104 protein-coding genes, 1 pseudogene and 1 riboswitch (2 of these 106 running past the window's edge) are annotated in these 113,633 nt (G+C 71.5%); of the genes and pseudogenes, 29 read left to right on the top strand and 76 right to left on the bottom strand.

Features of this window, described 5'->3' with window-relative positions; genetic code table 11:
* The 4 genes in view from ACN28F_RS04160 to ACN28F_RS04175 are tightly spaced (each overlapping or abutting the next) and all read left to right on the top strand, a layout consistent with a single transcriptional unit that may run on beyond the window.
* A protein-coding gene (locus ACN28F_RS04160) for an ABC transporter permease (protein ID WP_289206799.1) crosses the window boundary here: on the top strand, nucleotides 1–644 show its 3' portion. 301 nt of this gene lie to the left of the window's left edge; the window shows 644 of its 945 coding nt (coding positions 302–945); the start codon falls outside the window, past its left edge; its stop codon occupies nucleotides 642–644.
* Entirely contained in the window at nucleotides 641–1,501 is an 861-nt protein-coding gene (locus ACN28F_RS04165; RefSeq protein ID WP_281554308.1) for an ABC transporter permease, read from the top strand. The genes ACN28F_RS04160 and ACN28F_RS04165 overlap by 4 nt, the downstream gene beginning before the upstream one ends.
* Nucleotides 1,498–2,520 (top strand): ABC transporter ATP-binding protein, encoded by a 1,023-nt coding sequence (locus ACN28F_RS04170; RefSeq protein ID WP_289206800.1) that lies wholly within the window; start codon nucleotides 1,498–1,500, stop codon nucleotides 2,518–2,520. The genes ACN28F_RS04165 and ACN28F_RS04170 overlap by 4 nt, the downstream gene beginning before the upstream one ends.
* A complete protein-coding gene (locus ACN28F_RS04175) occupies nucleotides 2,513–3,502 on the top strand; it encodes an ABC transporter ATP-binding protein (RefSeq protein ID WP_421357035.1) in 990 nt (329 codons plus the stop codon). The genes ACN28F_RS04170 and ACN28F_RS04175 overlap by 8 nt, the downstream gene beginning before the upstream one ends.
* Nucleotide 3,503: 1 nt before the next feature.
* Here ACN28F_RS04175 and ACN28F_RS04180 read toward each other — a convergent pair whose 3' ends face one another.
* Nucleotides 3,504–3,704: a DUF397 domain-containing protein gene (locus ACN28F_RS04180; RefSeq protein ID WP_281554306.1), complete on the bottom strand. Its 201-nt coding sequence runs from the start codon at nucleotides 3,702–3,704 to the stop codon at nucleotides 3,504–3,506.
* The gene (locus ACN28F_RS04185) at nucleotides 3,691–4,548 is read right to left on the bottom strand and encodes a helix-turn-helix domain-containing protein (protein ID WP_281554305.1); all 858 of its coding nucleotides are present in this window, start codon (nucleotides 4,546–4,548) and stop codon (nucleotides 3,691–3,693) included. Before ACN28F_RS04185 ends, ACN28F_RS04180 begins: the two co-directional genes overlap by 14 nt.
* 166 nt (nucleotides 4,549–4,714) lie before the next feature.
* Between ACN28F_RS04185 and ACN28F_RS04190 the strand changes: the two are divergent.
* Nucleotides 4,715–4,945 (top strand): annotated as a pseudogene (locus tag ACN28F_RS04190) (helix-turn-helix domain-containing protein); the annotation flags it as partial.
* Nucleotides 4,946–5,374 carry a helix-turn-helix domain-containing protein gene (locus tag ACN28F_RS04195; RefSeq protein WP_281554304.1) on the top strand — a complete coding sequence of 143 codons (429 nt, stop codon included), beginning with the start codon at nucleotides 4,946–4,948 and terminating at the stop codon, nucleotides 5,372–5,374.
* Between the two features lie 31 nt (nucleotides 5,375–5,405).
* Here the strand turns inward: ACN28F_RS04195 and ACN28F_RS04200 are convergent, their stop codons facing one another.
* The 25 genes from ACN28F_RS04200 to ACN28F_RS04320 all read right to left on the bottom strand — a co-directional run bounded on the left by ACN28F_RS04200 (nucleotide 5,406) and on the right by ACN28F_RS04320 (nucleotide 27,991).
* Nucleotides 5,406–6,578 (bottom strand): acyl-CoA dehydrogenase family protein, encoded by a 1,173-nt coding sequence (locus ACN28F_RS04200; RefSeq protein ID WP_281554303.1) that lies wholly within the window; start codon nucleotides 6,576–6,578, stop codon nucleotides 5,406–5,408.
* Nucleotides 6,568–7,365: a thioesterase family protein gene (locus ACN28F_RS04205; RefSeq protein WP_281554302.1), complete on the bottom strand. Its 798-nt coding sequence runs from the start codon at nucleotides 7,363–7,365 to the stop codon at nucleotides 6,568–6,570. Before ACN28F_RS04205 ends, ACN28F_RS04200 begins: the two co-directional genes overlap by 11 nt.
* A gap of 4 nt (nucleotides 7,366–7,369) precedes the next feature.
* The gene (locus ACN28F_RS04210) at nucleotides 7,370–7,960 is read right to left on the bottom strand and encodes a hypothetical protein (RefSeq protein WP_289206801.1); all 591 of its coding nucleotides are present in this window, start codon (nucleotides 7,958–7,960) and stop codon (nucleotides 7,370–7,372) included.
* Nucleotides 7,957–8,817: an HpcH/HpaI aldolase/citrate lyase family protein gene (locus tag ACN28F_RS04215; RefSeq protein WP_281554300.1), complete on the bottom strand. Its 861-nt coding sequence runs from the start codon at nucleotides 8,815–8,817 to the stop codon at nucleotides 7,957–7,959. Before ACN28F_RS04215 ends, ACN28F_RS04210 begins: the two co-directional genes overlap by 4 nt.
* The gene (locus tag ACN28F_RS04220) at nucleotides 8,817–9,974 is read right to left on the bottom strand and encodes an acyl-CoA dehydrogenase family protein (protein ID WP_281554299.1); all 1,158 of its coding nucleotides are present in this window, start codon (nucleotides 9,972–9,974) and stop codon (nucleotides 8,817–8,819) included. Before ACN28F_RS04220 ends, ACN28F_RS04215 begins: the two co-directional genes overlap by 1 nt.
* 26 nt (nucleotides 9,975–10,000) lie before the next feature.
* Nucleotides 10,001–10,465 carry a Zn-ribbon domain-containing OB-fold protein gene (locus ACN28F_RS04225; protein WP_281554298.1) on the bottom strand — a complete coding sequence of 155 codons (465 nt, stop codon included), beginning with the start codon at nucleotides 10,463–10,465 and terminating at the stop codon, nucleotides 10,001–10,003.
* Nucleotides 10,465–11,622: an acetyl-CoA acetyltransferase gene (locus ACN28F_RS04230; RefSeq protein ID WP_289206802.1), complete on the bottom strand. Its 1,158-nt coding sequence runs from the start codon at nucleotides 11,620–11,622 to the stop codon at nucleotides 10,465–10,467. The genes ACN28F_RS04225 and ACN28F_RS04230 overlap by 1 nt, the downstream gene beginning before the upstream one ends.
* The gene (locus tag ACN28F_RS04235; protein ID WP_281554296.1) at nucleotides 11,619–12,068 is read right to left on the bottom strand and encodes a MaoC/PaaZ C-terminal domain-containing protein; all 450 of its coding nucleotides are present in this window, start codon (nucleotides 12,066–12,068) and stop codon (nucleotides 11,619–11,621) included. The genes ACN28F_RS04230 and ACN28F_RS04235 overlap by 4 nt, the downstream gene beginning before the upstream one ends.
* Nucleotides 12,065–12,568, bottom strand: coding sequence for an FAS1-like dehydratase domain-containing protein (locus ACN28F_RS04240; protein ID WP_281554295.1), 504 nt, complete (start codon nucleotides 12,566–12,568; stop codon nucleotides 12,065–12,067). Before ACN28F_RS04240 ends, ACN28F_RS04235 begins: the two co-directional genes overlap by 4 nt.
* Entirely contained in the window at nucleotides 12,568–13,845 is a 1,278-nt protein-coding gene (locus ACN28F_RS04245) for a RidA family protein (RefSeq protein ID WP_289206803.1), read from the bottom strand. Before ACN28F_RS04245 ends, ACN28F_RS04240 begins: the two co-directional genes overlap by 1 nt.
* Nucleotides 13,846–13,859: 14 nt before the next feature.
* The gene (locus tag ACN28F_RS04250; RefSeq protein ID WP_281554293.1) at nucleotides 13,860–15,218 is read right to left on the bottom strand and encodes an MmgE/PrpD family protein; all 1,359 of its coding nucleotides are present in this window, start codon (nucleotides 15,216–15,218) and stop codon (nucleotides 13,860–13,862) included.
* Nucleotides 15,219–15,228: 10 nt separating this feature from the next.
* Nucleotides 15,229–16,476, bottom strand: coding sequence for a CaiB/BaiF CoA transferase family protein (locus ACN28F_RS04255; RefSeq protein ID WP_281554292.1), 1,248 nt, complete (start codon nucleotides 16,474–16,476; stop codon nucleotides 15,229–15,231).
* The gene (locus tag ACN28F_RS04260; RefSeq protein ID WP_281554291.1) at nucleotides 16,473–17,510 is read right to left on the bottom strand and encodes an LLM class flavin-dependent oxidoreductase; all 1,038 of its coding nucleotides are present in this window, start codon (nucleotides 17,508–17,510) and stop codon (nucleotides 16,473–16,475) included. Before ACN28F_RS04260 ends, ACN28F_RS04255 begins: the two co-directional genes overlap by 4 nt.
* The gene (locus tag ACN28F_RS04265; RefSeq protein ID WP_281554290.1) at nucleotides 17,507–18,040 is read right to left on the bottom strand and encodes a MaoC family dehydratase; all 534 of its coding nucleotides are present in this window, start codon (nucleotides 18,038–18,040) and stop codon (nucleotides 17,507–17,509) included. Before ACN28F_RS04265 ends, ACN28F_RS04260 begins: the two co-directional genes overlap by 4 nt.
* Nucleotides 18,041–18,200: 160 nt before the next feature.
* Nucleotides 18,201–18,977, bottom strand: coding sequence for a FadR/GntR family transcriptional regulator (locus ACN28F_RS04270; RefSeq protein ID WP_281555537.1), 777 nt, complete (start codon nucleotides 18,975–18,977; stop codon nucleotides 18,201–18,203).
* Nucleotides 18,978–19,071: 94 nt separating this feature from the next.
* Nucleotides 19,072–19,998, bottom strand: a complete 927-nt coding sequence (locus ACN28F_RS04275; RefSeq protein WP_281554289.1) for a TIGR03564 family F420-dependent LLM class oxidoreductase — start codon at nucleotides 19,996–19,998, stop codon at nucleotides 19,072–19,074.
* A gap of 8 nt (nucleotides 19,999–20,006) precedes the next feature.
* On the bottom strand, nucleotides 20,007–20,777 hold the full coding sequence (locus tag ACN28F_RS04280) for an enoyl-CoA hydratase/isomerase family protein (protein WP_289206804.1): 771 nt from the start codon (nucleotides 20,775–20,777) through the stop codon (nucleotides 20,007–20,009).
* Entirely contained in the window at nucleotides 20,774–21,313 is a 540-nt protein-coding gene (locus tag ACN28F_RS04285; RefSeq protein WP_281554287.1) for a MaoC/PaaZ C-terminal domain-containing protein, read from the bottom strand. The genes ACN28F_RS04280 and ACN28F_RS04285 overlap by 4 nt, the downstream gene beginning before the upstream one ends.
* On the bottom strand, nucleotides 21,310–22,131 hold the full coding sequence (locus tag ACN28F_RS04290) for an ABC transporter ATP-binding protein (protein ID WP_281554286.1): 822 nt from the start codon (nucleotides 22,129–22,131) through the stop codon (nucleotides 21,310–21,312). Before ACN28F_RS04290 ends, ACN28F_RS04285 begins: the two co-directional genes overlap by 4 nt.
* A complete protein-coding gene (locus tag ACN28F_RS04295) occupies nucleotides 22,128–22,991 on the bottom strand; it encodes an ABC transporter permease (RefSeq protein ID WP_289206805.1) in 864 nt (287 codons plus the stop codon). Before ACN28F_RS04295 ends, ACN28F_RS04290 begins: the two co-directional genes overlap by 4 nt.
* Nucleotides 22,992–23,026: 35 nt before the next feature.
* Nucleotides 23,027–24,061, bottom strand: coding sequence for an ABC transporter substrate-binding protein (locus ACN28F_RS04300; protein ID WP_281554284.1), 1,035 nt, complete (start codon nucleotides 24,059–24,061; stop codon nucleotides 23,027–23,029).
* A gap of 250 nt (nucleotides 24,062–24,311) precedes the next feature.
* A complete protein-coding gene (locus ACN28F_RS04305) occupies nucleotides 24,312–25,847 on the bottom strand; it encodes a class I adenylate-forming enzyme family protein (RefSeq protein WP_289206806.1) in 1,536 nt (511 codons plus the stop codon).
* On the bottom strand, nucleotides 25,844–26,260 hold the full coding sequence (locus tag ACN28F_RS04310; protein ID WP_289206807.1) for a MaoC family dehydratase: 417 nt from the start codon (nucleotides 26,258–26,260) through the stop codon (nucleotides 25,844–25,846). Before ACN28F_RS04310 ends, ACN28F_RS04305 begins: the two co-directional genes overlap by 4 nt.
* Nucleotides 26,241–27,047 (bottom strand): enoyl-CoA hydratase/isomerase family protein, encoded by an 807-nt coding sequence (locus ACN28F_RS04315; protein WP_289206808.1) that lies wholly within the window; start codon nucleotides 27,045–27,047, stop codon nucleotides 26,241–26,243. Before ACN28F_RS04315 ends, ACN28F_RS04310 begins: the two co-directional genes overlap by 20 nt.
* Complete coding sequence (locus ACN28F_RS04320; protein ID WP_289206809.1) at nucleotides 27,044–27,991, bottom strand: hypothetical protein; 948 nt, start codon at nucleotides 27,989–27,991, stop codon at nucleotides 27,044–27,046. The genes ACN28F_RS04315 and ACN28F_RS04320 overlap by 4 nt, the downstream gene beginning before the upstream one ends.
* A 248-nt stretch (nucleotides 27,992–28,239) precedes the next feature.
* On the opposite strand from ACN28F_RS04320, the gene ACN28F_RS04325 reads away from it, so the two are divergent.
* Nucleotides 28,240–29,514, top strand: coding sequence for an MFS transporter (locus tag ACN28F_RS04325; protein WP_289206810.1), 1,275 nt, complete (start codon nucleotides 28,240–28,242; stop codon nucleotides 29,512–29,514).
* 11 nt (nucleotides 29,515–29,525) lie between these two features.
* Here the strand turns inward: ACN28F_RS04325 and ACN28F_RS04330 are convergent, their stop codons facing one another.
* The 5 genes from ACN28F_RS04330 to ACN28F_RS04350 all read right to left on the bottom strand — a co-directional run bounded on the left by ACN28F_RS04330 (nucleotide 29,526) and on the right by ACN28F_RS04350 (nucleotide 33,995).
* Entirely contained in the window at nucleotides 29,526–30,668 is a 1,143-nt protein-coding gene (locus ACN28F_RS04330) for an NAD(P)H-dependent flavin oxidoreductase (protein ID WP_289206811.1), read from the bottom strand.
* Nucleotides 30,665–31,489, bottom strand: a complete 825-nt coding sequence (locus ACN28F_RS04335) for an aspartate/glutamate racemase family protein (RefSeq protein ID WP_289206812.1) — start codon at nucleotides 31,487–31,489, stop codon at nucleotides 30,665–30,667. Before ACN28F_RS04335 ends, ACN28F_RS04330 begins: the two co-directional genes overlap by 4 nt.
* A 121-nt stretch (nucleotides 31,490–31,610) precedes the next feature.
* Nucleotides 31,611–32,915 carry an RNA polymerase sigma factor gene (locus ACN28F_RS04340; protein ID WP_289206813.1) on the bottom strand — a complete coding sequence of 435 codons (1,305 nt, stop codon included), beginning with the start codon at nucleotides 32,913–32,915 and terminating at the stop codon, nucleotides 31,611–31,613.
* A gap of 6 nt (nucleotides 32,916–32,921) precedes the next feature.
* On the bottom strand, nucleotides 32,922–33,275 hold the full coding sequence (locus ACN28F_RS04345; RefSeq protein WP_421357036.1) for a YciI family protein: 354 nt from the start codon (nucleotides 33,273–33,275) through the stop codon (nucleotides 32,922–32,924).
* A gap of 75 nt (nucleotides 33,276–33,350) precedes the next feature.
* Nucleotides 33,351–33,995 carry a PadR family transcriptional regulator gene (locus ACN28F_RS04350; RefSeq protein ID WP_289206815.1) on the bottom strand — a complete coding sequence of 215 codons (645 nt, stop codon included), beginning with the start codon at nucleotides 33,993–33,995 and terminating at the stop codon, nucleotides 33,351–33,353.
* 135 nt (nucleotides 33,996–34,130) lie between these two features.
* Nucleotides 34,131–34,346, top strand: a riboswitch (cobalamin riboswitch).
* An 84-nt stretch (nucleotides 34,347–34,430) separates the two neighbouring features.
* Here ACN28F_RS04350 and ACN28F_RS04355 point away from each other — a divergent pair.
* Together ACN28F_RS04355 and ACN28F_RS04360 are read left to right on the top strand one after the other, a co-directional pair.
* Nucleotides 34,431–36,887 (top strand): ribonucleoside-diphosphate reductase subunit alpha, encoded by a 2,457-nt coding sequence (locus tag ACN28F_RS04355; RefSeq protein ID WP_421361250.1) that lies wholly within the window; start codon nucleotides 34,431–34,433, stop codon nucleotides 36,885–36,887.
* Nucleotides 36,888–36,901: 14 nt separating this feature from the next.
* On the top strand, nucleotides 36,902–37,933 hold the full coding sequence (locus ACN28F_RS04360) for a ribonucleotide-diphosphate reductase subunit beta (protein ID WP_289211012.1): 1,032 nt from the start codon (nucleotides 36,902–36,904) through the stop codon (nucleotides 37,931–37,933).
* Nucleotides 37,934–37,955: 22 nt separating this feature from the next.
* Here ACN28F_RS04360 and ACN28F_RS04365 read toward each other — a convergent pair whose 3' ends face one another.
* The 4 genes from ACN28F_RS04365 to ACN28F_RS04380 form a co-directional block, all read right to left on the bottom strand.
* Entirely contained in the window at nucleotides 37,956–39,224 is a 1,269-nt protein-coding gene (locus ACN28F_RS04365) for an MFS transporter (protein ID WP_421357037.1), read from the bottom strand.
* A 107-nt stretch (nucleotides 39,225–39,331) separates the two neighbouring features.
* On the bottom strand, nucleotides 39,332–40,579 hold the full coding sequence (locus ACN28F_RS04370; protein ID WP_289206818.1) for a Dyp-type peroxidase: 1,248 nt from the start codon (nucleotides 40,577–40,579) through the stop codon (nucleotides 39,332–39,334).
* A 6-nt stretch (nucleotides 40,580–40,585) separates the two neighbouring features.
* Nucleotides 40,586–41,173: a copper chaperone PCu(A)C gene (locus ACN28F_RS04375; protein ID WP_289206819.1), complete on the bottom strand. Its 588-nt coding sequence runs from the start codon at nucleotides 41,171–41,173 to the stop codon at nucleotides 40,586–40,588.
* A gap of 69 nt (nucleotides 41,174–41,242) precedes the next feature.
* A complete protein-coding gene (locus tag ACN28F_RS04380; protein ID WP_421357038.1) occupies nucleotides 41,243–41,800 on the bottom strand; it encodes a copper resistance CopC family protein in 558 nt (185 codons plus the stop codon).
* Nucleotides 41,801–41,996: 196 nt separating this feature from the next.
* Between ACN28F_RS04380 and ACN28F_RS04385 the strand changes: the two genes are divergently transcribed.
* Together ACN28F_RS04385 and ACN28F_RS04390 are read left to right on the top strand one after the other, a co-directional pair.
* Nucleotides 41,997–43,205, top strand: coding sequence for an MFS transporter (locus ACN28F_RS04385; protein WP_421357039.1), 1,209 nt, complete (start codon nucleotides 41,997–41,999; stop codon nucleotides 43,203–43,205).
* On the top strand, nucleotides 43,202–44,293 hold the full coding sequence (locus ACN28F_RS04390) for a hypothetical protein (RefSeq protein ID WP_421357040.1): 1,092 nt from the start codon (nucleotides 43,202–43,204) through the stop codon (nucleotides 44,291–44,293). The genes ACN28F_RS04385 and ACN28F_RS04390 overlap by 4 nt, the downstream gene beginning before the upstream one ends.
* Here the strand turns inward: ACN28F_RS04390 and ACN28F_RS04395 are convergent.
* Nucleotides 44,233–45,429: an acyl-CoA dehydrogenase family protein gene (locus ACN28F_RS04395; RefSeq protein ID WP_421357041.1), complete on the bottom strand. Its 1,197-nt coding sequence runs from the start codon at nucleotides 45,427–45,429 to the stop codon at nucleotides 44,233–44,235. The genes ACN28F_RS04390 and ACN28F_RS04395 overlap by 61 nt on opposite strands.
* A 161-nt stretch (nucleotides 45,430–45,590) precedes the next feature.
* Between ACN28F_RS04395 and ACN28F_RS04400 the strand changes: the two genes are divergently transcribed.
* The 6 genes from ACN28F_RS04400 (at nucleotide 45,591) to ACN28F_RS04425 (ending at nucleotide 52,345) form a co-directional block, all read left to right on the top strand.
* Nucleotides 45,591–47,396 (top strand): CoA transferase, encoded by a 1,806-nt coding sequence (locus ACN28F_RS04400; RefSeq protein ID WP_421357042.1) that lies wholly within the window; start codon nucleotides 45,591–45,593, stop codon nucleotides 47,394–47,396.
* Between the two features lie 2 nt (nucleotides 47,397–47,398).
* A complete protein-coding gene (locus tag ACN28F_RS04405; protein WP_421361252.1) occupies nucleotides 47,399–49,015 on the top strand; it encodes a class I adenylate-forming enzyme family protein in 1,617 nt (538 codons plus the stop codon).
* Nucleotides 49,012–49,698 (top strand): metal ABC transporter ATP-binding protein, encoded by a 687-nt coding sequence (locus ACN28F_RS04410; protein WP_421357043.1) that lies wholly within the window; start codon nucleotides 49,012–49,014, stop codon nucleotides 49,696–49,698. The genes ACN28F_RS04405 and ACN28F_RS04410 overlap by 4 nt, the downstream gene beginning before the upstream one ends.
* Before the next feature lie 4 nt (nucleotides 49,699–49,702).
* Complete coding sequence (locus tag ACN28F_RS04415; RefSeq protein WP_289206826.1) at nucleotides 49,703–50,590, top strand: metal ABC transporter permease; 888 nt, start codon at nucleotides 49,703–49,705, stop codon at nucleotides 50,588–50,590.
* Nucleotides 50,511–51,305: a metal ABC transporter solute-binding protein, Zn/Mn family gene (locus tag ACN28F_RS04420; protein WP_421357044.1), complete on the top strand. Its 795-nt coding sequence runs from the start codon at nucleotides 50,511–50,513 to the stop codon at nucleotides 51,303–51,305. The genes ACN28F_RS04415 and ACN28F_RS04420 overlap by 80 nt, the downstream gene beginning before the upstream one ends.
* A gap of 305 nt (nucleotides 51,306–51,610) precedes the next feature.
* Nucleotides 51,611–52,345, top strand: coding sequence for a siderophore-interacting protein (locus tag ACN28F_RS04425; protein WP_421357045.1), 735 nt, complete (start codon nucleotides 51,611–51,613; stop codon nucleotides 52,343–52,345).
* Between the two features lie 52 nt (nucleotides 52,346–52,397).
* Here ACN28F_RS04425 and ACN28F_RS04430 read toward each other — a convergent pair whose 3' ends face one another.
* The 3 genes from ACN28F_RS04430 to ACN28F_RS04440 all read right to left on the bottom strand — a co-directional run bounded on the left by ACN28F_RS04430 (nucleotide 52,398) and on the right by ACN28F_RS04440 (nucleotide 56,066).
* Nucleotides 52,398–53,702 (bottom strand): SPFH domain-containing protein, encoded by a 1,305-nt coding sequence (locus ACN28F_RS04430; protein WP_289206829.1) that lies wholly within the window; start codon nucleotides 53,700–53,702, stop codon nucleotides 52,398–52,400.
* Nucleotides 53,699–55,291, bottom strand: a complete 1,593-nt coding sequence (locus ACN28F_RS04435) for an SPFH domain-containing protein (protein WP_289206830.1) — start codon at nucleotides 55,289–55,291, stop codon at nucleotides 53,699–53,701. Before ACN28F_RS04435 ends, ACN28F_RS04430 begins: the two co-directional genes overlap by 4 nt.
* Before the next feature lie 160 nt (nucleotides 55,292–55,451).
* A complete protein-coding gene (locus tag ACN28F_RS04440) occupies nucleotides 55,452–56,066 on the bottom strand; it encodes a nitroreductase family protein (RefSeq protein WP_289206831.1) in 615 nt (204 codons plus the stop codon).
* 254 nt (nucleotides 56,067–56,320) lie between these two features.
* On the opposite strand from ACN28F_RS04440, the gene ACN28F_RS04445 reads away from it, so the two are divergent.
* Together ACN28F_RS04445 and ACN28F_RS04450 are read left to right on the top strand one after the other, a co-directional pair.
* On the top strand, nucleotides 56,321–57,811 hold the full coding sequence (locus ACN28F_RS04445) for an RICIN domain-containing protein (RefSeq protein WP_289206832.1): 1,491 nt from the start codon (nucleotides 56,321–56,323) through the stop codon (nucleotides 57,809–57,811).
* 84 nt (nucleotides 57,812–57,895) lie between these two features.
* A complete protein-coding gene (locus ACN28F_RS04450; RefSeq protein ID WP_421357046.1) occupies nucleotides 57,896–59,158 on the top strand; it encodes an ROK family protein in 1,263 nt (420 codons plus the stop codon).
* On the opposite strand, the gene ACN28F_RS04455 is transcribed toward ACN28F_RS04450, so the two are convergent.
* Complete coding sequence (locus ACN28F_RS04455; protein ID WP_421357047.1) at nucleotides 59,148–60,533, bottom strand: short-chain fatty acyl-CoA regulator family protein; 1,386 nt, start codon at nucleotides 60,531–60,533, stop codon at nucleotides 59,148–59,150. The genes ACN28F_RS04450 and ACN28F_RS04455 overlap by 11 nt on opposite strands.
* A gap of 205 nt (nucleotides 60,534–60,738) precedes the next feature.
* Here ACN28F_RS04455 and aceA point away from each other — a divergent pair, with 205 nt between their 5' ends.
* Together aceA and aceB are read left to right on the top strand one after the other, a co-directional pair.
* The gene (gene aceA, locus ACN28F_RS04460) at nucleotides 60,739–62,043 is read left to right on the top strand and encodes an isocitrate lyase (RefSeq protein ID WP_289206835.1); all 1,305 of its coding nucleotides are present in this window, start codon (nucleotides 60,739–60,741) and stop codon (nucleotides 62,041–62,043) included.
* The gene (aceB, locus tag ACN28F_RS04465; RefSeq protein WP_289206836.1) at nucleotides 62,040–63,644 is read left to right on the top strand and encodes a malate synthase A; all 1,605 of its coding nucleotides are present in this window, start codon (nucleotides 62,040–62,042) and stop codon (nucleotides 63,642–63,644) included. Before aceA ends, aceB begins: the two co-directional genes overlap by 4 nt.
* 64 nt (nucleotides 63,645–63,708) lie before the next feature.
* Here aceB and ACN28F_RS04470 read toward each other — a convergent pair whose 3' ends face one another.
* The gene (locus ACN28F_RS04470) at nucleotides 63,709–64,257 is read right to left on the bottom strand and encodes a type 1 glutamine amidotransferase domain-containing protein (RefSeq protein WP_421357048.1); all 549 of its coding nucleotides are present in this window, start codon (nucleotides 64,255–64,257) and stop codon (nucleotides 63,709–63,711) included.
* 433 nt (nucleotides 64,258–64,690) lie between these two features.
* On the opposite strand from ACN28F_RS04470, the gene ACN28F_RS04475 reads away from it, so the two are divergent.
* Nucleotides 64,691–65,986 carry a cellulose binding domain-containing protein gene (locus ACN28F_RS04475; protein ID WP_421357049.1) on the top strand — a complete coding sequence of 432 codons (1,296 nt, stop codon included), beginning with the start codon at nucleotides 64,691–64,693 and terminating at the stop codon, nucleotides 65,984–65,986.
* A 113-nt stretch (nucleotides 65,987–66,099) separates the two neighbouring features.
* Here ACN28F_RS04475 and ACN28F_RS04480 read toward each other — a convergent pair whose 3' ends face one another.
* Together ACN28F_RS04480 and ACN28F_RS04485 are read right to left on the bottom strand one after the other, a co-directional pair.
* Entirely contained in the window at nucleotides 66,100–66,366 is a 267-nt protein-coding gene (locus ACN28F_RS04480) for a type II toxin-antitoxin system VapC family toxin (RefSeq protein WP_289206839.1), read from the bottom strand.
* A 39-nt stretch (nucleotides 66,367–66,405) separates the two neighbouring features.
* Nucleotides 66,406–67,284 (bottom strand): alpha/beta fold hydrolase, encoded by an 879-nt coding sequence (locus ACN28F_RS04485; protein ID WP_289206840.1) that lies wholly within the window; start codon nucleotides 67,282–67,284, stop codon nucleotides 66,406–66,408.
* Nucleotides 67,285–67,420: 136 nt separating this feature from the next.
* On the opposite strand from ACN28F_RS04485, the gene ACN28F_RS04490 reads away from it, so the two are divergent.
* Together ACN28F_RS04490 and ACN28F_RS04495 are read left to right on the top strand one after the other, a co-directional pair.
* Nucleotides 67,421–68,269 (top strand): AfsR/SARP family transcriptional regulator, encoded by an 849-nt coding sequence (locus ACN28F_RS04490; RefSeq protein ID WP_421357050.1) that lies wholly within the window; start codon nucleotides 67,421–67,423, stop codon nucleotides 68,267–68,269.
* A gap of 53 nt (nucleotides 68,270–68,322) precedes the next feature.
* Entirely contained in the window at nucleotides 68,323–69,351 is a 1,029-nt protein-coding gene (locus ACN28F_RS04495; RefSeq protein WP_421357051.1) for a hypothetical protein, read from the top strand.
* Here the strand turns inward: ACN28F_RS04495 and ACN28F_RS04500 are convergent.
* From ACN28F_RS04500 to ACN28F_RS04560, 13 genes are all read right to left on the bottom strand, one after another.
* Nucleotides 69,290–70,120, bottom strand: a complete 831-nt coding sequence (locus ACN28F_RS04500; protein WP_289206842.1) for an MBL fold metallo-hydrolase — start codon at nucleotides 70,118–70,120, stop codon at nucleotides 69,290–69,292. The genes ACN28F_RS04495 and ACN28F_RS04500 overlap by 62 nt on opposite strands.
* A gap of 149 nt (nucleotides 70,121–70,269) precedes the next feature.
* A complete protein-coding gene (locus ACN28F_RS04505; RefSeq protein ID WP_421357052.1) occupies nucleotides 70,270–74,529 on the bottom strand; it encodes a carbohydrate-binding protein in 4,260 nt (1,419 codons plus the stop codon).
* A gap of 241 nt (nucleotides 74,530–74,770) precedes the next feature.
* Nucleotides 74,771–76,144 carry an NADP-dependent succinic semialdehyde dehydrogenase gene (locus ACN28F_RS04510; protein WP_289211014.1) on the bottom strand — a complete coding sequence of 458 codons (1,374 nt, stop codon included), beginning with the start codon at nucleotides 76,142–76,144 and terminating at the stop codon, nucleotides 74,771–74,773.
* Nucleotides 76,145–76,146: 2 nt separating this feature from the next.
* Nucleotides 76,147–76,923: an E3 binding domain-containing protein gene (locus ACN28F_RS04515; RefSeq protein WP_421357053.1), complete on the bottom strand. Its 777-nt coding sequence runs from the start codon at nucleotides 76,921–76,923 to the stop codon at nucleotides 76,147–76,149.
* On the bottom strand, nucleotides 76,920–77,897 hold the full coding sequence (locus tag ACN28F_RS04520; RefSeq protein ID WP_421357054.1) for an alpha-ketoacid dehydrogenase subunit beta: 978 nt from the start codon (nucleotides 77,895–77,897) through the stop codon (nucleotides 76,920–76,922). Before ACN28F_RS04520 ends, ACN28F_RS04515 begins: the two co-directional genes overlap by 4 nt.
* Nucleotides 77,885–78,949: a thiamine pyrophosphate-dependent dehydrogenase E1 component subunit alpha gene (locus ACN28F_RS04525; RefSeq protein ID WP_421357055.1), complete on the bottom strand. Its 1,065-nt coding sequence runs from the start codon at nucleotides 78,947–78,949 to the stop codon at nucleotides 77,885–77,887. Before ACN28F_RS04525 ends, ACN28F_RS04520 begins: the two co-directional genes overlap by 13 nt.
* On the bottom strand, nucleotides 78,946–80,319 hold the full coding sequence (locus tag ACN28F_RS04530; RefSeq protein WP_421357056.1) for a M24 family metallopeptidase: 1,374 nt from the start codon (nucleotides 80,317–80,319) through the stop codon (nucleotides 78,946–78,948). Before ACN28F_RS04530 ends, ACN28F_RS04525 begins: the two co-directional genes overlap by 4 nt.
* On the bottom strand, nucleotides 80,319–81,284 hold the full coding sequence (locus tag ACN28F_RS04535; RefSeq protein ID WP_421357057.1) for an NAD(P)-dependent oxidoreductase: 966 nt from the start codon (nucleotides 81,282–81,284) through the stop codon (nucleotides 80,319–80,321). The genes ACN28F_RS04530 and ACN28F_RS04535 overlap by 1 nt, the downstream gene beginning before the upstream one ends.
* Nucleotides 81,281–82,270 (bottom strand): cupin domain-containing protein, encoded by a 990-nt coding sequence (locus tag ACN28F_RS04540; RefSeq protein ID WP_421357058.1) that lies wholly within the window; start codon nucleotides 82,268–82,270, stop codon nucleotides 81,281–81,283. The genes ACN28F_RS04535 and ACN28F_RS04540 overlap by 4 nt, the downstream gene beginning before the upstream one ends.
* A gap of 56 nt (nucleotides 82,271–82,326) precedes the next feature.
* Nucleotides 82,327–84,894, bottom strand: coding sequence for an ATP-binding cassette domain-containing protein (locus ACN28F_RS04545; RefSeq protein WP_421357059.1), 2,568 nt, complete (start codon nucleotides 84,892–84,894; stop codon nucleotides 82,327–82,329).
* 5 nt (nucleotides 84,895–84,899) lie between these two features.
* Nucleotides 84,900–86,078, bottom strand: coding sequence for a substrate-binding domain-containing protein (locus ACN28F_RS04550; RefSeq protein ID WP_421357061.1), 1,179 nt, complete (start codon nucleotides 86,076–86,078; stop codon nucleotides 84,900–84,902).
* 147 nt (nucleotides 86,079–86,225) lie between these two features.
* Complete coding sequence (locus ACN28F_RS04555) at nucleotides 86,226–87,260, bottom strand: ABC transporter permease (RefSeq protein WP_421357062.1); 1,035 nt, start codon at nucleotides 87,258–87,260, stop codon at nucleotides 86,226–86,228.
* A complete protein-coding gene (locus ACN28F_RS04560) occupies nucleotides 87,257–88,645 on the bottom strand; it encodes an amidohydrolase family protein (protein WP_421357063.1) in 1,389 nt (462 codons plus the stop codon). The genes ACN28F_RS04555 and ACN28F_RS04560 overlap by 4 nt, the downstream gene beginning before the upstream one ends.
* A gap of 225 nt (nucleotides 88,646–88,870) precedes the next feature.
* On the opposite strand from ACN28F_RS04560, the gene ACN28F_RS04565 reads away from it, so the two are divergent.
* Entirely contained in the window at nucleotides 88,871–89,494 is a 624-nt protein-coding gene (locus ACN28F_RS04565; RefSeq protein WP_421357064.1) for a helix-turn-helix domain-containing protein, read from the top strand.
* Between the two features lie 21 nt (nucleotides 89,495–89,515).
* Here ACN28F_RS04565 and ACN28F_RS04570 read toward each other — a convergent pair whose 3' ends face one another.
* The 3 genes from ACN28F_RS04570 to ACN28F_RS04580 all read right to left on the bottom strand — a co-directional run bounded on the left by ACN28F_RS04570 (nucleotide 89,516) and on the right by ACN28F_RS04580 (nucleotide 92,294).
* Nucleotides 89,516–90,796, bottom strand: coding sequence for a glycosyltransferase (locus ACN28F_RS04570; protein WP_421357065.1), 1,281 nt, complete (start codon nucleotides 90,794–90,796; stop codon nucleotides 89,516–89,518).
* Entirely contained in the window at nucleotides 90,793–91,254 is a 462-nt protein-coding gene (locus tag ACN28F_RS04575) for a GbsR/MarR family transcriptional regulator (RefSeq protein WP_421357066.1), read from the bottom strand. Before ACN28F_RS04575 ends, ACN28F_RS04570 begins: the two co-directional genes overlap by 4 nt.
* Before the next feature lie 125 nt (nucleotides 91,255–91,379).
* A complete protein-coding gene (locus ACN28F_RS04580) occupies nucleotides 91,380–92,294 on the bottom strand; it encodes an SDR family NAD(P)-dependent oxidoreductase (protein ID WP_421357067.1) in 915 nt (304 codons plus the stop codon).
* An 86-nt stretch (nucleotides 92,295–92,380) separates the two neighbouring features.
* Between ACN28F_RS04580 and ACN28F_RS04585 the strand changes: the two genes are divergently transcribed.
* On the top strand, nucleotides 92,381–92,956 hold the full coding sequence (locus ACN28F_RS04585) for a TetR/AcrR family transcriptional regulator (RefSeq protein ID WP_421357068.1): 576 nt from the start codon (nucleotides 92,381–92,383) through the stop codon (nucleotides 92,954–92,956).
* A 10-nt stretch (nucleotides 92,957–92,966) separates the two neighbouring features.
* Here the strand turns inward: ACN28F_RS04585 and ACN28F_RS04590 are convergent, their stop codons facing one another.
* The gene (locus ACN28F_RS04590; RefSeq protein ID WP_421357069.1) at nucleotides 92,967–94,442 is read right to left on the bottom strand and encodes an AAA family ATPase; all 1,476 of its coding nucleotides are present in this window, start codon (nucleotides 94,440–94,442) and stop codon (nucleotides 92,967–92,969) included.
* A gap of 209 nt (nucleotides 94,443–94,651) precedes the next feature.
* Between ACN28F_RS04590 and ACN28F_RS04595 the strand changes: the two genes are divergently transcribed.
* Both ACN28F_RS04595 and ACN28F_RS04600 read left to right on the top strand, forming a co-directional pair.
* On the top strand, nucleotides 94,652–95,047 hold the full coding sequence (locus ACN28F_RS04595) for a type II toxin-antitoxin system RelE/ParE family toxin (RefSeq protein ID WP_421357070.1): 396 nt from the start codon (nucleotides 94,652–94,654) through the stop codon (nucleotides 95,045–95,047).
* Complete coding sequence (locus ACN28F_RS04600) at nucleotides 95,044–95,358, top strand: transcriptional regulator (protein ID WP_289206856.1); 315 nt, start codon at nucleotides 95,044–95,046, stop codon at nucleotides 95,356–95,358. The genes ACN28F_RS04595 and ACN28F_RS04600 overlap by 4 nt, the downstream gene beginning before the upstream one ends.
* Before the next feature lie 154 nt (nucleotides 95,359–95,512).
* Here ACN28F_RS04600 and ACN28F_RS04605 read toward each other — a convergent pair whose 3' ends face one another.
* From ACN28F_RS04605 to ACN28F_RS04660, 12 genes are all read right to left on the bottom strand, one after another.
* Nucleotides 95,513–96,688: a helix-turn-helix domain-containing protein gene (locus tag ACN28F_RS04605; RefSeq protein WP_421357071.1), complete on the bottom strand. Its 1,176-nt coding sequence runs from the start codon at nucleotides 96,686–96,688 to the stop codon at nucleotides 95,513–95,515.
* Nucleotides 96,685–96,969 carry a hypothetical protein gene (locus tag ACN28F_RS04610; protein ID WP_282226684.1) on the bottom strand — a complete coding sequence of 95 codons (285 nt, stop codon included), beginning with the start codon at nucleotides 96,967–96,969 and terminating at the stop codon, nucleotides 96,685–96,687. Before ACN28F_RS04610 ends, ACN28F_RS04605 begins: the two co-directional genes overlap by 4 nt.
* Nucleotides 96,966–97,139: a hypothetical protein gene (locus ACN28F_RS04615; protein WP_421357072.1), complete on the bottom strand. Its 174-nt coding sequence runs from the start codon at nucleotides 97,137–97,139 to the stop codon at nucleotides 96,966–96,968. Before ACN28F_RS04615 ends, ACN28F_RS04610 begins: the two co-directional genes overlap by 4 nt.
* Before the next feature lie 273 nt (nucleotides 97,140–97,412).
* Nucleotides 97,413–98,585: a helix-turn-helix domain-containing protein gene (locus ACN28F_RS04620; protein WP_421357073.1), complete on the bottom strand. Its 1,173-nt coding sequence runs from the start codon at nucleotides 98,583–98,585 to the stop codon at nucleotides 97,413–97,415.
* 67 nt (nucleotides 98,586–98,652) lie between these two features.
* On the bottom strand, nucleotides 98,653–101,913 hold the full coding sequence (locus tag ACN28F_RS04625) for an NACHT domain-containing protein (RefSeq protein WP_421357074.1): 3,261 nt from the start codon (nucleotides 101,911–101,913) through the stop codon (nucleotides 98,653–98,655).
* A gap of 263 nt (nucleotides 101,914–102,176) precedes the next feature.
* A complete protein-coding gene (locus ACN28F_RS04630) occupies nucleotides 102,177–102,599 on the bottom strand; it encodes a hypothetical protein (protein ID WP_421357075.1) in 423 nt (140 codons plus the stop codon).
* A 63-nt stretch (nucleotides 102,600–102,662) separates the two neighbouring features.
* A complete protein-coding gene (locus ACN28F_RS04635) occupies nucleotides 102,663–102,956 on the bottom strand; it encodes a hypothetical protein (protein WP_421357076.1) in 294 nt (97 codons plus the stop codon).
* A 187-nt stretch (nucleotides 102,957–103,143) separates the two neighbouring features.
* Nucleotides 103,144–103,854: a DUF624 domain-containing protein gene (locus ACN28F_RS04640; protein WP_421357077.1), complete on the bottom strand. Its 711-nt coding sequence runs from the start codon at nucleotides 103,852–103,854 to the stop codon at nucleotides 103,144–103,146.
* A complete protein-coding gene (locus tag ACN28F_RS04645) occupies nucleotides 103,851–104,672 on the bottom strand; it encodes a carbohydrate ABC transporter permease (protein WP_421357078.1) in 822 nt (273 codons plus the stop codon). The genes ACN28F_RS04640 and ACN28F_RS04645 overlap by 4 nt, the downstream gene beginning before the upstream one ends.
* Nucleotides 104,669–105,616 (bottom strand): carbohydrate ABC transporter permease, encoded by a 948-nt coding sequence (locus ACN28F_RS04650; RefSeq protein ID WP_289206867.1) that lies wholly within the window; start codon nucleotides 105,614–105,616, stop codon nucleotides 104,669–104,671. Before ACN28F_RS04650 ends, ACN28F_RS04645 begins: the two co-directional genes overlap by 4 nt.
* Before the next feature lie 8 nt (nucleotides 105,617–105,624).
* A complete protein-coding gene (locus ACN28F_RS04655; protein ID WP_421357079.1) occupies nucleotides 105,625–106,887 on the bottom strand; it encodes an ABC transporter substrate-binding protein in 1,263 nt (420 codons plus the stop codon).
* 77 nt (nucleotides 106,888–106,964) lie between these two features.
* Nucleotides 106,965–107,978, bottom strand: coding sequence for a hydroxyacid dehydrogenase (locus ACN28F_RS04660; protein WP_421361254.1), 1,014 nt, complete (start codon nucleotides 107,976–107,978; stop codon nucleotides 106,965–106,967).
* A gap of 167 nt (nucleotides 107,979–108,145) precedes the next feature.
* Here ACN28F_RS04660 and ACN28F_RS04665 point away from each other — a divergent pair, with 167 nt between their 5' ends.
* The gene (locus ACN28F_RS04665; RefSeq protein WP_289206869.1) at nucleotides 108,146–109,243 is read left to right on the top strand and encodes a LacI family DNA-binding transcriptional regulator; all 1,098 of its coding nucleotides are present in this window, start codon (nucleotides 108,146–108,148) and stop codon (nucleotides 109,241–109,243) included.
* 27 nt (nucleotides 109,244–109,270) lie between these two features.
* On the opposite strand, the gene ACN28F_RS04670 is transcribed toward ACN28F_RS04665, so the two are convergent.
* The 3 genes in view from ACN28F_RS04670 to ACN28F_RS04680 are tightly spaced (each overlapping or abutting the next) and all read right to left on the bottom strand, a layout consistent with a single transcriptional unit that may run on beyond the window.
* A complete protein-coding gene (locus ACN28F_RS04670) occupies nucleotides 109,271–111,232 on the bottom strand; it encodes a DUF2264 domain-containing protein (RefSeq protein ID WP_421357080.1) in 1,962 nt (653 codons plus the stop codon).
* Complete coding sequence (locus ACN28F_RS04675) at nucleotides 111,229–113,181, bottom strand: heparinase (protein ID WP_421357081.1); 1,953 nt, start codon at nucleotides 113,179–113,181, stop codon at nucleotides 111,229–111,231. Before ACN28F_RS04675 ends, ACN28F_RS04670 begins: the two co-directional genes overlap by 4 nt.
* Nucleotides 113,171–113,633, bottom strand: the 3' portion of a protein-coding gene (locus ACN28F_RS04680; protein ID WP_421357082.1) for a sugar phosphate isomerase/epimerase family protein. Its footprint extends 323 nt past the window's final position; only the last 463 of its 786 coding nucleotides appear in the window; its start codon lies off the right edge, out of view; the stop codon is at nucleotides 113,171–113,173. The genes ACN28F_RS04675 and ACN28F_RS04680 overlap by 11 nt, the downstream gene beginning before the upstream one ends.

The following is a 113,633-nucleotide window of genomic DNA, read 5'->3' on the forward strand; positions in this document are numbered from 1 at the left end:
TCGCCGGCGCCGCGCTCACCGTCGCGCTGGCCATCGCGCTGCCGCTGGGGATCATCTCGGCGGTGCGCTCCGGATCGCTGATCGACCGGGTCGCCACCGCGTTCAGCCAGCTCTGGGTCTCGGTGCCGGACTTCTGGAGCGGGATCATGTACATCCTGCTCTTCGCCCTGGTGCTGGGCTGGCTGCCGGCCTCCGGTTACGTGTCCCCGTTGGACGATCCGGTGCGGGCGCTGCGGCACCTGGTGCTGCCGGCGCTGACCGTCGGGCTGATCTCCGGCTCGGTGCTGACCCGGTTCGTCCGCTCGGCGGTGCTGGAGGCGCTGCACCAGGACTACGCGCGTACCGCCCGGGCCAAGGGGCTGTCCCGCTGGCAGACGGTCCGCCGGCACGTGCTGCCCAACGCCTGGATCCCGATCGTCACCGCAGTCGGCCTGCAGCTCGGCTTCCTGCTCGGCGGCGTCGTCATCGTCGAGGTGATCTTCGAGTGGCCGGGGCTGGGCCGGCTGGCGTACGACGCGGTGGTGCGCCGCGACTACAGCCTGTTGCAGGGCGCGGTGCTGGCCGTCGCGCTGATGTTCCTCGTCGTCAACTTCCTGGTGGACCTGCTCTACAGCTACCTCGACCCCCGGGTGCGCCACCGGTGACCCGCCGACTGTTCACCCTGCTGCTGGGCAACCGGCTGGCACTGGCCGGGCTGCTGGTGCTCACCGGGCTGGCCGTGGTCGCCGCGTTCGGTCCGTGGCTGGCCCCGTACGACCCGAACGCCATCGACGTGCCCGGCCGGTTGGCCGCACCGTCGCCCGCCCATCCGTTCGGCACCGACAACCTGGGCCGCGACGTGCTCAGCCGGGTGCTGGTCGGTGCCCGGGTGTCGCTGCAGGTGGGGATGGTCGCGGTCGGCATCTCGCTCGCCGCCGGGTTGGCGATCGGCCTGGTCGCCGGCTACTACGCGGGCGCGGCCGACGCGGTGCTGATGCGCACCATGGACGTCCTGTTCGCGTTCCCGGCGATCCTGCTCGCCATCGCCGTTCTGGCGATCCTCGGGCCCGGCATCACCAACGCGATGATCGCGATCGGCATCGTCTACACCCCGATCTTCGCCCGGATCGTGCGGGCCGCGACCATGGTCGCCACCACCCAGCTGTACGTTCTGGCGGCCCGCGCCGTCGGTGCCGGTGATCTGCGAATCCTCGTCCGGCACGTGCTGCCGAACATCGCCGCGCCGGTGATCGTGCAGACCTCGCTGAGCCTGGCCTTCGCCATCCTGGCCGAGGCGGCACTGTCGTTCCTCGGCCTCGGGGTGCAGCGCCCCGACCCGGCCTGGGGCCGGATGCTCGCCGAGGGCCGCGACTTCGTCAGCCTGGCCCCGTGGATGGGCATCTTCCCCGGCCTGGCGATCCTGCTGACCGTGTTGGCGTTCAACGTGGTCGGCGACGGGCTGCGCGACGCGCTCGACCCACGGCAGCGCTCCGTCATCGAGTCGAGAGGGCAGGGCGGATGAGCGGCGACCCGACGGGCGACGCCCCGGCCACCGGAGACCCGGTGCTGTCGGTACGCGACCTGACGGTGCGCATCGGCACCCGACGCGGCGTCGCCCGGGTGGTCAATGGGGTCAGCTACGACGTGCACGCCGGCGAGACCCTCGCCATCGTCGGCGAATCCGGTTCCGGCAAGACGGTCGCCGCGCTGGCGGTGATGGGGCTGCTCGACGAGCCGGCCCGGGTCGGTGGGCAGGCCCTGCTGGACGGCACCGACCTGCTGGCCCTCGACGAACGGCAGTTGCGCCGGGTCCGGGGCAACCAGATCGCGATGGTCTTCCAGGACCCGATGACGTCGCTGAATCCGGTAAAGACCATCGGGTCGCAGCTGGTCGAGCCGATCGTGCTGCACGGCCACGCCACCGGTGCCGCCGCCCGGGACCGGGCGGCCGACCTGCTCGACCAGGTCGGCCTGCCGGACGCCCGCCGCCGGCTCGACGACTACCCACACCAGTTCTCCGGCGGCATGCGCCAACGGGTCATGATCGCCATGGCGTTGGCCTGCGAGCCACGGGTGCTGCTCGCCGACGAGGCGACCACCGCGCTGGACGTCACCACCCAGGCACAGATCCTCGACGTCGTCGCCGGGCTGCAGCAACGGCTCGGGCTCGCCGTCGTGTGGATCACCCACGATCTCGGGGTGGTGGCCGGCATCGCCGACCGGGTCGCGGTGATGTACGCCGGCCGGATCCTGGAGGAGGCCGGCGTCGACAACCTGTACGCCGCACCCCGGCACCCGTACACCATCGGGTTGCTGTCGGCGGTGCCGCGCGTCGGCGTCGAGCGGCCACGTCGGCTGGCGACCATCGGCGGCCAGCCACCGGACCCGACGGCGTTGCCGCCCGGATGCGCGTTCTACCCGCGCTGCGGCTACCGGCACGACGAGCGGGCGGCCAGCGAGGTGCCGCCGCTGCGTACCGTTGCCGCCGGCGGGCACCGGGTGGCCTGCTTCTACGACGTACCGGCAGGCCAGGATGGCTGAGCATGGGCCGCTGCTGCGGGTGACCGACCTGCAGGTGCACTTTCCGCAGCGCGGCATGGGCCGGTCGGCCCAGCCGATTCGGGCCGTCGACGGGGTCAGTTTCGACATCGCCGCCGGCGAGACCCTCGGCCTGGTCGGCGAGTCCGGCTGCGGCAAGAGCACCACCGGGCTGGCGGTGCTGCGGCTGGTCGAGCCCACCTTCGGCACGGTCACCCTGGGCGACGTCGAGCTGACCGCGCTCGGTCTGCGCCGGATGCGGGCGATGCGCCGGCACCTGACGATGATCTTTCAGGATCCGTACGCCTCACTCGACCCACGGATGTCGGTCGGTGCGATCATCGCCGAGCCGTTGGACGTGCACGGCCTGCACAAGGGCGCGACGGCCCGCCGGCACCGGGTCGGTGAGCTGCTGGAACTGGTCGGCCTGGACCCCGACCACGCCAACCGGCATCCGCACGAGTTCTCCGGCGGGCAGCGCCAGCGCATCGGGATCGCCCGTGCGCTGGCCGGGGAGCCGGACCTGATCGTCGCCGACGAACCGATCGCCGCCCTGGACGTGTCGATCCAGGCGCAGATCATCAACCTGCTGGAGGACCTGCGCGACTCGCTCGGGCTGGCGTACCTGTTCGTCGCCCACGACCTGGCCGCCGTCGGGCACCTCAGCGACCGGATCGCGGTGATGTACCTGGGTCGGATCGTCGAGATCGCCGACCGGGCCACCCTGTTCACCCGGGCGGCCCACCCGTACACCCGGGCGCTGTTGTCGGCGGTGCCGGTGCCGGACCCGGTCGCCGAACGCTCCCGCCAGCGGATCATCCTGCAGGGCGCTGTCCCCTCCCCCGCCGATCCGCCGAGCGGCTGCCGGTTCCGGACCCGCTGCCCGGCCGCGTTCGACCGCTGCGCCGTCGACGATCCGGCCCTGACCGTACGCGGCGACGGTCACCTGGCCGCCTGCCATCTCGTCGACGAGCGTCGCGGTTGAGTCAGTCGGTCAAGTCGAACGCCCCGAGCTTCGCGCCACCGATGAACGCCTGCCACTCAACCTGTGTGAACGTCAGGATCGGCCCCTGCCCCCGGGCCTTGGTGTCCCTTACCCCGACAGCGTTCCCGCCCAGGTCAGCGACCTCCACACACGACCCGTTGTTGCCGGATCGACTGGACTTGAACCACTTAACCGAGTCCATCCTTTTTCTCCTGAATCAATCGGATCGACTCCCTGGGCGACAGCGCCAGGGAGAGCAGGTGATCGAACACGCCCGTGAGCCGCCGAATCTCCTCTGGCGACTCCAGGAACAATTCTCCCGCCAGGGTCTCAATGTAGCCAAGAGGCGGATCACCATCCACGAACGTCAGGACCTCGAACCCACCGTGCACGGCGAGGTGGGCACCGGCGGCGAGCGTCAGGACCTGCACGGTGACGTTGGGTAGCGCGGAGACCTTGATGAGGTGGTCCAGTTGCTCGCGACGAAGATTGACGTCGCCGACCTCCAACATCAACGACTGCTCCGTGATGGTCGCCTGCAGCCGAAGCGGCGGCTGGCGCAGCGTCAGCACCTCCTGACGCTTGAGACGCGCCTCGACACGCTGAACGATCTCCTCTTGGTCGGTCTCCCGACCGATGCGGATCACCGATTCGGCGTACGCGCGGGTCTGGATGAGCCCAGGGATGAGGGTCGGCTGGAACTGCCGAAGATCCGTAGCCTCAGCCTCGTAGGCGATGAACGTGGCGTAGCGGGCCGGCAGCGTGTTGAGCCGCTGCCACCAGCCCTGTTCCCGCACCTGCTCGGCCATGTTACGGAGCGCCAGCCCGTGCTCTTCGTCGTGTGGGACGCCGTAGGCGACGAGGATCTCCAGCACATCGCGCGGACGCGGCTTGATGTCGCCGGACTCGATACGGGCGATCCGCTGCTGCGAGCACTTGAGCAGCTTGGCCGCGTCTCCCTGCGTGAGACTGCGTGCCTCGCGTAGTCGCCGCAGCTCCCTGCCGAGACGGCGAGACCGAGGCGTCGGTGGAGTGAAACCGGCCATGCGTTGATCCTCCCTTATGCGCCACCAGCGAGTCCACGTAGGCATCGCGGCCTGACACTTGCCTACATCGTACGATGCTGCATCACTATCGGACAGTAGGCCGCGACGCAAAACGGCGACAGGTCGCACTCGTACGCATTTCTCGGCAGACGAGACAGGTGATCAAATGGACTCGGCCCTCGGGACGGTTACTTCTGAACAGATTCGCGAGGTGCAAAAATCGTTGGGTCGTCGACTAGCTCACTGGCGCAAGGCAGCCGGCATGACCCAGGCTGCCCTCGCCAAGCGGACCGCCTACTCCCGAAGTGCAGTAGCTAATGTAGAGATCGGCCGAGAATCAATACCCCGTAGCTTCTGGGAACGAGCCGATCGCGAACTTGGCGCCGGAGGAACGCTGGTGGATGCGTTCGACAAGCTCCACACCCTGGTCAACACGCTCCGGGCACATCGAACGTGGGCCGCCGAACAGGACAGACTGCGACGCCGTCAGGCAGCCGCGCCGACGTATCCGGCTGACGGATGGATGGCCAGTTCAGCCGGCTGTGAATGCGCGCTCACGATCGCTCGATGGGGCAGGCAGGAAGTTCTCGCGTTGAGAGAGGCATTGCGGCTCAGCGTCGAAGCGTTCGCCGAACGGATTCGCGTCGCCACTTCGACCGTCACCGCGTGGGAGGACCACAGGCAGCCCACGCAGCCCAGTCTGGCGATGCAGGCGGCTCTCGACGACCTACTCAAGATCGCCGATCAGGATGTCCGCACCCGCTTCACCAAGATCCTTCGGATGCCGCCAGCATCCAGCGACCTTCTTGACGCGCCTGAAGTCTGATCGCCAGGTAGTGAGGACTGTGCGTGCCTGGTCAGAGCAGGCGGGCCACCTCGTCGCGCATCACCTCGGTGGAGCCGCCGCCGATGGCCAGGAACCGCACGTCGCGGGCGATCCGCTCCACCGGTCCGTCCTGCACGAACCCGGCACCGCCGAGAAACTGCACCGCACTGTACGCGATCTCGTTGGCCAGCTCCGGCAGCTGTGACTTGAGCACGGCGGCGTACGCCCGCGTGTCGGCACCCCGGTCGGCCTGCGTGGCGGCGTGGTACAGCAGCGTCTTGCCGGCGGCGAGCCGGCCGACGAGGTCGGCGACCCGGTGCCGGATCGCCTGCTTGTCCCAGAGCACCCCGCCGTACGCGGGTCGGAGCCGCACCGAGGCCAGGACCGCGGCCAACGCCGCCTCGGCCAGCCCGACCGCCTGCGCGGCCAGGCAGAGCCGCTCGTGGTCGAGGCCGGCCATCATCAGCGCGAAGCCGTCTCCTTCGGCGCCGATCCGGGCGTACGCCGGCACCCGGCAGCCGGTGAGGACCAGTTCGCCGGTGTCGGAGCTGTGCCAGCCGGACTTGTCGAAGGTGCGCCCGTTGGCCAGGCCGGGGGTGTCTCGTTCGACGGCGAACAGCGACAGTCCGTGCCGACCGGGTCCGCCGGTGCGGGCCACGACGAGGAAGATCCCGGCGATGTTGGCGTTGGTGATGAACGTCTTGGTGCCGTCGAGCTGATAGCTGTCCCCGTTGCGGCGGGCCCGTACCGCCAGCCGGGTCAGGTCGGAGCTCGCGTCCGGTTCGGTCACCGCGAGCGCGGCGACGGTACGCCCGGCCAGGATCCCCGGCAGCCAACGGTCGATCTGCCCGGCCGTGCCGGCGCGCGCCAGGTGCAGCGCCGAGAAGTCGGTGTGGGTACCGACCGAGCTGGCCACCCCGCCGAAGGTGGACCGGGCCAGTTCCTCGTTGAACACCACCGCGCCCCGGACGCCGGCACCCCCGCCGCCGAGCTCCGGCGGAAACGACAACCCGAGCAGGCCGAGCTCACCGAGGCGGGCGAAGGCTGCGGGTGGCACCCGCCGTTGCCGTTCCCAGTCGGGCGCGGCGGGCACGATGTCGCGGGTGACCACCTGGCGGGTGAGGGTGCGCAGCGCCCGATGCTCCTCCGCGAGAAACGTGGCGTCCAGGTCGAGGCCGGCGAGGATCCGGTTGTCACCGGCCATCGGCGGCTCCCGGCGACGCGGCGTCGGCCTGCACCCGGTCGGGGCGCGGATCCCGCCACTGGATCGCCCGACCTTGACGGAGCTGGGCGATCGGGTTACCGGCCCGGTCGTGCAGTGTCGACTCGTCGACGCAGAAGCCGGCCGTCGACCAGACCGTCCGGTTGGTCACGTGGTGCCATTGGCCGGCGACGTCACCGAGGTCGGGGGCGAAGTGGATGGTGAAGTCCACCGAGGGCACGAAGTGCGGCGGCTCGGCCAGGGCGAACAGCCCCGGCGGCAGCGCGTCGAGGTAGACCGAGGCGACGGCGTGCGGGCCGAGCGTCTCACCCAGATCGGTCTGCGGCGAGATGCGGACCCAGGCGGCGGTGCCGTCGGTGAGGCTCGGCGGGCCGGCGGCCCGCACGTCCAGTTGGGCGCTGTAGGCCAGCGGCCGGTGCCGGGGCGCGTACGCCGGCAACTGCTCGGGGTCGCCCCACGGTGCCGGATCCTCGCGACGACGCCAGCTGAACTCCTGCCCGACCGGCACCAGGGACGCCAGCGCATGCACCCGGGCCCGGCCCTGCTGGGCCAGGGTGATCCGCAGGCTGGCGGTGGACCGGCCCCGGTGCAGCGTCTCGGTGATCAGCTCCACCGGACCGGGGCGCACCCCGGCCACGAAGTGCATGGTGACGGCCTGCGGGGCGAAGCCGTCGACGCTGTCGGCGGCCTCGACGACCCGGCCGAGGACGAAGCCGCCGAAGATGCCCTGCATGCCGAGCCACCGCTGGGTGAAGACCGGAGCGCCCATCCGGCTACTTCTCCACTCGGACGTAGTCGCCCGGCCGTGGTGCCGGTCCGGTGCCGAGTCGCCGCCAGCCGGACAGGTCGGCGCTGACCACGTCCCCGGTGGCCCCGCCGGGGATCTGATCGCCGGGCGTCCAGGTGGCACCGGGCAGGTCCGGCAGTGCGGCTCCCGGTCCGAGGTGGACGGTTTCGGCGACCGGCGCGGCACCGGCGGGCAGCGCGTCGGCGGGATGGAACACCGCCGGGCCGCCGAACCAGGCGAGCACGGTGGCACCGCCGGGTGCCGTCATCCGGGTCCGGACCGCGCCGGCCGGGATGTAGGTCAGGTCGCCACGCCGGTAGGTGGCGTCACCGAGGTGCAGCTCCCCGGCGAGCACGACGAACTCCTCGTCGACAAGGTAGCCGCCAGCGACGTCGCGGGAGAAACCGGGCGGGAAGTGGCCGTGCACGACGAACGCCCCCGACCGGGAGGCCAGCCGGGTGAGGTGGAAACCGAGGTTGGCACCGGGCATCGGCACCTCCTGCCACGGATGCCGCGCCGCGGTCAGGTCGACCTGCTCCGGCCGTGGAGCGCGTGGGGCACGGTTGCCGCCGCTCATCCCAGGCCCGCCCGTTCGGCCAGGGTCAGCGTACGGCGGGCGCCACGCAGCACCGCCGCGTCGACCAGCCGGCCGGCCGCGTCCAGCATCACGCCAGTGCCGTCGGCGGTGGCCGCCTCGAGCAGGGCGATGGTGTCGCGGGCCGCCCGGATCTCGGCGGCCGTCGGCGTGTAGACGTGATGCACCACCGGCAGCTGGTTCGGGTGGATGCAGGCCCGGCCGACGAAGCCCTGCCGGCGCAGCCGGCGGGTCGAGGCGTCCAGCGCCGCCTCGTCGGCGGTGATCCGGGAAACCGGGCCGACCGGCGGGTGGATGCCGGCGGCGGCGCTGGCCACCACGACCTGGCTGCGGGTCGGGGCGAGTTCGGCGTCGTCGGCGCCCGGTTCCAGGCCGAGTTCGCCGGCCAGGTCGACCTCACCGAGCTGCAGCTGGTACACCCGGGGCTGCCGGGCGATGGCCGCGATGTCGAGCAGCGCGGCGGCGGTCTCCACCATCGGCATCAGCAGCGTGTCGTGGTCGGCGGCGTCGGCGAGCACCCGGGCGGCGGCAGCGACCTCGCTGGCAGTGCCGACCTTGGCCAGTACCACGCCGGTGAGCCCCGGCTGGCCGGCGACGGCCCGTAGGTCCGTGTCGCGCAGCGGGCCGGAGTTGACCCGTACCCAGATCGGCAGGTCGCCGGGTCCGGCGGTGAGCCAGCCGACGACGGCCTCGCGGGCGGCGGCCTTGCCGGCCAGCGGCACCGCGTCCTCCAGGTCGACGATCAGCGCGTCGGCGCCGCGCCGCGCCGCCTTGGCCAGCTTGTCGGCGGCGTGGCCGGGCACGTACAGGTAGGACCGGGGGGGCACCGGGTCGCCCATCAGACGGTCACCTCGCCACGTACGAGGGCCTTCGCCACGACGGTACGCAGCACATCGTTGGTGCCTTCGCCGATGCTCATCAGGATCGCGTCGCGGTACAGCCGCTCCACTTCGAACTCGGTCGAGTAGCCGTAACCTCCGTGGATCTTCATCGCGTCGATGGCGGCCTCCAGGGCGACCTCCGAGCAGAAGATCTTCGCCATGCCGGTCTGCGCGTCGGCGCGACCCTGGCGGACCGCGTCGGCCGACCAGTACGCCATCAGCCGGGCCGCCTGCACCTGGGTCGCGATGGTGGCGAGCTTGAGCTGGATGGCCTGGAACTCGGCGATGTGCTTGCCGAACGCCTTACGTTGGCGGGCGTAACCGAGGGCCTCCTCGTGGGCCCGCTGGGCGATGCCGACCGACCGGGCGGCGATGTTGACCCGGCCCCATTCCAGGGCGGACAGCGCCTGCTTGAGACCGATCCCTTCGACGCCGCCGAGCAGCCGGTCGGCGGGCACCCGGACGTCGTCGAGCAGGATCTCGCAGGACTCGGTGCCCTTGTAGCCGAGTTTGGGGATGTCCTTGGTGACGGTGAAGCCGGGCAGGTCGGCGTCGATCAGCAGGATGCTCATGCCCTTGTGTGCCGGGCTGGCCTGCGGGTCGGTCTTGACCAGGACCGGCAGCGGGTCGGCGTACCGGGCATTGGTGATCCAGATCTTGGTGCCGTTGACCACGTAGTGGTCGCCGTCGCGGCGGGCGGTGGTGCGGATGCCCTGCAGGTCGGTGCCGGCGTCGGGTTCGGTCAGCCCGATGCCGGTGCGCCGTTCACCGGTGGCCAGAGCGGGCAGGTACGCCTGCTTCTGCTCCTCGGTGCCGTGCATGGCGATCATGCGGCAGGCCAGCGAGTGGCTGCCGAGGATGCCGGCGATGCCCATCCAGCCCCGGGAGATCTCCTCGAAGACCAGGGCGAACGAAACCGGATCGAGGTCGAGGCCGCCGTAGGACTCGGGGACGGTGACGCCGAACAGGCCCATGTCGGCCATGCCTTTGACGATCTCCGTCGGGTAGCGGCCGGTCTGCTCCCATTCCCGGGCCACCGGGATTATCTCGCGGTCCACGAAGGAGCGCAGCAGCTGCTGGAACTCGCGCTGTTCCTCGGTGAGGGTGAAGTCCATCGGGGTCTCCTGGGTGGTCGGCGGGCTCAGCGGGGATCGGCCGGCGTGGGTCGGCGTGGCGTGGGTCGACGGAAGACCGGCAGGGCGCGGCCGTCGGGCAGGTCGACCCAGTCGACGGTGACCGGGTCGCCGATCCGCCAGCCGGCATCGTCGGCGTCATCGTCCGGCCCGGTGCCGGGGCTGAAGCCGTCGAGGCGGGTGAGTAGCAGCGGGCCTTCGGCGAGCCGGACCCGGGCGATGGTGTACGGCACCGCCAGGTCGCGGCGCGGCGCCCGGTGCACGACGGTGAACGTGTCGACGGTGCCGTCGCCGCTGGCTTCGGTGAAGCCGAGCCGCGTGGTGTCGCCGCAGCGGACGCAGACCGCGCGGGGCGGATGCTGATGGTGACCGCAGCCGGTGCAGGTCTGCAGCACGAGGCGGTGTTCACAGGTCGCCTGCCACCAGTCGGCGGTCAGGTCGTCGGCGGGTGGTACCTCGGGCAGCGGGTTCATCACGACACCCCCAGCACGACGGTGGCGTGGGTGGACAGGATCGCGCCGGTGCCGTGCGCGACGGCGATCCGCGCGCCCGGCACCTGCCGGGCACCGGCCTCGCCGCGCAGCTGGCGGACCGCCTCGACCAGCAGCAGCACCCCGAACTGGCCGGGGTGGCAGTACGACAACCCGCCGCCGGAGGTGTCCAGAGGCAGGTCACCGCCGGGGCGGATCCGGCCGCCGGCGATGTAGTCGAGCACCTCGCCCTCGCCGCAGAAACCGAGAGCTTCGACGCTGAGCGCGGCGGTGATGGTGAACGAGTCGTACACCTGCAGCACGTCGACGTCGGCGGCGGTGATCCCGGCCCGGGCGAACGCCTCCGCGCCGGCCTCGCGGGCCCCGGTGTCCAGGATGTCGTCGGCGGCGGTCATCGACGTGTTGGTGGAGCGTTCGCCGTAGCCGAGCACCGCGACCGGCACCCGGCGCAGGTCACGGGCCCGGTCCGCGCTGGTCAGCACGATCGCGCCGCCGCCGTCGGTGACCAGGCAGCAGTCGGCGACGGTCAGCGGGGTGCAGACCGTCGGGGCGGCCCGCACCTCGTCGACGGTCAGCGGCGGCGCACCGTGGCGGTAGGCGGCCGGGTTGAGCCGGGCCCATTCGCGGGCGGCGACGGCGATCTCGGCCAGCTGCTCCGGGCTGCCGCCGTAGCGGTGCAGGTACGCCTGGGCGGCCATCGCGTAGTAGGAGATCGGGAACAGCGGCGCGTACGGCGTCTCGAACTGCGCCTCCGGGGTGTGCTCCTCGATCACCCCGGCGAGGCTGCGCGAGCGCGCCGACCGCTGGTTGGAGGCAAAGCTGACCACCACGACGCTGGCCTGGCCGGCGTCGATGGCCTGCACGGCGCGGGCCACCATCATCTCGGCGGCGCTGCCGCCGACGAAGCTGGCCTCGACCCAGCGGGGCCGCAGCCCGAGGTGGTCGGCGAGCGCGGTGGTCGAGAAGCGGGAGATGCCGGTGGTGGCCAGCCCGTCGACGTCGGCGAGGGTGAGCCCGGCGTCGGCCAACGCCCGGGTGACCGCCTGGGTCTGCAGGGTCAGCGTCGACGCGGTGGTGACCCCGAGGTCGGATTCGGCCGCCCCGACGATCGCCACCGCCGCCCGGTCCCGCCCGGTCACGGCACACCGTCGGCGGTGCCCGCGCCTGGTCCGTCGGCGGTGCCGAGCAGGACGACAGCCCGGGCCGGCCGGGCCGCCGGACGTTCGGGGCCGTAGTCGCTGGCGGCGATGACGGCGGCCAGTTCGACCTCGATCCGGTCGCCGTCGACCTTGACCACCGTGCCTGTGCAACGCACCGTCTCACCGGCGAACATCAGGTTGCGGAAGGTGAAGGAGAGCTGCCGCACGAAGCAGTACGGCCCGAAGGCGTCCTGTACCAGTTCGACGAAGAGCGCGCCGAAGACCTGGCCGTCGACGACCGGGCCGGGCACCTTGGCGGCCGCCACGAACTCCGGGTCGTAGTGCAACCGGTACCAGTCCCAGGTGGCGCCGGCGTAGGCGACCATGTCGGCCAGGGCGATGGTGCGTTCCAGCCCCGGCAGGGTGTCACCGACCTGCGCGATCACGTCGGATCACCGCCCATCGCGACCAGGATGATGGTTTCCTCGTTGACCGCCAGCAGTTCGCCGTGCTGGTTGGTGTAGGTGGCCCGGGAGCCGACGACCAGCATGTCGCCGCCGCCCCGGGTGCGTTTCTCGGTCAGGTCGTGGATCTCCCAGGTCGCGGTGATCACGTCGTCGGGACGGACCCGCCGGTGGAAGGTGTACGTGTTGCCGCCGCGTACCTGCCGGGTGCCGGGCACGTCCAGGTGCCAGGAGTGGCCGGCGTAGCCGTCGGAGGCCATCGGCAGCCCGGTGTACTGGCCGGTCTCGCAGATCAGCGTCGGCGGGGCGGTCACCCCGGGCAGGCCGTGCGCCCGGGCGTAGTCGCCGTCGCGGTAGATCGGATTGTCGTCGCCGACCGCCATCGCGAAGTAGCGCCCGGCGGCCGCACCGAGCGCCTCCGGCGCGGTGTAGACCTTGCGGGTGCCGAGCAGCGCCCGCAGCTCGTCGGTGAGCAGACCCATCAGCTACCTCCAGCGGTGCTCGGCCCGTCGGCGGGCTCGACCCGGTCGACGGCCAGCTCGGCCGGTTCGTCGGCGGGCTCGGGGTAGACGGCGGTCGGGAAGACCTCCAGCAGGAACTCGGGGCGCAGCAGCGCCGCGCAGATCGCCCCGGTCGACGCCGGCCAGGGCGGGCTGAGCAGCCGCTCGCGTACCCCGGCGACCGCCCGGTAGTCGCCGATCGCCGAGGCGACGCAGAATTCGGTGGTCTCCACCAGGTCCTGCGGGCCGAGCCCGGCGTGGTCGAGCAGTTCGCGGATCGCCCCGTAGGTCACCTCGGCCTGCGCGCCGATGTCGTCGGGGTGCAGTGCCTGCTGGGTCCGCATGTCCAGGGCGGCGAAACCGGACATGTACAGGGTCCGGCCGGCCTTCACCCCGGGGGCGTAGGTCAGCGAGTCGTACCGCGACCAGCCGGGGTTGACCAGTTCCAGCGGATGCCGCGACGCGGTGACGTCGATCGCGACCAGCGCATCGGGATGGTGCAGCCGGCTCATCAGGATGCCACCGGCTCCCGGGTAGACGCCGGCACCGCCGAGCCGTTCGGCGCGGACCCGGTGGGTTCTGCGGTACACCTCTCGGGTCGCCGGGGTGGAGTAGTCGTAGGTGGTGACGGCGGCGTCGAGCGACAGACCGGCGGCGACGAGCAGGTCCTGCGCCCGGTCCAGGCAGTACGCGTACTGGCTGACGAAGTCGCCCGGGTGGACCACCTCGCCGGTGGCGTCGACCGGCAGCATGGTCGGCAGGTAGACGGCACCGTCGTGGCCGCCGCGCACCGGTGAGGGCACCCAGCTGCCGGCGGCTCGCGGTTCGCTGGCGACAAGCAACTGGCCGCCGCCGCCGACGGCGTGCAGTTCGATCTCGATCAGCGCGGCCCGGCGGACCAGCCGCTCGACCACGACGGTACGGACCACCGGCTGGTGCTCGCCGAACACCTCGGCGCGCACGGCGGCCGCGGCGGCGTAGTCGTCGAGGCCGGCCACGGTGACGTTCTCGGTCACCCGGGTGACGTCGGCCGGTCCGTAGCCGGCGGCTTCCAGGATGGTCAGCACCTTGCGGTACGCGGTGGCGGTCTGGGTGGCCAGGTCACCGCCGACGGTCATCTTGCCGAGCGTGGTGTCGAGCGCGGCGGCGGTGTGCCCGGAGGTCCAGGCGGCGTCGCCGTCGGCCAGCCCGAGGCAGAAGGTGAACCCGTCGTACGGGAACCAGGGGAAGTCGGCGGGTCGGATCGCGGCGGGCGGCACGGGCGTCTCCCTGGTCAGTCACCGGCGGCGGCCAGCGCCGCCATGATCGGGTCGAGGTCGTCGAGGTCGTCGAGGCGGCGCAGCAGGTCGACGACGGGCGCGCCGGCCGGGCCGGCGTTGCCGAGGAACTTGGCGGCCAGTTCGTCGTCGGTCAGCGGGGTGTCCGGGCCGCCGCCGCTGCGCGGCACCGCGCCGCGTACGGTCGTGCCGTCGGCCAGGGTGACCACGACGGCACCGGGGGCGTCGGCGGCGTGCCCACCGGTGGCGACGATCCGCCAGTGCAGCCGGGCCGCGAGGGCGGTCACGTCGGCGCGGTCGATGACGTCGGGCCGGTAGCTGGCGGTGGTCAGGTCGCCGTCGAGCAGTGTCGCGGCGACGCTCCACGGCAGCGAGAACTTCGCCGCGTACGGGGTGGCCGGCCGGGTCAGGTCCCGGCCGGGCCCGCAGACCGTGGGTGCCGAGTCGGGGTGCACGTCGACGTCGATCCGGGCGATCGCGGCCGGGTCGGCGGGAAAACCGGGCTGGCGGCGGGCGGCGCGGGCGGCGTCGATCGCGGCGTGCGACAGCTGGCAGGCCGGGTAGGGCTTGATGCCGATCCGGAGGGTTTCCCAGCGTTGGCCGAGGCCGGCGATGATCGACGCCGGGTCGACGGGGCCGGCGGCCAGGGCGTCGAAGACGCCGTGCGGGCCGTCGAAGACGTTCGCCGGGCCGGCCGCGCCGGCGGCGGCGAGCCGGGCGGCGAGGATGCCGGCGTGCGAGGCGAAGCCGGGGTGCAGTTGTTTGGTGGCCGCCCCGGTGTGCAGGAAGGCGAGCAGCCCGCCGGCCTGGCTGCCGGCGATGCCGAGCGCGTCGGTGGCGCGGGCGGCGTCCAGCCGCAGCAGCCGGGCGGTGACCAGCGCGCTGGAGAAGACCCCGGCGACCATGGTGGCGTGCAGGCCGCGGGCGTGGAAGCCGTGCGGGGCGGCGGCGGCGACCCGGCAGACCGTCTCGTACCCGGCGATGGCGGCGTGCAGTACGTCGCGGCCGCTGGCGCCGACCTGCTCGCCGACGGCGAAGGCGGCGGGCAGCACCACGGCGGTGGCGTGCACCAGGCCGGCGGCGTGGGTGTCGTCGAAGTCGAGCGCGTGCACCATGGCGCCGGCGGCCAGCGCGGCGGCGGGGGCACCGATCGTGTCCCGGCCACCGAGCAGGGTGGCTTCCGGTGGGCCGCCGAGGTCGCGGGCGACGTGCAGCGCCGGGTCGACGGTGCCGCCGCGCCGGCCGGCCAGGGCGGTGCCAAGGCCGTCGAGCAGGTGCCGTAGCGCGGCCCGCCGGACCGCCGCCGGCGGGTCGAGCGGTCCGGTCGCCCAGTCGGCGAGCGCTGCGGCGATCATGGCGGGCCGGTCATCGGGCGGTGTCCTCGGAACCGGCGGCGGCCGGGCCGGGGCTACGGGGGGTGCCGAACGCGCCGGCGGCGGTCAACTCGGCCAGGGTCTGCGGGTCGAGCCCGAGGATGTCGCCGGTGACGGTGGCGAAGTCCTCGTTGCGTTGCGGCGCGCGGCGGTACGCGGGCGGTTCGGCGCCGACCCGCACCGGGCTGGCGAGCTGCGCCACGGTGCCGAACCGGGGGTGTTCGGTGGTGACCACGAGGTCCCGGGCGGCGGTGTGCTCCTCGGCCAGCGCCGCCGGCACGTCGTTGATCGGCCCGCAGGGGATCGCGGCAGCGTACAGCTGGGTCAGCCACTCCTCGACGGTGCGCTGCCGGAAGATCTGCTCCAGTTCGGCGAGCAGCTCGTCGCGGTTGTCGCGGCGGGTGCCGAAGGTCCCGTACGGCGATCCGGCGGCGGCCCATTCGGGGTGGCCGACGACGTCGGCGAGCCGGGTCCAGAACTTCTCCTTGGCACAGCCGACCACCATCCAGCCATCCTTGGCCTGGAAGACCTGGAACGGCACCAGCGACGGGTGCGCCGAGTGGTGGGTGCGGGCCGGCTGGAAGCCGGCGTTGAGATGCCAGGTGGCCGGGTAGGTGAGCATCGAGATCGCGGTGTCGTAGAGACTGACGTCGCAGTCCATGCCGACGCCGTCGCGGCGGGCGGCGTGCACCCCGGCGAGCAGCGAGATGGCGGCGACGAACCCGCCGGAGTAGTCGACCAGGGACAGTCCGGACTTGGTCGGTGGTCCGTCGGGTTCACCGGTGAGCTCCATCCAGCCGGCGAGTCCCTGCAGGATGTAGTCGTAGCCGGGTTCGGCCCGACGCGGGCCGGTCATCCCGAAGCCGGTCAGCGAGACGCAGACGATCCGCGGGTTGATGTGCTTGAGGTCGTCGTAGCGAATTCGCATCTTCTCCGGCACGTCGCCACGCAGGTTGGAGTAGACGACGTCGGCGACGGCGACGAGCTTCTCGAACACCTCGCGGCCGGCGTCGGTGGTCAGGTCCAGTGACAGGCTGCGTTTGTTGCGGTTGAACGTCTCGAAGAACAGCGAGTCCTCGTCCTCGGCGTACGGCGGCACGTAGCGGCCGACGTCGCCGCCGGCCCGTGGATCCTCGATCTTGATCACTTCGGCGCCGAGGTCGGCCAGGTGTACGGTGCCGAACGGGCCGGCGCCGTACTGCTCCACGGCGATGATCCGGATGTCGGCCAGCGGCGTCATGCTGCGGCTCCCGTCAGCTCGGCGATCAGCGCGATGATCTCGTCCTGGGCGGCTCGGGTCTCGGCGGCGGGCAGCCCGTGGGTGGGTGGACTCAACTTGACCGAGTCGGCGATGCCCGCGTACCCGGCGATCCGCTCGGCAACCTCGGCGCGGTCACCCGCCAGGGTCAGCGTGTCGACCATCCGGTCGCTGACGGAGTCGGCGAGGTGGTCGGCGCCGGCGCCGGCCCGGAACGCGTCGATCACCTGTTGCTGGTCGTCGGCGAGGCCGTGGAAGGCGAAGAAGTCGGCGTAGGTGCGCACGGTGGCGTAGAAGCCGACCAGGCCGGCGGCGCGGCGGCGGGCCAACGCCCGGTCGTCGGCGACCGAGCAGCAGGCGGAGACGACGACGTCGAGGTCGGCGCGGGTCCGGCCGGCCCGGTCGATGCCGGCGGTCAGGTCGGGCAGGATCTGCCCGGCCAGGTACGCCGGAGAGCAGAGTTCGTGGCTGATCCAGCCATCGCCGATCTGCCCGGCCAGCCGGGTCATCAGCGGCCCCATCGCGGCCAGGTAGACCGGGATGCCGGCCGGCGGCACCGGGAACGGGCGTTCGTAGCCGCGGATGCGCATCGGCTCGTACTCGCCGTCGAGCATCATCGGTTCGCCGGTGGCGCAGTTGGCCCAGAAGTGCCGGATGTTGCGGACGGTCTCCCGCAGGTGGGCGACGGGTTTGCCGAAGTCGACGTGGTGCCAGTCCTCGTTGAGTCGCCGGACGCCGGAGCCGAGGCCGAGGATGAACCGTCCATCGGAGAGCTCGTCGAGGTCGAGCGCCTCCAAGGCGGTGATCATCGGGCTGCGGGTGAAGGCCAGCACGATCGAGGTGCCGATCCGGGCGGTCGTGGTGGTGCCGGCCAGCGCGGCGGCGGTGCCGGTTGCGCTACGGTGCAGTTCGGAGACCCAGAGCACCTCGGCGCCGGCCTGCTCGGCGCGACGGCCGGCGGCGGCGAGTTCGGCGAGGGTCTCTCCCCAGGGCTGGTAGGTCAGGCGCAGGCTCATCCGGTCGCCTCGTTCTCCAGCGACAGCGGGGTGGCGGCGGCCGGGAAGATTCCCTCGACCTGCTTGGCGCCACGCTTGTAGACGTAGAAGGTGCGTTTGAAGGCGCAGACCTGTGCGCCGTCCTGGTTGAGGGTGCGGGTGCGGACCGTCACGATCCCGGCGTACGGGCGGGACCCGGATTCACGCTTGTCGAGTACCAACGATTCACTGTAGAGGGTGTCGCCGGCGAACACCGGGTGCGGCAGGACGATCTCGTTCCAGCCGAGGTTGGCAAAGGCGTTCTGGGTGAGGTCGGTGACGCTCTGCCCGACCGCGATGGCCAGGGTCAGGGTGGAGACGACCAGTGGCCGCTCGAACTCCGACCGGGCGGCGTACTCGGTGTTGAAGTGCATCTGGCTGGTGTTCATCGTCAACAGGGTGAACCAGGTGTTGTCCGCCTCGGACACGGTGCGCCCGAGGGGATGCTGATAGACGTCGCCGACGCCAAAGTCTTCAAAGAAGCGTCCGGTCCACCCCTGCCGTACCGACATCGACCGATCCTCTCGCCCGCCCGTGAACTGCCACCAGCTTATTTGTCTGACTTTTACGAGTCAAGGGCCAGCAACTCAACCAGGCCAACGAAAACGCCCTGCTCAGCACGACAGCAGGGCGTAGTTCCGAAACATCAGGTATTTAGTTGTGAGTTTGTCTTCAGTGTCCGTCGTACGCCCGGCGGACGGTACCCAGGTGGGCCCGCATCGCCGCCTGCGCACCCTCGACATCACCGGCCTCGACATAGCCGCAGATCTCGGTGTGTTCGGCGTCGATCTGGCTCCAGTACTCCGCGGGCATGTCGCGGTCGGCGGTCCGCGCCTGCAGCACCCGGAAGACCGGCTCGGCCATCACCCCGAGCAGCTGGTTACCGGTCGCCTCGACCAGCACCCCGTGGAAGGTCCGGTGCTCACGGAACTTGCGGCCGCGGGCCCGGGTCGACTTCTCCCGCTCCACCGCTTGACGCATCAGCACCAGATGTTCGTCGGCGCGGCGCAGCGCGGCCAGCCCGGCCGCCGGCACCTCCAGGCACTCCCGCGCCTCCAGCAGGTTGTCCAACGTGATGTCCCGGGCCCCGGACATCAGCCCGAAGCTCATCTCCAGATACTCGCTCACCTGGTCGAACTGCACCCGGGCCACGAAGGTGCCGCCGGTGGTTCCCCGGGTGGTGCGGATCAGATCCTTGGACGCCAGCACCCGCAACGCCTCCCGTACCGTGCTACGGCTGACCCCGAAGATCTCCGACAGCTCGACCTCGGTCGGCAACCGGTCCCCCGCGGTCAGCGACCCGTCCAGGATCCGCTCCCGCAACTGGTCGGCGACCTGCTGGTACGCGGGTTGGACCCGGGTCACCCCGAGCACCCCAGGATCCCGGCGGTGCCCCGGGATCGCCTTTTCCGACCGGCTCGCCGGCTCGTGCGTCACGTCCTTGGCCATGGTCACTTCGGCTCCGCATCCTTTCGGACCCGCACACCGGAGTGCGGATTCGTCGCGAACCACCACGGTAGGGCATGGCGGACGCCGATCCGCGTCACTGTCGGCCATCCCCGGTCGAACGGGTGGTCCCGGCCAGCTCGCCGATCAGCGCCCGCGTTGCCGCCCGTTCCTCCGGGGTGCCGTAGAACTGGGCCGCGAAGGTGCTCGCCCCGGCCCGCGCATAGCGGTCGATCTCGGCCCGCACCTCGTCTGCGTCACCGACGATCGCCATCTGGTTGGCCCGCTGTAAACCTTCGCGGTCCAGCATCGCCCGGTAGGACGGCTTGTCGTCGTACCAGCCGAGCACCGGGTCGATCGCCGCGCGGGCCCGGGTCGGGTCGTCGGTGACGCAGACCGCGGCGGTCACCACGATCTCGGGGGCCGGCCGACCAGCCGTCCGCGCGGCGGCGGTGATCGCCGGTACGGTCAGCTCGGTCAGCGTGCGCGGGCCGACCATCCAGGTGATCGTGCCGGCGGCAAGGGCACCGGTCAGCTCCAGCATCTTCGGGCCCAGCGCGGAGACCATCACCGCCGGTGCCGGCGGGTCGCCGCTGATCGTCAGGTCACCCCGGGCGGTGATCACCTCACCGGTGTAGCGGACCCGCTGGGTCAGCGCGCCGGTCAGCGCGGTCAGGTACTCGCGCATGTAGCGCGCCGGCCGCTCGTAGGACATCCCCCAGCAGGGCTCGACCACCTGCGGGTGCGACGGCCCGACGCCGAGCACCAACCGGCCGCCGAGCAGCATGTTGGTGGTGAGCGCCTGCTGGGCCAGGGCCATCGGGTGACGCGGGTAGACCGGCACCACGGCGGTGCCGATCCGCAGCCGGCTCAGCTGCCGACCGTACGCGCCGATCACGGTCAGCGTGTCGTGCCCGAAGCCCTGCGTCAGCCAGTAGCTGGCGATCCCGTCGGCGTCGGCGGCCCGCAGGTCACGCTCGAGGTCGTCGAGCCGTTCGATGTGGCTGAAGATCCCGTAGTCCATCGTGCCCCTCAGTGCCGGAATTCCCGCATGGACTCGCCGCGCCGGGCGGTCGAGGCGTCGGAGCGGGCCAGCATCGCCAACCCGAACCCCTCGGCCGCGGACCGCTGCGCCTGCACCGCCGTCCACACCGTCTCCACCGTGGTGGTCAGCACGTCGAGCGGATGCTGGGCGATCTCGGTGGCGATGGCCAACGCCCGGTCCACCAGATCGGCGGGAGCGGTCACCTCGGTCACCAGACCGAGCTCCAGCGCCCGGCGGGCGTCGATGCGGTACGCGCGCCCGGTCAGCACCATCCGCATCAGCTCGCCGAGCGGCAGCCGCCCCAGCGCGCCGACCGCCTCGACCGGGTTGGCCAGGCCCACGTCGTGGTGGGTGTCGAAGAAGGTCGCCGTCTCGGTGCAGAGCACCACGTCGGCGTCGTTGACGAAGTGCCAACCACCGGCGCAGCAGTGCCCGTTGACCGCCGTCACCACCGGCTTGTAGACGCCCAGGTCGCGGGCGGTCAACGCGACCCGGCCGGCGTGGTCCAGCGACGGACTGGTGACCCCGGCGTCGAGGGTGTCGTCGACGTCGAAGCCGGTGCAGAAGCCGCGCTCGCCGGCTCCGGTCAGCACGGCGACGTGCAGGCCGTCGTCGGCACCGAACCAGCGCCAGGTACGCCGCAGTTCGTCGACCATCACCCGGTCGTAGGCGTTGAGCCGGTGCGGCCGGTCCAGGGTGACCAGCAGCACCCGCCCGTGCCGGGTCAGCGTGAGGGTGCTGGTCGACGGCGGTTTCACGGCTGCTCCGGGTTTGCCGCGCCGACGCCCGGCGCAGAATCGGACTCGGACTCCGGCTCGGGCTCGGGCAGTGGGCGCAGCAGGTAGGAACGCGTCATCCGCAGGACGGTCTCGTCCCGCTGGTTGCGTACGTCGTCGTGCACCACGCCCACGTACATCCGCCCGCCCGGGGTCGGCTCCAACCGCGTCACCTCGATACGCACGCGTAGCGTGTCACCGGCGGACACCGGCCCGGTGTAACGGATCTCGTCGATGCCGAGCGCGGCGTGGCAGTCCAGGCCGGCGGCGTACCAGGCGGCGTACATGGTGGTCGAGGTGAGCCCGGCGGCGAGCGCGATCAGGCACGGCCCGCCCAGGATCGGCCGGCCGAACCCGGTGCCGCGCATGTACTCGGCGTCGGTGTGCAGCGGGCCGTTCTCCCAGGAGACGTTGACGATCGCGGCGAAGTCTCCGTCGGTCAGCGTCCGGGCCGGGGTGAGCAGCACCGCCCCGGCCGCGAACGCGGTCGGCAGCCGGGGTCGCAGCGCGCCGGTCACGACGCACCCGGCCCGGCGAGTCGGGTGTGTGCCTCGTCGACGACGAGACCACCGTCGTCGGTGGCGGTCATCGTCGAGATGATCTCGTGGGTGAGTTCGCGGCTGACGTCGAACAGCCGGGGATCGTCGTAGCTGCGCGGCAACGGCACCTCGACGTCGACCACCCGGCGTACGGTCGACGGCCGGTTGGACATCAGCACCACCCGGTCGGAGAGCACCGCGGCCTCGAACACGTTGTGGGTGACGAAGACGAACGCCTTGCCCGCCGTCTGGGTACGCAGTTCCAGCAGCAGCTGACGCAGGCTGCGGGCGGTGAACTCGTCCAGCCCGCTGAACGGCTCGTCCATCAGCATCACCGGCGCGTCCAGCACGAACGCCCGGGCTAGCGCGGTGCGCTGCTGCATGCCGCCGGAGATCTGGTGCGGATAGTGGTTCTCGAAGCCGGCCAGTCCGACCCGACGCAGCACCGGCATCACCCGGTCGGACCACTGCGCCCGGTCCACCCCGGTCGCCTTCAGGGCGAACTCGACGTTCTGCCGGACTGTCTTCCAGGGCAGCAGCCGCGGCTCCTGGAACACGTAGCTGAACTGCACCCCCGGTGCCCCGCTGCGGATCTCGGCTGTGCCGGTGAAGTCGGTGTCCAGCCCGCTGAGCATGTTCAGCACGGTCGACTTGCCACAACCGGACGGTCCGACCAGCGCGACGAACTCGCCGTCGGCAATCTCCAGGTTCATCCGCTCGATGACCGTGATGAAGCCGTTGCGGGTGTGGAAGCCCTTGACCAGGTCGGATATGACGATCCGGGCGTCGGCGCTCATCGGGCCCCCTCCGGACGCCAGCGGAACAGCTTGGCCTCGATCGGTTTGAACACCGCCAACTCCAGCACCACCATCAGGATCGAGAAGAACAGCGTGAGTGCGAAGACCTGTTCCATCCGGAAGAGCTGGAACCAGTAGTTGAGCCGGTAGCCGATGCCGTCGGTGCGGCCGAGCAGCTCGGCGAGGACGACGACCTTCCACACGATGCCGAACCCGAACCGGGCCGAGGCCATCACCGCCGGCAGCACCTGGGGCAGGGTCACCTCCCGGGTACGCAGGCCCCGCGACGCACCGAGAGTGCGGGCCATCTGGCCGAGCCGGGGGTCGATCGCCTTGACCCCGGACCACATGTTGATCGCGATGATCGGAAAGGACGTCAGGGTGATCGCCACGACGGTGGCGGTGTCGTTGAGGCCGAACATGATGAACGCGACGATCACCCAGCAGAGGCTGGGGATGGTCTGGCCGACGGCGATCCAGATGTCCAGCAGCCCTTCGGCGATCCGGGACAGCCCCATCACCAGACCGACCAGCACACCGAGCACCATGGAGGCGGCGAAGCCGATCAGGATCCGGACCATGGTGACCTGCAGGTCGGTCCAGAAGACCGTCTCCTGCACGCTGGTCACCAACGCCGACGCGGTGGTCCACGGGGTCGGCAGGATCCGCTCACCGACGGCCAGTGAACCCAGCCACCAGATGACGATCAGCATGAACACGGAGGCGATCCGCAGCGAGACGCCGTGCCGCAGGAAGCGGTGGGCACCACCGCGCCCACCGCCACCGCGGCCACCCGCCGCGCCACGATCCGCCGCTCCGGCCGTCGCGAGCGCCGGCTGGGTGGTTTCGGACAGGGTCATCGTGCGTCTCCTCGCGAGGCGGGGGGTGGTCGACGTCAGACGAACAGCCCGTCGGGCACCTCGGGCAGGAACTCCGGCTCACCGTTGTCGCTCAGGAAGGTGAGCAGCTCGGCGGCCTGCTGCTTCTCCTGCTCGCCCCACTGCTCGACGAGCCGGCCGCGCTGGTTCTCCCAGATGACGTCGAGCACTGCCTGGTCGTCGATCTCGTACAACTCCCGCAGGGCGCTGTCCCACAGCGACTGGTCGCCGTTGAACCGGGTCTGGTACTCGAGGTTCACGTCGACGAAGGCCTGCACGGCCTCCTGGTTGGCGTCGATGAAGTCGGTGGCGAAGTCCCAGCCGGCGGTGAACGCCTGCAGCCCGGTGGCCTCCTCCAGCAGCACGCCGAGGTCGCCCAGCGACCGGTACTCGCCGCTGACCACCCGGTCCGCACCGGCCGGGTCGATCACCAGTGCCATGTCCACGTCGCCCTGGCCGAGCAGTTCGGCCATCAGGTTCGGGGCGCCGTACTGCACCTCGCAGTCGGTGGTGGGGTTGAAGCCGTGGTATTCGCGGCAGAGTGCGAAGAACTGGTTGGTGGAGGAACCGATCGCACTGCCGAACAGACCAAGCTTGCGCCCACGCAGGTCACCGAGGGACTGGATGTCGCTGTCGGCGCGCACCAGGATGCCGTTGGTGGTGCGCTGCAGCGCGCAGACGACCTTGCGGTCGACGCCGGTGGCGACCAGGTTGGCGGTGGACGGGATGCCGCCGAGGCCACCGTCGACCTCGTTGGCCCGGTACGCGGTGTAGACGGCGGCCGCCTCGGCGTACTCCTCGTACTGGATGTCGAGGCCGGCGGCCTCGAAGGCACCGTCGGACATGGCGAGCTTGAACGCGGCGAGCGCCGAGGCCGGTAGTCCGGCGAGTCGGATCGTGGTGAGGTCGCCGTCGGCGGCGCCGGTGGAACCGGAGTCGGAGTCGTCGCTGCCGCAGGCGGTCAGCAGTACGCCGCCCATGAACGCGCCGCCGAGACCGGCGAGCACGGAGCGACGGGAGAGGGCGACACCGGAACTATTGAAGTGGGACACGATGGCCTCCTGATCACGAAGTCCGTGCGGTCGACAGGTGAGCCGCGAGCCGCATCGGGACCTTGGTGCGGATGACACTAACGGCCTCTGACCAGCCAGTCCACTAAAAGTCAGAGTTTTACCGTACTGACACAATCTCCACCGCTGGCAGCAGCGCAACAAGCGGGCAGCGCCGCGTTTCAATACGGGTACAGCGACGAAAACCGTCCCACCCACATTGGTCAGACATTGGAAGAGAAGGCGCCTACAATCAACCCTTACCAGGTTGACTGACGTACTCGTCGCGGATCGTCCGCTTGAGGATCTTCCCGCTCGGGTTGCGCGGCAACTGGTCGACCACGTGCCATTCCCGGGGAACCTTGTACCGCGCCACGTGCTCCCGTACGTAGCCATCCAGCGTGGAGACGTCGATCTGCTGGCCGGCACGGCTCACCACGAACGCGGCGATCCGCTCGCCGTACACCTCGTCCGGAACGCCGACCACCGCGACCTCGTCCACCGGCCCGTGCCGCGCGATGACCTCCTCGATCTCGCGGGGGAAGATGTTCACCCCACCCGCGATGATCATGTCCTTCTTCCGGTCGACGATCGAGATGAAGCCTTCCTCGTCACGGACCGCGATGTCGCCGACCGAGAAGAAGCCGTCGGCGTCGTACCCGGCCCGGGTCGCCTCCTCGTCGTTGAGATAGCCGGTCAGCAGCAGCGGCGAACGCGCGTACAGCTCGCCGGGCTCACCCGGGCCGACCTGCGCCCCGTCCTCGTCGACCAGCCGTACCTCGTTCCAGAACCACGGATGACCCACGCTGCCCGCCCGGTCCAGCGCGAACTCCGGCCGCAGGTTGGTCACGATCGAGCACTCCGTCGACCCGTAGAGCTCGTGCACCTCCACGCCGGGAAACGCCTCGATCACCCACTCCTTGAGCGCGACCGGCAACGCGGCGGCGTTGAAGTAGAGGGTCTTCAGCGCCGACAGGTCGTAGCGGGCCGCCGGCTCCGGACAGAACCGGCGGATGTGCTGGGCGTGGGTGGGCACCAGGAAGACCGTCTCCGCCCGGCTGCTCACCATCAGGTCGAGCAGCCGCTGCGGATCCCAGCTCGGCAGTACCGTGCAGGAGCCGCCGAGCATCGGTGCCGCGTACGCGAACTCGAAGCCGGCGCCGTGGTACATCGGCGCCACCGCGATCGTGCTGCGGTTCGGGCCCAGCCCGTAGTCCAGCCCCACCCCGAACGCGGTCAGCACCCGACCCCGGTGGGTGAGCAGCACGCCCTTGGGTCGCCCGGTGGTGCCGGAGGTGTACGTGACGCAGAACGGGTCCAGTTCGTCGACCGGCACCTGCGGGTCGACCGCCCGCCCACCGTCGAGGAACCTCCCGTAGTGCTCGCCCACCCCGCCGTCGAAGCTGAGCACCAGCCGCAGGCCGTCGAGCAGCCCGTCGACCCGGTCGGCGAGGTCGTCGGCGACGATGATCCCCTGGGCGGCCGAGTGGGCCAGGATGTACGCGTTGTCGGTCACGTTGTTGCGCGGGTTCAACGGCACCGTCGGGATGCCGGCCTTGGCCATCGCCGCGGAGATCTCGAAGTACTCGTACCGGTTGTTGCTCAGCACCGCGATCCGCTCGCCGGGGGCCAGCCCCCGGGCGAGGGTGGCACTGGCCAGTTGACTGGACCGCTGGTGCAGGGCGCCGAAGGTGACCTCGCGGTCGCCGTCGACCACCGCGACCCGGCGCGGCGTGGCGCGGCCGAACTCCCGGATCCCGGCCGCCATGTTGAGCTGCACACCCGTCACCGTGGGTCCGCCTTTCCCGATTCGTTCATCAGCATGACGGCCTCGGCCTCGGCGAGCAGTGCCCCGTCGGCGTCGACGGCGGTCCACCGCAGCTCGGCCACGACCTTGCCACTGGAGGTGCTCCGGCTGGCAAGGCGCTCGATCCGCACCCGCAGCGTGGTGCCGGCCCGGACCAGCCGATGGAACCGCATCCGGCGCAGCTCCAGCAGCGCGATCGCGTCGTCGAGCTGCCCGGACTGCTCGGCCAGGCCGCCCATCAGCAGCAGCACCGCCTGGCCGGGCAGCGGCGGGCCACCGTCCCTGCCCGGGTCGGGCGGGTTGAACAGCGGATGCGTGTAGCCGCCCCGACCGATCAGGGTGTCGACCAGCTCCGCGGTGACGGTGACCGACGGTTCAGCCGAGGTCGCGGACATCGACGTCCCCCCAGACCGGCTCGCGCTTGTCGACGAACGCCCGATAGCCCTCGGCCACCTCGGGCACCTCCTCGTGCAGCCGGGAGAACATCTCGCGCTCGTAGCGCAGGCCCTCCTCCAGCGTCATCGTGTGCACCGAGTTGAGCAGCCGCTTGGTGATCGCCATCGCCGGTCGGGACCGGCCGCGCAGCGACGACAGCAGTTTGCCGACCTCGTCGTCGAGCTGCGCCCGTGGTGCGCTGGCCAGCGCGACCCCCCACTGCACCAGCTCCGGCCCGCGCAGCCACAGCGGGGTGAGCATCAGCGCCTTGGCCCGCTGGTCGCCGAGCTTGCGCGGAGCACGCTGGCTGGAGCCGGCCCCGGGCGGCATGCCGAACTCCAGGTGGATGTCGCCCACCTTCGCCTCGTCGGCGGCGATCACGAAATCACAGGCCAGGATCAACTCGAAGCCACCGGCGCGGGCGAGGCCGTTGACCCGGGCGACGACCGGTACGCCGAGCCGCTCGATCCGACGCAGTACCGCGTGGTACGAGCGCAGGAACGGCAGGAAGATCCGCTGTGGATCGGCGAAGCAGGATTCCAGGAAGTCGATGTCCATGCCGACGCTGAACGCCCGGTCCCCCACTCCGGTGATCACCACGGCCCGCAGGGTGTGATCGACCTCGGCGGCGGCCAGGGCGGCGTCCAGTCCGGCGATCGCCGCCGGCGTCAGGCTGTTCATCGTCTCCGGGCCGTCGAGGACGATCGTCATCACCTGGTCGTCGGTGGCGTACCGTACGTCGGTCACGTCGTCGTCTCCCCCACCTTGACGAACAGTTCGACGTCGGTGTCGGCGACGAACGCGGGTGCCGGCACCCCGGCCGGTACGTGCACCAGCGAGCAGGCGGTCAGGGTCCGCCCGGCGACCGTCGCCGTCCCGCCGGTGGTGACGAAGAACCGTTCCCGGTCGACCGGCCGCGGCGTGCCGGTGTAGCCGGCCGGCAACCGGACCAACGCGCTGCATGCCCCGGTGGCCACGTTGCGGCTCAGCGGCTTGCCGACCGGCACGGTCGGCGACGCGACGCCCGCCGGGCCGACCTCCGGGACCGCCGGCGTCACCGGCCCGGCCGTCACCGGCAGACCGAGTACGCCGGGGTCGAGGCCCGACCATCGGGCGTCGATCGGTGCCCAGGGCAGGTGCCGCGACTCGACCCGGCGCAGGTACCCGCGCGGTCCGACGCCGTCGGCGTGCGCGCCGGTCCCGCCAGCCGCGCCGGTCCCGCCAGCCACGGCGATGGCCTGCTCCCCGGCCTGGTGGTCCGGGCAGACCACCCGGGTCACCCGGTCGCTGCCCTCGCTGGCGACCGCACCCTCCATGCAGAGGATGTTCTCGAATCCCTCGTCGCTCCAGGCCTTGTGCACCCAGCCCGGCGGACGCCAGAAGTAGTCCCCGGCGATCAGCCGGCCTTCGGCGCTGAGTTCGGCGGCACCGTCGAGGAAGTACGCCTCCTCGACGCTGTCGTGGTACGCCTCGCTGAGGTCGCGGTAGCCGGCGACGGCCCGGACGTGATCGATCCGCCGGGTGCTGTCGCGGTCCAGCCACAACGACCGCATCCAGTACCGGGACAGCAGTTCACGCACCTGGTCGGGGTCGCCGCCGAAGTTGTCGCGGAAGGCGGGCTCCATCGAGTCGTACACCTGCTCGCCGTTGACCCACGGCACGTCCTCGGCGTCGACGATCGTGACTGTCATCCGGGTACCTCCACCTCCCGCCGCCACCGGCGGGTGCGCCCACGGTCTCAAACTAATATGTCTGACGTTAAGCGGAACGATATCGGCGACCAGCGTCCGGAGCCGGCTCTGTTTCCACTTGGTAAACCGGGAACTGCCAGCAAAGAGGCACTTCCTGACCACACTCTGCCGGCGGGAGACCCGGTCTGGCAAGACCTTGACAGCCGCCATCCCTATTCATCAGACTTTTGCCCGGAAGGCGGTGGCCGGTGTCGACCTCTCCGCTGGAGGAACCCTTACGGCGCGGCGACGCGACCGACAGCCCGGTCATCGGCGACCGGCGAGCGCCGACGACCGGATCGGCGTACCCGCCATCGGCGCGGATGGCCGCCGCCTCCGGCGCGCTGATCCTCGTCGCCGTACTGGGCAGCTTCGCCGCCTCGCCGCTGTTCGCGATCTACGCCGACCGCTGGGCGCTGACCCCGGCGCAGGTCGCCGTGGCGTTCGCCGGCTATCCCGTCGGGGTGATCCTGGTCGTCACGCTGCTCGGCGGCCTGTCCGACCTGATCGGCCGGCGGGCGGCGATGTTCGGCGGCGTCGCACTGGTGCTGGCGGCGTGCCTGGTGACCGCCACCGCGACGTCGCTGCCGGCGCTGGTCGCCGGGCGGATCGTGCAGGGGATGGCGACCGGCATGGTCAGCGCCACCACCGCCGCCGCGCTGTTGGACTTCCACCCTCGGGGCACCCGGGCGGGCACCCTGACCCATTCGGTCTGCACCACTCTCGGCATGGGGCTCGCACCGCTGATGTCCGGGCTGCTCGCCGACCACACCCGGTACCCGCTGGTGCTGCCGTTCGTCGTCATCGGCGCGGCCGCCCTGGTGCCGCTGACCCTGCTGGTCCGCACGCCGCCCGACCGCCGGACGACGCAGCGGGTCCGACTGGTCCGCGCGGTCCGGGTCCCCCGCGACATCCTGCTGCCGTTCAGCATCGCCGCCTGCTCGCTGATGACCCTCAACGGCTGCATGGCGCTGTTCGGAACCTTCGGCTCCCGGATCCTCGCCGAAGGCGCCGGCGTCACCGCCGCCGGTGGCGCCGGCGGACTGCTCACCCTGCTGATCGGCATGACCCTGCTGTCCCAGGTGCTGCTGAACCGGCTCGACGCGACCCGGTCGCTCTGCTTCGGCGTCGTGGCGATCACCGCCGGCGCGGGGGCCACCGCGCTCGCCCTGCACCTGGGCAGCCCGGCCGTCACCGTCACCGGGGCCGTACTGATCGGCTTCGGTGGCGGGCTGACGCTGCTCGGCGCCACCAGGCTGATCGGCGAGTCGGCACCGATCCACCGGCGGGCGGAGATCTTCGCGGCGTGGATGGTGGCCGCCTTCGCCACGCTCGGCGGCAGCTCACTGCTCAGTGGCGTCGCGTTGACCGGCGCCTCGCTGCCGGCGGTGCTGACCGTCGCGACCGGCGTCATCGCCCTGCTCTGCGCGTACACGCTGGTCGCCGCCACGGTCCACGGCCGACGCCGGCGCGCACGGCGCTGAGCCCCGGCCCGTCAGTCGCTGGCGCGAGCGGGGTCGTCGCTGGCATCGTCGTCGGCCAGGGCGGTGAGGTCGCCGACCGCGTCGGCCATGCCGGTCCGCAGGTCGTCCAGCACACTGGCGACGGAACGCACCCGGTCCACCAGGCCGACCGCCTGACCCGCCGCCGAACCCATCACCGGCGTGACCTGGTGCTCGAACGAGCTGACCACGGCGTCGCGGGCCAGCAGTTGCTGCACTGGGGAGGCCAGTGGCGCCGGGGCGTCCGGTTGCCGCCAGGCCCGGGTCCACGCGGTGCTCAGCTGCCGGGTCGGCTTGCCGGTGTACGACGTCGTCTTCGCGGTGTCGGTGGCCGCCGCCGTCACGATCTTGTCCTTGACGACCGGGTCGAGGTCGCTCTCGGCGGTGGCGAGCCAGATCGATCCCGTCCACACCGCCTGGGCGCCCAGTGCCAGCGCGGCGACCACCTGGCGGCCGGTGGCGATGCCGCCGGCGGCGACGACCGGCACCTCACCGGCGGCGGCCACCACCTGCGGCACCAGCACCATCGAGGTGATCTCTCCGGTGTGCCCGGCCGCCTCGTAGCCCTGGGCGACGATCACGTCGACGCCGGCGGCCAGTTGGTGCCGTACGTGTCGTGGGTCGCCGACCAGGCCGGCGACCAGCATGTCGAGTTTCGTCGCGGCGGCCCGCACCGGGGCGGGCGGCGGCCCGAGCGCGCTGGCCACCAGCCGCACCGGGTGGGCCCGTACGACCTCCCACAGCGCGTACGCGTTCGCATGGGTCATCAGGTGGTCGATCTCGGTCGGCATCCCGCCGAGCCGGGTCCGGCCAGGTTCACTGCGGCGCAGCGGAATACCGAGTCGGGTCCGCAACCCGGCAACGAAGTCCTGGTGCCCGGCCGGGATCTGGGCGAGCAGGTCGGTCGGGTCGTCACCGGCGGACCTGGCGGGAAAGAGCAGGTCGACACCGTACGGGGAACGTCCGCACTCGCGGTCGAGCCAGGCGAGATCCTGCTCGAGGTCGTCCGGGGACATCGAGGCCGCGCCGAGCACCCCGAGCCCACCGCCCCGGCTGACCGCCGCCACCACGTCGCGGCAGTGGCTGAAGGCGATCACCGGCAGGCCGATGCCGACCCGTCGACACAGCGGGGTCACGACGACGTGCCCAGGGTCACCGCGCAGACCTCGCAGCCGTCGTCGTCGACGGTGCAATTCGAGCCCGGCTGCACCGCGACACCCAGGTAGGCGTCGACCAGCGCGCTGACCGCGCCGAGCCGGCCGGTCGGCGGCACCGGTCGGGTCGCGGCGAGGGCCGCGGCGTGCCCGGCTGCCAGTCCGACGACCGACGGGTCGACGATCTCGATGCCGACCCGGCCGGCCACCTCGGCGGTCACCGGGGTCATGCAGGTGCAGCCGAAGAAGATCAGGTCGGTGCCGTCCCGGTCGGCGGCCCGCAGGCACGCGGCGGAGATGGCGTCGACGACGACGGTCTCGCCCCGGGCCATCCGTGCCTTGACCCCGGCGTCGGTGCCGACCCGGTCCAGTTCCGTCTCGTCGGACAGGTAGTGCACCCCGGCGGCGAGGGCACCACCGGCGCACCTGCTCAGCCGCTCGGCGTAGAGGTAGTCCATCGAGGCGGGCCAGACGGTGACGATGCTGAACCGCCGACCGAGCCGGGCCGCCCAGGCCAGGGACGCCTCGCCGGCACCGACGATCGGCACCGAAGTGGCGGCGCGCAGCCGGTCCACGCCGTAGTCGCCGAACGTGTCGATGTAGACGGCGTCGCAGCCGGCGGCGATCGCAGCCTCGGCGACGTCGACCGTGCCGACCTCGGTGAGCAGGTGCTCGTACGGGGTACGGGCGAACCGGCGCAGCCGTGGATCGACGAGTTCGGTGACGAGGCCGGGTGGATCGGGCAGCACCGGGGCCCGCTTCGCGTCGGAGTTGATGACCGCCAGCCGTCGCAGCTCACTCATGTCGACCTCCCGCCAAAAGTCTGACTTATCAAGGTCGGCAGTGTCAACGACTGCGTCTACCTCGACTTCTAGCTGGATCTATGCTTGGGAGCAAAAAGTCGGATCTCTAACGAACGGGAGATCAGCCGGTCTCGGCGGCCATGGCCTCGACGGCGGCGAGCCGGCGGCGCAGATGGTCGCGGTCCGGTTCGCTGCCGGCCAGCTGCAACGCCTGCCGGTAGGCGCCCGCCGCGTCGGCGTGCCGGCCGAGCCGGTGCAGCAGGTCGGCCCGCGACGCCGGATAGAGGTGGTAGGTGCGCAGCCTCGGATCCCCGACGAGCTCGTCGAGCAGCACCAGGCCGGCGGCCGGGCCGTCGCGCATGGCGACCGCCACCGCCCGGTTCAACGCCACCACCGGCGAGGGCGCGACCCGCATCAGTACGTCGTAGAGGGCGACGATCTGCGGCCAGTCGGTGCCGGCGAGGTCGGGTGCCTCGTCGTGCAGGGCGGCGATCGCGGCCTGCAACCCGTACGGACCGGGTGGGCCGCCGGTCAACGCCACCCGGGCCAGGGCACACCCTTCGTCGATCATCGGTCGGTCCCACCGGTCGCGGTCCTGCTCGTCGAGCAGGACGACGGCCCCGTCCGGGCCGGTCCGGGCGTGCCGGCGGGCGTGCACCAGCAGCAGCAACGCCAGCAGTCCGGCCACCTCCCGTTGCGCGGGCAGCAGCCGCCGCAGGATGCGGGCCAGCCGGATGGCCTCCTCGGCCAGGTCCAGTCGTTGCAGGTCCGGGCCGGAACTGGCCGCGTACCCCTCGGTGAAGATCGAGTACACCGCCTGCAGGACGCCGGGAAGGCGCTGCGGCAGCTCGTCGACGCCGGGAACCCGGAACGGGATACGGGCGTCGCGGATCTTCCGTTTCGTCCGGACGATCCGCTGGGCCATGGTCGCCTCCGGCACCAGGAAGGCCCGGGCCACCTCGGCGGTGGTCAGCCCGGCCAGGCAGCGCAGGGTCAGCGCCACCCGGTCCTGCGCGGTCAGCGCCGGGTGGGCGCAGGTGAAGAAGAGCGCCAGGCGGTCGTCTGGCAACTCCTGGTCGCCGTCGGCCGCCGGCGCCGGATCGGCCCGGTCCGCCTCGGCCTGCAGGACGGCCAGCCGTAGTGCCAGGTTGCGGTCGCGCCGGATCCGGTCGACCGCCCGGCGCCGGGCGGTGGTCAGCAGCCAGGCGCCGGGTCGGGTCGGTACGCCGGAGACCGGCCAGTGCCGCAGGGCCGCCTCGACTGCCTCGGCGGCGACCTCCTCGGCCAGGTGCAGGTCACCGAAGCGGCGTACCAGGGTGGCGAGCAGCCGGCCGTGCTCCTCCCGGAACACGGCCTCCACCGAGGTCCGCACCGCGGCGACGGCTTCCTCGTCGCCATGGTGCTCCCGCCGCCCGTCGGTGACCATCCGCGCTCACATCCCGAAGTCGGCGACCGGCCGCACCTGCACGGACCCGCCGTCGCGGGCACCGGGCGAGCGGGCCGCCCAGTCCAGGGCGACGTCGAGGTCCGGCACGTCGATGATGTCGTACCCGCCGAGCACCTCGCGGGCTTCGGCGAACGGCCCGTCGGTGACGACCCGTTGCCCGTCGGGGTCGACCTTCACCGACGTGCAGGTGGTCAGGTCGGCCAGGGCGTGGCCGCTGACCCAGATCCCGGCGTCCTTCATCTCCTTGTCGTACGCCATCCAGTCCTCGACCGTGCACTGCGGCACGGTCGGCTCGGGGGCGTCGGTGGGCGCGCTGACGAACAGCAGCATGTACTTCATGGTTCTCCTCGCTGAGGCGTACGTCGCCATCTGCGGTAACGACGATCGGCGACCGGCCGGATCGACACCACCACCTCAACCGTCTTGAGACCGACCCGGGCCGGCGTCGTCGGTTTCGGCGAGGATGCCGTAGAGCTTGCGGCGGGTCTCGTCGAGCACCCGGACCGCCCGCTCGCGCTGCTCCGCGTTGCCGTTCATCAGCACGTGCCGCAGCACCTGCATCGTCTGCATCCCGGACTCGCGCACATCGTGCCAGCTGTCGACGGTCTCCGGGGCGAGCTCGGTCCACGGGGCGGCCTGCGCCGCCTGCTCGGCCTCGGGCCGACCGGCGTCGGTGAGCGCGTAGCGCTTGCGTCCGCCGCCGGCGCCTTCGGCAGTGCCGACGATCAGGCCCTCGTCCTCGAGTAGTTGCAGGGTGGGATAGATGGAGCCGGGGCTGGGGCGCCAGGCGCCCCCGGTGCGGGAGTCCAGTTCCTGGATCATCTCGTAGCCGTGCATCGGCCCGTCGACGAGCAGGGCCAGCACCGCGGCCCGCACGTTGGGTCGCCGCCGCCGACCGCCACCTCGGCCACCGCCGCCCATGCCCCGGCCACCGAACGGGCCGCCGGGCCCGAATGGCCCGCCCGGTCCGCCGGGTCCACCGAAGCCGGGCCCGAAGGGTGGGAACCCGGCGCCGCGCAGGAAGGCCCCTGGGCCACCCCGTGATCTGTCGCGTCTCATGTAAACCTCCACTGAAGGATCGTTGATACGTTCACGATATATCGGGAAGCTGTCGGCGACAACCCGGAGTGCCAAGTGAAATACGCGACACCCCGACACGACATGTAGGTGCCTACCGCGAAGCCACCCACCAGATATAGTCCCGGACGCAACTGGTTCGGCCGGGCAGCCAGCCCGGCCGAGGCAACAGGGAACCCGGCGCGAATCCGGGACTGCCCCGCAGCGGTGAGTGGGAACGACCGCCGTCGAGCACACTGGGCCACCCCGGCCTGGGAAGTGACGGCCAGTAGGTGACCGGCATGTCCGGTCCGGCCCACAAGTCCGAAGACCTGCCGTTGTGCCGGATACGCCGAACGCGTACCCGGTGGTCCGATCGCCGCGCGGGACGGCCGACGGCTGCGACGCGTTGGCCATCGCGCGTTCGCGCCTGTCTGCCTGCCCGCTCGGCCTCCCACGAGGCGATGCCAGGAGGCACCACAGGTGACCGTCGTCACACATCCCGCCGCTACCGCACCGGCGGCCACGCCCGGTCAGCAGCCGACCCGAATCCGCGACCGAGCGGGGACCGCCACGCCGGTCGACCCCGACCGGCTGCGCGACGCGGTACGGCGCCACGCCGACGGCCTCGCCGACGTCGACCCGGGGCGGGTCGCGGCCAGGACGCTCAGCGGTCTCTACGACGGCATCACCACCGCCGAGTTGACCCGGCTGCTGATCCAGACCGCAGCCGACCTGATCGGCGAGGACCCGCAGTACTCCCGCCTGGCCGCCCGGCTGCTCGCCGACCAGATCGGCACCGAGGTCCGCCGGCAGGGCATCGGCTCGTTCAGCCAGGCGATCCGACTCGGGCACACCCACGGACTCGTCGGTGACGAGACGGCCCGGTTCGTCGCCGAGCACGCCGCCGACCTCGACGCCGCCACCGACCCGGCCGCCGACCGCCGGTTCGAGTACTTCGGGCTGCGGACCGTCTACGACCGCTACCTGCTGCGCCACCCCACCAACCGACAGGTGGTCGAGACACCGCAGTACTGGCTGCTGCGGGTGGCCTGCGGACTGTCCGACACCCCGACCGAAGCGGTCGACTTCTACCGGCTGATGTCGTCGCTGGCGTACCTGCCGAGCTCACCGACCCTGTTCAACTCCGGCACCCGGCACACCCAGATGTCGTCGTGCTTCCTGGTCGACTCGCCCCGCGACGAACTGGACTCGATCTACGACCGGTACGCGCAGGTGGCGAAGCTGTCCAAGTACGCCGGCGGCATCGGCATCTCCTGGTCACGGGTCCGCTCGCGGGGTGCGCTGATCAAGGGCACCAACGGGCTGTCCAACGGGATCGTGCCGTGGCTGCGGACGCTGGACGCCTCGGTGGCCGCCGTCAACCAGGGCGGCCGACGCAAGGGCGCGGCCTGCGTCTACCTGGAGCCGTGGCACGCCGACATCGAGGAGTTCCTGGAGCTGCGGGACAACACCGGCGAGGACGCCCGGCGCACCCACAACCTCAACCTGGCCAACTGGATCTGCGACGAGTTCATGCGCCGGGTCGACGCCGACGCGACGTGGTCGCTGTTCAACCCGGCCGACGTACCGCAGTTGCCCGACCTGTACGGCGCCGAGTTCGACACCGCGTACCGGGCCGCCGAGGCCGCCGGGCTCGCCGTGCGCCAGGTTCCCGCCCGCGACCTGTACGGACGGATGATGCGCACCCTGGCACAGACCGGCAACGGCTGGATGACCTTCAAGGACCGGTCCAACCTGCTGTGCAACCAGACCGGGGAACCGGGCAACGTGGTGCACCTGTCCAACCTGTGCACCGAGATCGTCGAGGTCTCCTCGGACACCGAGACCGCCGTGTGCAACCTGGGCTCGATCAACCTCGGTGCCCACCTGACCGCAGCTGCGACCTCGACTGCGGCCGGGGCCACGGCCGCCGACGTGGACTGGGCACGGCTGCGCGACACGGTCCGCACCGCCGTGGCCTTCCTCGACCGGGTCATCGACATCAACTACTACCCGAGTACGCAGGCCGCGGCGTCCAACCCGCGCTGGCGCCCGATCGGGCTGGGCATGATGGGGCTGCAGGACGTGTTCTTCGCCCTCGGCCTGCCGTTCGACTCAGCGCCCGCCCGGGAGCTGTCCACCCGGATCGCCGAGGAGATCTACCTGACCGCACTGGAGACCTCCGCCGGGTTGGCGCAACAGTACGGGCCGCACCCGGCGTACCCGCAGACCCGGGTGGCGCGCGGGCAACTGCACCCCGACCTGTGGGGCGCCGAGCCGACCCAGACCGAGCGCTGGGCGGCGCTGCGGGTGCGGGTCGCCGAGCACGGACTGCGCAACTCGCTGCTGGTGGCGATCGCCCCGACGGCGACCATCGCCTCGATCGCCGGCTGCTACGAGTGCATCGAGCCACAGGTGTCCAACCTGTTCAAACGCGAAACCTTGTCCGGGGAGTTTCTGCAGGTCAACACTGCCCTGGTGGGACGGCTGAAGGCAGCCGGGCTGTGGACGGCGGCGGTCCGCGAGCAGATCACCCGGGCCGAGGGGTCGATCCAGCAGATCACCGCCATCCCGGCCGAGGTACGGCAGCTGTTCCGTACCGCCTGGGAGCTGCCGCAGCGGGCGCTGATCGACCTGGCCGCCGCCCGAGCACCGTACATCGACCAGAGTCAGTCGTTGAACCTGTTCATGGCCGCACCGACGATCGGCAAACTGTCGTCGATGTACCGCTACGCCTGGCAGTCAGGTCTGAAGACCACCTACTACCTGCGGTCGCGTCCGGCGACCCGGATCCAGCAGGCCACGGTCTCCGTCACGCCGACCGCACCGGTCGACACCGGGGCGGTGGCCTGCTCCCTGGAGAACCCCGAGTCCTGCGACGCCTGCCAGTGACGCCCCCCACCGAGATGCCGGGAGAGACCACCACGATGACACCGCGCCCGATGCTGCTCGACCCGGGGATGGACCTGACCCTGCGGCCGATGCGCTACCCGCACTTCTTCGACCGCTACCGCGACGCGATCAAGAACACCTGGACGGTGGAGGAGGTGGACCTGCACTCCGACCTGGCCGACCTGGACCGGCTCAGCCCGGCCGAACGGCACCTGGTCAGCCGGCTGGTCGCCTTCTTCGCCACCGGGGACACGATCGTCGCCAACAACCTGGTACTCAACCTCTACCAGCACGTCAACAGCCCGGAGGGGCGGCTCTACCTGTCCCGGCAGCTGTTCGAGGAGGCGGTACACGTCCAGTTCTACCTGAACCTGCTGGACACCTACGTCCCCGACGAGCAGGAGCGGACCGCCGCGTTCGCCGCGATCGACAACATTCCGTCGATCAAGCGCAAGGCCGACTTCTGCTTCCGCTGGATCGACTCCCTCTTCGGGGTGCGGGAGCTGCGGACCCGCGACGACCGGCGGGCCTTCCTGCTCAACCTGATCTGCTTCGCCGCCTGCATCGAAGGGCTGTTCTTCTACGGGGCCTTCGCCTACGTGTACTTCCTGCGGTCCCGGGGGCTGCTGCACGGCCTCGCCTCCGGCACCAACTGGGTGTTCCGCGACGAGTCGATGCACATGGCGTTCGCCTTTGACGTCGTCGACACGGTCCGCGGGGAGGAGCCGGACCTGTTCGACGACGAGATGGCCGAGCAGGTCCGCCAGATGCTCGCCGAGGCGGTCGAGGCCGAGGCACAGTTCGCCGAGGACCTGCTCGGCCGGGGCGTGCCCGGGTTGTCGCTGGCCGACATGCGCCTGTACCTGCAGCACGTCGCCGACCGCCGGCTCGCCCAGCTGGGCATCGCCCCGCTGTACGGCGCGACCAACCCGTTCGCCTTCATGGAGCTGCAGGACGTACAGGAACTGTCGAACTTCTTCGAACGCCGGGTCTCCGCGTACCAGGTGGGGGTGAGCGGGGCGGTGAGCTTCGACGAGGAGTTCTGAGCGGCGATGTGGGGTCGGCCGGTCATTCGACCGGCTGGCCCACCGGCTGCGCTTCGCCGGCCCGCCCGCGCCGGAATCCCGGGTACGTCAGCACGAAGGTGCTCACCGCGGCCATCAGCACCGCGCCGACCAGCACCGGCAGCGGCGCCCAGACCGCGTACAGGGCGGTGCTGGCGGTCGGTGCCAGGACGAAGGTCAAGCCGTTGGTGACACCGATCAGCCCAGCGAGACCACCCTGTTCGTCCCGGTCGACGGCGAGCGTCGGACCGGCCACGTAGCCGGGCATGGCTGTCCCGAGGCCGAGACCGATCAGCGCCATCGCGACGATCAGCACGGCCCGGTGGGTGTCCGGGACGAGCAGCACGAAGCCGATCAGCGCCACCAGGCAACCGACCCGCAGCAGCAGGGCGGGCCGCCAGCCGCTGCGCGGCACCACCACCGCCTGGGCGAACGCCATCCCGGCCCCGGCGGCCAGCAGCGCGCCGCCGGTGAGCAGCCCGGTGGCCTCGGCGTCGAGTCCGAACCGGTCCTGGACGAGGAAGCCGCTGACCACCTGGACGAACCCGAGCGCGGTGAACATGCCGAGCCCGGTCAGCAGGTACGGCCACACCCGGGCGTCCCACGGGCTGACCCGGGCCGGGTCGGCGATCAGGTCGGTACGGGTCTGCCGGCGCAGCCGTACCGCGACGGCGGTCAACCCGACGGCGAGCAACGCCGGAACCGCCAGCAACGGCGCCATCAGTCCGATCCCGGCCAGCAGACCACCGACCAGGGCACCGGCGACCATCGCGACGCCCTGCACCGCGCCGATCCCGGCCATGCCGCGTACCCGGGCCGCCGGGTCGGGGGTGACGTCGGCGATGTACGCCTGGGCGGTGGGCGCCACCGCCGCGATGGCGGTGCCGAAGCCGACGCCCCGGAACACCACGAAGAGCAGGAACAGCGCGGTGCCGGTGACGATGCCGCGCATGCCGAGGTCGGCGAGCAGCGCGAACAGTGCCGTCGTCGTGGTGGCCAGGGCGAGCGCCGCGACCAGCACCGGTTTGCGGCCCCACGATTGGCTGCGCCGGCCCCACATCTGACTGGTCACCACCATCATCAGGGCGGAGACACTGATCATGACACCGACCTGCCATTCGGCGAGGCCGATCTGACGCGACAGCGGGGCGATGATCGGGTTCAGTGACATCTGGCCGAGGAAGACCAGGAACACCGCGCCGAGCAGCAGCGGGATCTGCGGCCGTGGCGCGGTGCCCGACTCGGGCACGACGGTGGCGCCACGGGGGATCATGCGGCCACGCTAGCCACCGGTGATCAGCTGCCCAAGGACGCCGGTCACATCCGTCGACCCGGGCGTGAGCTACGACGACCCGGGGCTGAGCTGCGACGGCGCCCGCGTCAGCTGAGCAGACTGTCGCCGATCCAGCCGTCGGGCGCGCACCCGGGCGGGATCGCGAAGACCGCCGACCCGATCGGGGTGACCCACTCGTTGAGCAGGTCGTGTTCGGCCAGCCGGCGTTGGATCGGCAGGAACTGCGCGTCGATGTCCGCCTGGTAGGCGGCGAAGATGAGCCCGCTGTCGGGGGTGCCGTCGGCACCGGGGACACCGTCGTAGTTGTACGGCCGACGCAGGATCTTGTAGCGGTCGTCGGAGACGTGCGCCCGGGTGACATGTGCGAAGTCCGGCATGATCGGCAGCCCGACCTCGTTGACCGCCGCGAAGTCGGGGACGTCGGTCTCCTTCTCCCCTGTCAGCGGCGCGCCGGTGTCGAGCCGGCGGCCGATCACCAGTTCCTTGTCCACCCGGCCGAGCTTGTCCCAGGTCTCCATCTCGGTCCGGATCCGGCGGACCACCAGGGTGCTGCCGTCACGGTGCCAGGCCGGACCGTCGTCGACCCAGACGGCGGTGTCGAAGTCGGCGGTGCCGGGCGTCGGGTTCCCGGTGCCGTCGATCTGCCCCATGATGTTGCGCTGGGTGTGCGCCTCGTGCTCCACGCCCCGGCCACGGCGGAAGCCCTGCTGCACCCAGCGGACCGAGGCGAACGGCCGGGTGTCCTTGATCAGCATCCGCTGGGCGTGCGCGACCGTGATCGGGTCGTCGGCGCAGATCTGCAGCAGCAGATCACCGCCGGACCAGCCCGGCTCCAGCCGGTCGATGGCGAACGGCGGCAGATCGGTGACCGACGACGGGCGGCGCTCGGCGATCCCGGCGGCGGCGTACAGCTGTGGTCCGAACCCGAAGGTGACGGTGAGCCGGGCCGGCAGCACGGCGAGCTCGGGTTCGGTGTCGGCCAGCGGTGGCACGCCCTGGGTGAGCCGGGCGGCGTCGTCGCTGAGCAGCCGCAGCAGCCGGACCAGCGCGGCCCGGTCGGTCGCCGGGCCCAGGGTGAAGGCGACGAACGCGGCGTACGCCTGCGGCGGGGTGTCCACCCCGGCCTGGCGGGGTCCGTGGAACGGCACCGTCTCGGTGCCGAAGTCGACCGGCGCCAACGTGGCCGCCCCGGTCGGGGCGGCCGCCGGAGACTCCTCGCGCGAGGCCGCCGCCGAGACCGCCGCCCCGCCTGCGAGGGCACCGCCGAGCGCGGCGGCCCCGCCGGTGAGCAGCAGCCGGCGGTCCACCTGCGGTGGTACGGGTTGATCGGTCATGCCGGTTCAGCCGTGGTCCATGCCCGTGCCCGGGTCGTAGCTCTCCTCGGCACCGGCGAACGGCTTGGCGACGGCGGTGAACTGCGACGTCGCGCCGTCGGCGAAGGTCACCGTGAAGGTGACCTCGTCGCCGGGCTGCACCGGTTGCGCGATGTCCATCAGCATGATGTGGTCGCCGCCGGGTTCGAGGGTGTGGCTGCCGCCGGCGGGAACGACGATCCCGCCCGGCTTCTCCCGCATCACCATCGCGCCGTCGGCCATCGCCATCTCGTGCAGCTCGATCGGAGAGATGTCAGTGCTGACGCCGGTGATGGTGATGTCGGCGTCGGTGTCGTTGACCAGCACTCCGAACGCGGCGGTCATGCCGTCGTCGGCGGCCTTCACCCACGGGTCGCGCACCACGAGGCCGGCCGTGGCCTCGGCCGACGCCGTCGCACCGGCCGACGCGTCCGGGCTGGGCTGCGCCTGGCTGGAAGCGTCGCCGTCGCCGCAGCCGGCAAGGGTGACGGCGAGGGCGAGGCCGGCGACGCCGGACAGCACCGCACGGAGCGTGGCGGTGCGCCGGACCGGGGCCGGCTGGAGCGCTGATGACATGCGGGTTCTCCTCACGAGTCGTACGACGGAAGTAGTCGCCGCACCGGCCCGGTCGGTTCCCGCAGTGAACTAGCTCACACGCCGGCGGCCGCGCAGGGCGACGACGGCGGCCCCGCCGATCAGCAGCACCACGGCACCGGCGAAGGCGAGCAGCCACCCTCGGCGGCTCCCGTCCCCGGCCTCGTCCGAACCGGCCGCCGCACCGTCCTGGGCCGAATCCGCCGACGCACCGGTGAGCGGGACGTTCACCGCGAACCGGAACGCACCCTGCACCGGATGTCCGTCCACCGAGACCACCCGGTACGCGACCGTGTAGACGCCGTCGGGCAACGGCTGCACCGGGCGCACGATGCCCCGTTGCTGGTCGACGGTCGGCCCGTCGACCGGCATCTGAGCGCCGGCGGCGTCGCTGACCACGATCGTGGTGTAGTCGCCGTTGAGCGGTTCGGTGAAGGTCAGCACGATCTCCTCGGGCGACTGCGCCACCCGGGTGTTCTGGCCTGGTTGACTAGCCGACAGTGCGGCGTGCGCCGCAGCCGGGGAGGCCGGACCGACGACCACCACGGCGGCGAACAGCGCCGCCATGGCCCCTCGGGCGACCCGGACGGGTAGGGCTGATCTGGGCACGGACGGGACCTCCTGTCACAACGGCACCAGCGGCGGCCGGATCGCCATTCGATCATCCGACCGCGGCACCGGGCGAGGCCCGGCCGGTGCGATTCCACGGCCGGTCGCGGTCGCGGGAACCCGACCCTACGACGGGCCGACTGATGTTGCGTCGACGAGGGGAGGGCATCGGGTGCGGTCACGGACACGATGGTGGGTGCCGACGACGGTGGCGACCGCGGCGATGGCGGTGTCGATGCTGCCGCTGTACGCGGTCAGCGCGCTCGGTCCATACCTGGCCGAGGACCTGGGCGTGTCCCGGGCGGCGGTCGGGGTGCCGGTGACGGTCGCGTTCGCGGTGGCCGCGACGGTGTCGCTGGTCGCCGGTCGGCTGGTCGACACGGTCGGCGCCCGCCGGGGGTTGCTGTGGTTGGCCGCGATCGTCGCGGCGGCGCTGCTGACCGGTGCCACCGCCGGCAGTTACCCGGTACTGGTCGTCGCGGTGGCGGTGACCGGCCTGGGCATGGCGTTGGCGAATCCGGCGACGAACGTGCTGGTGGCGACGATGGTGCCGGCGCACCGACGGGGCGACGCGATCGGGGTGAAGCAGTCCGGGGTGCAGCTCGCCGCAGCACTGTGCGGGCTCGGGCTGCCGGTGGTCGCGGCGGTCCGGGGGTGGCCGGCCGGCCTGGGTCTGGCCGGGCTGTTGGCCCTGGGGCTGCTCGCCGCGACGTGGTGGCAGGTGCCACGCCCGGCGCCACGTGACGCCGCAGGCGGACCGTGGTGGCGGTGGTCGCGGCCACCGGGCTGGGTGGTCGGGCTGATGGGCTACTCGCTGCTGCTGGGTACCGGCCTGTCCGCGGTCAACACCTACCTGCCGCTGTACGGCGTACAGCAGCTGAGATTGACCGGATGGTCGGCCGGGACGCTGCTGGCGGTGTTCGGTGCCGCCGGTGTCGTCGGCCGGCTGTGGTGGACCCGGTCGGCGGACCGGCGCGCGGAGGTGACCTCGGTGCTCGCCGCACTGTCGCTGGTGGCCACCGCGTCGGCGGTGCTGGTGCTGGCGGCCGGGCTCTTCCCGCCGCTGGTGTGGTGCGGCGCGATCGGCGTCGGGATCTCGGCGACCGGGGCGAACGCGGTGTCGATGCTCGCCGTGGTCCGCGCCACGGCCGCGCCCGGGCACGCCTCGGCGCTGGTGTCGACCGGGTTCTTCGGCGGGTTCGTCGTCGGGCCGGTCGGTTTCGGGGTCGTCGCCGATCTCGGCGGGTACGGGGTCGCCTGGTCGACGGTCGCCGTCGTGTTCGCCGCCGCTGGCGTGGCCGGGTGGCGGCTGGCCGTCACCCGGGCGGCAGCCCGGTCCGACACGACCGGCGGCGGGCCGCTCACCCGGCCCGTCGCACCGGCCGACAGGACGGCACCGTCGTGACCCGACCGCGTACGCCGTCGCCGACCGGGACGGCCGCCGCGCCCGCGCACCGGGCCGCGCTGGACGCGATGCTGGGCCGGCTCCCCCGGATCCACGCCGCCGTCGGCGACCGCTTCCCGCTGTACGCCGACCCGGCCACCGGGGAGTGGACCAGCACCCGGCGCGGGTCGTGGACCGGGGGCTTCTGGGCCGGGCTGCACTGGCTCAGCCTGGCCGTGCACCCGGACACGCTCGCGCGGGAGCAGGCGTCGACGGTGACCGGCCGGTTGTCGGCGCGGGCCGGCGACGACACGGTGACCCGGGCGATGACGTTCTGGTACGGCGCCGCCGCGACCGGCGGACGGCTCTGCCGGGACCCGGCGGCCGACCAGGTGGCGGCGGTCGGCGCGCGGGCGCTGGCCGCGTCGTTCGAACCCGGGTACGGCGTGTTCCCGGTCGGGACGGCGTTCGGCGGCCCGCCGCAGCCCCGGATCGGCATCGACGCGCTCGCCGCCGTGGTGGCGCTGATGTGCTGGGCCGACGAACCGTCCGGGGACCGGCGGCTCGCCCGTCGGCACGCTCGGGCCTGCGCCCGACTGCTGGTCACCGACGAGGGCCAGGTGCTGGCCGAGCGCACCCTGCCCGCCGACCGGCCCCCGCCGGCCCGCGAGCAGGTGTGGGCACGCGGGCAGGCGTGGGGCATGCTCGGTTTCGCCGTCGCCGCCGACCGGCTCGGCGGCGAGTTCACGTCGGTGGCGCGGCGGGTCACCGACTGGTGGCTGGCGACAGCAGGGCCGCCGGGGGCGCCGCCGGCGGTGTTCGGCCGTGCCGGTGCCCCGCTGGACAGCTCGGCGGCGGCGATCGCAGCCGCGGCGATGTGGACGCTCGGCGGTCAGCCGGCGCGGTGGGCGCAGCGGTACCGGCAGGCCGCCACCGCCACAGTCGACGCCCTCGTCGTCGGCCACCTGGCCGACAACGGGGCGCTGCGGGACGGCTGCTACGACCCCGACCGCGACATCGCCTGCCGGCACGAGCTGATCTGGGGCGACTACTTCCTGGCCGCCGTGCTGGCGATCCGCTGCGGCGCGGTGCCGGTGGCCGCCTGGTAGTCGGCGAGCAGTCGGGTGGCGACGGTGGTGACGTGCCACTCGTCCGGGCCGTCGAGGATCCGGGCCGCCCGCGCGGCACGCAGCAGCATCGCCAGTGGCGTGTCGTCGGTCAACCCTTCGGCCCCGTACACCTGGATGGCCCGGTCCACGACGGCGTGGAACGCCCGGGCGGTGACGACCTTGGCGGTGCCGGTCGGGATCCGGGCGTCGCCCCCGGCGGCCACCGACGCGACCGCCGCGTGGGTGAGGGCCCGGGCGGCGGCCAGTTCGGCGTGGCTGTCGAAGACGTGACCGTGCAGCAGCTGCTTGTCGGCCAGCGGGTGCGGCCCGACCCGGCGACGCACCAGCCGGTCGCGCATCAGGTCGAACGCGCGGGCGGACTGGCCGAGCCAGCGCAGGCAGCGCAGGGTACGGCCCAGGTGCAGCCGGCCGGCGACGATCCGCAGGCCGGCTCCGGCGTCGCCGATCAGATGATCGGCGGGGACCCGGACGCCGTCCAGGTCGATCTCGTACTGCCCGCCCACGCCGAGCACCGGCAACTGCCGCACGATCCGGTAGCCGGGCGCGGTGGTCGGCACCAGCAGCAGGCTGAATCCGGCCTGGCCGCTGCCGCCTGCGGCGGCCAGCTCCGGTGCGGTCCGGCAGACCACGGTGGTGAAACCGGCGTCGGCCGCCCGGCTGGTGAACCACTTGCGACCGGTGATCACCCAGCTGCCGCCGTCGCGCTCCGCGCGGGTGGCCAGCGACATCGGGTCGGTGCCGGGCACCCCGGGTTCGGTCATCGCGAAACTGGGCGGGCAGCGGCCCTCGACCATCGGCCGGAGATAGCGCTCACGCGCGGTCGGCGTCGCGTGCGTGTCCAGCATCGTGGCGTCGAGCAGCAGGTCCGAACCGAGCACGGTCGGCCCGAAGTCGCTGTACGCCTCGACCTCGGCGAGGCGGGCGTACCCGGTCAGCGTCAGCCCCTGCCCGCCGAGCGTCGTCGGCAGCGGGAGCGTCCACAGCCCGGCCGTACGAGCCTGCCCTTGCAGCTCGGCCAGGAGGCTGCGGGCCGGGTCGCCGCCGGCCGCGAGCAGCCCCTCCACGGGCACGACGCGGCTGTGGACGAAATCCGCCACCCGATGTTCAAGATCCATCGCTGTCCCTCCAGGACGGCACCGTCGTGGTGGGACGGCGCGGTTCGAACCGTCCGGGAACCGGAACGGCTCGGTGCACGACTACTGCAGACGTGACAGTTGATGTCGGAGGCACCGGTACCGTAGTCGGTCCGGCGGCCGGTCCGGTTCCAGGCGGGACGTTGGCGGGTCACGTCGTCGCCGGCACGACCGCCACCACCGCAGATCAGGTCCTCGCCTGCCACCTTGTCGATCTCGGCGCCACGCGGGACCCCGGCGACGGGCCGCTGCGGCTCACCGTGCCCGGTGGGATGGAGCTGCCGGTCCAGATCGACTGGTCGCATCCGGGCGTCACCGCAGGCGACGCAGCGACGTGGCCGCTCGACGAGGTGACCGCCCAGGCCCGGTGCGCGCTGATGGCGGTGCACGGACGCGCCCGGGGCGGTCCGGCCCGGATCGCCCTGGACTACGTCGGCACCGCCGCCGGGCTGCTGGCCTGCCAGGGTGTCCTGGCGGCGCGGTTGGCCGGACTGCGCGGTGGTGCGCCCGCCGGCCCGGTGACGGTCTCGGTGGCCGGGGCCGCGCTGCTGACCGTGTCGCAGTATCTCGCCGCCGGCAGCGCCGTCGACCCGGAGTACGTCGAGCTGCCGGCGACCGCCGGCACACCGCCACCGTTCGCCTGCGCCGACGGGGCGTTGGTGGAGCTGGAGACCCTCGACCCGGCACCGTGGCACCGGCTGTGGACCGAGCTCGGCGTGGCCCCGTCGGTGGCGGGACACGCCTGGCGGGGCTTCGTGCTGCGGTACGCGACCGCGACCGCCCCGCTGCCCGTGCAGCTGCACGCCGCGATCGGGCAGGTGCCGTTTGGGCGGCTACGTGACCTGGCGCAGGCGGCCGGTGTCGCCGTCCAGCTGGTACGCGGGCACGCCGAGCGCTGCCACGACCGGTACCAGCCGGGAGTCGACAGCCCGCCGTGGCGCATCGGTGCCGGTCCGGTGGCGGCGGCGTCACCGGCGTCCGGGACGCGATGGCCCGCAGCCGAGGGGCCGCTGGCCGGGCTGCGGGTGGTCGAGGCGGGCCGGCGCATCCAGGGACCGCTCGCCGGTCAGCTGCTGCGGCTGCTCGGCGCCGAGGTCGTCCGGATCGAACCGGTCGGCGGTGACCCGCTGCGCGGCATGCCGCCGATGGTCGGCGACTGCTCGGCCCGGTTCCTGGCGCTCAACCGGGGCAAACGCATCGTCGAGGCTGACCTGCGCAGCCCGGCTGGCCGGGCGACGGTGCGTGACCTGGCCGCCGACGCGGACGCCTTCGTCCACAACTGGGCCCCCGGCAAGGCCGCGCAACTAGGGCTCGACGCCACCGACCTGTGGGCGGCGAACCCCCGGCTGGTCTACGCCTACGCCTCCGGCTGGGGGGACGCGGCCGGCAGCGACCCGCCGCCGGGCACCGACTTCATGGTGCAGGCGTACGCCGGTCTCGGCACCCACCTGCGCCCCTACGGCGAGGCACCAGCGGGTTCGTTGATGACCCTGTTGGACGTTTTGGGTGGACTGGTGGCCGTCGAGGGAGTCCTCGCCGGACTTGTCGCCGGCCACCGCGACAGGCGTGGACAGCGGGTGGACAGCAGCCTGCTGTCGGCAGCCGGGGTGCTGCAGGGTCCGGTGCTGCGTGGGGAACGCCCCGCCCGGCGTGAGCGCGACCCGCTCGACGGTCCGCTACCGGCCATCGGCGGCCAGTTGGCCGTACCCGCCGGCACGACACCGCAGTCGCTGACCCGCGCGACCAGCGCCGTCGGGCCGGCGGATGCGCTCGACCGGCTGGCGGGACTCCCGGTCGACGACGCTGTCGCCCTGCTGCGGGCCGGTGGTGTCGCGGCGGTACCGGTCTGTCCCGATCCCGGCCTGCTCGCCACCGATCCGGCCTTCGCCGAGCTGCTCGACATCGACGGCTGCGCCTACGTCCGTGCGCCCTGGAGGTTCGTCCGTTGACCGTGCTGACCGCCACCGACCTGGTCCCCGCCGCCCTGCGCCGCTGGTGGCGTCATGCCGGCTACTACCCCGATGCCGACCTGCACACCCTGTTCACCCGGCAGGTCACCGCGGCACCGCAGCGGGCAGCGGTGATCGACGACGAGGGAACACACTCCTACCTCGAACTCGCCGACCGGGTGTCCCGGCTGGCCGCAGCGTTGCGCGCCGCCGGGGTCGTCACCGGCGAGGTGGTCGCGGTACAACTGCCCAACGGCTGGCAGGCGGTGGCGGTGGACCTGGCCGTCGCCGCGATCGGCGCCGTGGTGCTGCCGTACCCGATCGGCCGGGGCCGCCGCGACACCCTCACCCTGCTGCGCCGGTCCCGGGCGGTGGCCGCGGTCGTCGCGCACAAGTTCGGCGACGTCCCCTACGCCGACGTGCTCGCCGACCTGCGCGACGACCTGCCGGACCTGCGTACCGTGATCGTGGCCGGTGGCGGCGGCCCGGACAGCCTGGAGGGCCTGGCCCGCGACGGGGCCTCGACGACCTGGCGGCCGACGGTACGGCCCGACGCCCCGGCCCGGATCCTCGTCTCCTCCGGATCCGAGGCCGCCCCGAAGATGGTCGTCTACTCGCACGAGGCCCTCGCCGGCGGACGGGGCGCGTTCATCGACGCGTTGCACACCGGGCCGGGGCCGATGCGCAACCTGTTCCTGGTGCCGCTGGCGTCCTCGTTCGGGTCGTCCGGCTCCGCGGTGACGGTCGCCCGCTTTGGCGGGACCCTGCTGGTGCAGTCCCGTTTCGACGCCGCCCGGGCGCTGGAGCTGATCGACCGGCACGGCCCGCACCTGGTGTTCGGGGTGCCGACGATGTTCACGATGATGCTCGATCATCCTCATTTGTCGAGGGTGGACATGTCGACGGTCCGGGCCGTCGTGGCGGGCGGGTCGCGGGTCGACCCGGCGACCGTCGCCGCCTGCCGGGACCGGTTCGGCTGCGCCTACGTCAACTGCTACGGCTCGGCGGACGGGGTCAACTGCACCACCGACCCGGCCGACCCGCCGGAGGAGGTGCACGACGCGGTCGGCCGGCCGAACCCGGCGGTCGCGGCGGTCCGGGTGGTCGACGAGGACGGCCGGGACGTGGCCCCGGGCGACGTCGGCGAGATCTGGGGGCTCGGGCCGATGAGCCCACACTGCTACGTCGACGCCGACTTCGACGTCCGCTACCGCACCGACGACGGCTGGGTACGCACCGGCGACCTCGGCCGAATCGACGTCGACGGGTTCCTGCACGTGGTCGGCCGGCGCAACGAGATCATCATCCGGGGTGGGCGGAACCTCTCCCCGGTCGAGGTGGAATTGCTGGTGGCCCAGCATCCGGCGGTGCGCCAGGTGGCGTGCGTCGGCGTACCGGACCGGTTGATGGGTGAACGGATGGCGGTCTGCCTCGCCCTGCGCGAAGGCGCCACCGCCCCCACCCTTGGCGAGCTGGCTCACTATCTGACCGACGTGCACGGGCTGGAACGCGCCAAGCTTCCCGAACGTCTCCGGGTGTTCGACACGCTGCCACTGTCGCCGGCCGGCAAGGTCGACAAGCGGTGGCTGCGGGAGCAGTTCACCGAGACGCCCCAATGACCCTCCCGGCCGCCACGACCGACCCGTCGTCGCCCGGTGACGCTCTGCCACCGGCCGGCGCCGCCGTGGCCTTCAGCGGCGTGACCTGCCGGTACGGCCGGCGTACCGTGGTCGACGCGGTGGACCTCACCGTCGACGCCGGTGAGCACCTGACGTTGACCGGGGCGAACGGCTCCGGCAAGACGACGCTGCTGCGTACCGTCCTCGGGTTGCATCCGGTGGCCGCCGGCACCGTCTCGGTCGGCGACGAGGTGGCACGCGGTCGGGCCGGCTGGGCGCGGCGCCGGCGGGACGTGGCCTGGGTACCGCAACGGCTCGCCCCCGGCCGGTTCCCGCTGCTCGTCAATGAGCTGCTGGCCAGCGGTGGCGCCGCGTCGGCGGCGGCCGACGCCGCCACCGCGCTCGGCGTCGGCGGACTCGACGACCGCCCGTTGCACACCCTGTCCGGGGGGCAGCTGCAGCGGGTGTTCCTGGCCCGTGCCCTCGGCGCGGTCGCCGCCGGGGCCCGGGCGTTGCTCGCCGACGAACCGACCGCCGCGCTCGACTTCGACGGCCAGGAACAGGTCGCAGGGCTGCTGGCGGCACTGCCGGTCACCGTCGTGGTGGTCTCCCACGATCGGGCCATGGCCCGCGCCTGTGACCGGGTCGCCGAGATGGCGGCCGGCCGGCTGCGGGTGATCTGAACAGGTGGAACACTTCCTCGACCTGTTAAGTCTGCCGGCGGTGCAGCGGTCGGCGATCGGGTTGGCCGTGGCCGCCGTCGGGTTGCCGATCGTCGGGGTGTTCATCGTCGGGCTGGACATCATCGCCGTCCGGTTCGCCATCATGCACGTGGCGTTGCTCGGCATCGCCGTCGGCCTGCTCGCCGGACTGGACCCGATGCTGTGCGGGCTGGTGGCCTGCGGACTGGCCGGAGCCGGCGTCGCCCCGCTGGCCCGCCGGCCCGCCGGTCTGCCGGGCGCGATGGGCCTGCTGATGACGTTCGCGATCGCCGCCGCACTGCTGGTGCTGTCGGTGTCCGGGGTGAACGCCACCGGCGCGTTCGAGCTGCTGTGGGGGTCGATCCTGGCCACCCGCGACATCGACCTCGTTGTACTGGCGGTCCTCACCGTCGCCGTGCACCTGCTGTTCTGGCGCTACCGGCGGCAGCTGGCGCTGCTGCTGTTCGACCGCGAACTGGCGCTGTGCTCCGGGGTGGCCGCCAGCGGCCTGATGCTGGCACTGCTGGTCGTCGTCGCGGTGGCGATCGGCGCGTCCATCCGGCTCACCGGCGCGCTGCTGGTCGACGCGCTGACCATCCTGCCGGCCCTGGCGGCCCGCAATCTGGGCCGGTCGCTGACGTCGATGGCCGGCTGGGCGGTCGGCTTCGGGGTCGTCGGCAACGCTCTGGGCTTCACCGCCGCGCTCCTGCTCGACCAGCCACCCGGACCGGTGCTGGTCCTGGTGGCCGGCACCTTGACCCTGCTCACCTATCTCATCCCTGAAGGAGCACGTGATGCGCTGGTCCCGAACCGTCGTGGCGTTGACCGCGACGGCAACCCTCGTCCTGTCGACGACCGGGTGTGGCAGCACTGACGCCGATCCGGCACCGTCGAACAGCACCGGTGCCCCGGCCGGCGGCCCGGCCGTCGTCGCCTCCACCACCTGGGTCGGTGCCCTGGCCAAGGCCGCCGGGATCGCCGAGGTCACGGTGATCGCGCCGGCCAACGTCCAGCACCCGCCGGACTACGACCCCAAGCCCAGCGACCTGGCCGCCGTCGCCGACGCCGACTACGTGCTGTACGCCGAGTTCGACGGCTTCGCCGACCGGCTCACCGAGGCGGCCGGCGGTGACGCCGAGCTGGTCCCCGTACAGTTGGAGAACACTCCGGCGGTGATCACCGCCGAGGTGACCCGCCTCGGTGAGTTGTTCGGCACCGCCGACGCTGCCGCCGCCTGGCTTGCCGAATTCGACAGCACCTACGCCGAACTGTCGGGCCAGGTAAAGGCGGTCACCGTTGAGCCGAGGACGGCGGTGAGCCACCTGTTCATGGCGTACTGGGCGGAGTTCGCCGGGTTGCAGGTCACCGGCACGTACGGGCCGGCGCCGGTGACCGCGAGCCAGCTTGCCGAGCTGACCGCCGTCAAGCCGGCAGTGGTATTGGCCAACGCGCACCTGCCGGGCGCCAACCCGGACGTCGACGGGGCCACCCGGGTGGACATCGTCAACTTCCCCGGCGCGGACCTTGACCTGTTGGCGGTCTTCCGGAACAACGCGGAAAGTATCAGCGCCGCGCTGGCCGGACCCTGAGTCGGTGATGTCGTGGAGCACGCCGCAGTACTGGTCGTCGGGGGCGGGGGCCCGTCGGGCTGGGCCTGGCGATCCGGCTGGCCCAGCTACGGGTCCCGACGGTGCTGGTGGAGCGGCACTCCTCGACCGCGACGTTTCCGCCCGGACGGTCATGTCGCCTGGCGCGCCCGCGGTACGCCGGCCGACAGTCTCGACCTCGTGTTGACGGCGATTCTGGCGCGACCGGATGGAGGCACGTCACACTCTCGACAGCCCCATTGAGGGTAGGCTCACCTAACAGTCACCACGTCCCGGGAGCTCTCGCGATGCCGTTCACGCTCACCCGAACCGCCGCCGAGCGGGTGTTCCGCCGGACCGCCCGGCTGTCCGACCGCACCTGGCTGACGCCGGGCTACCTGCGACTGCGCCTGACCGGAGCCCAGCTGCGCGGCTTCACGTCGCCCGGAGCGGACGACCATATCCGACTCTTTCTCCCGCTCGGTGCCGACGGTCCGCACGACGGCCCCAGCCGGGAGGTGACCCCGCTCGACTGGGACCCTACGGCCGGCTGGCTCGACCTGGAACTCGTGGTGCACCCTGGCGGGCTGGCCAGCGACTGGGCGGTCGGGGCTCCGCTGGCCTCCCCGGTGGCGGTCGGTGGGCCACGCGGCTCGACCGTCCTGCAGGGCACCCCGGACGCCTGGTTCCTGGCCGGGGACGAGACCGCGATCCCGGCCATCCGCCGGTTCGTCGCCGCGATGCCACAGACCGCGTCCGGACGAATTCTGATCGAGGCGCCCGACCGGGATCACCAGGTCGACCTGGCGCCACCACCTGGTGTCGACCTGGACTGGATCCACCGTGGCGACGGGCCACCCGGCCGGGCCCTGACCGGCGCGATCGACGCCGTCGACGCCGGGCAGCGACCGGCCGGTGCGGTGTTCGGCTTCGTCGCCGCCGAGCAGTCCGTGGTGCCGGCCGGCCGGGCGCTGCTGCACGACCGCTGGGCGCTCCCGCCGGAGCAGACGATCGTCAAGGGCTACTGGAAACACTCGGAGTAGTCGAACCAGCGCCGGTGCCGACGGGGCGCCCCGTCGGCACCGGCGGCACGGGTCAGGCCGGGTCGTCGGCGGCGCGGTCGGCCGTCGGCAACGCGGCGGCGCGGGGCAGCAGCTGCGCGGTGAGCAGGGTGGACAACGCGGAGGTGTCGATGCCGCCACCGCCGGCGCCGTCGGTGCGCACCACCACCGGCTGCGGGGCCTTGCCGGCCAGTTCCGCGCCGACCTCCAGACGCCGCAGCGCCAGCTCGTACTGCAGCACGGCCCGGTTGTCCCGGTACGCCTGGGCGAGTCGCCGCTGTGCCTTGGCCTCGTTCTCGGCGGCGATCAGCCCGCTGCGGCCCCGGGTCTCGATCTCGAACCGGACCCGTTGGGCGTTGGTCTCCTGCTGCTCCAGCAGCCCGGCGACCTGCTCCCGGGCCTTGTTCAGGGCCGCCTTGACCTCGACGAACCGGGCGTCGCGCACCTTCTTGGCGCGCTCGATGTCCATCTGCAGGCTGTCGATGCGCCGCTTACGGGTCAGACCCCACTCCTGCTCGTACGCGGCGTGCTCCTTGGCGACCCGTTCCTGGGTGGCCAGGTGCTGCTGGTACTGGGTGGGCAGCTGCACGTCCGGGATGTTGCAGCCGGTAATCCGTACCCCGTAGCGGGACAACTGCCGGTTGAGCAGATCCTGCATGTCGGCGACGTCGGAGCCGCGCAGGTCGTACGCCCGCTCGGTCTGCACCTGGCGGGCCCGCTGCCGGATGGCGTCCTGCACGGCGCTGGACAGCACCAGGTCGAAGTTGCCGGCACCGATGGTCCGCACGAACAGCACCGCGTCGGTGATCCGCAGCTTCATGAAGAACTCGATCGAGCGCAGCGGCACGTTCTCCCGGGTCGGGCAGGCCATCACCGGCGCCGAGTACGGGATCTCGGTGGCGACGTCGACGACGAAGTCGACCCGCGACCACGGGTGCCACAGGTAGTGCCGGCCCGGCTCCAGGGTGCGGGTGACCGCGCCGTAGCGGGTCAGGACGCCGTGCGTGCCCTGTTCGATCTCCACGATGGACGACCGCCACCACCAGAGCGCGCCGAGCAGCAGCAACAACACGCCGACGAACCAGCTGGCACCGGCGAGCGCGCCGTAGGCGGCACCGATCAGCCCGTCGTCGCCGCGGACGGCGAACATCACCCCGCTGAGCAGGGCGAGCAGACCGAGCCAGAGCGGCACCATCCAGCCGAGCCGACGGCGGTGCTTGGGGATGACCACGGGGACGAGGCTGCCGGCGTCGCCGCCGCGCAGCAGTTGGGCGAGCTCGCTCCAGGGTGCGACGGCCTCGGAGATCACCGAACGGCCGCTGGCGAACTTGTTGATCACGGCCGAACCTCCGTGGTGTCGTCGGTCAGCTCCGGCGTACCGGAGGTCAGCGGGTTGGCATCGACTGTGGTGACGGTCGGGCGGTCGGCCTCGCGCAGCGCGGCGATCTCCGGTTCCCGTTCGGCGATGCGGGCGGCGACCTCGGCCAGCCGGGTACGCATGGCGGCCATGTCGGTGTCGCTGAACAGTTCCGCGCCCCGCTCACCGACCATTTCGCGGGCCAGCTTCAGCAGGTCGACACCGACCGCGCCGTTCGGGTCGGCCGAGCCGCCGATGCGCACCAGCCGGGGCAGGTGGTCGGCCACCTCCTCCAGGGTGTCGAGCACCTCGCGCTGGTAGCGGTACTCGAGGATCTCGGGAGCCTCGGCGGCGGTGACCGCCCGGATGTCCAGGGCCTGGGCCTCCAGCAGCGCCGCGTTCGCCTTCGCCTCGGACTCGGCGGAGACGTAGCGCTGGCGGGCCAGCGCCTCGGCCCGGTTGGTCTCCCGCTCCACGGCGGTGTCCATCTGCGCCTGGTACTGGGCGATGTCGGCCTGGATCGCCGACAGGGTCTCCTGCAGGGTGGCCAACTCCTTGGTCAGGTCGCCCTCGTCCTGTTCCTTGCGCAGCTGCAGCGCGTACTGGTGGGTGTAGGCGTCCTTGGCGACCCGCACCATCTCCGGGGCGGCCAGGTCCATCCGGTACTCACGGTCGGAGGGTTCGGCGTGGGTGATGTTGGCGTTGGTCAACTCGACCGCCGGGCGGAACTGCTGATTGAGCTGTTCCAGCAGGCGTCCGGTGTCCTCGCCGACCATGTTGTAGATCTCGGCCGCCTCCTGCTCGTAGATCAGGCTGCGGATGGTCTCGCTGACCGCGTTGCTGAGCTTCTCCTCGAAGCCGCGCACCGCGCCGAGGGTGTAGACGAACTCGACCGGGTCGCTGATCCGGAACTGGATGAACAGGTCGATGGAGGCCTTCACCCCGCCCTTGGTGGGGGCTTCGCGCACCGGGGCGTTGAACGGGTACTCGCGGGTGGTGTTGACGATGTACGACACCCGCTTCCACGGGTTCAGCAGGATCACCCGGCCGGGGCCGACGACCTGCTCCAGCTTGCCGAAGCGGGTGATCAGCGCGGCGCAGCCGTCCGGCACCATGACCATGCCCTGCCGCCACCAGACGAAGCCGACGGCGAACAGCGACAGCAGCCAGTAGTGGATGCCGAAGAACGGGTTGAACAGCACGCTGCCGCCGGCCACCGCGATGACGACGGCGGCGACCGCGCCGAGGACGAGCAGCAGCGACACCGGCAGCATGGTCGCCAGGGACCGGCCACGCGGGATCACCATCGGGCAGATGACGTGCGCCTGCCCGGACTCGTCGCGGCGTTGCTCGCTGCGGTTGAGCACCTCACCGGCGTCGTCGAGTGGAACCCGGCGCTGCTCCATGACGGTGTCGATGCTGCCGCCGAGGTCGCGGGCGGCCGGGAAGTCGACCGGGTCCATCCCGTCCTCGGCCAACTGCCCCCGACTGCCCCCGCCGGACCGGCCGGCCCCGCCGGGCTGGCCGCCCCCACCGGTCATGGCGGCGCCCCGGCGCTGCAGTTCCGCCATCGCCACCTGTCGGGGGTCACCACCCTGGGCGATCGCTTGGGCGGCGGTACGTATTCCTTGCTGGACCCGTGACACGGCTCCCCTTCCGGCAAGTTCCAGGTCCCGCGAATGCTAGCGGCCCTGGTCAAGTCCGGTGGTGCGATGCCGTGACGGGCTGCGGTCAACCGCGGTCGGCGACCAGGGCCGGGCCCACCGTGAGCGTCAGCTCGGTTACCGATAGTCGCTGCCGCGGTGCACGTTCGCGCTCGCCGAGCGTGGCGTCGAGTGCGTCGAGGCCGTCGGCCGGAGCGCGCCGCCCGACCGCGACGACGGCCAGCGGGGTGACGGTCGGGTCGTGGTCGAGCAGGGCGGCGAGCCGGTCCCGGTCGAAACCGCCCATCTGGTGCACGGCCAGACCTTCGTGCTGCGCCTGGACGGACAGGTGCGCGACCGCCTGGCCGGTGTCGTAGGCGGCCCAGGGGCGGCTGGTGCCGTCGGCGGTGACCGTCTGCGCCGCGACCACGATCAACGCGGCGGCGGCGGGCGCCCAGAGCTGGTTGCCGGGATCCAGGGTGTCCAGCACCCTGGTGTGGGCGGCGCTGCCCCGGCGGGCGACCGCGAAACGCCAGGGCTGACTGTTGCCGGCGCTCGGCGCCCACCGGGCGGCCTCCAGCAGCGCGGTGACCTGCTGGTCGGTGAGCTGGTGGTCCGGGTCGAACGCCCGGGGGCTCCACCGCTGCGCGAGCAGCGGGTGCAGTGGCTCGGCGGTTGTCGCGGTCTTGCGCAGGTCGGACACCGGGCGCTCCTGTCGGGTCGAGGTGGGTGACGGTCCGATCGACCGTACGACGATGTCGGTTGAGCATTCAACTATAAGACGGGTGTCGTGGCCACAGTGGGCCGACCGCTCGCCGCCACGCCGCCGGCAGCATCCGGGCCAACCCGCAGATCATCGACTTTCATCGCTCAAATACTTATCCTAAGGGTCGATAGATGTGGCGTCCGGCCGTCCTCGCACGTCACATCCGCCCACCCACCTGAAGGAGGCAGCCCGTGCCTGCCGTACCCCGCAACCCCGGCCCCGGCCGGTTCACCCGCACCGCCCGGTTCACCCGCACCGTCCTGATCGCCTGCGTCGCGCTGTTCGCCCCGCTCGCCCTGGTCGCCACGCCGGCCGCCGCCGCGCCGGTGACCGTCACCAACGGCACCCAGTTCACCGACACCACAGGTGCCGGCGTGCACGCCCACGGCGGCGGCATGATCAAGGTCGGCGCCTACTACTACTGGTTCGGCGAGAACCGCCACGACGACCACACCTTCCGGTACGTCTCCGTCTACCGGTCAACCGACCTGCGCACCTGGGAGTTGCGCAACCACGTGCTGCGCCAGTCCAGCAGCCCGGAACTGACGGTCGCCAACATCGAACGGCCCAAGATCCTCTACAGTGCGGCCACCGGCAAGTACGTGCTCTGGATGCACTGGGAGAACGGCGTCGACTACGGCCAGGCCCGGGTGGCGGTCGCCACCTCCGACACCGTCGACGGCAACTACACGTACCTGGGCAGTTTCCGACCGCTCGGCTACGACTCCCGGGACATGACCGTCTACCGCGACGACGACGGCACCGCGTACCTGATCTCCTCGACCCGGGTCAACGCGGACCTGAACATCTACCGGCTGACCCCCGACTACACCGGCGTCGCCGCCCTGGTCCAGACCCTGTGGCCGGGCAACTACCGGGAAGCGCCGGCGATGTTCAAACGCGACGGCGTCTACTTCCTCGTCACCTCCGGCGCCACCGGCTGGCAGCCCAACCAGGCCCGGTACGCCACCGCCACCAGCATCACCGGCACCTGGAGCGCGCCGACGACCTTCGGCGACAGCATCACCTACGGATCCCAGCCGGCGTACGTGCTGCCCGTGCAGGGCACCGCCACCACCTCCTACCTCTACCTCGGTGACCGGTGGGCCAGCGCCTGGGGTGGCCGGGTCAACGAGTCGCGCTACGTCTGGCTGCCGCTGACCTTCCCGTCGGCGCGGACACTGAGCATGAGCTGGCATCCGCAAATCAGCGTCGACACCGCCACCGGGCAGGTCACCGGCATCGGCGGCGGGTACGCCTACGAGACGCTGCGGGCCCGGCACAGCGGCAAGTGCCTCGACGTGCTCAACGCCTCCACCGCCGACGCCACCGAGGTCGCCCAGTACGGCTGCCACAACGGCGGCAACCAGCACTGGCAGCTGCGTGACCTCGGCACCGGCTACCACCAGCTGGTGGCCCGGCACAGCGACCGCTGCCTGACCGTCGCCGGTGGCTCCACCGCCGACCACGCCACCATCGCCCAGTACGCCTGTCAGCCCGGCCGCACCGACCAGCAGTGGCAACTGGTCGACGTCGGCTCCGGTCACCTGCGGATCGTGGCCCGGCACAGCGGCAAGTGCCTCGACGTCGCCGGCTACTCCACCGCCGACAGCGCCCGGTTGATCCAGTACACCTGCAGCACCGCCGCCAACCAGCAGTTCCAGCGGGTCGGCGTGGTCTGACGCCGCCCACCTGCCGTACGCCGCCGCCACGACCGGCACACTGGGTGCGGCGGCGTACGGCGAGGGCGGACGGGGGTGGTCGAGGTGCGGCGTACCTCCCGGGACATCCGGGTCGCGAACCGGTTCGAGGTGCTGCGGCAGATCCTCGCCACCGGCGCGGTGTCCCGTCAGGAGGTGGCCGGCGAGACCGGGCTGAGCCAGGCCACCGTCTCCACCCTCGTCAGCCAACTGCTGGACCTGGGCCTGCTCACCGAGGTCGGGTTCCAGGACTCCGGCGGCGGCCGCCCGCGCGGCCTGGTCTCGGTCGACCCGGCCGGCGGCGTCATCGTCGGCGTCGACGTGGCCGAGACGTACGTGCACGTCGACGCCTTCGACCCGACGTTGACCGTGCTGGCCAGCCACACCGACCGGCTGCACCCGGCGGAGAACCGGCCGGAGCAGGTCGTCGCGCACGTGGCCACCGGGGTGCACGCGGTGCTGCGGCACCGGCGCGTCGCCCGCCGCCGGCTGCTCGGCGTCGGGGTCAGTGTGCCCGGTCAGGTCGACCGGGAAGGCGGGGTCAGCGCGTTCGCGCCCAACTGGAACTGGCACGACGTACCGCTGCGGGGTCTGCTCGCCGCCGCGCTGGACCTGCCCGCGCGCCCGGACCTGCCGCTGCACCTGGACAACCCGCTGCGGGCCAGCGTCGTCGCCGAACTGTGGTTCGGGGCCGGCCGAGGGCGCGACCACGTCGCCGTACTGACCCTCGGCACCGGCGTCGGTGCCGGCCTGGCCTTCGGCGGCAGCCTCTACCGTGGTGCCACCAACAGCGCCGGGGAGTGGGGGCACACACGGCTGGTCCCCGACGGGCGGGCCTGCCACTGCGGCGCCCGGGGCTGCGTCGAGGCGTACGTCGGGGCCCCCGGGATCGCAGCCCACCTGCGTGAACGGGACCCGGCCAGCCCGATGCTGCGGTACGAAGGCCGGACCGCCACCATCGACCAGACCGCCACCATCGACGCGCTCGCCGCCGGGGTGGCCGCCGCGGATCCGACCGCGGTAGCGGTCGTCGCCGACACCGCGTACCACCTGGGGGTCGCCGTCGCCGACCTGGTGAACCTGGTCAACCCGCAGGTGGTGGCGCTCAGCGGGTGGGTCACGGCCCGGCTCGGGCCGGCGCTGCTCGACGGGGTACGGGCACAGGCCGCCCGGCACGCGCTGCGCCGGCCGTTGGCGGCGGCCGAGATCACCCTGGGCCGGGTCGCCGGCAACCCGGTCAGTCTCGGCGCGGCGACGTTCGCCCTGGAGGGCCTGGTCGCGGCGATCGGCGCGCCGCCGGCGCGGGCCCGCGCCCGGCTCAGTCCTTGAGCGGGTACGGGATGAAGGTGCTGCGGTTGACGTCGACGTCGAGTTGCCGGCTGATCGGTGGGGCCGCCCGCTGCGGGCAGGTCATCCGCTCACAGGTCTTGCAGCCGGGGCCGATCGGCGTGGCCGCGTCAGCGGCGTGCAGGTCCATCCCGGCGGAGTAGACGAGCCGGCCGGCGTGGCGGGTCTGACAGCCCAGGCCGATCGCGTACACCTTGCCGGGTTGGCCGTAGCCGCCGTTGTGCCGGATGACGGTGCGGGCGATCCACAGGTAACGCTGACCGTCGGGCATCGCGGCGATCTGGGTGACCACCCGGCCCGGCGAACCGAACGCCTCGTAGACGTTCCACAGCGGACAGGTGCCGCCGGTGCGGGAGAACGGGAACCCGGTCGCGGACTGGCGTTTGGACATGTTGCCGGCCCGGTCGACCCGGACGAACGAGAACGGCACCCCGCGCGAGCGGGGCCGCTGCAGGGTGCTGAGCCGGTGGCAGACCGTCTCCCAGCCCATCGCGAAGTGCTCGGTGAGCAGGTCGATGTCGTAGCGGCGCTGCTCGGCGGCGGCGAGGAACTGCTCGTACGGCAGGACCAGCGCCGCCGCGAAGTAGTTGGCCAGCCCGACCCGGGTGAGGATCTGGGTCTGGACGTCGCCGAACCCCTCCTCCTCGATGATCTCGTCGATCACGTCGGCGTACTCCAGCAGGGCGATCTGGGCGGCCATCCGGATCGCCTCCTGCCCGGCGCGCAGCGAGGTCGACAGGTGCAGGGTCCGGGTCTGCGGCCGGTAGCGGTGCAGCTCACCGCCGAGGGACTCGGCGTCGTCGCGGGAGATCCGTACGCCGTGGCGATGCGCGAGGCGGTCCTGCAACGCCGCGCGGGCCTCGCCCCGGCGGATGCCGATCTGCGCGGCGAGCCGTTCGGCGGCCTCGTCGACCGCCGGAACGTAGTTCTGCCGCCGGTAGAAGAACTCGGTGACCTGGTCGTGCGGGCTGTGGCCGAGCCGTTCCCGGTCGCCGACCAGTTCGGACAGCTGTTCGTCGACCTGCTGGTAGCGCCGGTGCAGGTCGATGACCGCCTCGGCCACCTCGGGCAGCCGGGAGGCGAGCTCGGTCAGCTCGCCGATCCCGGTGCGGGTGCCGAGGGCCTCGCGCAGCCCGGCGACCAGACGCGGGGTGTCGTGCGGGGCGAAGCTGGTCGGATCGACGCCGAACACCTCGGTGATCCGCATCAGTACGGCGACGGTCAGCGGTCGGGAATCGTGCTCGATCTGGTTCAGATAGCTCGCGGAGATGTTGAGCTGCCGGGCCAGTTCGGTCTGACTGATGCCCCGCTCCTCACGCATCCGGCGCAGCCGGGCACCGGCGAAGGTCTTGGTCACCGCCCGCACCTCCCGGGTCGCCGCCGAACACTATTCGCACACGTTAACACGCCACGGACCGGCATTAACACAGCTGCCAACAGGACAATTAGCAAGTTGGCAAAATCTGCTGAAAACTTTTCAACAATTGGCTCCTTCCGTATCTCGACCCGACCGCCGGCGCTGCGCCACAGTGGGCGACACACCACCGGGCAAGGAGACGAAGATGCAGAACGCAGTCGATCAGTTGCAGCACGAATGGGACACCGACCCGCGCTGGCACGGCGTGCGGCGCAGCTACCGCCCCGCCGACGTGGTGCGGCTACGCGGCGCGATCACCGAGGAACACACCCTCGCGCGGCACGGCGCCAGACGACTGTGGCAGCTGCTGCACAGCGAGGACTACATCCACGCGCTCGGCGCGCTCACCGGCAACCAGGCGGTGCAGATGGTCCGGGCCGGACTCAAGGCGATCTACCTCTCCGGCTGGCAGGTGGCGGCCGACGCCAACCTCGCCGGCCACACCTACCCCGACCAGAGCCTCTACCCGGCGAACTCGGTGCCGGCGGTGGTCCGCCGGATCAACAACGCGCTGCTGCGGGCCGCGCAGATCAACACCGCCGAAGGCGGCGCCGACTCCGGTGCCGGACCGGCCGGCGGCGACAGCCCGGCGACCGACTGGCTGGCCCCGATCGTGGCCGACGCCGAGGCCGGCTTCGGCGGCGTGCTCAACGCGTACGAGCTGATGACCGCGATGATCGGCGCCGGCGCGGCCGGGGTGCACTGGGAGGACCAGCTGGCCGCCGAGAAGAAGTGCGGCCACCTCGGCGGCAAGGTGCTGATCCCGACCGGGGCGCACATCCGCACCCTGGAGGCGGCCCGGCTCGCCGCCGATGTCGCCGGGGTGCCGAGCGTGGTGATCGCCCGCACCGACGCGCAGGCCGCCACCCTGCTCACCACCGACATCGACGAGCGGGACCAGCCGTTCGTCACCGGTGAACGCACCGCCGAGGGCTTCTACCGGGTGCGCAACGGCATCGAGCCGTGCATCGCCCGGGGACTGGCCTACGCACCCCACGCCGACCTGCTGTGGATGGAGACCAGCACCCCGGACCTGGAGGTCGCCCGCCGGTTCGCCGAGGCGATCAAGAGCGAGTACCCGGACCAGCTGCTGGCCTACAACTGCTCGCCGTCGTTCAACTGGCGCAAGCACCTCGACGACGCCACCATCGGCAAGTTCCAGCGGGAGCTGGGCCACATGGGATACAAGTTCCAGTTCATCACCCTGGCCGGCTTCCACGCGCTCAACTACTCGATGTTCGACCTGGCCCGCGGCTACGCCAGCGACGGGATGAGCGCGTACGTGTCGCTGCAGGAGCGTGAGTTCGCCGCCGAGCCGGCCGGCTACACCGCCGTCAAGCACCAACGGGAGGTCGGCACCGGCTACTTCGACCTGATCAGCACCGTGCTCAACCCGGCCGCCGAGACCACCGCGCTGCGCGGTTCGACCGAAGAGGAACAATTCGCGTGAGGTACGAGATTCTCGGCCCGATGGCCGACCGGTTCGACGAGGTGCTCACCCCGGCGGCGCTGGAGTTCCTGGTCGCCCTGGACGGCGAGTTCGCCGCCCGCCGGGTGGCGCTGCTGGACACCCGCCGCGCCCGACGGGCCCGGTACGCCTCCGGCCAGCTGCCCGACTTCCTGCCGGAGACCGCGCACATCCGCGCCGACGGGTCCTGGCGGGTCGCACCGGCCGCGCCCGGCCTGGTCGACCGGCGGGTGGAGATCACCGGGCCGACCGACCGGAAGATGACCGTCAACGCGCTGAACTCGGGCGCGAAGGTGTGGCTGGCCGACTTCGAGGACGCCACCAGCCCGGTCTGGCACAACGTCATCGGCGGGCAGCTGAACCTGATGGACGCCCTGGACCGGCGGATCGACTTCACCGACGGCCGGGGCAAACGGTACGCGCTGCGCGAGCAGCTGGCCACGATCGTGGTCCGCCCGCGCGGCTGGCACCTGGTGGAGAAGGGCATCGTGGTCGACGGCCGGCCGATCTCGGCCAGCCTGGTCGACTTCGGGCTCTACTTCTTCCACTGTGCGCGGCGGCAGCTCGACGCCGGTGCCGGCCCGTACTTCTACCTGCCGAAGCTGGAGGGCCACCGTGAGGCGCGGCTGTGGAACGACGTGTTCGTCTTCGCACAGCGCTACCTCGGCCTGCCGCAGGGCACCATCCGGGCGACGACGCTGATCGAGACGATCACCGCCGCGTTCGAGATGGAGGAGATCCTCTACGAGCTGCGGGAGCACTCGGCCGGGTTGAACGCCGGCCGGTGGGACTACATCTTCAGCGTGATCAAGAACTTCGGGCAGTGGCCGGACTTCGTCCTGCCCGACCGGGCCGAGGTCACCATGACGGTGCCGTTCATGCGGGCGTACACCGAACTGCTGGTGCGGACCTGTCACCGGCGCGGCGCGCACGCCATCGGCGGGATGGCCGCCTTCATTCCCAGCCGGGATCCGCAGGTCAACGAGGTCGCGTTGGGCAAGGTGCGGGCGGACAAGCAGCGGGAGGCCGGCGACGGCTTCGACGGCTCCTGGGTTGCCCACCCGGGTCTGGTGCCGACCTGCCGGGAAGTCTTCGACGCGGTGCTCGGCGACCGCCCGCACCAGGTCGACCGGCTACGTGACGAGGTGGCGGTGACCGCGACCGACCTGCTGGCCGTGGACAAGACCCCGGGTCAGGTGAGCGCGGCCGGGGTCCGCGCCAACGTCGCGGTGGCGCTGCGGTACGTCGACGCGTGGCTGGGCGGTGCCGGCGCGGTGGCGCTGTGGAACCTGATGGAGGACGCGGCGACCGCCGAGATCGCCCGCTGCCAGGTGTGGCAGTGGTGCCAGCACGGCACCCCGCTGGCCGACGGCGGCTGCGTCACCGAGGACCTGGTCCGGTCGATCCTGGCCGAGGAGCTGGCCGATCTGGTCGACGGGCGTGACGGCCCGGACCGCGACCGGGCCGAGGCGGCGGCCCGGATCGTCGAGGAGACGGCGCTCGGCGAGGACCTGCCGGCGTTCTTCACCACCGAGGCGTACGCCCGGCACCTGTCCCCCGCCGGTGCGTCGGACCGCCCGTAGCGGCCTGGCACACCGGCGGGCGCAGTGGCGGGTACGGGCTCAACGGCGCGCCCGTACCCGCTGCTCAGTGCGTGCCTTCGGCGATCTCCTCGACGAGCTTGTCGCAGAACGCCGGCAGGTCGTCCGGCTTGCGGCTGGTGACCAGTCCGTTGTCCACGTGGCATTCGGCGTCGACCCAGGTCGCCCCGGCGTTGGTCAGGTCGGTGCGCAGGCTCGGCCAGGACGTGAGGGTGCGTCCCCGGACCACCTCGGCGTCGATCATCGTCCACGGCCCGTGACAGATCGCCCCGACCGGTTTGCCGGCGGTGAAGAACGACCGGACGAAGCTGACCGCGTCCGGGTCGGCCCGGAGGAAGTCCGGGTTGGCGACCCCGCCGGGCAGCACCAGCGCGTCGTAGGAGTCCGGGTCGGCCTTGTCGGCGGTGACGTCCACCGGGTACGTCTTCGACTTGTCCAGGTGGTTGAAGGCCTGGATCTCGCCCGACTTTATCGACACCAGTTCGACGGTGGCGCCGGCCGCCTCGACCGCCTCGCGCGGCTGGGTGTACTCGACCTCCTCGACCCCGTCGGTGGCCAGGAACGCCACGCGCTTGCCCTGCAGCGTCGTTGCCATCTGCGGCTCCTTTCACTCGCGTAGGGTGTCCAGTCGACTCATCTGCCCCAGGGCGGGCCGGCCAAACCCACCGTGACCGGTGTCTCCGACGCTGCGGATGTTAACGCTCACCGTTATCCAGGGCGGTCGATCAGTTCCACCAGCAGACCCGACCCTCGGCCGGCCCGGTGCAACTTGACGAACCCAGTGTTATCGATAACAAGCGATGGCTGACGGGACCGGGCCCATGGCTCACCGGGCGAGCCATCTGCCAGACCCTGCGGATCCGGGCGTCCGCCCCAGGGCATGCCGGGCGTCGATCAGGGATGCCGTCCGCCTCGGGCCGGCACGACCACCACCGCTCGCCCACCAGACTGCCCGCCGACCGACGGCCAGCGCACCACGCCGTCGTCCACATCCGCCCATTCGTGCCTGACCAGGCAAGGGAGTTGCGATGTCAAGAATTCGCACCACCGCCGTACCCATCGCGCTCGCGGCGCTACTCGCGGTCGCCGCAGGTGGCATGACCCTCGTCGCGGGTTCCGCCAACGCCGAGACCACCAGCACCGGATCCGCCGTGTCGGCCGCCGACGTCGGCATCGCCGCCGCGAGCGCCGGATGCGGCCGTACGCCGACGCTACGGAACGGGACCCACACGATCCAGAGCAACGGACAGAACCGCAGCTTCATCCTGCGGCTGCCCGCCAACTACGACAACACCCGCCAGTACCGGCTGATCTTCGCCTACCACTGGCGCGGCGGCACCGCCAACGAGATCGACTCCGGCGGCACCAGTGGCGCCGCCTGGTCCTACTACGGTCAACTGGAGCAGTCGAACAACAGCGCGATCCTGGTCGCACCGCAGGGCCTCGGCAACGGCTGGGCCAACAACGGCGGCGAGGACGTCACCTTCTTCGACAACATGGTCCAGCGGATCGAGAGCGACCTCTGCGTGGACACCACGCAGCGCTTCTCACTCGGCTTCAGCTGGGGCGGCGGGATGAGCTACGCGCTCGCCTGCGCCCGGCCGAACCAGATCAGGGCGGTCGCGGTCATCTCCGGCGGGCTGATCAGCGGCTGCAGCGGCGGCACCCAGCCCGTCGCCTACTTCGGCCTGCACGGCATCACCGACAACGTCCTGCCCATCTCGATGGGCCGCTCGCTGCGGGACACCTTCGTGCGCAACAACGGCTGCACCCAGCAGAGCCCACGGGAACCCGCCCAGGGCAGCCGGACCCACATCACCACCGCCTACTCGGGCTGCCGCGCCGGGTATCCGGTCCAGTGGGCCGCGTACGACAACGGCCACATGCCCGGCCCGGTGGACGGCACCTACAACGAAAGTGGCGTCAACACCTGGACCAAGCGTGAGATCTGGCAGTTCTTCTCCCAGTTCCAGGGCGGCCAGCCGGGGCCGACGACTCCTCCGCCCGGACCGACGACCCCGCCCCCGGGCAACGGCGGCTGCACCGCCACCGTCTCCCTGAACTCCTGGACCGGCGGCTTCGTCGCCACCGTCCGCGTCACCGCCGGTTCCGCCGGCACCAACGGCTGGACCGTCGCCATGACCCTGCCCGGCGGCGCCAGCGTCACCAACACCTGGAACGCCACCGCCAGCGGCAACACCGGTGCCGTCCGGTTCACCAACGTCAGCTACAACGGCCGGCTCACCCCCGGCCAGGTCACCGAATTCGGCTTCCAAGGCAACGGCAGCGGAACCGGCATGACCCCCACCTGTACGGCGAGCTGAAGCACCGCTGGCCCGGCCCGGCCGTCCTCGGGCCGGGCCGGCGGCCCCCTGCCGCCGCCCGACCCCAGCGGTACGGCGTACCCACGTCACGTCCGCGCCAGGTGATCAGCCGATCAGACCCGGCGGACGACCAGCCCTGGCTTGACATCGGACGCGGCTGCCAGCTCGGTGACATCGTCCGGGTCGCTGGTGAACACGATCGCACCGCAGGCAAGCGCGACTGTCACCACGGTCGCATCGACGATGTCGGCGGTACGTGCCCTACCGCACAGCTGGCCAGCGGACTTCGCCGTCTCGAACCCCAGCTGGACCACCTCGCAGCTGTGCAGGAACCGGCCGAGTTGGGCCTGTCGCCGGGGGTCGCGCCAGGCCTGCGCCACGACCCTGATATGGCAGGGCCATCGGGCGACGGCGGTTGGTCACCGGGTGAGCAGTGAGCGCAGCACCTTGATGATCTCGTCAGGTGCCTCCTCGGCCATGAAGTGACCGGCCGAGGTGGTGCGGTGTTCCAGGTCGCCGGCCCAGGTCCGCCACAGCGCGGCCGCGTCGAACCCCAGCGCGGCGCCCCAGTCCTGCTGCACGACGGTGACCGGCATGGCCAGCCGGTTGCCGGCCGCCCGATCGGCCTGGTCGTGCTCGATGTCGATGTCGGCCGAGGCGCGGTAGTCGGCGACGATCGAGGTCACCGCCTCACGTGAGGCCCGCAGGTACTCCGCCCGTACGTCGGCGGGAATGGCCTGCGGGTCGCGGACCCACAGGTCGAGAAAGTAGCCGAAGAAGTCGTCCGCGCTGGCGCTGATCATCTGCTCGGGCAGGCCGGGCGGCTGGGCCATCAGGTACAGGTGGAACGCGACGGCGGCGGTGGAGCCATGCAGCACGTCCCACATGTCCAGGGTCGGCAGCACGTCGAGCGAGGCGAGGTGGCTAATCCGGGTGGGGTGGTCCAGGCCGGCCCGGATGGCGACCAGGGCGCCACGGTCGTGTCCGGCCAGGGCGAACCGTTCGTGGCCGAGTGCGCCGGCGAGCGCGACGACGTCGGCGGCCATGGTCCGCTTGGCGTACGTGGCCCGGTCGACCGCCTCAGGCTTGTCGCTGGCACCGTAGCCGCGCAGATCAGGCACGATCACGGTGTGGTCGACGGCCAGGTCGACGGCGACGTGCCGCCACATGACGTGGGTCTGCGGAAAACCGTGCAGCAGCACGATCGGGCTGCCCGTACCGCCGACCGCGACGTTCAGTGCCAGGTCGTCGGCGACCGCGACGCGCTGGTAGTCGAACTCAGGAATGACAACAGTCACGACTGCTCCTTCTTCTCATCGGTGGACCAGGCCAGCGTGCCGGCGGCCGATGAGCAACCGATGAGCGCGATACGTTGACCACAGGCGTAGAAGGGCGGTCCAGTCGGTGCAGGTCAGCTTCGGTGTTCTGGGGCCGGTGACGGCCTGGGACGACGTCGGCACGCCGATCGACCTGAAAGGGCCGAGGCACCGGGCGGTGCTGGCCCGGCTCGTCGTCGCCCGGGGGCGGGTCGTGCCGGTCGACCGCCTCGTCGACGACCTGTGGCCGGCGCCCGCAGCGGGCACGGTGAGCGCGGTGCGTACCTTCGTGGCGGCGCTGCGGCGCGCCCTGGAGCCGCACCGGCCACCACGTCAGCCGGCCCGGCTGCTGGTCACCGAGGGCCCCGGGTACGCGCTGCGGCCGGCGCCGGACGCCGTCGACGCCTGGCGGTTCGGCGACACGGTCGTGGCTGCGGCCACGGCGGCCCCGCACGTGGCGCTCGACCGGCTCGACCGTGCGCTGGGCTGGTGGCGTGGGCCCGCGTACGCCGGATTCGACGACGAACCGTGGGCGCGGGTCGAACGGTCCCGCCTCGACCAGCTCCGGCTCGACGCGGTCGAGCAGCGGGCCGCCGCGCTGCTGGAGCTCGGGCGGGCCGCCGAGGCCGTACCGGATCTCGACGCCCACGTGGCCGGGCATCCGTGGCGGGAGGAGGCGTGGCGGCTGCTGGCCCTGGCGCTGTACCGGGCGGGACGCCAGGGCGACGCGCTCGCGGTCCTCCGCCGGGCCCGTGACCTGCTGTCGGAGCAGCTCGGCGTCGATCCTGGCCCGCGTCTGCGGCAGCTGGAGGCCGACATCCTGCGCCAGAGCGGGCAGGTCGAGGAGCGGACAGCCGGAGCGCACCGGCTCTGGGCCAGGCTGCGGCGGCGTACGACCGGGCGGCACCGGCCAGCTCCGGGTCCCGGCTGGAATCAACGGTCGGCCTGCTGCGCAGCCTCGCCGTGACCGGGGCCGGCGGCCTCGAATCCGCGCGCCGGCAGCGGATGACGGCCATCGCCGTGGCTGAGCAGCTGGCCGATCCCGAGCTCACCGCCCAGGTGATCGGCGGGTACGACGTACCGGCGATCTGGCCGCGGTCGGACGACCCGGCGCAGGCGGCGCAGATCGTCGCGGCGGCCGAACGGGCCCTGGCCACGGCTGGTCCCGGCCTGTCCGACGCCACCCGGGCCCGGCTGCTGGCCACGGTGGCGGTGGAGTCGCGTGGCGTGGGCGGAACCCGGGGGCCGCAGGCGGCCTGCGAAGCCGAACGGATCGCCCGCCGGCTGGGTGACCCGGGCCTGCTGGCGTTCGCGCTCAACGGCGTGTTCATGCAGACGTTCCACCGGGCAGGTCTGGCATCCGAGCGCGACGGGATCGGCGCCGAACTGGTCGCGGTCGGCTCCCGGCACGCTCTGGCGTCCTACGAGATCCTGGGTCACCTCGTCCGGATGCAGGCCAGCGGCGCACTCGCGGACTTCGCCGCCGGTGACGCGCACGCGGCGGCGGCGGACCGGCTCGCGCAGCGGCACGACCGTCCGCTCGTCGGCGTGTTCACCCGGTGGTACCGGGCGCTGCGACTGGCCGCGACCGGGTCGTCGCCGGCCGCCGCCGAGGCCGCCTACCGGGACGCGGCGGCGCTGCTCGCCACCGCCGGCATGCCCGGCGTCGACCGGGGCCTGCTCCCGTTGGCGTTGCTGTGCCTGCGGGTCTGGCACGGTGACCCGGTCGGCGTCGACGACGACACCGACCGGGGACCCTACGGGCCGTGGTCCCGCCCGCTCGTCCTGCTGGCCGCAGGGCGTCCGGCCGAGGCCGCCGCCGCCCTGCGACAGACCCCGGAACCGCCGCGCGACCTGCTGTTCGAGGCCCTGTGGTGCCTCACCGCCCGGGCCGCGATCGCGCTCGACGACCGTACGGTGATGCGCCGCGCCCGCAGCGCGCTCGCGCCGGCGGCCGGGGAGCTGGCCGGGGCCGGCAGCGGCATGCTCACCGTCGGCCCGGTCGCCCACCATCTCGACCACCTTGACGCGGCTCTGCGCCGGCGCTGAGCTGCGCGAACGCCTCCGGATCGTGGGCGGAGAAGATCGTCAGGTCCGCGTCCGCGCGGGCCCGCAGGGCCGCGAGGCGGGTGTGGTTGTCCCGCACCCGCACCCGGTCGTACGCGATGAGGGTCTCCAGCGCCCGCAGGGCGAACGGCACGCCGCCACTGCCGTCGATGCTGCCCGGGTGGTAGAACGCGTCGCCGGCGTGCAGCAGCCAGCGGTCGCCCGTGTCGACCGCGACGCAGGCGTGGCCCCGGGTGTGACCGGGCAGGGGAATCAGGACGATCCCGGGCGCGATCTCGTCCAGGGGCTTCGCTGCGGCGAAGCCCCGCCACGGCTCGCCCGTCGCGCCGTGTTCGACGATGCGTGGACCGTACGCCCACTGGGCGGGCCGGAATCGACGACGCTCGCGTGAGGTCGGCGGGGTCAGGGCACCGAGTACCTCGTCGGCGGTGGTGTGCACGGTCGCATGTGGAAAATCGGAGAGGCCGCCGATGTGGTCGGCGTCGAAGTGGGTGACGACGATGTGCCGTACGTCGTCACGTCGCAGGCCGAGGCGCTCGACCTGTCGCGCGGCAGTCTCGTCGGGGTCGAGCACGGGCCGTACGACGAACCGAGCCGGACCGATGCGGCGCCCCGGGTCGGCGATGTCGTCGAGCCCGTGGCCGGTGTCGACGAGGACCAGCCCGTTGTCGGTCTCGAGGAGCAGCACATGACACACCAGCGGCGCGCCGGGCAGTCGCATCGTCCCGCAGTTGAGGTGGTGGACCTTCACTGTGCCTCCAACCGTCACTGCGCGTGACCGACACCTATCGGGATATCGGTCCGGACAGTATTCCTCTGAGGAATAATCATTCCTCAGAGGAATACTGCTGTAGTACAGTACCGGTCCGCCAGGACCGACGCGCGCAGCGCGGGACGCCGTCAGCAGCGGCCGAGCCGCGTCCAGGGACTCCCCGCAGCAGCGGCAGGTTGCTGATTGCGCGTCCACCACCGCGCGGTCCACAGCTGCCCCGCGTGCACGACGGTCTCGCCGCCGGTGTAGATCCACGACGACGTCCACTCCGGATGGAAATCGCCGGCGCAGTCCCGGTGGGCGCCGAGCTCGGCCCAGGCGCCCCACGCCGAGCTACCCGGCGTCTGGTTCCTCGTCCACCACTGGGCCTGGTGGACGCGGCCGGCGTGGTGCACCAGGTCACCCTCGGTGTAGACCTGCGACGCCTCCCAGGCGGGTACGGCCGGCGCCCACTGCGCGTAGAGCGTCGCCGACGTCCGGGCCAGCGCCGAGGCCGCGGTCGTGGCGGACACCGTGGTGCCGCTGCCGTCAGCGGCGGTGTTCCAGCCGGTGAACGCGTACGCCGGCCGGTGCAGACCGGTTCCCCGCACGTCGAGGCCGGCATCGGACCACAACAGGCCACTGCGGGCCTCGGGCACCGCGCCGATACCGCCGTTGAGGTCGTACGACACGGAGTGGACACCTTCGACGGCGGCGGCCCACGACAGCATCGGCGACTGGTTGGTGGTCGCCCGCAGCCGGATCGTCACCGGTCCGTCAGCGGCCAGGTCGATGTCGTAGCTCAACACCCGCGACGGAGTGGCGGAGTCGAGGGTGACCTGCGAGTCGACCTGATGGGCCGTGCCGTCGTAGTCCAGGAAGACGTCGTAGCCGCGGCTGTTGCCGGGCCACCAGGAGTGGCTGCCCGCGACGATCGCGTGGCGGCCCGCCGGCAGATCGAAGGTGTAGCTGAGGGTCGCCCCCACCTGGTTGGCCGTGAAGACGCCGGTGGTGGTGGTCTTGCTGTAGTCGCCGGCGACGATCCCCTTGTACTGGATGTCGCGGACGCCGGCGGCGTTGCGCGCATCGAGGCCCCAGGTCGAGCCGCCGTCGAACAGCTGATCGGGTACGGCGTTGAGCAGGTCGTTGCCCAGCAGATCGGCGACTGCGGAGTAGGCCGGCGAGTCGTACCCCAGGGTGCCGGCGGCGGTGCCGTTGACGTCGGCGAAGTAGCGCAACCCCCTCGGCACGACCTCGACCCAGGCCGTCGTGGTGGCGCCACCGTGGCTGCCCCGGACCGCGACCGTCGTCCAGGGCCGGGTGACGTCGAGTCCGGCGAGGTCCCAGGTCACCGCGAGGTCCCTGGTGCTGCCGTCGGTCAGCCGGGCGGGCAGCGTCGCCGGAAGGTCGTCCGGCACCTGGCCGAGGTACGTCGCCCGCCAGACCTGCGGCAGTGCGGCCACCCGGTTCGCCAGTGGGTAGCTGGCCGACTGGAGTCGGGAGACGAGCTGCCCGGCGCCTTCGCCGTCGAGGCGGTAGCCCACCGGGTCGGCGACCGCCCGGCCGGCCATCGTGATGGTGGTCTGCAGCAGCGCCCAGTCCTGGTCGGTGAAGTCCGCGGTGCGCTCGATCCGCGAGGCGGCCGCCAGCGCCTGACCGACGGCGGCGCTCGACGCCGGCTCGGCGGGGGGCGCGCCGAGGACACCGACGGCGTCGACCACCAGCCGTCCGGCGATCACCTCGAGGGTCACGGTGTGCCGACCCCACGGCAGGCCACGTACGGCGACGGTCTGTTGGAAGTTGGTGGCCGACCGGGTCGGCAGGTTCGTCGCGACGAGTTCCCCATCGACCCGCACGTCGAGCCGGGCGCTGCCGTCGTTGGCTCCCGTGACGTCGATCCCGGAACCGGTGAACGTGTACGCGAGGGTGGCACCGGGTGCCTGGCTGGTCGACGACGACCGTTGGTACTCGTACATGCCGCCGCCGTTGGCGTGCCGCCAGCTCCCGTCGTAGCCGAGCGCGGTAGCCGGCGGGTCGGCCAGGTCGGTCATCTCCAGGTTGTCGAGCAGTTCGCGGTAGTACGGCAGGTGACCCGGCACCCGCTCGATCGTCAGGTTGTCGAACCCGGTGTGGTGAAAGCCGCTGGCGAGGTCGACCCGGCCGGACAGGTACGGCGTGGCGTCGGTCCAGTCGAACACCTGCTCGCCGTCGACGAAACCGATGATCTGGGGACCGGCGACCCGGATCGCCAGCCGGTGCCAGGCGGTGGCGTCGAACCCGGCGACGGTCCCACCGGCGATCACCGTCCCGGTGCGGCGGAACTGCCAGGTGCCGTCCGAGCCGAGCCGCAGCGCGTACGGCGTACCGCTGAGGCTGTGTGAGCTGCCGCCGCCGGTCGACCGCGCGCCGATGGCCGCGTAGTTGTCGGCCGCCGGTGCCCGCTCGAACCGTACGTCGACGCCCGCCTGGTAGTTGGTCCACCGCAGGTCACCGACGCCGGTGATGGGGTCGGCGCTGTTCCAGGCGCCGCCGACCCCGGTCGCCGCCCGGTCGACCTGCTGGCGCAGGACGCGGTTCCCGTCGCCGGAGCGGACGGTCTCGAAGGCGCCGTTGCGGTCCCACGTGTAGAGCGGGATGGCACCGGTGTCGCCGCCCCGGGAGTCGATGAAACTCTCGGTCCGGCTCGTGACGACGCCACCTGGACCGATCACCGGCACGGTCCGGCCGGTGTAGTCGAAGTCGTCGGCCCAGAGCACGCCGTGCGCCGGGTCGGCGTCGAGCACCGTACGCTCGCCCTCGACCGGCAGCGCAGCTGTCCACTCCGGGTCGCCGGTGACGTCGAGCGTGGTGACGGTGGCGATCGAGTAGGGCGCGACGCTGATCGAGTAGGCACCGGCGGCACCCGGTGCGACGTCGGCGACGTGCCGTTTGTGGTGGGCGTTGAACGCCTCGCCCGCGCCGGCCGCCGTGGTCTGCCACACGGCAAGGGTCGGGTCGGCGTCGAGGTCGAAGCCGACCGGGGTGATGTCGTACGTCCTGGCGTACTCGGAGTCGTTGACGATGACGGTCGAGAAGTCCGACCCGTCCGGTGCCGCCATGGTCAGGTAGTTGGGCTGACCGTTGCGCCCGACGACCGGGTTGGTGCCGGTGGCGGTGGAGGCGCTGGCCTGCGGGACGACCCGCCAGATCCCGGCGGTGTTGGCGTCGTTCTCCCAGCCGGTGCGGGCGAAGCTGGTGAAGTGCTGCAGTACGGCCAGGCCGGCGTCGTAGTGCAGCCAACCCGACCACGGGTCGCGGGCGGAGACGAGTTCCTTGAAGGAGTACTGGCCGCCTTCGAAGAACGAGCCGATGGCGGGTTGGTAGACGAAGTGTGTCCGCCGCGATTTGACGAAGCCCTTGACGATGGTGTTGGCCATCTCCAGCGCGCTGCCCGTCCCACCGAGGCCGGTGCCCGGCACGGTCGGGTCAGCCGTGTTGTTGTTCGGCCGGAACGACGAGTTACTGAAGGTGGCCTGCGCCTCGCTGTTCCAGATCTCCTTGTCGTACTGCTCGGCGAGCCGGGTGAAGTTGTGCTGCCCGTCGTCGTCGGTGTTGTAGTGGTAGCCGGCGACCGCGACCGCGTCGCGCAGGGCGGCGTCGCCGACCATCGCGCCGCCGAAGGTGCCGACGCCGACCTCGTCGGAGATGACGAGCTGAATCCGGCGGTAGAGCTCCGCCTCGCCGGGGCGGAAGCCGGCCAGCCCGGGGTCGTCGCTGACGTAGCCGGTGGTGTCGGTGCGCACCTGGTGCGCGTACTGCTTGGTCCAGGTCAGGTCGGCGGCGTGCTCGTTCACGCCGGGGTTGACGTAGTCGACCATGAAGCCGTACTCGCGGTAGGCCGCCAGGATGGTGTTCTTGTACCAGGTGTAGATCTTCGCGTTGGTGTTCGCCCAGGCTGGCGCGTTCCACCGCAGGATGCTGACCTTGAGGTCGGGGTTGACCTTCCTGGCGTCGGCGGCCAGTTGGAAGCCGGGGTGCCGGGTCACGTTCGCCGGTTCGGTCTCCCAGCGCATGGTGGCCGGGTCGGAACCGGTCGAGTTGTTCCGGTCGTTGCCCATCTCGATCTTTACGTGGCTCATGATGGGGCGGTCGCCGCCGAACAGGACCCGCAGCAGCCGTGCGTACACCTCGGGGTGTTGGGCCTTGTAGTCCATCAGCACCGCGCTGGTGCTGTTCGCGCTCAGTACGCCGAACCCTTTGAAGGTCAGGCCGTTGACGTTGTCGGCGGCGATGTCCCAGGCGTCCACGGTGACCTCGACGGCCGCAACGGCCGCGGCGGCCGCTGGCGTAGCGCCCATCAGTGGTGTCGGCGTGACCATCACGCAGGCGAGCAGGGCAGCGGTGACTGTCGCAAGGCGTCTGCGTCTCATGGGTGACCCTTCTGCTGACCCGATGTTTCAGTCAGGTGCACGACTGGTCACGCGACAGTAAATCGGTCGTAGATGCCCGTCAACGACACGAAAAGATCGGATCCGATCGCCTGTGATCACAATCGACCAGGTCACCCATGCGCCTATCCACCCAGACGCCGAAAAGCCGAGCCCGCCGCAGGGCACCACCGGCCGAAGTGGTCAGAAAGAAGCAGAAACGATCAAATAGAAGCAGGCCCGGTCAGCCCTGCCAGACCGCTTTGACGTTGCAGAACTCTCGGATGCCGTGCACCGACAACTCCCGGCCGTACCCGCTGGTCTTGATGCCGCCGAACGGCAGCTCCGGGTAGGACACCGTCATCCCGTTGATCGTCACGCTGCCCGCCGCCAGCTCGTCGACGCAGCGACGTTGCTCGGCGGGGTCGTCGGTCCACACCACCGAGCCGAGCCCGAACGCGGTGCCGTTGGCCACCTCGATCGCCTCGTCGAGGGAGTCGACCGGGTAGATCACCGCGACCGGGCCGAACGCCTCCTCGGCGTACAGCCGCATGGTCGGGTCGACGGCGGTCAGCACCGTCGGCGGGTAGAACCAGCCCGGCCCGTCCGGCAGTTTCGCGCCGATCAGCACGGTCGCTCCCCGGGCCACCGCGTCGTCGACCAGGTCGGCCACGTCCTGCCGGGTCTGCGCGGTGGCCAGCGGCCCGACCTCGGTCGCCGGGTCGGCCGGGTCGCCGACCACCAGGGCGGCCATCCGGGCCACGAACTCGCCGGTGAACTCGTCGAGCACCGCCCGGTGCACGATGAACCGTTTCGCCGCGATGCACGACTGCCCGTTGTTCTGGCAGCGGGCCCGGGCGGCGACCGCCGCCGCCTGCGGCACGTCCGCCGACGGCAGCACGACGAACGGATCCGAGCCGCCCAGTTCCAGCACCGTCTTCTTCAGCGCCTGCCCGGCGGCGGCGGCCACCGCCCGGCCGGCCGCCTCACTACCGGTCAGGGTCACCGCCGCCACCCGGTCGTCGCGGATCACCCGGTCCACCGCCGACGCGCCGATCAGCAGGCTCTGGAACGCCCCGGCCGGGAACCCGGCCCGGGTGAACAGCTCCCCGAGGTAGATCGCGGTCTGCGGCACGTTCGAGGCGTGCTTGAGCAGGCCGACGTTGCCGGCCATCAGCGCCGGTGCGGCGAACCGCAGCGCCTGCCACAGTGGAAAGTTCCACGGCATCACGGCCAGCACCACGCCGAGCGGCTCGTAGCGCACATACGCGCTTCGCGCGCCGACCGCCGCCGGGTCGACCGGCTCGTCGGCGAGCATCCGTTCGGCCTGGTCGGCGTAGAACCGGCAGCCGACCGCCGACTTGCGCACCTCGGCCAGCGCCGCACCGATCGGTTTTCCCATCTCCAGGGTCATGGTGGCGGCAAGGACGTCGGCGTCGGCGTCGAGCAGGTCGGCGGCGGCCCGCAGCCAGGACGCCCGCTGGGCGAAGCCGGCGGCCCGCATCGGCGACCGGGCGGCCGCCGCCGCCGCGAGGGCCTGCTCGATCTCGTCGTCGCTCATCGACGGGTACGTGCGTACGGTCTCGCCGGTGGCCGGGTTCACGGTGGCGATGGGCATGGTCATCCGCTCCTGTTCGTCGTCGAGCGCAGGGTTTCCAGTTCCGCGCGTACCGCACCGAGCAGCGCGTGGGCGGCGGCCGGGGTGATCCGCGCCGGGTCGTGGACGATGCCGACGGTGCTGACCGCGCCGATGGCCAGCATCGGTTGACCGTCGTGGCGCACCACGGTGGGTCGCTCGACGGGCGCTCCGACGCTGACCACCGCCGCCAGCCCGGCTGGCAGCTGCGGGACCTCGTGCAGCAGGCCGGCGGCGGCGCTGTCGCACAGCGCGACCGCAGGTGCCGGTCCGTCGCCGGCTGAGCCGGCGGTGCCGGATGGTTCCTCGGCGAGACCGTCGGGGTCGGCGAGACGGCGGGCGACGGCCGCCGGGTTGAGGTCCCCGGCGTCGCGCAGCACCCGTACGCCGCGCCTGCCGTCCGCGCCGTCGACGAGCACCGCCAGGTGCCGCCCGTCGGTGTCGGCCAGCGGGGTGCGACGCAGCGCCCGCAACAGTGCGACGGCGGCGAGCGGCCCGACCGGACGGTCGTCGACGGCGCCGAGCTGGGCTTCGACCAGCGCGGCGGCCACCGTACGGCCGGAGCCTGCCGGGAGCACGGTGGCGGCGGTAGGTACGGCGGCGGCCGCAGCTGCCGACGGGGTGACCGGCTGCGCGGCGGCGGCGAGCACGTCGGCGGGTCGGACCCGACCGGCCGGCCCGGTCCCACGCAGGCCGGCCAGGTCGACGCCGTGTTCGCCGGCGAGCCGCCGCACCCGAGGGCTGTGCTGCTGGCGGGTCACGACTGCAGCGCCTTCTCGATGGTCTGCCCGATGCTCTCCACCGACGGGATGACCAGGTCCTCCAGCGAATCGGCGGACGGCAGCGGAATGTGCGGGGTGGTGATCCGCTGGACCGGTCCGTCCAGGTCCCAGAACGCCTCATCGGCGGCGATCGAGGCGATCTCCGCACCCCAGCCGAGCAGCCGCGGGTTCTCCTCGACGGTGAACAGCCGCCCGGTGCGGTGCACCGAGTCCAGGATGGTGGTCACGTCCAGTGGCACCAGTGACCGGACGTCGATGACCTCGACGTCGATGCCCCGCCCGGCGAGTTCGTCGGCGGCCCGCAGCGCCCGGGGCACCATCAGGCCGAGGGCGGCGACGGTCGCGTCCCGGCCCGGCCGGCGGATCTTCGCGGTGCCGAGGGTGTCGACGATCTCGCCGTCGGGCACCTCGGCCCGCCCCGCGTACAGTCCCTTGTGTTCGAAGAACAGCACCGGGTCGTCGCTGCGGACGGCGGCGGCCATCAGGCCGATCACGTCGGTCGGGGTGGACGGGCTGACCACCTTCAGACCGGGTACGGCCATCGCCCAGTTCTCCACCGACTGTGAGTGCTGGGCACCGAACCGCAGACTGCCGCCGTTGCCGGACTTGATCACCAGCGGCAGGCTGACCTGGCCGTTGGTCATGTACCGGGTCTTGGCGATCTGGTTGACCACGATGTCCCAGCAGACCGCGAAGAAGTCGGAGAACATGATCTCGGCGACGGGACGCAGCCCGGTCATCGCCGCGCCCATCGCCGCGCCGAGGATGGCCTGCTCGGAGATCGGGGTGTCGACGACCCGGCGCGGACCGAACCGGTCGAGCAGCCCGGCGGTCGTCTTGAACACCCCGCCGGCACCGGCCACGTCCTCACCGACCAGCACCACCCGCTCGTCGCGGTCCATCTCCTGGGCGATGCCCCGGGCGACCGCCTCGCGGTAGCTCAGTTGCGCCATGACGATCCTCCATCCGCCCACAGCTCGGTCATCGCGCTGCCCGGTGGGGGCAGCTCACCGGCGCTGGCCTGCTCGGTCGCCTCGTCGACCGCGTCGGCCACCTCCTTGTCGATCCGGTCCAGCTGCGCCGGGTCGACGCCGAGACGCCGCAGCCGGCCCCGGTAGATCGCCACCGGGTCGTACGCCTGCCAGGCCGCCACCTCGGCCGCCGGCCGGTACTTGCCCGGGTCGGCACGGGAGTGCCCGCCGTGACGGTAGGTGACCGCCTCGACCAGCGACGGTCCCGCTCCGGACCGGGCCCGGGCCAGGGCGGCCACCGCCGTCTGGTAGACCTCGTCGGCGTCGTTGCCGTCGATCTCGATCGGTGTCATCCCGTACGCCGCCGCCCGGTCGGCGGCCGGCCGGCGCACCGCGGTGATGTCGCTGGTGACCGTGTACTCCATGTACAGGTTGTTCTCGCAGACGAACACCACCGGCAGCCGGTAGACGGCGGCATAGTTGAGCGCTTCGTGGAACGCCCCGATGTTGGTGGTGCCGTCGCCGAAAAAGCAGACCGTCACCTGCCCGGAGCCCCGGTACTGGGCGGACCAGGCCGCGCCGTTGGCGATCGTCAGGTGCGCGCCGATGATCGCGTACGAGCCCATCATGCCGTGCTCGACGCTGGTCAGGTGCATCGAGCCGCCCTTGCCGCCGAGCAGCCCGTTGGCCCGGCCGAGCAGTTCGGCCAGCACCGGGGTCATCCCGACGCCCCGGGCCAGGGTGTGCGCGTGGCCCCGGTAGGTGGCGAAGCTGTAGTCGTCGGCGCGCATCGCCACGCCGAAGCCGGCGGCGATCGCTTCCATCCCCAGCGACAGGTGGCTGGTGCCCTTCACCAGCTGCTGCATGAACAGGTCGTACGCCCGTTTCTCGAACTGGCGCATCTCCTGCTGACGCCGGTACAGGTGCAGCCGGGTGTCCAGGTCGATCGGTGCGCTGTCGTGCCGGGTCACGTCGCCCGGCGGCAGGACGGCGTCGTGTTCACCGTACGGGTGGTGCTGCAGTGGCAGGGTCATCGGTGGGCTCCGTCCTCGCCGGGCCGGTTGTTGATGTGCGACTGGCTGTGCCGCTGCAGCGGCAGTGCACCGCCGGTGGTGAAGTAGCGCTGGCCGGCGACGAGCAGCTGTTCGGCCGGGAACTTGGTGATCACTTCGGCGCCGTCGGCGGTGACGACCAACTCCTCCTCGATCCGGGCTGCGCCCCAGCCGTCGGCGGCCGGCCAGTAGGTCTCCAACGCGAAGACCATGCCTTCTTCGATCACCTCGGGGTGTTCCAGTGAGACGAGTCGGCTGAAGATCGGTTTCTCCCAGATGGACAGTCCGACGCCGTGGCCGTACTGCAGGCCGAACGCGGCTTCCTCGTCGGCGAAGCCGAACTCCTGCGCGGTCGGCCAGACCGAGACGATGTCGGCGGTGGTCGCGCCCGGCTTGACCAGCTCGATCGCCTGGTCCATGTAGTCGCGGCACCGCTGGTAGGCGTCGACCTGCGCCCGGGAGGCGCTGCCCACCGCGAAGGTGCGGTAGTAGCAGGTGCGGTAGCCCATGAAGCTGTGCAGGATGTCGAAGAACGCCGGGTCGCCGGGGCGGATCAGCCGGTCGCTGAACACGTGCGGGTGCGGCGAGCAGCGTTCCCCGGAGATCGCGTTGACCCCTTCGACGTGTTCGGAGCCGAGGTCGTAGAGCTTCTTGGCGACCAGCCCGACGGTTTCGTTCTCCCGTACGCCGGGGCGTAGGAACGCGTACAGGTCGTCGTAGGCGGCGTCGACCATCGACGCGGCGGTGGTGAGCAGCGCGATCTCGTCGGGGGTCTTGATCCGCCGGGCTTCCAGGAAGACCTGCTGGCCGTCGACGACCTCGATCCCTCTGGCCTGCAACGCGGTGAGGATCGGCAGTTCGATCATGTCGACGCCGAGCGGGGCGTCGGTCAGGCCGTACCGGTCGAGTTCGGCGTAGATCTTGTCCGCGACCGCCTCGGCGACGCCGGCGTCGGGGTGGAAGGCGCCGCGCAGCACCGAGATGCCGGCACGGGAGCCGCTGGTACCCTGCGCTGCGGAGGCGATCGGCCGGCCCTCGCCGTCGGTCGAGCCCCGGTAGTCCAGCCACGGCGCGTACAGCTCGTGGTGGCGGGCGGCGGAGCCGAAGTCCCACAGCACGGGTTCCCCGCCGCGCGGCAGCAACGCGAAGCGGATCAGCTTGTCCATCGCCCAGGTGCCGATGTGGGTGGCGGTCATGTAGCGGATGTTGTGGAAGTCGAAGGTCAGCAGCGCCCCGACCGAGGACGTGTCGAGCTGGCGGCGCAGCCGCGCCAGCCGCTCACGGCGCAGCCGGGCCGGGTCGACCCGGGCCTCCCAGTCGACGACGTTCAACCCGAAGGTGGCGGTGCTCATCAGGTGTTCCTCTCGTGCGGCTGGGGTTCGTCCAGCGACGGCGGCTGGTGGTCGGCCAGCGGTTGGTGATCGGCCAGCGGTTGGTGGTCGGCCAGGCCGGCGGCGGCCGCCTGGATCTCGTAGAGGGCGAGCAGGTCCCGCTCGCCGTGCCCGTGACCGATGGCCTGCTGCACCAACTGGTGCACCATGGACACCACCGGCATCGGCACCTCGTGTTCGCGGGCGGCGGCCAGGCCCAGGTCGAGGTCCTTGCGCAGCAGTACGCCGGTGAAGGTGGGCGTCCAGTCCCGGTCGGCCAGATCGGGGGTACGCTGGCGCACCCATTCGGAGCCGACGACGGCGTTGCCGAGGAAGTCGAGGAACGCCCGGCGGTCGGTGCCGGCCTTCTCGACCAGGGTGGTGACCTCCACCAGTGCCTGCGCCAGCGCGCCCAGGTAGAGGTTGTGGGCCAGCTTGACCAGCCGGGCCTGCTCCTGCTCCCCGGCGTGCACGACGATCCGGCCGACGGCCCGCAGCAGCGGCTCGACGTCGGTGAAGGTGTCCGCCGGCCCGGAGGCGACCAGGCAGGCCCGCCCGGAGCCGACCACCTCCGGGTTGCCGCTGATCGGCGCGGCGAGGAACGCCACGCCGGCCTGTGCGCAGAGTTCGCGGGCGGCGGCGGACGCGTCGACCGCGACGGTGGAGCAGTCCACCACGGTCCGCAGTCCTGCGTCGGCTGCGGACAGCAGCCCGTCGTCGCCGGGGTCGAGCACGGCTAGCAGGTCGTCGGAGGATGAGACCGAGACGAACACCACCGGGCAGGCGGCCAGGTCGGCGAGCGTCGCCGCGCGTACCGCTCCCTGCTCGACCAGCGGGCCGGCCTTGGCCGCGGTGCGGTTCCAGACGGTGACCTGGTGGCCGGCGTCGATCAGCCGCCGCGCGATCGCGGTGCCCATCCGCCCGGTGCCCAGTTGGCCGACCTTCATCGCGGTGCCGCCCCGCTGTCGTCCGGCCCGGCCCCGGCCGACCGCGGGTCGACCCGGACTCCGGCGCAGAGTTTCCGGTCGAGGTACTCCCAGTCGCGGCTGAACCGGTAGGAGTGCTGGGCGGGCGGCTGCGGCGACTGGGTCTCGATCCACCGGGTCCGCCCGTCGGTGCGGTTGTAGAAGGCGTGGTCGCAGCCGGAGCCGGTCCACAGCACGTCGCCGGGTTCGAGGCTGAGTTCGACGCCGCCGGCCACCACCGCCTCGGTGCGCCCCTCGGTGAACACGTACGCCTCCTCGAACGGGTGGTCGTGCGGGTGGGCGACCGCGGTCGGCTGGTACTCGACCATGAACATGGTGTGCAGCTGCGCGCCGACCCGATGGTCGGCGAGCATCCGGATGCCGATTCCGCTGTACGCGAGCAGCGCGGTGGCCATGCTGGCGGACACCTCGGGGGCGTTCGGGTCACTGCCCCGGGCCAGCCGGCGCAGGTCCATCGAGTCGCTGTCGAAGCGGAAGAAGTGCCTGTTGCGCGGGTCGCGCAGGTCGACGCCGTCGAGTTCGCCGCCGCCGGTCAGCTCACCGGGGACGAAGAAGGTGTCCCGGCGGTGGTCGCCGGGCAGCAGCCGCACCGGCGCGGACGTCTCCAACCACCGGGCACCGGCGCGCCCGGCGGTGAGCTGGTGCGCCACCGCCACCGGCACCAACGCGCAGTCGTCGGCCCGCAGGGTCAGCCGCTGACCGAGCATGGTCAGGGTCAGTTCACCGGACCAGATCCACAGACTCTTCTCGTACGAGTGGACGGTGGCCGCGACGGCGCCGCCCGGGTCGAGGATGCCGGTGCTCATCGTCATGTGGTGCGAGCCGGTTTCCCGGCCGATCAGGTCCTGGCGTCGGAAGCCGGTGCTGTGCTCGGCGTACCCGGGCGGGGTGACCGCCTGCTCGTCGTCCATCCGGGTCACGTGGTACCCGTGCTGATCCCCGTACATGTGCTGATCCCCCTTCTTCGTGCGCGGGCCTGCCGGCCCGGTCGGGCCGGCCGACCTCAGTCGGCGGCGAGTGCGACGACGGCCCGCCGACGCCGCCGGTTGCGCAGCAGCGGCAACGACGCGGCGGCCACCACCAGGACGCCCTGGATCCAGAACTGCCAGGCGAGGCTGAACGACAGGAAACTGATCGCGCTGGTGACGGTCTGCAGGAACAGGGCGGCGGCGACGGTGGCCAGCGCCGACCCGGAGCCGCCGAAGATGCTCGCCCCGCCGAGCACCACCGCCGCCACGGAGGCGAGGGTGAGCGCCTGGCCGACGGCGGCGTTGCCGACGCCGGTCTGCGCGTACAGCACCACCCCGCCGAGCGCGGCCAGCGCGCCGGCGGTGGCGTACCCGGTGAGTTTGGTCCGGGTGGTGTCGACGCCCATCCGCGCGGCCCGCACCGGGTCGGAGCCGGTGGCCCGCAGCGCCCGGCCGAGGCGCGAGCGGCGCAACACCAGGTGCCCGGCGACGCCGACGACGACCGCGACCAGGAAGGTCAGCGGTACGCCGGCGATCGTGGTGCCGAGCAGGGTCCGCAGTGCGCCGCTGGCCGCTCCGCCGGGCAGCGGCCGCAGCAGCTGCGCCACCCCGAGCACGCCGATCCCGGTGATCAGGGTGGCCACCACCGGAGGCAGCCCGACGGCGGTCACCAGGGTTCCGTTCATCAGGCCGACCAGGATGCCGGCGACGAGCGCCGCGACGATCCCGACGGCGAAGGCGGCGGGTGCGCCGTCGGCGAAGAACGACACGGTGACCACCGCGACCGCCACCGTCGAGCCGACCGACAGGTCGATCCCGCCGGTGAGGACGACGACCAGTTGGGCCAGCCCGACCAGGGCCAGCGACGCGGCGGCGACCAGCAACTGCTGCAGGCTGATCAGGCTCAGGAAGGCCGGCGACGACGCGGCGGTGACCGCGCCGCCCACGACGGTCATCGCCAGCACCGCCAGGGTCTGCGTCTCGCCGCCGAACAGCCGCCGCCGGGGCGGACGGGTCGCGGTCGGGGCGTGCTCGACCGCCGCTTCGGTGGCGAGTACGGCGGCGCCGGTGACGTGCCGTTCGGAGAGGGTGTCGGCGGCCAGTTCGGCCTGCACCCGACCCCGGGAGAAGACCAGCACCCGGTCGCAGAGCCCTTCCAGCTCGACCGCGTCGGTGGACAGCACCACCACGGCGGTGCCGCGTGCGGCCAGCTCGCGCAGCACCCGGTAGATCTCCACCCGGGCGCCGGCGTCGACACCCTGGGTGGGGTCCTCGACCAGCAGTACTGCGGGCTCGCCGAGCGCCGCCCGGGCCAGCAGCGCCTTCTGCTGGTTGCCGCCGGACAGCGCACCGACCGGGCTGTCCAGGGTGGCCGTCTTGACCCGCAGCGACGTCACCGCGGCGGCCACGGTCTGCCGCTCCGCGCCCCGCCGGGGCAGTATCTTGCCGATCGACACCGTCGGCAGGTGCGTCGCAACCACGTTCTCCCGGACGCTGAGCTGGCCGAACATCGCTTCGGCGAGCCGTTCACCGGAGAGGAAGACGATGCCGTGGCGGGCGGCGGTGGCCGGCCCGGTCAGCCGTACCGGTCGGCCGTCGACCGCTACCCGGCCGCTCGCCGGCACCAGGCCGGCGAGCGCCCGCAGGAACTGCCGCTGCCCGTTACCTTCCACCCCGGCGAGGCCGAGGATCTCGCCTCGGCGAACCCCGCCGGCGACGCCCCGGAACCCGGTGCCGGTGAGACCGTCGAAGGTCAGCAGCGGCGAGCCAGCGTCCGCCCGCCCGGCTGTGGGTAGGTCGGCGTCGGCCCGTCCGGCTGTGGTCGGCGCGGCTGTGGGCAGGTCGGCCTTTGGCGGGAAGGTGGTCTCCAGCGAACGCCCGACGATGAGTTCCACGATCTCCTCGTCGGTCTGTGCCCCGACGTCGCCGCTGTCGACCACCCGGCCGTCGCGCAGCACGGTGAGCCGCTGCGCGATCTGGCGGATCTCCGGGATCCGGTGGGTGATGTAGACGACCGCCCCGCCGGCCGCGACCAGCCGGCGGACCTGCTCGAACAGCCACTCGGTCTCGTCCGGCCCGAGCGCCTCGGTGGGCTCGTCGAGGACGAGCACCTGCGGTTCGCTGCCGAGCGCGGCGGCGATCTCGACCAGGTGCGCCTGGCGTGGGGTGAGGTCGGCGACCAGGGTGGCGGCGTCGATGGGCAGGCCGAGTCCGTCGAGGTGGCGGCGGGTCCAGGCGGCCACCTGGTCGACGCCGGGCCGGACCCGCTCGGGCAGCAGCATCAGCATCGACTCGGCGACGGTGAGGCTGCCGACGAGCACCGGCGTCTGGTAGACCAGCGCCAGGCCGTCGGCACGGGCCAACGCCGGGGTGAGCCGCCGGTGCTCGCGCCCGAGCAGGGTGATGGTGCCCGAGTCGGGGGCCACCGCGCCGGCGGCGACCCCGACCAGGGTGGACTTTCCGGCCCCGTTCTCGCCGAGGACGGCGTGCACCTCGCCGGCCCGCACGGTCAGGTCGACCCCGTCGAGGGCGCGTACGCCCGGATAGGTCTTGACGATCCCGCGCAGGGTCAACACGGTGTCGTGGCGGACCGACGTCGTCATCGCGGTCAGCCCTCGAACAGCGCGGCGAGGTCGTCGGCGGACAGCTGCGACGAGGGTGAGGCGCCCGGCGGCAGCGCCGGCTGGCAGGCGTCGGCGGGGGTGACCGCGCCGTCGGCGGCACCGGTGGAGTCCTCGTAGAGGCTGAGCTGGATCAACGACGGCTCCTGGTTGTCCAGGCCGTTGATCTGCGCGAGCGCCTTGCGCAGCCCGACCCGGCCGATCCAGGTACGGGCCGACACGGTGGCCAGCTCGAAGTCCGGGTTGTCGGCCTTGGCGTCGTCGAACAGGCAGCTCAGTTCGTTGTCGTCGGTGGTGGCGATCGGCACCAGCGGCCGGCCGGCGCTCTGGAACGCCCGGATGGCGCCCATCGTGGCGGTGCCGTAGTCACTGATCACGCCGTCGATCTGCGGGTACCTGGCGAGCAGGCCGGCCATCGCCTGCTGGGTCATCGCCGGGTCCCAGTTGGTGGTGACCGGTTCCGGGGTCAGCACGTTGATCTGCGGGGCGGTGGCGAAGACCTCGTTGATGCCCTCGAGTTCCTGCTGGCTGACCGCGTTGCCGGCCGGGCCGCCGAGCAGGACGACGTTGCCGCCCTCGGCGCCGAGCCGGTCGACCATCCACTGTGCCCACAACACGCCGTCGTGCCGGGTGTCCCAGTCGACGTAGTCGAAGTAGTCGGTGCCGGGCGTACCGGTCGGGTCGGCGCCGATCGGGACGACGACCACACCGGCCGCGTGGGCGGCCTGGATCGCCGGCAGGTGCGACGCGCCCGGCCCGGCGGACGGGACGACGAGCAGGATGTCGACGCCCTTGGCTGTCATGCCGGTGATGGCCGACAGGGTGGCCTGCAGGTCGCCACGGCCGGCGGCGTACTCGACGCCCTCGATCGCCGGGCACTTGCGTGCCTCGTCCTCGACCTCGGCGCGCAGGATCCGCGACCACGAGTTGGTGCCGAAGCCGTCGACCAGGCCGACGGTGACCGGTTCGTCGCCGCAGACCGCGCTCATGTCGATCAGGTCGGACAGCGGGCCGGTGTTGCCGATGGCGACGGTGCCGCCGTCGGTGCCGGTGTCCCCGCTCGGGGCGGCGGTCGACGAGCAGGCGGTGACGGTGAGGCAGGCGGCGGCGAACACGGTGACGGCTGCGGACCGCCGGTGGCGGCGCAGGTTGGTTGTTCGGGTCATCAAAGTCTCCTGACTTGGCGATGGATCAGGATCATGAAATAGAGTGAAAATTCATCTGGACATGGCCGCAGTGGGCCGGCCGACGGAGGTTTTCCGCCGACGGGGTCGGTTGGTCAAGGTGGGTCTTTGTCCGTTGGTCCGGTCGCGCTATCCGCTGGTCCGTCTGATTGCCCGTTGGCGCAGTCGCGCCGCGAGGCTGAGTTGGACCACCACGCCCACACCGATGATCACGGCCTGGACGATGTTCTGGATCGCGGCGGTCTGGCTGTACGTCTGCACGAGCTGGTTGAGCTGGCCGAGGAACAGCGCCCCCAGGGCGGTGCCGACGAGGCTGCCCCGCCCGCCGGTGAGTGCGGTGCCGCCGAGTACGACGGCGGCCACCGACGGCAGCAGGTAGCTGTCCCCCGCGCTGAGCGTGGTGGTGCGCAGGAAGCCGGCGAGCAGCACCCCGGTTGCCCCGGCGAGCAGCCCGGACAGCAGGTAGGCGGAGACCGTGTACCGCCTGGTGTTGATGCCGGCCGCGTGTGCGGCCCGCCGGTTCGCGCCGACGAGCTCGAACCGGCGGCCGACCACGGTGGTCTTGAGGACGAGTTGGGCGACGACGACCAGCGTCACCGCCAGGTAGAGCAGGTTGGGCAGGCCGAGGGTACGGCCCACCGCGAAGCCGGCGAACGACTCGGCGACCTGGGCGCTGTAGCCGCCGGACAGGTACTGCACGAAGCCGAGCAGCACCGCGTTCATCGCGAGGGTGACGACCAGGGCGGGCAGCCCCAGGTAGGTCACCACGAGGCCGCTGGCCAGTCCGGCGGCCGCCGCGACGAGCAGGGCCAGCCCGATCGCCGGTGCGAGCCCGAGGGCGTCCGCGCCGCCGTAGCGGGCGACGACGAGCGCGCCGAGGGCGATGCCGCCGGCCACCGACAGATCGAGGCCGGCCTGCTGCACGACCAGGGTCTGGCCGAGCGAGACCACCATGGTCAACGCGGCGAACGGCAGCATGGCCAACAGCGCCGTGCCGCTGACGCTGGCCGGCGAGATGATCGCGCTGGCGGCGAAGAGCACCACGACCGCGGCCAGGGCGCGGCTCGCGGGCCAGCCGGCGAGTTGCACCCGCAGCGGGTCGGCCAACCGTACGGCCGGTGTCGCCGACGCTGCCCGCGCACCGGCCACGGCCTGGGCGCTCACGTCTGCAGCAGCTTCGGGTCGGGCTGCCAGCCGCCGCCGATCGCCGCGCCGTCGAGCGAGGAGATGACGTGGTCGCGGGAGGCTTCGGCGAGGCCCCGCAGCCGGTCGAGGTCCACCCCGACGAGCTTGCCGTCGCGCTTGACGAACCGGCCGGCCACCAGCACGTCGCGGACCATTCCGGGGTGCGCGGCGTAGACGATGGAGGCGACCGGGTTGTTCATCGGCATCGTGGCGAGCGTGTCGCCGGCCAGGATCACGATGTCCGCCGCCTTGCCGACCTCCAGCGAGCCGGTGACCGCGCCGAGTCCGTTGGCCCGCGCGCCCTCGATGGTGGCGAAGCGCAGCACGTCGGCGCAGGACAGCCGGACCCGCTCGGGAGCCTCGCCGGCCGCGACCGCCGCGCTGTTGTCGGTGGCCCGCTGCACGGCGAGAGCGGTACGCATGGTGGTGAACATGTCGCCGCCGATCGAGCTGCACACGTCGACCGACAGTGACGGCCGTACGCCGAGGTCGAGCAGCCGCCCGGTGGCCGGCCAGCCGTGCCCCATCTGCATCTCCACGTCGGGGGCGATCGACGCGGTGCCGCCGGTGTCGGCGATCAGCCGCAGCTCGTCGTCGGCGAGCGTGTTGCAGTGCACGTAGGTGACCTGGTCGCTGAGCAGGCCCTCGCCGTTCATCTGGTGAATCGGCTTGATCTTGCCCCAGTGTCCGTCGCCGACGTGCACCGAGACCCGCAGGTCCAGTTCGCGGGCGAGCTGGAAGTCGCCCTTGGTGACCTCCAGGGTGCTGAACTGCGGTCCGCGCAGCGCCAGCCCCATGGTGACCAGGCCGGTGTTGTCGGCGAACCGGCCGGCGCGCAGCCGACGTACATCGGCCTCGGGGTGCGGTACCGGTGAGGGCATCACGCCGCCCCACTGCTGCGCGCCGCCACCGTGGGCGAACACCGCGCGGAGTCCGGCGTCGGTGAGGGCGTCCACGGCGGCGTCGGCGTGCTCGGGGGTGAACAGGTTGTGTGACCAGTCGAGCAGGGTGGTGATGCCGGCGTCGAGTGCTTCCAGCGCGCCGATCAGCGTTCCGGCGTAGGTGTCCTCGGGCCGGAAGTAGCGGCTCAGCCCGACGTGCAGGCCGACCAGGTACTGGTCCAGGGTCCAGTCCGAGGCGATGTTGCGGACCACCGCCTGCCAGGTGTGCCGGTGGGTGTCGACCAGACCGGGCATGACGATGCGCCCGGACACGTCCACCCGCTGCGCGTCGCCAGCGGGCAGGTCACGGCCGATGGCCGCGATCACGCCGTTGTCGATCAGTACGTCAGCCGGCCAGAGCACCTCGTCTGGCCCGGCGCAGGTGACAACTATTCCTCCCGCGAGCAGGACGTTGCCTGTCATCGGTGCCGCCCTTCGTCGAAATACGTGAACCTCGTTGAAACCCAGGTGACTCGTGCAGGAAATGTGTCCGACAAGGATGAGACGCACACCACGCCGATGTCAAGCCTCAGTCAACACATCGTTCAACACCACTCATCACTGCGCCGGCATCAGCTAGCCGATCCCGGACGTGATCGGGTAGATTCACAGGGTTCGGCTAATTGGGCTGTTTGGGGTGGCTTGACATTGTCTGAGGCGGAAGACCTGGGTGGGCGGATCCGCGCCGCCCGCCAGGCGCGCGGCATGTCGCTGCGGGCGCTGGCCAAGAAGGTCGGCGTCTCGGCTAGCATGCTCTCACTGGTGGAGACGGGCCGGTCCCGCTCCTCGGTGAGCACGCTGTACGCCATCGTCGAGGCCCTCGACATGTCGATGGTCGACCTGTTCGACACCCCGCCGTCGCCGAACGGCTCGACACCGGTCGCCGCCGCCACCACCATCGAGGCCCGGTTGGACACCGAGGTGGCGGTCGTACGCCGTGACCAGGGCCGACGGATCGAAATGGACAGCGGTGTCGTCTGGGAGCAGCTCGGCCCGGCGACCGGATCCGGCACCGAGTTCCTGCGGGTCACCTACCCGCCTGGCGCGAAGTCCAGTGTGTCCGGCCGGTTCCAACGGCACACCGGCCACGAGCACGCCTACATCATGGCCGGTGAGCTGACCTGCCAGGTCGGCTTCCAGCAGGTCGTGCTCGGCACCGGGGACAGCATGGTGTTCGACTCGTCCCGCCCGCACCTGCTGGAGAACCGCAGCGACCAGGACGTGCACGCGATCTGGTTCATCGTGCGCCCCAGACCCGACTCCGGACTGTGACCGTCGACAACCTGAGAACGGTCACGCCACGGCGGCTTCGATCCGCGCGACCGCGCTCGCGACGCCGTCCTCGGCCGTGATGCGCCGCCCCAACCCGGCCGCCGCGTCCCGGACGTCGGCGTCGGTGGTGACCTGCCGGATCGCGGCGGCGAGCCGCTGCCCGGTGAGCGTGGCCTGCGGAACCGGGGCGCTGCCCGCACCGAGCGCGGCGACCCGACGACCCCAGAAGAACTGGTCCAGGATGAACGGGCAGATCACCGACGGTCTGCCGGCGCGCAGCGCGGCGGCGGTGGTGCCGGCACCGCCGTGATGCACCACGGCGGACACCCGGGGAAACAACCAGTCGTGCGGCGCCTGGGTGATGGGCAGGACACTGTCCGGCAGGTCCGCCGCGTCCAGCCCGCCCCAGCCGGTGGCGACGACGCCGCGTACGCCGGCCAGGCGCAACGCGTCGCCGACGGCCCGGGTGAGGCGCTGCGGGTCGCGCCCGGCCATGCTGCCGAAGCCGACGTACACGGGCGGGTCGCCGGCGTCGAGGAAGTCGACCAGCTTGGCCGGTGGCTGCCAACCGGTGGCACTCTCGAGGAACCAGTATCCGGTGAGCTGGGCGTGCCCGGGCCAGTCGGCGGGGCGCGGCAGGACGTGGCCGCTGATGGCGTGCAGCACCGGAATCGGCCGCCCGTCGGGCAGCCGGGTGGCCAGGGCCGCGCCGCTGGTCCTGGCGAGCCCCAACGACTCCTGCCGGAAGGTGTTGACCATGCCGTCGTACATCCGGTAGCCGGCACCGGCGAGACGGTAGGTGAGCCGGTTGTACGGGCGGCCCAGCGGCAGCGCCGGCATGCCGATCATCGGGAAGTCGCCGGTCGCCACGGACATCGGTACGGCCACCGCCTGCACCGCCGGCACGCCGAGTTTCTCGGCGACGTGCGGGCCGGCCAGCGCCTTGGGGTGGTAGACGATCACCTCCGGGTCGGCCTGGCGGGCCGCCTGCCAGACGTCGGCCAGCAGCCCCCGGTTGATCGGGTTCGCCTGCCGGGCCAGCCTGATGTTGGTCCTGATCGAGCCGAGAAGTCCGGTGGTGTCCTCCATCGCGGCGCGGCCCGCCGCCGAGTCGAGCAGTTGCAGGATCTCGTCGCCGAGGTGGCCGTACGTCAGGCCGTGGTCGGTGACGAAGGACCGGAACCTGGCGCAGGTGGCCAAGGTGACGTCGTGGCCGGCCGCCCGCAGCCCGGTGCCGAGCGCCAGGTACGGCTGGACGTCGCCGCGCGATCCGACGGTGACGATCAGGACCCGCACCGTCACACGCTCCTTCCGGTCTGCCGCCGGAACTCCTCCATCAGGGCCGGCACCCGTTCGATCATGAACGTGTAGAAGTCGCGGCTGCTCCGGAGCCGGTCCGCCTCCGGAGCGTCCGCGTCGCCGACGAGATCGATGCCCCGCTGCATCAGATCGGCGAAGGTGCGCATCTTGTCGGTGGGGTCGATCACCCGGGCGAAGGCGTCCGGCTGTATCTCGTACGCGTGGCCACGGCCGCTGGTCGGCACCCGGCGCACCATGCCGGACTGCTCCAGGGCCCGCATCCCGGCCGAGACGGAGGCCTTGGACAGCCCGACCGCCTGGCACAGTTGCGCGGTGGTCTGGCCCGGCGGGTCACAGATCAGCAGCCAGCCGAGCAGCTTGCCGAACGCAGGGGTGGTGCCCATCGCAGCGAGGGCGACCCCGACCTCTTCGGCGTACCGCCGCCCGGCGTCCGGGTCCACGCGCATCTCCTTCGTCGCCGGGGACGCCCCGCCACGGGACATCATCATCACGAACGTTCAGTACTTCCCGAACGTCAACGGTAACACGGCTGCTGATGGCGCGATCCGCAGCGGTCCTACTCAGCTCAGCGGCGGGCGAGTGCCTGGTCGATCAGTTGCTCGCTGTCGGCCCAGAGCTGCTGGGCCCGGGCGACGTCGTACGACTCGGGTGAGGACGGGGCGATCTTCGGACCCTCCAGGTAGGCACCGGTGGTGCCGTCGAACCGGGCGTCGCTGACCAGGTCGGCCAGGTGCCGGGCGGAGGCCCGGGAGCTGCGCGCGCCGGGCAGTAGCGCGCTGATCAGCGGGGCGGCCGCCCGGTAGCCGGCCCGGGCGAGCGCCGGATAGTCGCGGGACAGGCTGGTGTCGGGCATCAGCCCCGGGTCGTACGCGTTGACGCTGATCGGCCGCCCGTCCAGTCGGCGGGCGAGCTCGTAGACGAAGTAGATGTTCGCCAGCTTCGAGGTGGAGTAGCGGACCCGGCCCGCCGTCGGGGTCGGGTCGGCGTCGGACGGGTCGGCGAGCTCGCGGGCGCTCGTCCAGCGTGGCTCCGGGAATCCCATGCTCTTCTCCCGCCAGTGGGTGCCGCTGCTGACGATCGCGATCCGGGCCCCGGCGGCCAGGTCGTCGAGCAGCCCGGTGACGAGCAGATGGTGACCGAGGTGGTTGGTGGCGAAGGTGAGCTCGTAGCCGTCGGCGGACCGGCGCACCCCGTCGATGACCTGGATGCCGGCGTTGCCGACGATGGCGTGCAGCGGCGGACGCTGATCGGACCGGCGCAGCGCCCCGGCCGCGTCGGCGACCGATCGCAGGTCGGCCAGGTCGATCCGGAGCAGTTCGAGGCTCGCGGCGGGGGTCCGGCGACGGATCTGCCGGGCCGCCGCCTGCCCCCGGCTCTCGGCCCGGTGGCCGAGCACGACGTGCCAGCCCTGGGCGGCGAGCCGCCCGGCGACGCGCAGCCCGAGGCCGGCGGTGGCTCCGGTGATGACGACGGTTCTCATCGGCATGAACCCTTCGAGAGGTTGACCTTGTCAACCTGACCCTACGTCGCCAGGTTGACGGCGTCAACCTGCTCTAGGATCGGGCGATGAGCACCCGGGACGACCTGGTCGCCGCGGCGACCGCACTACTCGACGAGGGCGGCCCGGAGCGGGTCACCCTCCGGGAGGTCGGGCGTCGGGCCGGCGTGTCACACAACGCGCCGTACAAGCACTTCAGCGACAAGCACGCCCTGCTGGAGGCCGTCGCCATCCAGGAGTTCGACCGGCTCGAACGGGTCATGACGGCGACGCCGACGCCGCGTGCCGAGGCCGCCGCGCTACTGCGGGGCGTCCTGCTCGACTACGTACGCTGGGCGCAGCGGCATCCCCGTCGGTTCGCGCTGGTCTACGGGTGGTCGATGCACTCCTCCGCCGAACTGCACGAGCGGGCCGGCGCCACCTGGCGGCGACTCGTCGAGCTGACCGCCGAGGCCCAGGCCGCCGGGGCCCTGCCCGCCGGCGACCCGGAACGGGCCGCCGCCCTGGTCCGCGCGCTGGCGCACGGCGCCGCCGACCTGTCCATCAGCGGCCACCTGGCGACCGACGGAAAGGGCCGCGCGAGCGCCGAGGATCTGGTCGAAGACCTGCTCCGGGTGTTACGTCAGGCCGGACGATCGAGCTGACGTCGTTCGCTCAGGATCGGTCCGCCGCGTACAAGCGGTCCGGGTCGACGAGTTGGACGCCGGGGTCCGTGGCCGCCACGGTGCGAAGGTCGTCGGCGAAGCCGCCGCCGCTGAACAGCAGCAGCCGGCACCGGTCGGCCCGGACCCCGCCGCGACCACGCAACAGGTCACGGATGTGTGCCAGGCGTTGCAGGTGACCGGTCCCGACGGTTGCCTGCCATTTGGCCTCGCCGATCGCGAGGAGTTCCTCGCTGCCCTGCTCGTCGCGGCCGAAGACCGCCACGTCCACCTCATGCCGCGTGCGGGCGGCGGGGTCGTTGACCACACCGGCAGCCACCCGGGTCGGAAAACCGCCGAGAGCGTCCGGATCGGCTTCCCAGCGGGTCCATTCGCGGCAGATCGTCTCGAAGCGCGGGCCGACGACCTTGCTCAGGAACGTGCGCTGCTGCCGGGGCCAGACCTGCCGCGACCGGCCGGTACGTTCCAGATCGCCCCAGGCCGGCCGCATCACGGCGTGGTAGAAGACGAGCAGCGGCTCGGCGATCCGGTAGACGCCCCGGTTGCTGGTGAACGCGTCGTCCTCCCGCACGACCAGGCCGACGTCCTCCAGCACACCCAGCGGGTGGGCCAGGTCGGATGGCTGCCGGCCCAGGAAGTTCGCGATCTCACCTCGGCGGGTACGACCGTCCGCGATCGCCGCCAGCACCGAGTGATACAACGCGGGGTCGCGAATGTCGGGCTCCTCCGCCAACAGGTAGCGGGCCTCCCGGAACAGCGGGCGGGCCGGGTTCAACACGGCACGCACCACCCAGTCGTCGAGATCGTCCGGCCCGGCCGGTGAATCGTCCTGCGTGAACTCGTGCCGGTAGGCGGGGGTACCGCCGACGATCGCGTTGACCAGCAGGGCGGTGCGCGGATCGGCGATCCCCCAGAACCGGGCCGCGGCCCGGTAGTCCAGCGTGCGGACCACCAACTCCAGGCCGGCCCGTCCGCGCAGCGGCGCGGTGCCGGACAGCAGGCCGCCCATGAAAGACAGCGCCGAACCGCACAGCAGCAGCCGCACCTGGGTGTTCGACCGCTGTCCTGCCGGGTCGAGAGCCCGCTGGATGATCGAGGGCAGCGCCGGACTGACTCGGGCCAGGAACGGAAACTCGTCGATCACCACCGGAAGTGGCCCGGCAGGGGCGAGTGTCATCGTCCGGGTGACCGCCTCGTCCCAGTTCACAAACCGCAGCGGCGTCGCCTCACCCAGATAGCCGCCGAGCGCATCACCGTACTGGCGCAACGCGTCAGCCTCGGACGACTCCGTGGCGGTGAACATGAACCCGCCAGCCGCCCGTACCAATGCGTCGAGCAGGAACGTCTTGCCCTGACGACGACGGCCGGAGACCACTCCCAGCATCGCCCCACCCTGCGGCAGGCGCGCGAACCTGACCAACTCGTCCCACTCGACGTCACGGTCGAAGATCTCCGCCGGCTTCTCCACCCCACCACCCCGTCACGCTAGTGTAAGCGTAGTTCCTATAACTATACTTACATCTTGCACGCCCCGGTATGACCTACCCCTTGACCCGCCGATAGAAGAGCCGCACAGGTTCCCTGGACTTAAGCATCCGGTCGCCAGCCGGGCGGCGTCGGCAGCGCCCGGTCCGTCCCGCTCCCGCACGGGTGTTTAGTTCGAGCTATAGTTACTGCGTGTCTCCCGAACCGGCCCGGCGATGGGCAATCCGGACAACGGCCGATGTCCGCGACTGGCTGCGCACGCTTCGCCAAGCCGACCCGGAAACATACCGATCGGTGAACGTTGCGATCGACATGCTGGCCGAGATTGGTCCAGGGCTGGGGCGCCCACTGGTTGACACACTGCAAGGTTCAAGTATCAGCAACCTCAAGGAGTTGCGACCCAGGTCCGGGCGCGACGTCGCAATCCGGGTTCTCTTCGTCTTCGATCCCTGGTCGCAAGCGGTGCTGTTGGTCGCCGGCAACAAGGCCGGCAACTGGTCAAAGTGGTACAAGATGGTGATTCCGGCGGCGGAGGTCGCGTACGAAGGCTGGCTGGCCTTCGAAAGGAAGAGGCGGGAGGGGCAATGACCGAGTTCCACGACTGGGACGACGTCCGCAGCGAACTACACGATGGGGACGACGCCTCGCTGGCGACGGAACGCGCGCGTACCGAGGCATGGATCAGTGCCTTCCACCTCGCCGAGGAACGCCAGCGGCTCGGACTCACCCAACGGCAGGTCGCCGAGTTGATGGGGGTTACCCCGGGCCGGATCAGCCAGATCGAGAACGGCGACCTCGACGTCAACGAGGTCGCCACCCTGAGTCGGTACGCACGAGCATTGGGCGCGCGGATGCGGATCATTTTCGACTACGGCAACGACCTTCGCCAGATCGCCTGACGCCAGCAGACGGCTCCATCGGACCGTGGCCCGCTACGGCCCCGACGCCGCCTTCACCCGCTGACCCGACGCGGTGACGCGGGCCGGCTGACGCCGACGAGGGAACCTGCATTGTCGTAAAACTGGCGGGTTGAGGTTCATACAGGTTCCCTCGTTACGAAACGCTGGTCGTCAGCCCGAGCGCCGTCGCCAGCCGGGCGACGCCGGCGGTGTCCGGCCCGCACCGGGCGATCTCCGCCACGACCGTACGGGCGGAGGGCCGGCAGCGGATCTCAGCCGGTGCGACGCGGTCCGCCTCGACCAACCACCGTCCCAACGCCGCGAAGTCACCGACGTCGAGGTGTGCCCGCGCGGCGTCCACCAGGTACGCCGCGCGATGCTCCGCCGGCAGCCCGCACCACGCCTGCCGCCGGGTGGCCGTCTCGTGTCGGCGTACCGCCTGCCGGGCGTCGCCCGACTCCACGGCCGCCACGACGTGCGCCAGCTCGACGGCCGCCGGGCCGAAGCTTGCCGTACGGTAGTCCAGCCCGTCGCCGATGCGGCCAGCGACGTCAGCGGCCCGGCCGAGCAGCTCGTCGACGCTGCGGGTTTCGCCGCAGCCGGCAGCGGCCAACCCGGCCTGCAGCAGCAACGTCCCGTACACCGTGCCGCACTCGACCGATGCCGCCGCGATGCGGTCGGCGGCGGCGACCGTCGTCGTCATCGCCAACCGATCCTGGCCCAACGCGCGCAGCGCCTGCCCGAGCGGCACCGCCGCCGACCCGGCCAGCACCGGATCACTGTTGGCCACGGCAAGCGCCCGATCGGCCGCCAACCAGGCCAGCTCGGGTTCGCCGACCTTGACCAGCACGAGCGCGATGATCCGGTACGCGCGCACCAACAACTCCGCCCCCGGCCCAGGCCGGGTGGCGTGCAGCCGCCGGGCGGCGTACAGCAGCTCCGGTGTCATCCGCAGCAGCCGGGGATAGTCGCCGTGCTGGTACGTCGACCAGGCATGCTCCACCCGCTGCGTGACCTCGCGTTCCACCGCCGGCCCGCTGTCGGCGGCGGTGAACATCTCGTAGCTGGCCAGCGCCGCCCGGACCGCCGCCACCCCGTCGACCGCCCCGCCATGCTCCGATGGCCGGTCCGGGCCGATCAACTCCGCAGGGTCGACCCGCAGCACCTCGGCGACCTGCCGGATCAGCGAGAATCGGTCCAACCGCCGGACACCACGCTCGACCTTCTCCACCCAGCTCTTCGACCGGCCGATCCGGTCGGCGAGCACCTGCCGGGTCATCTGCCGGCGTACCCGCCACAGGGCGACCCGACGCCCCACCGCCACGCTCACGGCCGCCCACCCGCGTCGATCCAGGTCCCGTCGATCCAGGTCCAGGAGACGAAGCGTTCGTACAGCTCGGCCGGGTCGGTGATGCCGGCCTCCTCGGCGGCCAGGGTCAGCAGTTCGCCGACGTCGACCGACAACGCGACCGGCTCACCGACGTACGCCTCCGCCAACTGCGTGCGGCCCGGCGGACAGGGCCACGGCGTCCCGTCCGGACAGACCGCGCAGCACCACGACGGCCGCACCGGCTCGTGCACCGGCTCCCTGCCGGTTGCGGGTGTCCTCATGGCAGGTAGTGTCGGCCGGCGTTACCGCCCCGCGCCTGCGCCCGATCCGTACGGGTCGCCGGCCGCCGGTCCGACGGCGGCACCGTGCGGTCGGCGTACCGCCGCCGGCCCGGCACCGGATAGACCACGTCCACCGGTACGTCCGCACGCTGAAACCACTTCCCGAGCACGCTGCCCCCTCAACGAGTGTTGGAAGGGCGGCGACCCGAGGTGGCTCTCCACGTCGACCCCGAGCCGCCGCCCGACAGGCGGGCCCGACGCGCGAAAAGGGCGATCACGGGATGCGACGTCGGGCCCAGCTAACGCGAGGCCGCACCACCGCCGAACTCACCACCCGGTACGGGAGGCGACGGCGCAACCTCTGCGAGTAGCCTGCCCGGCACGTGAAGTGAGGGTCTACAGTGTGCGTGTCTTACCGGCGTCCGCAGACCGGCAGACAGCGGTCAGCAATCGATCTCCCGCTCGACCTGTGCCACTTCCCCAGCGAGGCGCTTCGCCCCCGTCGAGTCAGCAATCTCTCGCGCCTCCGCGATCCACGATGCAGCGACGTCCCGATCACCCGCCGCCACATGTGTCGCAGCCAACTGGCACACGTACCAACCGACCCAGTCCGATCGACGCACCTCGCCGGGCAGCTGATCCAAGCCTGATTGCAACAGCTCCACCGCGCGGTCGTATCGGCGCAAGTACCGCTGCGCCAAGCCTCGTTGCATCATCAGGTACGTCGGATCATGGAAGTACAGCCAGTCAGGCTCGCGGTCTCGTGCGTCAGCGGCTCGGGCTGTCAGCTCTTGAGCGTTGTCGAGCTGCCGATCAGCGCCTTCAGCGTCACCCAGGATTGCTAGACCGCGAGCCTCCTGCTGAACAGCAACGCCCCGTACACCAGGGCTGGCCGGCTGCCATGCAGCGGCACGCGACAGCTCCACCATGGCGGCTGTCTCGCCACGCATCCAGGCGAGGTGCCCACGCATGCTCAGCGATGTAGCCGTCAGGTGAGGATTGCCTGCCTCCGTAGCCCACTCCATAGCACGGAGATACCACGCGCGACTGCTCGCATGATCGCCGGTCGCAGCGGACAACCAGCCGCCGAACTGAGCCCACTGGCCAGCGACATCGACGAGCCGCAGCCAGTGTTTGTCGTGCCGGGCACCGTTGACGAGCTGTTCGATGGCTGACAGCTGCGCGAGCACTGGCCTGACCACCGCAGCCGAGCCAACGACATCTTCGAGCCGCCGCTGATGGGCAAGCACCCCTGCCAGGGAGTCGATCGTTCCCGCGTCGATCCGACGCGGCCTCGTGATGGCAGCGCGGAGTCGCTGCTGCTCATCCCCCGACAGGCCAGCCGGATCATCACGCACCATCCCCGCGAGATGTCCACCCGCACCAAGCGCCTCATCGATACGCACTATCAAGTCCTGAGGCGGCGACTTGCGCCCCTGCTCGATGTCATGCAGGTGAGACCGACTTGAGTACGCCCGCTTCGCAAGATCACGCAGGGATAGGCCAGCGTGCTCACGAAGCGCACGCAGGGTGGCTGGGAGACGTGGGTCGACGATACGCGACATAACGGTCACCACCAAGATCGAAAACGTCGATGGCTTTCCGTGAACCGACATTCACAACCGCCATCAGGCCTTAGGATACCTCCGGAAGGGCTCGACCAACGCACCGCCACGAGACACGTCAGCGGTGACGTCTGATTCGAATCCCTAGAGGTACGGCGCCGATCGCCTTGGCTCCCGCACGCAGCCTCACCGCCAGCTTACGGCCGGCGAGTGGCGCGAGGTCGACGCAGGAGAAGAGCACCTCCAAGTCACGCAGCCCTGGTAGTGATGCGAGCGGGCGGAGATCAATCGTCTCACCTCGGACCCCAATCTCCAGTCGACGAAGGGAAGAAAGAGTTGCCAACGACGACAGATCCTTAACCTCGGTTCCACCGAGGTATAAGTACTCCAGCTCGACCAGCTTCCGTAAGGGCAACGCTTCACTCAACCAGCCAGAACCAAACAGATCTAGACTCCTCACTCTCGGCACAGCTTCGACTAGCGCCAAGAGTCCACCGACAGGTTCCAGAGAACCCCCAAAAGAGAAATTGCGAAGATCTTTCAGGCTCCCTAAAAGCGAAACGTCAACTCGACCCAGAGAATTGAGATAGACGTCAACCAAAGACGGGAGGCAGGAAACAAAATCAACATTCACTAGTCCACAATTAAACAAACCCAGAGACTTCAGATTAACCAGCCACTTCAAAGGCGAAAAGTCCTGCCCCTCCGGAAAGCTGTTGAGCGACAATTGAGACAAATTTGCAAGGCCACCGAGGGAGTCGAGGCTAACATTCTTCTGCGGGCTTGACAGGCTGACATCAACAAGTAGCCCATGCACTTCAAGCTCAGACAATTGCCCCGAGAAACCGCCACTCAGACCTAGCGAAACGAGGCCCGGCACGTCACGGAGCCGCTCGAGTTTCACCATGTGATGCAGGCTAATCGTCGTAGACTTATGATTCTTAAGAAATGCGAGCCAGGGCAGCAAGGCTAAATCGAAGACCAGCACGTGACCGCTGTCGAGCGGAGCCTCGGCAAGGACGTTTTGAGCATACTCTTTCGGATCGAAATATGGCCATACCGAGATAAGTTCTCGCTGCACCCGGGGACGCACATCCAACGCGAAGCCAGCCAGGAAGTCCAGCGAACCAGGACCGTTGATCAGTGCGGCTGTGCGAATCAACGCAGTGGCCTGCGCCTCAGTGAGTTGGCCAGGCTCAGCTGGCAGTTCGCGAAGCAGCGGTTCTCCGACCCCGGCGAGCGAACGAGATTCCTTCACCGATCGGGGCGGCAGCAGTTTCTGTACCCCGTCGCGGATCCGTTGCAGCAATTCCGCCGGTTCAACCGCCGGCGCGGTTTCCAGGCAGGCGGCGGCAAGCAGCCGCAGATGCCGTGATTGCTTCGTTTCGTTCGATGCGCGGTCAAGCAGCCCGGTCAGGAGGGACCGGCGTACCGGCGCGTTCGCGAGGCCGGCGGCGAGCACGATCGTCTCCCGCCAGGTATCCAGATGGGCCTGACCCACCAAGGCGCCGTCGTGGCCCTGCTCGGCCGCCTCCCGTGCTGCCAGGTACTCCTGGAAGGTTCGGTGCACGAAGTCGATCCGGTCGGGCACCGGCTCGCGTAACACTCCACTGCGCTGCACGAGGTGGTCCAGCACCGATTCGGCAGCGTCGGGCACCTGCATCCCGGCGAGTCGCTGCCGAATCTGATGCAGGGCCTCCTCGCGGGCAAGCTCGGTCCTGCCGTTCAGGGTAAGCCACCAGGCGACCTGCTGGAGCAGCTGTACCTGATGACGGCTAGTGAGGTCGGGCAGCGTTGACCGTACCCCGCGTTGTGCGTCACGCCGCTCTAGCAGCATGTCCATCGCTGCCTGGTAGATGTCGATCCGGTTGCGGGGCAGTCGGCTATCCCGGTCCAGATTGAGCGCACAAAGCATCGCGCAGAGCAGTGGGCTGGCAGCCAGCGCCTGGAGATGGGCGCTGCCGTCGAGTTGGACGAGCAGTCGCTGCTCATGACCGGCCAGCTGGTGCGGCTCACACGGCAGGTCTCCACCGCTGCGTACGGCCTCGTGCCAGTGCCGAATCAACGCGCGCACATCCGACGGGCCCATCCGTTCCAGGTTCGCAACCGCGAACCCTTCCGCGTGCAGCCATCGAGCAGCGGCAGCTGCGGGCCGCGAGGTCACAACCACCCGCAGCTCGGGATACACGGCCAGCAGGCCGCGCAGCCACTCACGAACCGCTCGGCGCTGCCCCTCCGGCACTTCATCGACGCCATCGACGCAGAGCACCGCACCGTCGGCAAGACGGCGGTGCACCCACCCAGGCGGCAGCAGTCCGGCGAGCGGGTCTGCAACGCCGCTGAGTAATTCCTCAGGTTTCGGCAAGGGCAGGCCCACGTAGTGGCGTAGCCGCACGACGTAGGGCACGCACCCGTTCCACTCACTCAGCTCGCCACTGAAGCCGCTGCGCGCGGCGGTGACGGCAATCCACTGAACCAGGGTTGTCTTGCCGGAACCCGCCTCCCCACGGATAAGGATCCGTCGGGCTGAGCCGAGAGCGCTTTCCACCCGAACCGAGGCGTCCTCGAAGTACGACCGGTCGTGCCGGAGCTTCCCCGGATTCCAGCGCAGACTACGTCGCGGCCCCCGGGCCGCCTCTCCGCTGACTGCCAAACTGATGTACGCGACGCTCAACGGTGTCTGCAGCCGGAATCGACGCACATCCACGCCGAAAAGTTCGAGTCGGTCGAGCGTGGCGATCACGTGCGCCAGGTAGCGGGCTTCGAACTGGGTGTCGTGGTCGGTGCCCGCTGGTGCGTCGAGGCTGGTCACCGGTAGCCGGGCGAGGACCTGGCCCAGCGCAGCGCTGACGTCGGTGAGCCGGTCCAGCATCTCGACAGCCACACGTGCCTGAAACGGGCGAAGCTGGATCACCAACTGGATCAGGCAGACACAGCACTCGTCAAAGATCAGGTTGTAGACCTGCTCCGCCGCAGCACTTAGTCCGGCACGCACGGGCATGGACGGCAGTTGCTGCCGTAGCCTGGTAGACAACTGCGCGGCTTGCAGGTCGTCGGCGAACAGCGCAGCGTCCGACAGGTCTGCTGCATCGAAGGTGTCCGCCACCGCATCGAGCGCGGCCCGCAGCTCATGCTCAGGGAGGTCTGCGAATCGCTTATCGATCAGTGGACGAATCCGTTCGTAGACCGTGTCCACGAGCTCGTCGATGCGGCGTTTTGTCCTCCTCAGTCCGACATCGTCGAGGATTCCGGTATCGACTAGATCCGCCAGCAAATTTGCCCGTTCGCGTTTGTTTCGGCGCTTCCCCAACCAGGCTGTCAACACTGGCGCCACCGCCGCACCAACCACACGCAACAACGTCGATTCCACTGTGCCCACTTCGGACCTCCGCCAGCCGCCGACCGACGCAGAGTACCGGGGTGGCACAAATTCCGGTAGGTCTCGTCCATCGTCCGGCGTCATCAGTGGCGGCCAGTGCCCTCGTCGTGCCACCGATGGATGCGGTCATCTTCGCACCGGCAACGTACAACTTGCCAGGAGCACCTACATGGCCAAGATGCGCTCTCGCCGGTGCAGGCGACCTCCGAGCCTGTGGAATGCGTCCTCGATCTCCGCGCGGTCCAAGAGCGAATCATCGGCGCTCACGCGACGTTCAATTCCTGCGGCGATACGTAGACTCCGCGACGGCGGAACGCCGCCGGGGCGTGCACCACGGCGTCGACCCGGGCGGCACGGGTGTTGAACGGGAACCAGAAGCGGCGCAGTGATCGCGTCTCGACCCATGCCGGTGCCCCGCGTCCATCCTTGGTCGCCAGGTGTTCCGTCAACGCGGCCAGGAACACGTCCCAGTGCTCATCACCGGTCATACCCGGCTCCTGCTCCAGCAGAGCGGCCCGCTCCTGCGCTGGCTCCCAGCGGTACTCCTCAAGAAACTCCGCTACCAACCGCCACCGTCGGGCCTCGTCAGCGCCGACGAGCAGCGCGCCCAGCCCCGCCACCGTCAGCGGCTCGTAGCTCCCATCGTTACTCCGCACGCCCTCGACGCGGCCGAGGGCGTCACGCATCCGCTTCCATCCTTCGGTGTCGCGGAATCTTTCGTGGTCCTGACGAGTGGGCGGCGGCCAGGATCACCGGCCGGACCCCACAAGCCAGTCTCGCAACTGATCATCGTCGCTAAGACTGATCATCTGTACCAGCGCCCAGTTCTTCCGGTGATTCGGAGCGTCGTGCAGGCGCTCCTGCCAGTCCTCGGCGTACTCGCGCAGCGCCACGATCATCTCCGTGATCGCCTCATCGAACGTCCCGCCATCCGCCGCGATAGGCAGGCCAGGGATAAAAACTGACCCACCCGCTTCGGCGACGACCTGCGCGCGGGGTGCACTGAGCGATGCGAGGGAGGAACGGAGGCGTTCAACATCCACCACGGCCGTCCGCGCCGCATCCCGCCTGACTGTGGCCACGCGCCCCCCGCTCGGCCGCGTCCAGCAGATCCTTGAAGTGCGCACGAGCCTCGGTGTAGCTGTCATAGTGCGCAATCGACATCGGGCCGCCCTCCTCGTGCTCCTAGGGACAAGCGTGCCGCAGCAGGGGCGTACGTCAACTCGGTGCTCAGCTTGTCGACGTGGTTACGTGAGCGAGTGCAGCGCGGCTGTTGACCCAGACGACCAGCAGCGCGCAGCCGGGCAGTGTTGACAGTGCCAGCAGCGGCGCCTGGTTGACCGACAGCAGGGCGGCCAGCAGCACGACCAGGCTGAGCAGGCTCAACGGTGTCCGGCGTACCGCCGACCAGATCGCGGTCCGGACGGCCGCGCGCACGCCCAGGCCCGGGGCCAGCTCGACCAGGGCCAGCAGCAGGACCGTCGCGGCCAGGACCACGACGGCGGTGACGACCAGCAGCGGTACGAGCACCGCCGCAGGGCCGGCGTCGTGCAGCCAGACGATGTCGGTCACCAGGACCGCCACCAGCGCCGTCGCCACCGACCAGCGCCGCGTCGCTGCGGCGAAGTTCCGCCGGTACGCGCGGAAGTACTCACGTACCGGTGCCCGGTCGTCGTCCTCGGCCTGCCGCAGGTAGCCGAACGCGGCGGCGACCGCCGGCCCGACGCCGACAGTCAGCAGCCCGAAGAAGACCGGGTAGCGCCACGGTTGGGCGACGACGGCGAGCGCGACCAGCAGCGGCAGGTTGGTGATGGCCAGCCCGAGGTTGACCACCAGCACCCGGTGCACCAGCGACCAGATGACCGACCAGGTGTCCGCGCCGACGTTGACCCGCGCGGCCAGCGACGGCCGCAGCGGTTGGCGCACCCCGGCCGCGCTCACTTCAACCCACTCGTGGCGATGCCCTGCACAAAGTAGCGCTGCCCGAGCAGGAAGACGACCAGGATCGGCAGGATCGACAGCACCGAGCCGGTCATGATCATGGCGTACTCGGCTTCGTAGAGGCCGATGAAGGTCCGTAGCCCGATCTGTACGGTCCAGAGGTCGTTGCTGGTCAGGTAGATGAACGGTCCCATGTAGTCGTTCCAGGTGTTGACGAAGGTGAGCAGCGCCAGGCTGGCCAGCGCTGGCTTGGACAACGGCAGCACGATCCGCGCCCAGATGCCGTACTCGCTGAGCCCGTCGATGCGGGCGGCCTCGGTCAGCTCGTCGGGGATGGTCAGGTAGTACTGGCGCATCAGGAACACGCCGAATGCGCCGAACGCCTGCAGCAGGATCAGCGACAGGTGGGTGTTCACCAGGCCGAGCCGTTCCATGATGATGTACTGCGGCACCATGTACGCCTGCCACGGCACGGCGATCGTGGCGATGTAGGCGAGGAACAGCACGTCGCGGCCCGGGAAACTGATCTTCGCGAAGCCGTACGCGGCGAAGCTGCCGGTCAGCACCTGCAGGAACGTGATGGTGACGCTGAGGAACATCGAGTTGTACAGGTAGGTGGCCAGCGGGATGCGGTCCCAGATGCGCAGGTAGTTGTCGAAGTGGAACTCCTGCGGGATCCACTGGATCGGCACCGTCAGCACCTGCGAGTCCAGTTTGACCGAGGAGACCAGCATCCAGGCGAACGGCACCAGGACGGCCAGGCCGAGGACGGTGAGCAGGATCTGCCCGACGGCCCGCCGCAGCAGCGTGAGGCTCATTGTTCACCCCTTCGCTGCAGCCGGAACTGGACCACGGTGATCACCAGGACGATGACGAACAGCACCATGGCGATGGCCGACGAGTAGCCGAACCGGCCCTGGGTGATGCCCTCGCGGAAGATCAACTGGGACAGCACCAGGGTGGCGCGGCCCGGACCGCCCTCGGTCATCACCTGGATCAGGTCGAACACCTTGAAGCTGGAGATGGTCAGCATGATCAGGACGAAGAAGGTGGTGGGCCGCAGCGACGGCACGGTGATGTGCCGGAACCGCTGCCAGGCCGAGGCCCCGTCGGTGCGGGCCGCCTCGTACAGCTCGGGCGGGATGGTCTGCAGCCCGGCCAGGTAGAGCACCATGTAGTAGCCCATGTCCCGCCAGACGCTGGTGATGATGACCGCCGGCATCGCCCAGGTCGTCGAGGTGGTCCAGCCGGGTGGGTTGTCGATGCCGATCGCCCGCAGCAGCTGGTTGACCGGCCCGGCGTCGGGGTTGAACAGCATGTTCCACACCACGGCCACCGCGACCAGGGCGGTGATGTAGGGGAAGAACAACGCCGTACGGAAGAACCGGACGCCGCGCATCGCCCGGTTGAGCAGTACGGCGAAGCCGAGCGCGGCGACCAGGGTCAACGGGATGTGCCCGACCGCGTAGTAGGTGGTGTTGTACAGCGCGGTCCAGAACGTCTCGCTGCCCACCATGCGGCGGAAGTTGTCCAGCCCGACCCATTCGGGGCTGCTGTAGGAGTTCCACTCCATGAAGGCCAGCGCCAGGGCGGCGACCACCGGCACCAGGGTGAGCGCGGCGAATCCGATGAAGTTCGGCAGGATGAAGCTCCAGCCGGCCAGGGTGTTGCGTCGGCGCAGCCGACGGGCCGCCCCGGTGCCCGGCGGCGAACCGCCGGGCACCGGGGTGCGTACGGTGTCGATCGGGGTGTGGATCGCCATGGTGGGGGTCAGTCGACCTCGGAGGTGACCCGCTTGCCCATCTCGGCGAGTCCGGCGTCGAGCTCCCGCTCCCCGATCATGATCAGCTCGTGCTCCTCGGTGAGGATGACGTCCACGTCGGAGGACTTCTCGCTGACCGGCATCTCCAGCATCACCTCGTCGGGCTGGAACGCCGCCTGGGCGACCTCGTCGTTGGTCATGCCCTCGACGCCGAAGTAGGTCTCGGTGATCGACTCGTCGGAGTACGCCGGGTAGACGCCGATGCTGGCGATCGCGGCCGCGCCCTCGGGGCCGGCGGCCCAGGCCACGAAGGTCCGGGCGGCGTCGGCGTTGCGGGCCTTGTTGTTGACCGCGAACGCGGTCGGCGAGCCGAAGGTGGTGACCGGACCGCCCTCGGTGACCTGCGGCAGCGGGGCGATGCCCCAGTCGACGTCGATGCTGCCGGCCTTCTTCTCCTCGATCAGCCGGGCGGCGTACCAGGTGCCCATCGGCAGCATCGCGGCCTGGCCGGTGGAGAACATCGTGTGGTACTGGACCTTCTGCGTCGACGCGGTCGCCCAGGGCATCGTGGCACCGGCGGCCTGCAGGTCGAGCACCATCTGGTAGCGGTCCTTGAGGAACCCGTACTCGCCGCCGATCAGGTCACCGCCGCTCTGCGCCGCCGCCGTCGAGTGGATGATGGAGCGCCAGGTGTGGTGGTAGGTGCCGTACACGGTGTCCTGGCCGCTGCCGCTGGTCAGCTGCTTGGCCAGGTCGGCGTACTCGGTCCAGGTGAGGTTGGTCAGGTCGGCGCCGGTGTCGGCCAGCATGGCCTTGTTGTAGTACAGGACCCAGAAGTCCTGCCGGTACGGCAGCGCGAAGTAGTCCCCGTCGATGTCGAACGGCTGCAGGCCGAGGTACTTGCTCTCGTCGAGGGCGGCGGCCTCGTCGGCCACCGACGCCAACTGGCCGCGCAGCGCGTACCGGGAGTAGTCGGTGACGTTCTTCATGGTGAGTACGTCGGTCTGGTCACCGCCGGCGAGCATGGTGGTGACCTTCTCGGCGTAGTCGTCGGCGAGGATTTCCACCGGCTGCACGTCGATGTCCGGATGCGCGGCTTCGAACCCGTCGATCAGCGCGGCGAACTCGGGGGTGCTGTCGTAGTTCCACAGCGCGACGGTGAGGATCTGCCGGCCGTCGCTGCCGACGGCCGGTTCGTCGCCGCCGCCGCAGCCGGCGGTGGCCAGAAGCAGGGCGGCGGCGGCTGCCGCTGCGGTGATGCGTCGGTTCATGTGGTGACTCCTTAACTTGCGGGGGGGGTGCGGGGTGCGGGGGTGAGTCGGGTGGACGGGACGGGTGCGAGTGGCGGTCAGGCGTGCAGCGTGAACGCCTCGGCGGTGACCTCGGCGTGCAGCGGTTGGGCGGTGGTCCACCGGGCGAGTTCGTCGAGGGTGTGGTCGGTGAGACGGCGGATCTCCGTACCGAGCGAGCCGGCCAGGTGCGGGCTGACCATGACGTTCGGGGCCGCCCGCAGGGCGGCGTCGGCGGGCAGCGGCTCGGGGTCGGTGACGTCGAGGATCGCGTACAGCCGGCCGGATCGGCATTCGGCGGCGAGCGCCGCCGGGTCGACCAGGCTCCCCCGGGCCGTGTTGATCACCGTCGCGTGGTCGGGCAGCAGCGCGAGTTCGGCCGCGCCGATCATGCGGTACGTGCTGGGCAGCTCCGGCGCGTGCAGGGTGAGGATCTCGCTGTGCGGCAGCATCTCGGGCAGGTCGACCAGGGTCGCGCCGGCCGCGGCGACCTCCGCCGGGTCGGCGTACGGGTCGGCGACCAGGCAGCGGGCGGTGTCGAGGCAGCCGATCAGGTCCACCACCCGCCGGCCGATCCGGGAGAAACCGACCACTCCGATGGTGCGGCGGTAGTTGGACAGGTCGCCGTGGCCGTGGTGGTGGCTCCAGCCGCGGTACGCCCGGTCGGGGTCGGCCGCGATGAACGGCACCTTCTTGCCGGCGAAGATGATCGCCGCGAGGGTGTACTCGGCCACCGGGACGGCGTTGGCGTCGGCCGCGGTGCTGACCCGGATGCCCCGGCGCCACACCTCGTCGCTGACCAGTGACCGGACGCTGCCGGCGGCGTGGAAGACCGCCCGCAGCGCCGGCGCGGCGGCGAGTCGGTCGGAGGTCAACCGGGGTGCCCCCCACGAGGTCAGCAGGACCTCGACGGTCGCCAGCCGGGCTCGCGCCGACGGCGAGTCGAGTTCGTCGACCCAGACCGGCTCGGCGAGGTCGACGAGCTGGCCGAGCCGCTGCAGGCGGGGCCCGTCGAAGTGGGCCCGGTAGGAGTCCCGGTCCATCACGACGAGGGCCTGCGGCGAGGGCTGCACCGGCAACGTTTCTCCTCGATGACGAATCTCCGGCCGACGGTTGTCGTCGTGAGAACCACTTGGATTCGCCGATGTGACATGGTTAACCTTCGCCGAACAGGGTCGCTAGCAGTCGTTCCTACTTGTTCAGAAACGATCGCAAACGAACATCGACGGGAGGCGGTACGGTGCCGGCGGACCGGATGTTCAACCTGCAGCGACGCGAACGGCTGCTGGAGGAGTTGCGCCGCCACGGCGCGGTACGGGTCAAGGACCTGGCACCGCTGCTGGGCGTGAGCGAACTGACCGTACGGCGGGACATCGCCGCCCTGGCCGAGAGCCACCTGCTGACCAAGGTGCACGGCGGCGCGACCCTGCCCACCCAGTTGGGGCCCGCGCCACGACGCCCCCGGGTGGCACCGACCCGGTTCACCATCGGCATGGTCGTGCCGTCGCTGGACTACTACTGGCCGCAGATCGTCACCGGTGCCCGCAGCGCGGCCGCCTCCCTCGGCGTCCACATCCAGCTGCGCGGATCCAGCTACGACCTGGCCGAGGACCGCCGGCAGATCAGCCGGTTGATCGACGCACAACAGGTGCAGGGGCTGCTGCTGGCGCCGAGCCTCGACGGCGACGGCGCCGCCGAGATGATCCGCTGGATCGGCGACCTGCCGGTGCCGACCATCCTGGTCGAACGGCAGACTCCCCGCTGGACACCGACCCGCCAGCAGCTCGAATGGGTCCGCAGCGACCACGCCCTCGGGCTGGAGATCGCCGTCCGTCACCTGCACGCCCACGGCCACCGCCGGATCGGGCTGGTGCTGTCCAAGGGCAGCCCCACCTCCGCACACCTCGCCCAGGGCTGGGAGCTGGCCTGCGCCGACCTCGGCCTCCCCGCCGACCTGGTGATCCGGGAGGCGGTGGCGTTGGACGCCCCCGGCCACCGCACGATCATCGGCGACGTGCTGCGGCGCTGCCGACGCGAAGGGGTGAGCGCGCTGATCGTGCACGGCGACCCGGATGCCATGTCGGTGGCCCAGTACTGCGCCGAGCAGGGGCTGGCCATCCCCGACCAGCTTGCCCTGGTGTCGTACGACGACGAGGTGGCGCACCTGGCCGAGCCGGCGCTGACCGCCGTACGGCCGCCGAAGCACCAGGTGGGCCGGGTCGCCGTCGAGTTGATGGTCGCCCGGCTGGTGGAGGGCCGCCGCCGGCCGGCACAACGGGTGCTGATCACCCCCGACCTGGTGATCCGTGACTCGTCCACGCCCCGGCCGGCCCGCTGACCCCGCGCCGTCGACAGCACGGACGGTTCAGCGGGGGGCGGCCGGCAGCAACAGGGTCGAGGTGTGCCCGTCGGGCCAGCGGACGGCGACGGTGTCCCCGTCGGGGCCGGCGGTCACCGTCACGGCCGGCAGCGGGCCGGCAGTGTCCGTCGGCACGCCGGTCAGCAGGACCGCCGCGACGTGCACCTGGCCGACGGTCGGCGGCGTGGCGGTCCGCAGCACCGGCACCGCCACGTGGTCACCCAACGGCGAGGTGGACCGCTCCCGGCGTACCAGTGCATGGGTGAAGCCGGCCAGGCCGACCAGCCGGGACGTGACCGCGGCACCGGCCACGACGCACGTCGGGGGGTCGACGCCGGTGCGCGCCGACGGCGCTACGGCATCCGCCACCGGCCAGCCGCTGAACTCCAGCACGGTGCCGTCGTCGATGCCGTCGGTCGAGTCGAGCCGGGCCAGCCGTACCTCGATCGCTCCGCGCACCACCGAGGCCATCGTCACCACCGGGCCCCGGCGGACCGGTCCGGCGCGGCCGGAGCCGTGGTCCGGGCCGGTGTCGTCGGCGGTGTCGACCCAGCGCGTCGCGGCCCGGGAGACCGCCTGGCCGACCCCGTCGACCACCCGGCAGTCGAGGGCCACGAACCCGTTGCGGTGGCCGCGTCGGCCGCCTGCGTCGACGAGCGTGACCGAGTTGTCCGACGGGTCGCCGACGGTTTCGCCGGTCAGCGGCGGCATCGTCGCCGTCGAGTAGCCGAGCCGGGCGTACAGCGGCGAGTCGGCCCGCTCGTCACCCGGCACCGAGTGGTCGGTGCCGTGGTTGACCACCCGGACCACACCGTCGCAGCGGGTGCCGGCGATCAACCAGCCCGGCGTCGGTGCCGCCACCAGCAGATCCGCCCGCTCGACCGGCAACGGCTCCTCGGTCGCCGTCCACACCGGATGATCGGCCGGCAGGGCCAGCCCCAGCATCCCCTTCGCCGCCCAGTACGGCGACCCGGGACCGGAGTACGACTGGGCCATCGCCGGCCACTCGTGATGCCAGCCCAGCGTCAGCAGCCCCCGCCGGTCCGGTGCCCCGTGCCCGTGGAAGTACCGCAGCATCCCGCTGGCCGCCCGGCGCAACTGCCCCGGCGGGGCCTCGGTCGCACCGGTCATCGCCGCCACCCACAGCGGCGCGGCGGCGGCGAACCGGTAGCTGAGGCTGCGGCCCTGCATCAGCGGGGCACCGTCGGCGCCGAACAGCCGCAGGGCGTCGTCGACGTACGCCGACAGCCGTGACCGCCACGCCTGCCGCAGGTCGTCGGGGCATCCGTCGCCGGCCTGATCCGCCCAGAGCAGCGGGTAGACGTGCAACGCCCAGCCGACATAGTGGTCGTAGGACCGTTCCGGGCCGTCGGAGTACCAGCCGTCGGCCCGGTACAGCGACTCGTGCACCGCCAGCCCCGACTCGATGTCCTGCGCCGACCAGGGGCCGCCGACCGAACGCAGAAACGTCTCCACGACGATCTGGAACCACACCCAGTTGATCGGCGGGTACGGCTGACCGACGACGGTCGCCAGCCAGTCGACGGTACGTTGCCGGGTCGCCTCGTCGAGCCGGTCCCACAGCCACGGCCGGGTCAGGTGCAGACCGAGCGCGATCGAGCAGGCCTCGACCTTGGCCTGGTCGAGGCGGTCCGGGCGCGGCCAGGCGGTCGGCGCGGTCGGATCGGTGCCGGCGCGCAGCCCGGCGGCGTACCAGTCGGCCAGCCCGTGCGGGTCGGCGCCGGCCTCACCGCGCAGCCGGACCGCCGCCAGCAGAAACGACCGGGCGAACGCCTCCAACGAGTCGCTGTCCGGTCCGTACGCGCTGGCCGGGCCGGGCAGGTCGATCCGGGCGTGGTCGGGCGAGGCGTACGGACGCAGCGCCAGCAGCATCCGGTCGGCGGCCGCCGCCCAGTGCGCGCGGGTGTAACCGGTGTACGGCGACAGCCGCCGGTCCTCGGTGATCATGCGGAGCCTCCGGAAATGGTCACGGTGACGGACCCGCTCGGGCGGGCTGGCAGGGTGAGGACCAGCCGGTGCACCGCGTCGCCCCAGCTCTCGCGCAGCAGTGGGTCGTCGACCGGCTGCCGCTGCAGCTGGCCGGTGCCCAGCCGCGGATCCCAGCCCAGCACGGCCACCGCGCCGTTGAGCGCCCGGACGGCGAGCCGACCGGCGCTGTGGGTCAGCGGTGCACCGGCGACGACGTGGTGCAGCCGCAGGTCGGCGGGGTCGTCGACCCGCCACCGCTCGGTGACGGCGACCGTCGACAGGAGGCGGTCCAGCCGTACCTGCCGCCGCCAGGACCGGCAGCCGGCCTCCGGCGGGTACGCGGCGGCCAGGTCGAGCCGCAGCGCGTCGGCGTCGGCGTCGGTGTCGACGACGACCGACGAGGCCCGGAAGGTGCGGCCCGGGGCCTGCCCGTGGCCGCCGACGACCGGCAGGTTGTGCCATTCGCTGCGGGTGACCCACTGCTCGTAGCGGCGGTCGGTGAAGGAGATCGCGGTGTAGGTGGGCTGGCCGAGGTCGACCAGCACCGGGGTGCCGTCGAGCGCGACGAGGTACGAGCCGACGTCGTTGTGGTTGTGGTTCTCGTCGTTGTGCCCGCCCTTGACCGCCACGGCCAGCCCGCGTGGGCTGCCGGCCCGCTCCCGGCTGACCAGCAGCTGCAGGTCGGGCAGCCAGGTGGTGGCGGGCAGCGGCGACGCGGCCGGCGGCAGGCTGGCCAGCGGCGGTACGGCCGGCGGCGGGGTCGTCCACTGCGGATCGGTCAGGCCGAGCACCGCCCGGCCCAGCCCGGCGTCCACCGTCACGGCGGGTTCACCCGGAACCCGGTGGCTGGCGGCGTGCGCCACGACCTGCTGGTCGCCGGTGGCCCGACCCCACCGGTGCAGCACCTGCCACGGCTGCGCGGCGCTCGGCCGGGCCGGCCCGTCACCGACGTTGACGTACCAGCCGTCACCGAGAGCCATCCGGTGCGGGTAGCGGGCCAGCTGCGGCAGCGGCGGCCACCGCCACGGGGCCAACTGTCCGTCGAGGACCCGGTCGAGCAGGTCGAGGGTCTCGGCCAGCCGGGCCGGGCCGTTCCACCAGTACGCGTACCCCTCGTCGCAGCCGCCGTCGGCGGGCAGCGAGCCGAGGTAGCGGTCGAGTCCGTCGACGACCAGATCCACCACCCGGTCCCGGGTCGGCGGATCGTCGACCAGGAACAGCGCGGCGGCCAGCAGGTGGCCGTGGATCCACGGGTTCCAGTTGTGCAGGTGCCCGTCCAGGCCGAGCCAGTGCCATTCACGACTGCTCAGGAACGGCTCGACCACCCGTACCCGGGTCTCCCGGCGGATCCGCTGGCGCAGCCCCGGCACCAGGTCATCGAGCGCCGCGCCGAGGATCAGGTCGGCCCAGGCCAGTACGGCCACCGTCTCGGCCGCACCGAGGTCCAGGAACGGCCGGTCGGTGTCGGGCACCACCTGGCCGGCCTCGGTGGCGAACCGCTCGTGGGCGGCCCAGCACCAGGTGCTCTGCTCGCACAGCTGCAGCAGCCCGTCGGCGGCCTCGTCGAGGTAGGGCTGGCCGTGCAGCGCGGCGGCCAGCGCCGCCGTGGCGGTACGCCGCCGCAGCTCACCGGCGGGCACCTCGTACGCGGTGCGGACCCCGTCGCGCCAGTAGCGGGCATAGTCCGACAGCAGCAGCCGGGGCCAGGCGGTGCCCCGGTCGGCCTCGGCGGCGGCCACGACCGCCCGTACCGTCGCGTCGTCGGCGTACGGCCAGGCCGCCCGGCCGGTGCCGGTGGTGACCCCGATCGCCTGCCGCGCCCTGCCGAGCGCCGCCGCCCGCAGGCCCGGTTCCAGCGCCGCCCATCGGCGGGCGAGCGGCCCCGGCTCGGCCGTTGCCGCTGCCGCCGGCCCTGGTTCAGCCGCCATGACGGTCTGCGGTCAGCTGGGCCAGCGACGCGGCTTCGGTGGCGACCCGGTCCGGGTCGTCGTCGACCACGAACTCCAACAGGGCGTCAAAGTCGCGACCGGCGGCGCGCAGCACCGCGAAGACGTCGGACCAGAGCCGGTCACGGGCGGTCAACGGCAGCCGCTCGTAGCGCGGCCACCAGGAGAAGACGTGCACCGCGTCGACCCAGGGCAGCACCTGGCGCAGGTCGGCGACGGCGGCGGCGTCGGGCAGGTCGAGCGGCGGCTGCCAGTACGTGCGTACCGCCGGATGGTCGACCTCGGTGAGCAGCCGCAGCGTCGACGCGGCCGTGTCGGTCAACGTGCCCGAGTGGTACTCGAAGGCCAGGGTGACGCCAACGTCGGCGGCCCGCCGCGCGGCGGCCCGGGTGGCGGTCACGACCGCGCGGCGCTGGTCGGCGCTGGCCTGCGCC

This window comes from Solwaraspora sp. WMMA2101, assembly GCF_049179175.1.
Taxonomy (GTDB): domain Bacteria; phylum Actinomycetota; class Actinomycetes; order Mycobacteriales; family Micromonosporaceae; genus Micromonospora_E.

Excerpts from the sequence above, each read along its gene's own strand:
- ACN28F_RS04610 (WP_282226684.1), bottom strand. The coding sequence starts at position 96,969 with ATGAGGACACCCGCAACCGGCAGGGAGCCGGTGCACGAGCCGGTGCGG.
- ACN28F_RS04335 (WP_289206812.1), bottom strand. The coding sequence starts at position 31,489 with ATGAGTGAGCTGCGACGGCTGGCGGTCATCAACTCCGACGCGAAGCGG.
- ACN28F_RS04340 (WP_289206813.1), bottom strand. The coding sequence starts at position 32,915 with ATGGTCACCGACGGGCGGCGGGAGCACCATGGCGACGAGGAAGCCGTC.
- ACN28F_RS04545 (WP_421357059.1), bottom strand. The coding sequence starts at position 84,894 with ATGACGACGTCGGTCCGCCACGACACCGTGTTGACCCTGCGCGGGATC.
- ACN28F_RS04675 (WP_421357081.1), bottom strand. The coding sequence starts at position 113,181 with ATGGCGGCTGAACCAGGGCCGGCGGCAGCGGCAACGGCCGAGCCGGGG.
- ACN28F_RS04200 (WP_281554303.1), bottom strand. The coding sequence starts at position 6,578 with ATGGCCGGTGACAACCGGATCCTCGCCGGCCTCGACCTGGACGCCACG.
- ACN28F_RS04510 (WP_289211014.1), bottom strand. The coding sequence starts at position 76,144 with ATGCCCATCGCCACCGTGAACCCGGCCACCGGCGAGACCGTACGCACG.
- ACN28F_RS04210 (WP_289206801.1), bottom strand. The coding sequence starts at position 7,960 with ATGAGCGGCGGCAACCGTGCCCCACGCGCTCCACGGCCGGAGCAGGTC.
- ACN28F_RS04350 (WP_289206815.1), bottom strand. The coding sequence starts at position 33,995 with ATGAGACGCGACAGATCACGGGGTGGCCCAGGGGCCTTCCTGCGCGGC.
- ACN28F_RS04600 (WP_289206856.1), top strand. The coding sequence starts at position 95,044 with ATGACCGAGTTCCACGACTGGGACGACGTCCGCAGCGAACTACACGAT.
- ACN28F_RS04620 (WP_421357073.1), bottom strand. The coding sequence starts at position 98,585 with ATGTCGGTTCACGGAAAGCCATCGACGTTTTCGATCTTGGTGGTGACC.
- ACN28F_RS04420 (WP_421357044.1), top strand. The coding sequence starts at position 50,511 with ATGCGCTGGTCCCGAACCGTCGTGGCGTTGACCGCGACGGCAACCCTC.
- ACN28F_RS04205 (WP_281554302.1), bottom strand. The coding sequence starts at position 7,365 with ATGGGCGCTCCGGTCTTCACCCAGCGGTGGCTCGGCATGCAGGGCATC.
- ACN28F_RS04225 (WP_281554298.1), bottom strand. The coding sequence starts at position 10,465 with ATGAACCCGCTGCCCGAGGTACCACCCGCCGACGACCTGACCGCCGAC.
- ACN28F_RS04435 (WP_289206830.1), bottom strand. The coding sequence starts at position 55,291 with ATGGCGGAACTGCAGCGCCGGGGCGCCGCCATGACCGGTGGGGGCGGC.
- ACN28F_RS04185 (WP_281554305.1), bottom strand. The coding sequence starts at position 4,548 with ATGGCCGGTTTCACTCCACCGACGCCTCGGTCTCGCCGTCTCGGCAGG.
- ACN28F_RS04295 (WP_289206805.1), bottom strand. The coding sequence starts at position 22,991 with ATGACCCTGTCCGAAACCACCCAGCCGGCGCTCGCGACGGCCGGAGCG.
- ACN28F_RS04580 (WP_421357067.1), bottom strand. The coding sequence starts at position 92,294 with ATGAGAACCGTCGTCATCACCGGAGCCACCGCCGGCCTCGGGCTGCGC.
- ACN28F_RS04220 (WP_281554299.1), bottom strand. The coding sequence starts at position 9,974 with ATGGACTTCACCCTCACCGAGGAACAGCGCGAGTTCCAGCAGCTGCTG.
- ACN28F_RS04310 (WP_289206807.1), bottom strand. The coding sequence starts at position 26,260 with ATGTCCGCGACCTCGGCTGAACCGTCGGTCACCGTCACCGCGGAGCTG.
- ACN28F_RS04270 (WP_281555537.1), bottom strand. The coding sequence starts at position 18,977 with ATGGCCAAGGACGTGACGCACGAGCCGGCGAGCCGGTCGGAAAAGGCG.
- ACN28F_RS04630 (WP_421357075.1), bottom strand. The coding sequence starts at position 102,599 with ATGCGTGACGCCCTCGGCCGCGTCGAGGGCGTGCGGAGTAACGATGGG.
- ACN28F_RS04470 (WP_421357048.1), bottom strand. The coding sequence starts at position 64,257 with ATGGCAACGACGCTGCAGGGCAAGCGCGTGGCGTTCCTGGCCACCGAC.
- ACN28F_RS04365 (WP_421357037.1), bottom strand. The coding sequence starts at position 39,224 with ATGATCCCCCGTGGCGCCACCGTCGTGCCCGAGTCGGGCACCGCGCCA.
- ACN28F_RS04250 (WP_281554293.1), bottom strand. The coding sequence starts at position 15,218 with ATGATCGCCGCAGCGCTCGCCGACTGGGCGACCGGACCGCTCGACCCG.
- ACN28F_RS04540 (WP_421357058.1), bottom strand. The coding sequence starts at position 82,270 with ATGTACGGGGATCAGCACGGGTACCACGTGACCCGGATGGACGACGAG.
- ACN28F_RS04655 (WP_421357079.1), bottom strand. The coding sequence starts at position 106,887 with ATGAACCGACGCATCACCGCAGCGGCAGCCGCCGCCGCCCTGCTTCTG.
- ACN28F_RS04410 (WP_421357043.1), top strand. The coding sequence starts at position 49,012 with ATGACCCTCCCGGCCGCCACGACCGACCCGTCGTCGCCCGGTGACGCT.
- ACN28F_RS04395 (WP_421357041.1), bottom strand. The coding sequence starts at position 45,429 with ATGGATCTTGAACATCGGGTGGCGGATTTCGTCCACAGCCGCGTCGTG.
- ACN28F_RS04215 (WP_281554300.1), bottom strand. The coding sequence starts at position 8,817 with ATGGGCGACCCGGTGCCCCCCCGGTCCTACCTGTACGTGCCCGGCCAC.
- ACN28F_RS04290 (WP_281554286.1), bottom strand. The coding sequence starts at position 22,131 with ATGAGCGCCGACGCCCGGATCGTCATATCCGACCTGGTCAAGGGCTTC.
- ACN28F_RS04475 (WP_421357049.1), top strand. The coding sequence starts at position 64,691 with ATGTCAAGAATTCGCACCACCGCCGTACCCATCGCGCTCGCGGCGCTA.
- ACN28F_RS04525 (WP_421357055.1), bottom strand. The coding sequence starts at position 78,949 with ATGACCCTGCCACTGCAGCACCACCCGTACGGTGAACACGACGCCGTC.
- ACN28F_RS04170 (WP_289206800.1), top strand. The coding sequence starts at position 1,498 with ATGAGCGGCGACCCGACGGGCGACGCCCCGGCCACCGGAGACCCGGTG.
- ACN28F_RS04650 (WP_289206867.1), bottom strand. The coding sequence starts at position 105,616 with ATGGCGATCCACACCCCGATCGACACCGTACGCACCCCGGTGCCCGGC.
- ACN28F_RS04505 (WP_421357052.1), bottom strand. The coding sequence starts at position 74,529 with ATGAGACGCAGACGCCTTGCGACAGTCACCGCTGCCCTGCTCGCCTGC.
- ACN28F_RS04360 (WP_289211012.1), top strand. The coding sequence starts at position 36,902 with ATGCCGGGAGAGACCACCACGATGACACCGCGCCCGATGCTGCTCGAC.
- ACN28F_RS04670 (WP_421357080.1), bottom strand. The coding sequence starts at position 111,232 with ATGATCACCGAGGACCGGCGGCTGTCGCCGTACACCGGTTACACCCGC.
- ACN28F_RS04520 (WP_421357054.1), bottom strand. The coding sequence starts at position 77,897 with ATGGCGCAACTGAGCTACCGCGAGGCGGTCGCCCGGGGCATCGCCCAG.
- ACN28F_RS04425 (WP_421357045.1), top strand. The coding sequence starts at position 51,611 with ATGCCGTTCACGCTCACCCGAACCGCCGCCGAGCGGGTGTTCCGCCGG.
- ACN28F_RS04375 (WP_289206819.1), bottom strand. The coding sequence starts at position 41,173 with ATGTCATCAGCGCTCCAGCCGGCCCCGGTCCGGCGCACCGCCACGCTC.
- ACN28F_RS04370 (WP_289206818.1), bottom strand. The coding sequence starts at position 40,579 with ATGACCGATCAACCCGTACCACCGCAGGTGGACCGCCGGCTGCTGCTC.
- ACN28F_RS04645 (WP_421357078.1), bottom strand. The coding sequence starts at position 104,672 with ATGAGCCTCACGCTGCTGCGGCGGGCCGTCGGGCAGATCCTGCTCACC.
- ACN28F_RS04530 (WP_421357056.1), bottom strand. The coding sequence starts at position 80,319 with ATGAGCACCGCCACCTTCGGGTTGAACGTCGTCGACTGGGAGGCCCGG.
- ACN28F_RS04175 (WP_421357035.1), top strand. The coding sequence starts at position 2,513 with ATGGCTGAGCATGGGCCGCTGCTGCGGGTGACCGACCTGCAGGTGCAC.
- ACN28F_RS04255 (WP_281554292.1), bottom strand. The coding sequence starts at position 16,476 with ATGACGCCGCTGGCCGACATCCGGATCATCGCCGTGGAGCAGTACGGC.
- ACN28F_RS04585 (WP_421357068.1), top strand. The coding sequence starts at position 92,381 with ATGAGCACCCGGGACGACCTGGTCGCCGCGGCGACCGCACTACTCGAC.
- ACN28F_RS04535 (WP_421357057.1), bottom strand. The coding sequence starts at position 81,284 with ATGAAGGTCGGCCAACTGGGCACCGGGCGGATGGGCACCGCGATCGCG.
- ACN28F_RS04265 (WP_281554290.1), bottom strand. The coding sequence starts at position 18,040 with ATGTCGGTACGGCAGGGGTGGACCGGACGCTTCTTTGAAGACTTTGGC.
- ACN28F_RS04345 (WP_421357036.1), bottom strand. The coding sequence starts at position 33,275 with ATGAAGTACATGCTGCTGTTCGTCAGCGCGCCCACCGACGCCCCCGAG.
- ACN28F_RS04550 (WP_421357061.1), bottom strand. The coding sequence starts at position 86,078 with ATGACCCGAACAACCAACCTGCGCCGCCACCGGCGGTCCGCAGCCGTC.
- ACN28F_RS04180 (WP_281554306.1), bottom strand. The coding sequence starts at position 3,704 with ATGGACTCGGTTAAGTGGTTCAAGTCCAGTCGATCCGGCAACAACGGG.
- ACN28F_RS04260 (WP_281554291.1), bottom strand. The coding sequence starts at position 17,510 with ATGAGCCTGCGCCTGACCTACCAGCCCTGGGGAGAGACCCTCGCCGAA.
- ACN28F_RS04560 (WP_421357063.1), bottom strand. The coding sequence starts at position 88,645 with ATGACAGGCAACGTCCTGCTCGCGGGAGGAATAGTTGTCACCTGCGCC.
- ACN28F_RS04275 (WP_281554289.1), bottom strand. The coding sequence starts at position 19,998 with ATGGACTACGGGATCTTCAGCCACATCGAACGGCTCGACGACCTCGAG.
- ACN28F_RS04240 (WP_281554295.1), bottom strand. The coding sequence starts at position 12,568 with ATGGGTCTGCTCACCGACGAGCTGCGGGCGCTGCTCGGCACCCGCAAG.
- ACN28F_RS04320 (WP_289206809.1), bottom strand. The coding sequence starts at position 27,991 with ATGACAGTCACGATCGTCGACGCCGAGGACGTGCCGTGGGTCAACGGC.
- aceA (WP_289206835.1), top strand. The coding sequence starts at position 60,739 with ATGCAGAACGCAGTCGATCAGTTGCAGCACGAATGGGACACCGACCCG.